At 66.5% G+C, this 112,444-nt stretch carries 105 protein-coding genes (2 of these 105 cut by a window edge); 70 read left to right on the top strand and 35 right to left on the bottom strand.

Features of this window, described 5'->3' with window-relative positions:
• From ShzoTeo12_RS26210 to ShzoTeo12_RS26195, 4 genes are all read left to right on the top strand, one after another.
• A protein-coding gene (locus ShzoTeo12_RS26210) for a nitrate reductase cytochrome c-type subunit (RefSeq protein ID WP_119255367.1) crosses the window boundary here: on the top strand, positions 1-97 show its final stretch. The gene continues 395 nt to the left of window position 1, outside the view; 97 of the gene's 492 nt are visible here — the last part of the coding sequence; its start codon lies off the left edge, out of view; its stop codon occupies positions 95-97.
• Between the two features lie 2 nt (positions 98-99).
• Positions 100-804 (top strand): cytochrome c3 family protein, encoded by a 705-nt coding sequence (locus tag ShzoTeo12_RS26205; RefSeq protein ID WP_318914379.1) that lies wholly within the window; start codon positions 100-102, stop codon positions 802-804.
• Positions 805-965: 161 nt separating this feature from the next.
• Positions 966-1,910: an MYG1 family protein gene (locus tag ShzoTeo12_RS26200; protein WP_318913133.1), complete on the top strand. Its 945-nt coding sequence runs from the start codon at positions 966-968 to the stop codon at positions 1,908-1,910.
• Positions 1,911-2,221: 311 nt separating this feature from the next.
• Positions 2,222-2,371, top strand: a complete 150-nt coding sequence (locus tag ShzoTeo12_RS26195) for a hypothetical protein (protein ID WP_162911265.1) — start codon at positions 2,222-2,224, stop codon at positions 2,369-2,371.
• Between the two features lie 41 nt (positions 2,372-2,412).
• Here ShzoTeo12_RS26195 and ShzoTeo12_RS26190 read toward each other — a convergent pair whose 3' ends face one another.
• From ShzoTeo12_RS26190 to ShzoTeo12_RS26155, 8 genes are all read right to left on the bottom strand, one after another.
• Complete coding sequence (locus ShzoTeo12_RS26190) at positions 2,413-2,700, bottom strand: DUF6522 family protein (protein ID WP_245424755.1); 288 nt, start codon at positions 2,698-2,700, stop codon at positions 2,413-2,415.
• Between the two features lie 31 nt (positions 2,701-2,731).
• Positions 2,732-3,178, bottom strand: coding sequence for an Rrf2 family transcriptional regulator (locus tag ShzoTeo12_RS26185; protein WP_318913130.1), 447 nt, complete (start codon positions 3,176-3,178; stop codon positions 2,732-2,734).
• 130 nt (positions 3,179-3,308) lie between these two features.
• Positions 3,309-4,601, bottom strand: coding sequence for an amidohydrolase family protein (locus ShzoTeo12_RS26180; RefSeq protein ID WP_318913128.1), 1,293 nt, complete (start codon positions 4,599-4,601; stop codon positions 3,309-3,311).
• Positions 4,598-5,539, bottom strand: coding sequence for an ABC transporter permease (locus ShzoTeo12_RS26175; protein ID WP_318913127.1), 942 nt, complete (start codon positions 5,537-5,539; stop codon positions 4,598-4,600). Before ShzoTeo12_RS26175 ends, ShzoTeo12_RS26180 begins: the two co-directional genes overlap by 4 nt.
• Before the next feature lies 1 nt (position 5,540).
• Positions 5,541-6,590, bottom strand: a complete 1,050-nt coding sequence (locus tag ShzoTeo12_RS26170; protein WP_318913125.1) for an ABC transporter permease — start codon at positions 6,588-6,590, stop codon at positions 5,541-5,543.
• Complete coding sequence (locus ShzoTeo12_RS26165) at positions 6,580-8,109, bottom strand: ABC transporter ATP-binding protein (protein WP_318913124.1); 1,530 nt, start codon at positions 8,107-8,109, stop codon at positions 6,580-6,582. The genes ShzoTeo12_RS26170 and ShzoTeo12_RS26165 overlap by 11 nt, the downstream gene beginning before the upstream one ends.
• An 85-nt stretch (positions 8,110-8,194) precedes the next feature.
• A complete protein-coding gene (locus ShzoTeo12_RS26160; RefSeq protein ID WP_318913122.1) occupies positions 8,195-9,211 on the bottom strand; it encodes a BMP family protein in 1,017 nt (338 codons plus the stop codon).
• 131 nt (positions 9,212-9,342) lie between these two features.
• A complete protein-coding gene (locus tag ShzoTeo12_RS26155) occupies positions 9,343-10,236 on the bottom strand; it encodes a LysR family transcriptional regulator (protein ID WP_119255359.1) in 894 nt (297 codons plus the stop codon).
• 115 nt (positions 10,237-10,351) lie between these two features.
• On the opposite strand from ShzoTeo12_RS26155, the gene ShzoTeo12_RS26150 reads away from it, so the two are divergent.
• The 19 genes from ShzoTeo12_RS26150 to ShzoTeo12_RS26060 all read left to right on the top strand — a co-directional run bounded on the left by ShzoTeo12_RS26150 (position 10,352) and on the right by ShzoTeo12_RS26060 (position 35,955).
• On the top strand, positions 10,352-11,206 hold the full coding sequence (locus ShzoTeo12_RS26150) for a branched-chain amino acid aminotransferase (RefSeq protein WP_119255358.1): 855 nt from the start codon (positions 10,352-10,354) through the stop codon (positions 11,204-11,206).
• Between the two features lie 20 nt (positions 11,207-11,226).
• Positions 11,227-11,637, top strand: coding sequence for a carboxymuconolactone decarboxylase family protein (locus ShzoTeo12_RS26145; protein ID WP_318913121.1), 411 nt, complete (start codon positions 11,227-11,229; stop codon positions 11,635-11,637).
• Positions 11,638-11,640: 3 nt separating this feature from the next.
• Positions 11,641-12,639, top strand: a complete 999-nt coding sequence (locus ShzoTeo12_RS26140) for a quinone oxidoreductase family protein (RefSeq protein WP_413251175.1) — start codon at positions 11,641-11,643, stop codon at positions 12,637-12,639.
• Between the two features lie 193 nt (positions 12,640-12,832).
• A complete protein-coding gene (locus ShzoTeo12_RS26135) occupies positions 12,833-13,762 on the top strand; it encodes an ABC transporter permease (protein WP_318914377.1) in 930 nt (309 codons plus the stop codon).
• Between the two features lie 141 nt (positions 13,763-13,903).
• The gene (locus ShzoTeo12_RS26130) at positions 13,904-14,932 is read left to right on the top strand and encodes a sugar ABC transporter substrate-binding protein (protein ID WP_119255354.1); all 1,029 of its coding nucleotides are present in this window, start codon (positions 13,904-13,906) and stop codon (positions 14,930-14,932) included.
• Positions 14,933-14,993: 61 nt separating this feature from the next.
• Positions 14,994-17,117: an ABC transporter permease gene (locus ShzoTeo12_RS26125; protein WP_318913120.1), complete on the top strand. Its 2,124-nt coding sequence runs from the start codon at positions 14,994-14,996 to the stop codon at positions 17,115-17,117.
• Positions 17,114-18,181: a hypothetical protein gene (locus tag ShzoTeo12_RS26120; protein ID WP_318913119.1), complete on the top strand. Its 1,068-nt coding sequence runs from the start codon at positions 17,114-17,116 to the stop codon at positions 18,179-18,181. The genes ShzoTeo12_RS26125 and ShzoTeo12_RS26120 overlap by 4 nt, the downstream gene beginning before the upstream one ends.
• Complete coding sequence (locus ShzoTeo12_RS26115; protein WP_318913118.1) at positions 18,178-19,665, top strand: sugar ABC transporter ATP-binding protein; 1,488 nt, start codon at positions 18,178-18,180, stop codon at positions 19,663-19,665. Before ShzoTeo12_RS26120 ends, ShzoTeo12_RS26115 begins: the two co-directional genes overlap by 4 nt.
• Before the next feature lie 161 nt (positions 19,666-19,826).
• Positions 19,827-20,822: a LacI family DNA-binding transcriptional regulator gene (locus ShzoTeo12_RS26110; protein ID WP_318913116.1), complete on the top strand. Its 996-nt coding sequence runs from the start codon at positions 19,827-19,829 to the stop codon at positions 20,820-20,822.
• A 283-nt stretch (positions 20,823-21,105) separates the two neighbouring features.
• Positions 21,106-22,095: a BMP family lipoprotein gene (locus ShzoTeo12_RS26105; protein WP_119255349.1), complete on the top strand. Its 990-nt coding sequence runs from the start codon at positions 21,106-21,108 to the stop codon at positions 22,093-22,095.
• 58 nt (positions 22,096-22,153) lie between these two features.
• The gene (locus ShzoTeo12_RS26100; protein WP_318913115.1) at positions 22,154-23,695 is read left to right on the top strand and encodes an ABC transporter ATP-binding protein; all 1,542 of its coding nucleotides are present in this window, start codon (positions 22,154-22,156) and stop codon (positions 23,693-23,695) included.
• 55 nt (positions 23,696-23,750) lie between these two features.
• Complete coding sequence (locus ShzoTeo12_RS26095; protein ID WP_318914376.1) at positions 23,751-24,800, top strand: ABC transporter permease; 1,050 nt, start codon at positions 23,751-23,753, stop codon at positions 24,798-24,800.
• A gap of 3 nt (positions 24,801-24,803) precedes the next feature.
• Complete coding sequence (locus ShzoTeo12_RS26090) at positions 24,804-25,778, top strand: ABC transporter permease (RefSeq protein WP_318913113.1); 975 nt, start codon at positions 24,804-24,806, stop codon at positions 25,776-25,778.
• The gene (locus tag ShzoTeo12_RS26085; RefSeq protein ID WP_318913112.1) at positions 25,779-26,705 is read left to right on the top strand and encodes a nucleoside hydrolase; all 927 of its coding nucleotides are present in this window, start codon (positions 25,779-25,781) and stop codon (positions 26,703-26,705) included. It begins immediately after the preceding gene.
• Positions 26,706-26,842: 137 nt separating this feature from the next.
• The gene (bcsN, locus tag ShzoTeo12_RS26080; protein WP_318913110.1) at positions 26,843-27,796 is read left to right on the top strand and encodes a cellulose biosynthesis protein BcsN; all 954 of its coding nucleotides are present in this window, start codon (positions 26,843-26,845) and stop codon (positions 27,794-27,796) included.
• 84 nt (positions 27,797-27,880) lie between these two features.
• A complete protein-coding gene (gene bcsA, locus ShzoTeo12_RS26075; protein ID WP_119255343.1) occupies positions 27,881-30,046 on the top strand; it encodes a UDP-forming cellulose synthase catalytic subunit in 2,166 nt (721 codons plus the stop codon).
• Positions 30,046-32,433 carry a cellulose biosynthesis cyclic di-GMP-binding regulatory protein BcsB gene (locus ShzoTeo12_RS26070; RefSeq protein ID WP_318913108.1) on the top strand — a complete coding sequence of 796 codons (2,388 nt, stop codon included), beginning with the start codon at positions 30,046-30,048 and terminating at the stop codon, positions 32,431-32,433. The genes bcsA and ShzoTeo12_RS26070 overlap by 1 nt, the downstream gene beginning before the upstream one ends.
• 157 nt (positions 32,434-32,590) lie before the next feature.
• Positions 32,591-34,717 (top strand): cellulose synthase, encoded by a 2,127-nt coding sequence (locus ShzoTeo12_RS26065; protein ID WP_318913107.1) that lies wholly within the window; start codon positions 32,591-32,593, stop codon positions 34,715-34,717.
• Positions 34,714-35,955: a glycoside hydrolase family 6 protein gene (locus ShzoTeo12_RS26060; protein ID WP_318913106.1), complete on the top strand. Its 1,242-nt coding sequence runs from the start codon at positions 34,714-34,716 to the stop codon at positions 35,953-35,955. The genes ShzoTeo12_RS26065 and ShzoTeo12_RS26060 overlap by 4 nt, the downstream gene beginning before the upstream one ends.
• Before the next feature lie 9 nt (positions 35,956-35,964).
• Here the strand turns inward: ShzoTeo12_RS26060 and ShzoTeo12_RS26055 are convergent, their stop codons facing one another.
• Positions 35,965-36,981, bottom strand: coding sequence for a helix-turn-helix domain-containing protein (locus tag ShzoTeo12_RS26055; protein WP_318913105.1), 1,017 nt, complete (start codon positions 36,979-36,981; stop codon positions 35,965-35,967).
• A gap of 139 nt (positions 36,982-37,120) precedes the next feature.
• Between ShzoTeo12_RS26055 and ShzoTeo12_RS26050 the strand changes: the two genes are divergently transcribed.
• From ShzoTeo12_RS26050 to ShzoTeo12_RS26030, 5 genes are read left to right on the top strand one after another with little or no spacing between them, the layout of a single operon-like run.
• Positions 37,121-37,981 (top strand): sugar phosphate isomerase/epimerase family protein, encoded by an 861-nt coding sequence (locus tag ShzoTeo12_RS26050; protein WP_318913104.1) that lies wholly within the window; start codon positions 37,121-37,123, stop codon positions 37,979-37,981.
• Complete coding sequence (locus ShzoTeo12_RS26045) at positions 37,978-39,495, top strand: sugar ABC transporter ATP-binding protein (protein WP_318913103.1); 1,518 nt, start codon at positions 37,978-37,980, stop codon at positions 39,493-39,495. The genes ShzoTeo12_RS26050 and ShzoTeo12_RS26045 overlap by 4 nt, the downstream gene beginning before the upstream one ends.
• Positions 39,492-40,469, top strand: a complete 978-nt coding sequence (locus ShzoTeo12_RS26040; protein WP_318913102.1) for an ABC transporter permease — start codon at positions 39,492-39,494, stop codon at positions 40,467-40,469. The genes ShzoTeo12_RS26045 and ShzoTeo12_RS26040 overlap by 4 nt, the downstream gene beginning before the upstream one ends.
• On the top strand, positions 40,466-41,449 hold the full coding sequence (locus tag ShzoTeo12_RS26035; protein WP_318913101.1) for an ABC transporter permease: 984 nt from the start codon (positions 40,466-40,468) through the stop codon (positions 41,447-41,449). Before ShzoTeo12_RS26040 ends, ShzoTeo12_RS26035 begins: the two co-directional genes overlap by 4 nt.
• 51 nt (positions 41,450-41,500) lie before the next feature.
• Positions 41,501-42,631, top strand: a complete 1,131-nt coding sequence (locus tag ShzoTeo12_RS26030; RefSeq protein ID WP_318913100.1) for a substrate-binding domain-containing protein — start codon at positions 41,501-41,503, stop codon at positions 42,629-42,631.
• A 136-nt stretch (positions 42,632-42,767) separates the two neighbouring features.
• On the opposite strand, the gene ShzoTeo12_RS26025 is transcribed toward ShzoTeo12_RS26030, so the two are convergent.
• Complete coding sequence (locus tag ShzoTeo12_RS26025) at positions 42,768-43,712, bottom strand: threonine/serine dehydratase (RefSeq protein ID WP_318913098.1); 945 nt, start codon at positions 43,710-43,712, stop codon at positions 42,768-42,770.
• 56 nt (positions 43,713-43,768) lie between these two features.
• Positions 43,769-44,524 (bottom strand): IclR family transcriptional regulator, encoded by a 756-nt coding sequence (locus ShzoTeo12_RS26020; protein WP_318913097.1) that lies wholly within the window; start codon positions 44,522-44,524, stop codon positions 43,769-43,771.
• A 188-nt stretch (positions 44,525-44,712) separates the two neighbouring features.
• Here ShzoTeo12_RS26020 and ShzoTeo12_RS26015 point away from each other — a divergent pair, with 188 nt between their 5' ends.
• From ShzoTeo12_RS26015 to ShzoTeo12_RS25985, 7 genes are all read left to right on the top strand, one after another.
• The gene (locus ShzoTeo12_RS26015; protein WP_119255332.1) at positions 44,713-45,534 is read left to right on the top strand and encodes a transporter substrate-binding domain-containing protein; all 822 of its coding nucleotides are present in this window, start codon (positions 44,713-44,715) and stop codon (positions 45,532-45,534) included.
• Between the two features lie 58 nt (positions 45,535-45,592).
• Positions 45,593-46,255 (top strand): amino acid ABC transporter permease, encoded by a 663-nt coding sequence (locus ShzoTeo12_RS26010; RefSeq protein WP_119255331.1) that lies wholly within the window; start codon positions 45,593-45,595, stop codon positions 46,253-46,255.
• Positions 46,256-46,259: 4 nt separating this feature from the next.
• Positions 46,260-46,913, top strand: coding sequence for an amino acid ABC transporter permease (locus tag ShzoTeo12_RS26005; protein ID WP_318913094.1), 654 nt, complete (start codon positions 46,260-46,262; stop codon positions 46,911-46,913).
• 22 nt (positions 46,914-46,935) lie between these two features.
• The gene (locus ShzoTeo12_RS26000) at positions 46,936-47,691 is read left to right on the top strand and encodes an amino acid ABC transporter ATP-binding protein (RefSeq protein WP_318913093.1); all 756 of its coding nucleotides are present in this window, start codon (positions 46,936-46,938) and stop codon (positions 47,689-47,691) included.
• Between the two features lie 14 nt (positions 47,692-47,705).
• Positions 47,706-48,170, top strand: a complete 465-nt coding sequence (locus ShzoTeo12_RS25995; protein ID WP_119255328.1) for a RidA family protein — start codon at positions 47,706-47,708, stop codon at positions 48,168-48,170.
• Positions 48,171-48,193: 23 nt separating this feature from the next.
• Complete coding sequence (locus ShzoTeo12_RS25990) at positions 48,194-49,486, top strand: amino acid deaminase (protein ID WP_318913091.1); 1,293 nt, start codon at positions 48,194-48,196, stop codon at positions 49,484-49,486.
• Between the two features lie 133 nt (positions 49,487-49,619).
• Positions 49,620-49,958: a RidA family protein gene (locus ShzoTeo12_RS25985; RefSeq protein ID WP_119255326.1), complete on the top strand. Its 339-nt coding sequence runs from the start codon at positions 49,620-49,622 to the stop codon at positions 49,956-49,958.
• Positions 49,959-50,017: 59 nt separating this feature from the next.
• Here ShzoTeo12_RS25985 and nadE read toward each other — a convergent pair whose 3' ends face one another.
• Genes nadE through ShzoTeo12_RS25960 form a run of 5 tightly spaced genes read right to left on the bottom strand, consistent with a single transcriptional unit; the run spans position 50,018 to position 55,853 of the window.
• Positions 50,018-50,998 carry an NAD(+) synthase gene (gene nadE, locus ShzoTeo12_RS25980; RefSeq protein WP_318913089.1) on the bottom strand — a complete coding sequence of 327 codons (981 nt, stop codon included), beginning with the start codon at positions 50,996-50,998 and terminating at the stop codon, positions 50,018-50,020.
• Entirely contained in the window at positions 50,995-52,515 is a 1,521-nt protein-coding gene (locus tag ShzoTeo12_RS25975) for a class I adenylate-forming enzyme family protein (protein WP_318913088.1), read from the bottom strand. The genes nadE and ShzoTeo12_RS25975 overlap by 4 nt, the downstream gene beginning before the upstream one ends.
• Before the next feature lie 16 nt (positions 52,516-52,531).
• Positions 52,532-52,786 (bottom strand): acyl carrier protein, encoded by a 255-nt coding sequence (locus ShzoTeo12_RS25970; protein WP_318913087.1) that lies wholly within the window; start codon positions 52,784-52,786, stop codon positions 52,532-52,534.
• 2 nt (positions 52,787-52,788) lie between these two features.
• Positions 52,789-54,738, bottom strand: a complete 1,950-nt coding sequence (asnB, locus tag ShzoTeo12_RS25965; protein ID WP_318913086.1) for an asparagine synthase (glutamine-hydrolyzing) — start codon at positions 54,736-54,738, stop codon at positions 52,789-52,791.
• A gap of 5 nt (positions 54,739-54,743) precedes the next feature.
• A complete protein-coding gene (locus tag ShzoTeo12_RS25960; RefSeq protein WP_318913084.1) occupies positions 54,744-55,853 on the bottom strand; it encodes a hypothetical protein in 1,110 nt (369 codons plus the stop codon).
• Positions 55,854-56,241: 388 nt separating this feature from the next.
• Here ShzoTeo12_RS25960 and ShzoTeo12_RS25955 point away from each other — a divergent pair, with 388 nt between their 5' ends.
• Positions 56,242-56,640 (top strand): hypothetical protein, encoded by a 399-nt coding sequence (locus tag ShzoTeo12_RS25955; protein ID WP_318913083.1) that lies wholly within the window; start codon positions 56,242-56,244, stop codon positions 56,638-56,640.
• 19 nt (positions 56,641-56,659) lie between these two features.
• On the opposite strand, the gene ShzoTeo12_RS25950 is transcribed toward ShzoTeo12_RS25955, so the two are convergent.
• The 6 genes from ShzoTeo12_RS25950 to ShzoTeo12_RS25925 all read right to left on the bottom strand — a co-directional run bounded on the left by ShzoTeo12_RS25950 (position 56,660) and on the right by ShzoTeo12_RS25925 (position 64,650).
• Positions 56,660-57,106 (bottom strand): VOC family protein, encoded by a 447-nt coding sequence (locus tag ShzoTeo12_RS25950; RefSeq protein WP_119255476.1) that lies wholly within the window; start codon positions 57,104-57,106, stop codon positions 56,660-56,662.
• A 220-nt stretch (positions 57,107-57,326) separates the two neighbouring features.
• Positions 57,327-58,847 (bottom strand): DegQ family serine endoprotease, encoded by a 1,521-nt coding sequence (locus ShzoTeo12_RS25945; RefSeq protein WP_318913082.1) that lies wholly within the window; start codon positions 58,845-58,847, stop codon positions 57,327-57,329.
• A 215-nt stretch (positions 58,848-59,062) separates the two neighbouring features.
• Positions 59,063-59,464: a hypothetical protein gene (locus ShzoTeo12_RS25940; protein ID WP_318913081.1), complete on the bottom strand. Its 402-nt coding sequence runs from the start codon at positions 59,462-59,464 to the stop codon at positions 59,063-59,065.
• 321 nt (positions 59,465-59,785) lie between these two features.
• On the bottom strand, positions 59,786-61,153 hold the full coding sequence (locus ShzoTeo12_RS25935; protein ID WP_318913080.1) for an AcvB/VirJ family lysyl-phosphatidylglycerol hydrolase: 1,368 nt from the start codon (positions 61,151-61,153) through the stop codon (positions 59,786-59,788).
• On the bottom strand, positions 61,150-63,747 hold the full coding sequence (mprF, locus tag ShzoTeo12_RS25930) for a bifunctional lysylphosphatidylglycerol flippase/synthetase MprF (protein ID WP_318913079.1): 2,598 nt from the start codon (positions 63,745-63,747) through the stop codon (positions 61,150-61,152). Before mprF ends, ShzoTeo12_RS25935 begins: the two co-directional genes overlap by 4 nt.
• Before the next feature lie 156 nt (positions 63,748-63,903).
• Entirely contained in the window at positions 63,904-64,650 is a 747-nt protein-coding gene (locus ShzoTeo12_RS25925; RefSeq protein WP_318913078.1) for an SDR family NAD(P)-dependent oxidoreductase, read from the bottom strand.
• A 117-nt stretch (positions 64,651-64,767) separates the two neighbouring features.
• Here ShzoTeo12_RS25925 and ShzoTeo12_RS25920 point away from each other — a divergent pair, with 117 nt between their 5' ends.
• On the top strand, positions 64,768-65,802 hold the full coding sequence (locus ShzoTeo12_RS25920; RefSeq protein WP_318914375.1) for an aldo/keto reductase: 1,035 nt from the start codon (positions 64,768-64,770) through the stop codon (positions 65,800-65,802).
• A 33-nt stretch (positions 65,803-65,835) separates the two neighbouring features.
• On the opposite strand, the gene ShzoTeo12_RS25915 is transcribed toward ShzoTeo12_RS25920, so the two are convergent.
• The 3 genes from ShzoTeo12_RS25915 to ShzoTeo12_RS25905 all read right to left on the bottom strand — a co-directional run bounded on the left by ShzoTeo12_RS25915 (position 65,836) and on the right by ShzoTeo12_RS25905 (position 68,557).
• Positions 65,836-67,347 (bottom strand): altronate dehydratase family protein, encoded by a 1,512-nt coding sequence (locus ShzoTeo12_RS25915; protein WP_318913077.1) that lies wholly within the window; start codon positions 67,345-67,347, stop codon positions 65,836-65,838.
• A gap of 170 nt (positions 67,348-67,517) precedes the next feature.
• Positions 67,518-67,847, bottom strand: a complete 330-nt coding sequence (locus ShzoTeo12_RS25910) for an L-rhamnose mutarotase (protein WP_318913076.1) — start codon at positions 67,845-67,847, stop codon at positions 67,518-67,520.
• Between the two features lie 29 nt (positions 67,848-67,876).
• On the bottom strand, positions 67,877-68,557 hold the full coding sequence (locus ShzoTeo12_RS25905; RefSeq protein ID WP_318913075.1) for a GntR family transcriptional regulator: 681 nt from the start codon (positions 68,555-68,557) through the stop codon (positions 67,877-67,879).
• 225 nt (positions 68,558-68,782) lie between these two features.
• Here ShzoTeo12_RS25905 and ShzoTeo12_RS25900 point away from each other — a divergent pair, with 225 nt between their 5' ends.
• The 24 genes from ShzoTeo12_RS25900 (at position 68,783) to ShzoTeo12_RS25785 (ending at position 96,146) form a co-directional block, all read left to right on the top strand.
• Positions 68,783-69,613: an amidohydrolase family protein gene (locus ShzoTeo12_RS25900; RefSeq protein WP_318913074.1), complete on the top strand. Its 831-nt coding sequence runs from the start codon at positions 68,783-68,785 to the stop codon at positions 69,611-69,613.
• A gap of 153 nt (positions 69,614-69,766) precedes the next feature.
• Positions 69,767-71,284: a sugar ABC transporter ATP-binding protein gene (locus ShzoTeo12_RS25895; protein ID WP_318913073.1), complete on the top strand. Its 1,518-nt coding sequence runs from the start codon at positions 69,767-69,769 to the stop codon at positions 71,282-71,284.
• On the top strand, positions 71,281-72,279 hold the full coding sequence (locus ShzoTeo12_RS25890) for an ABC transporter permease (protein WP_318913072.1): 999 nt from the start codon (positions 71,281-71,283) through the stop codon (positions 72,277-72,279). The genes ShzoTeo12_RS25895 and ShzoTeo12_RS25890 overlap by 4 nt, the downstream gene beginning before the upstream one ends.
• The gene (locus ShzoTeo12_RS25885; protein WP_119255310.1) at positions 72,279-73,244 is read left to right on the top strand and encodes an ABC transporter permease; all 966 of its coding nucleotides are present in this window, start codon (positions 72,279-72,281) and stop codon (positions 73,242-73,244) included. Before ShzoTeo12_RS25890 ends, ShzoTeo12_RS25885 begins: the two co-directional genes overlap by 1 nt.
• Positions 73,245-73,273: 29 nt before the next feature.
• Positions 73,274-74,212, top strand: coding sequence for a sugar ABC transporter substrate-binding protein (locus tag ShzoTeo12_RS25880; RefSeq protein WP_119255474.1), 939 nt, complete (start codon positions 73,274-73,276; stop codon positions 74,210-74,212).
• Positions 74,213-74,410: 198 nt separating this feature from the next.
• Positions 74,411-75,658 carry an ABC transporter substrate-binding protein gene (locus ShzoTeo12_RS25875; protein WP_318913071.1) on the top strand — a complete coding sequence of 416 codons (1,248 nt, stop codon included), beginning with the start codon at positions 74,411-74,413 and terminating at the stop codon, positions 75,656-75,658.
• A gap of 73 nt (positions 75,659-75,731) precedes the next feature.
• A complete protein-coding gene (locus ShzoTeo12_RS25870; RefSeq protein ID WP_318913070.1) occupies positions 75,732-76,865 on the top strand; it encodes an iron-containing alcohol dehydrogenase in 1,134 nt (377 codons plus the stop codon).
• 288 nt (positions 76,866-77,153) lie between these two features.
• Entirely contained in the window at positions 77,154-78,008 is an 855-nt protein-coding gene (locus ShzoTeo12_RS25865) for a helix-turn-helix domain-containing protein (RefSeq protein WP_119255307.1), read from the top strand.
• Between the two features lie 194 nt (positions 78,009-78,202).
• Positions 78,203-79,216 (top strand): branched-chain amino acid ABC transporter permease, encoded by a 1,014-nt coding sequence (locus ShzoTeo12_RS25860; protein WP_318913069.1) that lies wholly within the window; start codon positions 78,203-78,205, stop codon positions 79,214-79,216.
• The gene (locus ShzoTeo12_RS25855; protein ID WP_318913068.1) at positions 79,216-80,301 is read left to right on the top strand and encodes a branched-chain amino acid ABC transporter permease; all 1,086 of its coding nucleotides are present in this window, start codon (positions 79,216-79,218) and stop codon (positions 80,299-80,301) included. Before ShzoTeo12_RS25860 ends, ShzoTeo12_RS25855 begins: the two co-directional genes overlap by 1 nt.
• On the top strand, positions 80,301-81,092 hold the full coding sequence (locus ShzoTeo12_RS25850; protein ID WP_318913067.1) for an ABC transporter ATP-binding protein: 792 nt from the start codon (positions 80,301-80,303) through the stop codon (positions 81,090-81,092). Before ShzoTeo12_RS25855 ends, ShzoTeo12_RS25850 begins: the two co-directional genes overlap by 1 nt.
• Positions 81,085-83,274, top strand: coding sequence for an ABC transporter permease (locus tag ShzoTeo12_RS25845; protein ID WP_318913066.1), 2,190 nt, complete (start codon positions 81,085-81,087; stop codon positions 83,272-83,274). The genes ShzoTeo12_RS25850 and ShzoTeo12_RS25845 overlap by 8 nt, the downstream gene beginning before the upstream one ends.
• A 2-nt stretch (positions 83,275-83,276) precedes the next feature.
• Positions 83,277-84,107 (top strand): phosphoenolpyruvate hydrolase family protein, encoded by an 831-nt coding sequence (locus ShzoTeo12_RS25840; RefSeq protein ID WP_318913065.1) that lies wholly within the window; start codon positions 83,277-83,279, stop codon positions 84,105-84,107.
• 37 nt (positions 84,108-84,144) lie between these two features.
• On the top strand, positions 84,145-86,775 hold the full coding sequence (locus ShzoTeo12_RS25835) for a flotillin domain-containing protein (protein WP_318913064.1): 2,631 nt from the start codon (positions 84,145-84,147) through the stop codon (positions 86,773-86,775).
• A 12-nt stretch (positions 86,776-86,787) separates the two neighbouring features.
• On the top strand, positions 86,788-87,228 hold the full coding sequence (locus tag ShzoTeo12_RS25830) for an SRPBCC family protein (RefSeq protein WP_318913063.1): 441 nt from the start codon (positions 86,788-86,790) through the stop codon (positions 87,226-87,228).
• 3 nt (positions 87,229-87,231) lie between these two features.
• Positions 87,232-87,690 carry an SRPBCC family protein gene (locus tag ShzoTeo12_RS25825; RefSeq protein ID WP_318913062.1) on the top strand — a complete coding sequence of 153 codons (459 nt, stop codon included), beginning with the start codon at positions 87,232-87,234 and terminating at the stop codon, positions 87,688-87,690.
• 16 nt (positions 87,691-87,706) lie between these two features.
• A complete protein-coding gene (locus ShzoTeo12_RS25820) occupies positions 87,707-88,519 on the top strand; it encodes an FAD binding domain-containing protein (protein ID WP_318913061.1) in 813 nt (270 codons plus the stop codon).
• Between the two features lie 3 nt (positions 88,520-88,522).
• Positions 88,523-89,008, top strand: a complete 486-nt coding sequence (locus ShzoTeo12_RS25815; RefSeq protein WP_318913060.1) for a (2Fe-2S)-binding protein — start codon at positions 88,523-88,525, stop codon at positions 89,006-89,008.
• A gap of 10 nt (positions 89,009-89,018) precedes the next feature.
• Positions 89,019-90,656 carry a xanthine dehydrogenase family protein molybdopterin-binding subunit gene (locus ShzoTeo12_RS25810; RefSeq protein WP_318913059.1) on the top strand — a complete coding sequence of 546 codons (1,638 nt, stop codon included), beginning with the start codon at positions 89,019-89,021 and terminating at the stop codon, positions 90,654-90,656.
• Between the two features lies 1 nt (position 90,657).
• Positions 90,658-91,680: a xanthine dehydrogenase family protein molybdopterin-binding subunit gene (locus tag ShzoTeo12_RS25805; protein WP_318913058.1), complete on the top strand. Its 1,023-nt coding sequence runs from the start codon at positions 90,658-90,660 to the stop codon at positions 91,678-91,680.
• Between the two features lie 8 nt (positions 91,681-91,688).
• Positions 91,689-92,570, top strand: coding sequence for a MoxR family ATPase (locus tag ShzoTeo12_RS25800; protein ID WP_318913057.1), 882 nt, complete (start codon positions 91,689-91,691; stop codon positions 92,568-92,570).
• Positions 92,567-93,676, top strand: coding sequence for a vWA domain-containing protein (locus tag ShzoTeo12_RS25795; protein WP_318913056.1), 1,110 nt, complete (start codon positions 92,567-92,569; stop codon positions 93,674-93,676). The genes ShzoTeo12_RS25800 and ShzoTeo12_RS25795 overlap by 4 nt, the downstream gene beginning before the upstream one ends.
• Positions 93,673-94,557, top strand: a complete 885-nt coding sequence (locus tag ShzoTeo12_RS25790; RefSeq protein WP_318913055.1) for an amidohydrolase family protein — start codon at positions 93,673-93,675, stop codon at positions 94,555-94,557. Before ShzoTeo12_RS25795 ends, ShzoTeo12_RS25790 begins: the two co-directional genes overlap by 4 nt.
• A 23-nt stretch (positions 94,558-94,580) precedes the next feature.
• A complete protein-coding gene (locus ShzoTeo12_RS25785) occupies positions 94,581-96,146 on the top strand; it encodes an isochorismatase family protein (protein WP_318913054.1) in 1,566 nt (521 codons plus the stop codon).
• Between the two features lie 9 nt (positions 96,147-96,155).
• Here ShzoTeo12_RS25785 and ShzoTeo12_RS25780 read toward each other — a convergent pair whose 3' ends face one another.
• The 3 genes from ShzoTeo12_RS25780 to ShzoTeo12_RS25770 form a co-directional block, all read right to left on the bottom strand.
• A complete protein-coding gene (locus ShzoTeo12_RS25780) occupies positions 96,156-96,815 on the bottom strand; it encodes a hypothetical protein (RefSeq protein WP_318913053.1) in 660 nt (219 codons plus the stop codon).
• A 349-nt stretch (positions 96,816-97,164) separates the two neighbouring features.
• On the bottom strand, positions 97,165-97,539 hold the full coding sequence (locus tag ShzoTeo12_RS25775; protein WP_119255289.1) for a hypothetical protein: 375 nt from the start codon (positions 97,537-97,539) through the stop codon (positions 97,165-97,167).
• An 86-nt stretch (positions 97,540-97,625) separates the two neighbouring features.
• Positions 97,626-98,213, bottom strand: a complete 588-nt coding sequence (locus ShzoTeo12_RS25770) for an undecaprenyl-diphosphatase (RefSeq protein ID WP_318913052.1) — start codon at positions 98,211-98,213, stop codon at positions 97,626-97,628.
• 205 nt (positions 98,214-98,418) lie between these two features.
• Here ShzoTeo12_RS25770 and ShzoTeo12_RS25765 point away from each other — a divergent pair, with 205 nt between their 5' ends.
• From ShzoTeo12_RS25765 to ShzoTeo12_RS25745, 5 genes are all read left to right on the top strand, one after another.
• A complete protein-coding gene (locus ShzoTeo12_RS25765) occupies positions 98,419-99,471 on the top strand; it encodes a D-alanyl-D-alanine carboxypeptidase family protein (protein WP_318913051.1) in 1,053 nt (350 codons plus the stop codon).
• 148 nt (positions 99,472-99,619) lie between these two features.
• Positions 99,620-100,096: a hypothetical protein gene (locus tag ShzoTeo12_RS25760; protein WP_318913050.1), complete on the top strand. Its 477-nt coding sequence runs from the start codon at positions 99,620-99,622 to the stop codon at positions 100,094-100,096.
• A gap of 148 nt (positions 100,097-100,244) precedes the next feature.
• Positions 100,245-100,985, top strand: a complete 741-nt coding sequence (locus ShzoTeo12_RS25755; RefSeq protein ID WP_318914374.1) for an AzlC family ABC transporter permease — start codon at positions 100,245-100,247, stop codon at positions 100,983-100,985.
• Positions 100,982-101,296 carry an AzlD domain-containing protein gene (locus ShzoTeo12_RS25750; RefSeq protein ID WP_119255284.1) on the top strand — a complete coding sequence of 105 codons (315 nt, stop codon included), beginning with the start codon at positions 100,982-100,984 and terminating at the stop codon, positions 101,294-101,296. The genes ShzoTeo12_RS25755 and ShzoTeo12_RS25750 overlap by 4 nt, the downstream gene beginning before the upstream one ends.
• Positions 101,297-101,392: 96 nt before the next feature.
• Entirely contained in the window at positions 101,393-101,653 is a 261-nt protein-coding gene (locus ShzoTeo12_RS25745) for a DUF982 domain-containing protein (RefSeq protein WP_318913049.1), read from the top strand.
• 18 nt (positions 101,654-101,671) lie between these two features.
• Here ShzoTeo12_RS25745 and ShzoTeo12_RS25740 read toward each other — a convergent pair whose 3' ends face one another.
• Both ShzoTeo12_RS25740 and ShzoTeo12_RS25735 read right to left on the bottom strand, forming a co-directional pair.
• Entirely contained in the window at positions 101,672-101,902 is a 231-nt protein-coding gene (locus ShzoTeo12_RS25740; protein ID WP_318913048.1) for a hypothetical protein, read from the bottom strand.
• 101 nt (positions 101,903-102,003) lie between these two features.
• Positions 102,004-102,219: a hypothetical protein gene (locus tag ShzoTeo12_RS25735; RefSeq protein WP_318913047.1), complete on the bottom strand. Its 216-nt coding sequence runs from the start codon at positions 102,217-102,219 to the stop codon at positions 102,004-102,006.
• 204 nt (positions 102,220-102,423) lie between these two features.
• Here ShzoTeo12_RS25735 and ShzoTeo12_RS25730 point away from each other — a divergent pair, with 204 nt between their 5' ends.
• Positions 102,424-102,747: a hypothetical protein gene (locus ShzoTeo12_RS25730; protein ID WP_318913046.1), complete on the top strand. Its 324-nt coding sequence runs from the start codon at positions 102,424-102,426 to the stop codon at positions 102,745-102,747.
• Positions 102,748-102,768: 21 nt separating this feature from the next.
• Here the strand turns inward: ShzoTeo12_RS25730 and ShzoTeo12_RS25725 are convergent, their stop codons facing one another.
• From ShzoTeo12_RS25725 to ShzoTeo12_RS25715, 3 genes are all read right to left on the bottom strand, one after another.
• Positions 102,769-104,496, bottom strand: a complete 1,728-nt coding sequence (locus tag ShzoTeo12_RS25725) for a chloride channel protein (RefSeq protein ID WP_318914373.1) — start codon at positions 104,494-104,496, stop codon at positions 102,769-102,771.
• 270 nt (positions 104,497-104,766) lie between these two features.
• The gene (locus ShzoTeo12_RS25720) at positions 104,767-105,087 is read right to left on the bottom strand and encodes a 2Fe-2S iron-sulfur cluster-binding protein (protein ID WP_119255279.1); all 321 of its coding nucleotides are present in this window, start codon (positions 105,085-105,087) and stop codon (positions 104,767-104,769) included.
• A gap of 27 nt (positions 105,088-105,114) precedes the next feature.
• Positions 105,115-106,365, bottom strand: coding sequence for a cytochrome P450 (locus ShzoTeo12_RS25715; RefSeq protein ID WP_318913045.1), 1,251 nt, complete (start codon positions 106,363-106,365; stop codon positions 105,115-105,117).
• Between the two features lie 158 nt (positions 106,366-106,523).
• On the opposite strand from ShzoTeo12_RS25715, the gene ShzoTeo12_RS25710 reads away from it, so the two are divergent.
• A complete protein-coding gene (locus ShzoTeo12_RS25710; RefSeq protein WP_119255277.1) occupies positions 106,524-107,417 on the top strand; it encodes a helix-turn-helix domain-containing protein in 894 nt (297 codons plus the stop codon).
• Between the two features lie 40 nt (positions 107,418-107,457).
• Here the strand turns inward: ShzoTeo12_RS25710 and ShzoTeo12_RS25705 are convergent, their stop codons facing one another.
• Together ShzoTeo12_RS25705 and ShzoTeo12_RS25700 are read right to left on the bottom strand one after the other, a co-directional pair.
• Positions 107,458-108,492 (bottom strand): ABC transporter ATP-binding protein, encoded by a 1,035-nt coding sequence (locus ShzoTeo12_RS25705; protein WP_318913044.1) that lies wholly within the window; start codon positions 108,490-108,492, stop codon positions 107,458-107,460.
• Entirely contained in the window at positions 108,489-110,057 is a 1,569-nt protein-coding gene (locus ShzoTeo12_RS25700; protein ID WP_318913043.1) for an iron ABC transporter permease, read from the bottom strand. Before ShzoTeo12_RS25700 ends, ShzoTeo12_RS25705 begins: the two co-directional genes overlap by 4 nt.
• Positions 110,058-110,279: 222 nt before the next feature.
• Between ShzoTeo12_RS25700 and ShzoTeo12_RS25695 the strand changes: the two genes are divergently transcribed.
• Both ShzoTeo12_RS25695 and ShzoTeo12_RS25690 read left to right on the top strand, forming a co-directional pair.
• Positions 110,280-111,284, top strand: a complete 1,005-nt coding sequence (locus ShzoTeo12_RS25695) for an iron ABC transporter substrate-binding protein (protein WP_318913042.1) — start codon at positions 110,280-110,282, stop codon at positions 111,282-111,284.
• Positions 111,285-111,466: 182 nt separating this feature from the next.
• Positions 111,467-112,444, top strand: the 5' portion of a protein-coding gene (locus ShzoTeo12_RS25690) for a methyl-accepting chemotaxis protein (protein WP_318913041.1). The gene runs 969 nt beyond the window's last position; only the first 978 of its 1,947 coding nucleotides appear in the window; it begins with the start codon at positions 111,467-111,469; the stop codon falls past the right edge of the window.

Below are 112,444 nucleotides of genomic sequence, written 5' to 3'. Positions count from 1 at the left end.
CGCCTGCCATGTGCCGCAGGCCGACCGCAAGCCGCTCGTCGGCAACACGTTCAAGGACATGAGCGAGCTGGGTGTCACGCAGGCGGGAAGTGAATGACGATGGCGCGCATCAAGGCAATCCTGCTCTGGGTATGGACCCTCTTGACGACGCCGGCGGCAACGCTCAGCCTCGCCTTCCTGACACTCGGCGGCTTCGTCGGCGGCGTCATGTTCTGGGGCGCATTCAACACGGCGCTGGAACTGACCAACACGGAAAAGTTCTGCACCTCCTGTCACGAGATGCGGGACAATGTCTATCAGGAGCTGACCAACACGGTGCACTTCACCAACCGCTCCGGGGTGCGCGCTTCCTGTCCGGATTGTCATGTGCCACACCAGTGGACCGACAAGATCGCCCGCAAGATGCAGGCGTCCAAGGAGGTCTGGGGCAAGATCTTCGGAACGATCAACACGCGCGAGAAATTCCTCGACAAGCGCCTGGAGCTTGCCAAGCACGAATGGGCGCGCCTCAAGGCGAATGACAGCCTTGAATGCCGCAACTGCCATTCCGCCGTCGCGATGGATTTCACCAAGCAGACCCAGCGCGCCGCCGACATCCACGCGAAATATCTGCTGACCGGCAAGGCGACCTGTATCGACTGCCACAAGGGGATCGCGCACGAGCTTCCCAACATGGAAGGGGTCGATCCCGGCTGGAAGATGCCGAAGGACCTCGAGGGCCGGGAACTGCCGGCCGCCTCGAACGATGCCATTGGCGACCTGCGCCGCGCCGTCGCCAGCGCGCATGGCATGACGACGTATTGAAGGTCGCTTCGGAGATGGCGGAACCTGCGCTCGGCAGGGCGAAGGCGTCGACGTGTTCCATAAGACCGTGATGCGGACGGCTCGCCCCCTTGAAACCGCGATGGCCAACGGGTATCCGACCCCTTGATCCGAAACGCAGAACCATCGACAGGTTGACCGGCATGGCCCCCGACTTTCTCGTAACCCATTCCGGCGGCTTCCATGCGGACGAGCTGCTGTCGAGCGTGATCCTGACGCGTCTGTTCCCCGCTGCCCGCCTCGTTCGCAGCCGGGCGCCCGAATGGATTACGCCGGGTCCGGACAGGATCGTCTATGATGTCGGCGGCGCCTATGATCCGGATGCCGGGATTTTCGATCATCACCAGCGCGGCGCGCCGCTGCGCGACGATGGCCAGCCGTTCAGCTCGTTCGGGCTGATCTGGCGCCGGTTTGGCCGGGACTACCTGAAGGACCTCGGCATTCCCGCTTCCGATATCGACGCCCTCCATGCGGGCTTCGACCTCGATTTCGTGCTGCCGGTCGACCTCATGGATAACGGTGCGCTCAGCTCCTCGGCGGCCGGCGCCCTGAGCAAGCTGACCCTGCCGGTCCTTCTGGAAACGCTCAAGCCGGTCTTCGACGACCGGGCGCCGGATGCGGACGACCGGGCCTTTCACGCCGCGCTTGCGATCGCGCGCAGTTTCGTCGAGGCGACCATAGGGCAGGCGGCCGCGAAACTGCGTGCCGAGGCCATCGTTCTCAGGGCGATCGCCGCGGCCGGCGATGGGCGCGTGCTCGAACTGCCGATGGGAATGCCTTTCCGGCCTGCCATCGTGAAGGCGGGCGCCGATCATCTTCTCTTCGTCGTCCATCCGCGCGATACCGATTGGTGCCTGACAGGCATCCGGCGGTCGAGCGACGGCTTCGAGCTGCGGGCAGATCTTCCTGCGGCCTGGGCCGGCCTGACCGGCGAGGCCCTCGCCGCGGCTTGCGGCGTTGCCGGCGCAACCTTCTGCCACAACGGCCGCTTCATCGCCGCGGCGAAGACCCGGGAGGCTGCGCTTGAAATGGCGAGGATCGCGGTCGAAGCCGCCGTGCAGGAAGATGGGGTTCTCGCCGCGACGTAAGGGCGGCACCCACGACGTTTTCCGCCATCGTAACGAGCGGTAGCCGTGTGGGACATGCATCCGGTATTTCTACAAGGCTTGAAGCGTTTGCGGATGGAATGCCGCACGGACGCCGCTGAAGCCATGGCTTGCCGGTCACGGAGCCAGATGAGGCAAGCGTGACGGGCCTTCCGTACGCTCCGCTGGCACCGTTCACCTTTATTTCCCATTCATCGTTCCCAGCGCGCATCGCGGCAGCGAACGGCGCTATTTTGTCGCGTCGCTGGCTATGTTAAAGTGGTATATTATTTACCTCATTAATAGGAGCGGTCATGGATCAGAACGAAATCCGCAAGCCTCTGGTGTTCTCCGGCGAGAATGTCAGCGGCAGAGATGTCGAGGGAAGCAGCCTTGTGCCGATGCTTGTCGTCGGCCTGATCCTGATCGCGATCGGCTATGCGGCCGTGATGATCTTCGTCTAGGTCGTCATCGTGCGTGGTGCTCGGCTCCACGCAGAGGCCGGCTACCGCTGGGGCGCGGGGCCTGAAGTTGACAGGACGTCGAGGTGCTGTGCGCCGATCGTGCCGTCGGCTTCCACCACGGCCTGCCAGCGCCGGTTTCCGCAGCGCACCGAAAGCCGCCACCGGCCGGCATCCTCTCCCTCGCCGCGCTCGACGCGCGATACGACGAGACCCCGGCGCATGTAGTCGCGAAAAGTCTGCGTCGGCCAGCCGAACCGTTCAGCGAGCATGTCCGCCGGCAGCAGGAACTGTCCATCTACATCCCGATTGAGAACGAACGGCGCGGTCATGGGTGCATCTCCACTGGCATCGTCGTTCCCCTCATGCCGCCTGGATATCGATGTCGAGCAGGGGGCGAAGCAGGGCCCGGTCCAGTACGATGTCCGCCAGCGTGTATTTGTCGAGAACGGCCAGGAAGGCGCCGAGCGCCTCGTGCAGCATGCCCTTCAGCCGGCAGGCCGGCGAGATGACACAGCGACCGCCTCCGGCCTGCATGCATTCGGCGAGCGAGAATTCCTCCTCCGTCGCCCGCACCAATGCCCCGATGCCGATGTCTTCCGGCTTCTTGCCGAGACGAATGCCGCTGCTACGGCCACGCACGGTTTCGACAAGGTCGAGATCGCGCAGCGTCTGCGCCACTTTGAGGAGGTGGTTGCGCGACAACCCGTAGGCCTCCGCCACGTCGTTGACGGTGCAGACGCCGTCCCGCCGGCTGGCGAGATAGATCAGCATGCGCAGGGCATAGTCGGTATGAAGCGTCATCCGCATCGGTATCGTCCGAAGCCGCGGCCGGCATTGAAGTATCTGTCACGCCACTTTTAACGCAATGGCTGCTCCGTTGAAAGAGCAATAGGGTCGCAGCACCGGACCGGTCCGGGTCCGGTGCGCTCCCGACCCTTTACTGCGCCTGCGGCGGCACGACATGGCGGCGGTTGATGCTCGACGGGCGTCCCTTGATGGAAAGGGCAGTGTCGCGCTTTTCGCGTTCGGCCACGACCTTGCCTTTCGCGACGACACACAGGCGCTCGGCCCGCAGGCGCACCGCCTCGATGGGGTTGCCTGCGTCGAGCACTACAAGGCTCGCCGTCTTGCCGACCTCCAGCCCGAGATGATCGAGCCCCATGATGGCGGCATTGACCTTCGTGACCATGTCGAAGCAGGTGCGCATGTCGGCCGGCGAGGACATCTGCGCGACGTGCAGGCCCATGAAGGCGACGTCGAGCATGTCCGCGGTGCCGAGCGAATACCAGGGATCGAGCACGCAGTCCTGGCCCCAGCCGACGCGGATGCCGTGTTTCAGCATTTCCGGCACGCGGGTCATGCCGCGGCGCTTGGGATAGCTATCGTGCCGGCCCTGCAGCATGATGTTGATCAGCGGATTGGGAATGGCCGAAACCCCGGCCTCGGCGATCAGCGGCAGCAGCTTGGAGACGTAGTAGTTGTCCATCGAATGCATGGACGTCAGGTGGGAGCCGGCCACGCGGCCCTGCAGGCTGAGCCGCTGGGTCTCGTAGGCGAGCTGCTCGATATGGCGAGACAGCGGATCGTCGGTCTCGTCGCAATGCAGGTCGACCATCAGGCCGCGTTCGGCGGCGATCTCGCAAAGCTCGGTGACGGAACGCCTGCCATCGTCCATGGTGCGCTCGAAATGCGGAATGCCGCCGACGATGTCGACGCCCAGGTCGAGCGCGCGGATGGTGTTTTCCCGCGCGTTGGGAGAGCGGTAGAGGCCGTCCTGCGGGAAGGCGACGAGCTGGAGGTCGATATAGGGTGCGATCTCCTTCTTCACCTCGAGCAGCGCCTCGACCGCGAGAAGCCGGTCGTCGCAGGTATCGACATGGGTGCGGATGGCGAGCAGGCCCATCGAGACGGCCCAGTCGCAATAGGCGAGCGCCCGCTCCTTGACGGCTTCATGGGTGAGGAGCGGCTTCAGCTCGCCCCAGAGCGCGATGCCTTCGAGCAGCGTGCCGGAGGCATTGATGCGCGGCAGGCCGTAGGACAGCGTCGCATCCATGTGGAAATGCGGGTCGATGAAGGGCTGGCTGACGAGGTTGCCGGTGGCATCGACCACGCGGCCGGCCGCCGCTTCGAGGCGTGGCTCGATGGCGGCGATCTTCTCGCCCTTGATGCCGATATCGGCGACGGTTCCATCGGGCAGCGTACCGCCCTTCACGATCAGGTCGAAACTCATCTTTCGCCTTTCTGGTAGGGGATCATCAAAGCTTTGGGATAGGTGGCGCGGCGCGCGACCAGGATCAGCGCCAGGATCGACAGCGCATAGGGCATCATCAGGAAGACCTGATAGGGCACGATGCCGCCCGATATCTGCTGAAGACGGACCTGGTAGGCATCGAAGGCGGCGAACAGGATGGCGCCGATCAGCGCCTTGCCCGGCCGCCAGGAGCCGAAGACGACGAGCGCGATGCAGATCCAGCCCCGGCCGTTGATCATCTGGAAGAAGAAGGAATTGAAGGCCGAGGTGGTGAGGAAGGCGCCGCCGAGCGCCATCAGCGCGCTGCCGGCGACGACCGCGCCCATGCGGATGCCGGTCACCGAAATGCCCTGTGCCTCGACGGCCGAGGGATTTTCGCCGGCCGCCCTGACGGCAAGGCCGACCGGCGTCCGGTAGAGGGTCCAGGCGACGACCGCCACCGAGAGGAAGGCGAGATAGGTCAGCGGCGTCTGCGTGAACAGCGCCTCGCCGACCACGGGGATCTTCGACAGGCCCGGGACGGGCCACGGCTGGAACGGCTCGATCTTCGGCGGCGACGTCACCTCCGGCAGGAGGAGGCGGTAGGTGAAATAGGTGAGGCTGGTGGCGAGCAGCGTCACGCCGATGCCGACGACGTGCTGCGACAGGCCGAGCGGCACGGTGAGCGTGGCATGCAGCAGGCCGAACAGCGCGCCGACGAGGGCGGCGACCACAAGCCCCGTCCAGAGATCGCCGCCGGCATAGACGGTGAACCAGCCGGCGAAGGCGCCCGCCGTCATGATGCCCTCGATGCCGAGATTGAGGACGCCCGCGCGCTCGCAGATCAATTCGCCCATGGTGGCGAAGATCAGCGGCGAGGCGATGCGGATCGCGGCGACCCAGAAGGAGGCGGAAAAGAGGATGTCCAGCGCGTCCATGTCACCTCCACCTGATCTTGAAGCGGGTCAGAAGGATCGCGACTACCATCGTCAGCAGCGATGTGGCGACCATCACGTCGGCGATGTAGCTCGGCACCTTGGCCGCGCGGCTCATGGCATCCGCGCCGACGAAGATGCCGGCGACGAAGATGGCGGAGGCGACGACACCCAGGGGATTGAGCATGGCGAGCATCGCTACGACGATGCCGGTGTAGCCATAGCCGGGCGAGAGGTCGAGCGTCAGGTTGCCCTTGAGTCCCGACACTTCCGAAAAGCCGGCAAGGGCCGCAAGGCCGCCCGAAAGCAGCGCCGTCTTCATCAGCACGCGGTTGACCGGGATGCCGACGAAGCGCGCGCCCTCGGCATTGTGCCCGACGGCGCGCATCTCGTAGCCGAGCAGGGTCTTCTTCGTGATCACCCAGACGACGGCCGCGGCCGCGATGGCGATGACGAAGCCGTAGTGCAGGCGCTTGCCCTGGATGAGGCGCGGCAACTGCGCCTCGGCGATGACCTTCTGCGATTGCGGCCAGCCGAGCCCCATCGGATCCTTCAGCACGCCGTCGAGCAGCATCGAGACGAAGAGGAGCACGATGAAATTGAGCAGCAGCGTCGTGACCACCTCATCGACGCCGAACCGCGTCTTCAACACGGCCGGCCCGAGCAGGATGAGGGCGCCGGCCGCCATGGCGGCGATCATCAGCACGGGGATCAGGATGAAGGACGGCAGGGGCAGCGCCCCTGTTCCAAGCGCCACGGTGACGATGCCGCCCATATAGAGCTGGGCCTCGGCGCCGATGTTCCACAGCCGCGCGCGAAAGGCGACGGCGATGGCAAGGCCGGTGAAGATCAGCGGCGTCGCGCGCGTCAGGGTCTCCATCAGCGCGAACTGCGAACCGGCGGCGCCCTTGGCGACGAGATAAAAGACCGACAGCGGCGACGCGCCGGCGACGAGGACGAGGATCGACGTCAGCACCAGCGTCGTGACGATCGCCGCCAGCGGGAACGACAGGGTAACCGCCAATGACGGTGCGGGCTTCGGCTCAAGCCGCATGATCGCTGTGCTCCCCGCTATGGCCCGCCATCAGTTCCCCCAGTTCCCGGATGCTTCGTTCGCCGCGCGCGGACGGCGCGGAAAGATGCCCCGCCGACATGACGGTGATCCGGTCGGACAGCGCCAGGATTTCCTCCAGGTCCTCCGAGATCAGTAGGATCGCCGCGCCCCGGTCGCGCGCCGCCAGCAGCATGCGATGGACATAGGCGACGGCGCCGACATCGAGCCCGCGGGTCGGCTGGCTGGCAAGGATGACCGCGGGATCGGGATCGAGCGCGCGGCCGAGGATGAGCTTCTGCATGTTGCCGCCGGATAGCAGGCGGATGCGCGCCTCCGGCGACGGGCATTTGACGTCGTAGTCGGCGATGATCTTCTCGGCGAAACGCCGGGCGGCCTTCCAGTTAAGGAAGCCCATGCGGCTGAAGCGCGGGCTGCCATAGTGCTCGGCGATCACGTTCTCCGTGACGCTCATGTCGCCGATGGTGCCGACGGCATGGCGATCCTCGGGGATGCGGGCGATGCCGTGGGCAAGCGCGGCGCGCGGCGACCAGTCGGTGACCTCCCGGTCGGCGATGGAGATGCGGCCGCCGGTCGGGCGCCGGATGCCGGAGAGCAGGGCGGCAAGCGCCGCCTGGCCATTGCCCGATACGCCGGCAAGGCCGGTGATCTCGCCGGCCGTGAGGGTGAGCGACACGTCGGCAAGCCCGGCCCCGTTGTGCGGGGCGGTGGAGACGCGATCGAGCGTGAGCAGCGGCGCGCCGAGCCTCGCCGGGTTGACCTCCGCCGGTTTCACCTCCTGGCCGACCATCAGGGCGGCGAGTTCCCTGCGGTCGGTCGAGGCCGTCTCGCGCTCGCCGACCAGCTTGCCGGCGCGCAGAACCAGCACGCGGTCGCTGACCGCCATGACCTCCTGCAGCTTGTGCGAGATGAAGATGATCGACAGGCCCTTGGCGACGAGCAGCTTCAGCGTGCGGAACAGGGCTTCCGTCTCGGCGGGCGTCAGCACGGCCGTCGGTTCGTCGAGGATCAGGATCCGGGCATCGCGGTAGAGCGCCTTCAGGATTTCCACCCGCTGGCGCTCGCCGACCGAAAGGGTGGCGACGGTGGCGGCGGGATCGACGGCAAGGCCGAAGTCGGCGGACAGTTCCTCGATGCGCCGGCGCGCGGCGGACCTGTCGAGCCGCGGGCTCCACAGGCTTTGCGTGCCGAGCGCGATATTCTCCTGCACCGTCATGTTGTCGGCGAGCGTGAAGTGCTGGTGCACCATGCCAATGCCGGCATTAAGCGCCGCGCGCGGGTCACCCGGCGGCAGGGGCGTGCCGAAGGCCTCGACGGTTCCCTCGTCGGCGACATAGTGGCCGAAGAGAATATTCATTAGCGTCGTCTTGCCGGCGCCGTTCTCGCCGAGAAGGGCAATCACTTCGCCGCGCTTCAGCTCGAAGGAGATCGCATCGTTGGCCCTCAGCGGACCGAAACGCTTGCTGATGCCGGAAAGGCGGAGGACAGGGGTACTGGACACGGCGATACGGACCGAAGGGAACGGTGGGAGAGGGGATCGTCCGCCCGGGAGGGGCCGCGGCGCGGCCGCCCCCGGGCGGAGGGACTTAGCTGGATTTCGGCTCGCTGTCGTCGACCGCGACGGTGAAGGAACCGTCCTTGATCGCCTTTTCCTTCTCCGCGATCTTCGCCTTGATCTCGCCCGGAACCTTGCCTTCGAAGGTGCCGAGCGGCGCGAGCGAACAGCCGCCGTTCTTCATGAAGGAATAGACGCCGTAGTCGTCGGCCTTGAAGGTGCCGGCCTTCACTTCGGCGATCGCCTTGTCGAGGGTCGGCTCGAAGTGCCACAGCGCCGAGGCGGCGACGGTATCGGGATAGTCGGCCTGCGTGTCGATGACGTTGCCGATGGCAAGCACCTTCTTCTCCTTGGCCGCGTCGGATACGCCGAAGCGCTCGGCATAGAGCAGGTCGGCGCCGCCGTCGATCTGGGCGAAAGCGGTTTCCTTGGCCTTGGGCGGATCGAACCACGAGCCGATGAAGGCGACCTGGAACCTGGTGTCGGGCGCCACTTCCTTCACGCCCGCCATGAAGGCGTTCATCAGGCGGTTAACCTCGGGGATCGGGTAGCCGCCGACCATGCCGATGTTCTTCGACTTGGTCAGCGCGCCGGCGACGAGGCCGGAAAGATAGGAGGCGTCCTGGATATAGTTGTCGAAGACTGAAAAGTTCGGCAGGTCCGGATCGGGCTTGAAGCTCGAACCCATCAGGAAGGCGACGTCGGGATAGTCACGGGCGACGGCGCGCGCGGCATCCTCGACGCCGAAGACCTCGCCGAGGATGAGTTTGTGCCCGGCCTCGCAATATTCGCGCATGACGCGTTCATAATCGTTGTTGGCGGTGTTTTCCGAATAGACATATTCGATCTCGCCGCGGTCCTTGGCGGCATTTGCGGCCTTGTGGATGCGGCTCACCCATTGCTGCTCGACCGGAACGGTAAAGACCGCCGCGACCTTGATCGGCTCGGCCGCGAAGAGGCGGCTTGGCAAGCCCGCCGCCGCCACGAGCGCGGATGCGCCGGCGGCCTGGATCAGCCGGCGTCTGGAAATGCCGAAATTGCTTTGCATGAACGTCCCCTCTGGTTGATTGCGCGTTTTTGAAATGCGTCTTTTACCGTTTGGTCAATGTAGGGGAAATTCGAAATGGCAGCAATCGGTTGCAGCGGAAGTTCACAGCCGAGACAGCGCCGTCGTGGCGCTCAGGCGGAAGGCAGGAGCCGGTCGCGCAGATAGGCGATGAAGCGCTGGCCGTAGCCGGGGAGCGGCACCGAGGACGGCCAGATCGCCGACATCTCGAAGTCGAGCGGCTTGCCGCGGTGCAGGATGTCGTAGGCGACCAGCCCTTCCACGGGGCCGGTGCCGAGATGGGGCACGACCGCGACGCCGCCGCTGCTGCGGGCAATCGCCAGCAGCGTATGGGGCGAGGAGGATTCCAGCGTCGGCTGCGCGAGGCAGCTTTCCGCCTGGCAGGCGGTTTCGAGCAGCTCGCGGGTGAAATGCCTTCGATTGAGCAGCAGCAGCGGCTGGCGGCAGAGCTGCGCCAGGGTGATGGTCCGGGTCTCACAGGCGAAGACCGAGGGGAGCGAGAAGGCGCGCACGCGCATCGCGCCGATATCGACGCGGCTGAAGCGGTCGGGCCGCGCGAAATGGCGGGCGTTGATCGCCAGATGCAGCTCGTTGTCGTCGAGCCGGCGGGCAAGCTCCGCACCGCCGCCTTCCTCCAGCCTTATGTCGATATTGGGATTGTCCTGCTTCCAGGCGGGCAACACCTCGCTCATATGGCGCTCGATCACCTGGGAGCAGGCGCCGACGCGCAGCAGGCCGCATTCGCCCTCGCGCATCTCGGCGACCGCGTCATGGAGGCGCTTGCTGGCGGCAAGGACGGCCTGCGCGTCGATCAGCAGCCGGTCGCCCTGCACCGAGAGGCGCAGGTTGCGGCCGCTGCGCTGGAAGAGCGTCAGCCCGAGCTCCTGCTCGAGCCGCTGGATCTGCCGCGACAATGCGGGCTGGGTGAGGTTCAGCCGCTCGGCCGCCGAGGTGACACTGCCGAGCTGGGCGGTCGTCACGAAACTTTTCAACAGCCGCTCGTCCATCCTTCGTCTCCCGCCAATTCATGCCGATCCTGCATGCATCGCCGAGGGATATTTGCATTGGACGCATGAAGCAAGCTGTGCGTAGGGTGCGGGACCATTAAAATCGAGGTTTCCGATGTCGCAAGCGCCTTCCGTCCGGACGTGGTACGAGAACCAATGGCACGCGGGCGATGTGCGTATTCTCGGCGCCGGCTCGCATGCGACATGGCTCGGCTCGCTGGTGTTCGACGGCGCGCGCCGCTTCGAGGGTGTGATCCCCGATCTCGACCTCCATGCGGAGCGGGTCAACGCATCCGCCCGCGCGCTCGGCCTCCGGCCGACGCTCACCGCCGCGCAGATCATGGAGCGCGTGCAGGAGGGGCTGGCGCATTTCCCGCCCGACGCCGCCGTCTATATCCGCCCCATGTACTGGGCGGAGGAGAGCGATGCGAGCGTCGTCGCGCCCGATCCCGCATCGACGGCCTTCGCCCTTTGCCTGGAGGAGCGGCCGATGGCCGTGCCCGGCGGCTTCACCATCACGACGACCCGTTTTCGCCGTCCGACGCTGGAGACCATGCCGGTCAACGCCAAGGCCGCCTGCCTCTATCCCAACAATGCCCGCATGCTGGCCGAGGCGCGCGCCAGGGGCTTCGGCAATGCGCTGGTCTGCGACACGCTCGGCAATGTGGCGGAGCTGGCGACCTCGAACGTATTCATGGCCAAGGACGGCGAGGTGTTCACGCCGGTGCCGAACGGCACGTTCCTCGACGGCATCACCCGCCAGCGGGTGATCGGCCTGCTGCGCGCGGACGGCGTTGCGGTGCACGAGAAGACGCTGACGGTCGAGGATTTCCGGGCGGCCGACGAGATCTTCAGCACCGGCAATATCTCTAAGGTCATGCCGGTCCTTGGCTTCGACGACCGCACCTTCGATTATGGCCCGCTCGCCCGCCGGGCGCGGCAGCTTTACTGGGATTGGGCGCATAGCTGACGCCCGAAAGGAGACTTGCCATGAGTACCGTTCGCCTGTGGACCGACGCCGAAGCCGAAGCGAACCCGCGCGTCAAGGCGGTGTTCGACGACATCCGCGCCACCCGCAAGTCCGATTTCGTCAACAATGTGTGGCGGGCGCTCGCCAACCAGCCGGATACGCTGGAGCGCATCTGGTCCGGCCTGAAGGACGTCATGGTCAAGCCCGGCGCGCTCGATCCGCTGGTCAAGGAAATGCTCTATATCGCCGTGTCGGTCGCCAATGGCTGCAGCTATTGCGTCCATTCCCACACCGCGGCGGCCAAGGCCAAGGGCATGACCGGGGACCAGCACGCCGAGCTTCTGGCGGTGATCGGCATGGCTTCGCAGACCAATGCCCTGCTCAACGCGCTGCAACTGCCGATCGATCCGCAGTTCCTGGTCGAGAGCTGAGACATGGCCGCGATCAAGGCAGGCGCGGTCATCGCGCGCCAACCCGGCGGGCCGGATGTCCTGGAATGGACGGAGCTTGCGGTGGAAACGCCCGGCCCCGGCGAGGTGCTGATCCGCCAGGAAGCGGCGGGGCTCAACTTCATCGACACCTATTACCGCTCCGGGCTCTATCCCTGGCCGGGCGACGTGCTCGTGCCGGGCGCGGAGGCGGCGGGCACGGTGGTCGCGCTCGGCCCAGGCGTCGAGACGCTTTCGGTCGGCCAGCGCGTCGCCTATCTGGAGCGCACCGGCGCTTATCGCGAGATGCGGGTCATGCCCGCCGACAGGCTGATCATGCTGCCGGACGGGATCGACGCGGCGCTGGCCGCCTCGGTCCTGCTCAAGGGACTGACGGCGCAGGTGCTGGTGTCCACCGCCGCGCCCGTTCTGGCGGGGCAGACGGTGCTCGTCCACGCCGCCGCCGGCGGGGTCGGGCTGCTGCTCGGGCAGTGGATCGCCGCCCTCGGCGCGCGTGCCATCGGCACCGCCGGATCGCGGGAAAAGGCCGAACTGGCCTTGGCGCACGGATATGACGCCGTGATCGAATACCGCCGCGAGGACTTTGCCGCCCGCGTGGCGGAGCTGACTGGCGGCGCCCTGTGCCACACGGTCTTCGACGCGGTGGGCAAGGATACCTGGCGCGGCTCGCTCGCCTGTCTGCGCCCGCACGGCCGTTTCGTGAGCTTCGGCCAGGCATCCGGGCCGATCGAGGGCTTCCGCATTTCCGATCTGGCGGCGGGGTCCAGGTCGGCCATCCGGCCCGTCGTCTTCGATTATCTGACGAGCGCCGAGGAACGACGCGAGCGCAGCGCGGAGCTGTTCACGCGCCTCGTCTCGGGAAGCCTTCGCGCCGGTGCGGCGTCCAGCCTGCCGCTGCGCGCGGCGGTGGAAGCGCATCGCGCGCTCGAAGGGCGCGCGACGACCGGATCGACGATCTTGACGATGGATGGATTTTCCGCGTGACGCCTCGTTCCCGCAAAAACCTGTCCGATTCAGTATATAAAAGAAAATCTATAGATATTGTCGGTAGTTAGCTCCGGCAGTATCACCTTAATCCGCGGGCGTGCCCGATCCGAATGCTCTAGACGGAAATCATCAGGTGCCAGCTAGCCGACCCCTGTTCAGGATATTCACGCAGGAAACCATCGTTCTCCTGATGGCGGTGGTGCTGTTCGTCGGTTTCGCCGTGGCGCTCGATGGGTTCACCGCGCCGGCGAACCTCCTCAACATCGTGCGCAGCGTCTCCGTGCTCGGCATCCTCGCCGCCGGCATGGGCATCGTCGTCATCGGGCGCGGCATCGATCTGTCCATGGTCTCGATCATGGTGGTGACGGTCGCCATCCAGCTTCAGCTGTTGCAGGCGGGCTGGTCGCTCTGGTCGGCGAGCGCGCTCGTCGCGGCGATCACCATCGGGCTCGGCGCGATGAACGGCTTCATGGTGGCCTATGCCGGCGTCTCGGCGCTGTTCGCCACGCTGGCCTCGAGCGCCTTCGTCTTCGGCTTCGTCCGCTCGCAGATCCTCTCGCAGGACGTCATCTACATTCCCGAGACGGCCGAAACGCTGCTCTGGCTCGGCAAGGCCCGCATCCTCGGCCTGCCGCTCGACGTCGTCGTCTTCCTCGCCGTCGTGGCGGTGGCGCTGGTGCTGCTGCGCTGGTCGCGGCCGGGCCGCTTCCTCTACCTGATGGGCGACAATTTCCAGGCCGCGCGCACCATGGGCATCCCGGTGCGCCCGCTGATCGTCGCCTCCTTCGTCGCAAGCGCGCTCCTTGCCTGGCTTGCCGGCATGGCGAGCGCCGTCAGCCTGCAGAGCATGAACACGCGGCTGGTCAACTCGGCCCTGCTCTACGACGTGGTGCTGGTCGTGGTGATCGGCGGCATCGGGCTTTCCGGCGGCAAGGGCGGCATGCGCAACGTGGTCGTGGGCGCGCTGCTGATCGGCATCCTGCTCAACGGCATGACCATCCTCAACCTGCCGAACATCCACCAGAATCTCATCAAGGCGCTGATCCTGCTCGGCGCGATCATCCTCGATGGGCAACTCAATCCCCGCGACGAGCAGACCAGTCAGCAGGGCGACATCTAGAGCATTTCCAGCAAAAGTGCGCAGCGGTTTTGCGTTCGGAAATGCGGAAGAACTCTGGGCGGAGGGTCGCGTGGCCCGATGCCCGTGAACAATGGCAACAATCGCGGCCCGGAGAGGGGCGCATCCTAGCGGAGGCATGACATGAGCAATCTGAGAAAGACACTCCGGCGCGTCGTCCTGGCGGGGGCCTGCCTTGCGGGCGCCGCCATCGGCGCACAGGCGCAGGAAACCAATCCCGGCCCCGAAGCCTATCGCTCGGCGCTGGAAGGCAAGCGCGTGGTGATGGTGCCCATGACCATGGGCTTCGACCTCGCGCAGGGCTGGAACCACTTCATCGGCGAGGAAGTCAAGCAGTTCGGCGGCATCTGGGAAACGCGCGACCCCAACTGGAGCGTCGATGCCGGCGCGCAGGCGATCACCGACCTGATCTCCTCGGCCGAAAAGCCCGACGTGCTGATCGTCCAGACGCCGGACCTCAACTCCTATTCGCGCCTCTTCAAGCGCGCGCAGGAAGCCGGCATCTTCGTCGTGCAGCTCGACAACCCGTCGAACTACGCCTCCGACGTCTTCGCCGGCTCGGACTGGAAGCGCCTCGGCGAACTGGAGACGCAGGCCGTCATCGACCATTGCGGTGAAAGCTCCTCCAAGAAGATCGCCGTCATCCAGGGCGACCAGGTGAATTCGTCGAGCCTAGACCAGTGGGCCGGCGTACAGGCCGTGCTGGAGCGCAATCCGGGCTGGACGGTCGCGGGCACCGCGGATTCCAACTGGGATGCGACGACGGCGCGCAACGCCGCCGCCACCATCCTGCAGCAGCACCCGGACGTCTGCGGCATCGTCGATTTCTGGGATGCGACGGCGCAGGGCACCGCCTCGGCGATCCGCGATGCCGGCCTCAAGGACAAGATCTTCCTCGCCACGACGGGCTCGGGCGAAGCGATCGATTGCAAGCTCATCGAGGACGGCACCTTCGGCGCCATCGTGACGAGCGAGCTGCCGCGCCAGTCGCAGGACGTCGTGGCCGCCATCAAGATCCTGCTCCAGAGCGGCATCAAGCCGGGCGACAGCAAGAACTATCTCTATACGCATGAGATCGCCCGTTCGAAGAAAGACCTGACGCCGGATACGTGCTGGAGCCAGGCCGCCATCGAGGCCGCCGCCAAGAAGTAATGAAGACAGGGAGGAGGCCGGCCAGCGGCCCGCCTCCTCCACCCCCATGGAACCGGCCCGAATGACGCTTCGTGAAAGACTGACCCGCCTGCGCTACAACAAGGTGCCCGATCACCTGCTGGGTGAAATCCTGTCGAAGAGCTGGGCCGACAATCTCGTGCCCTTCGCCTTCCTCGTCGTGGTGGTGGCCGCCTTCGGCATTCTCCTGCCGGGCTTCTTCGCGCCGTCGAGCCTCCTCGACACCACCCGCCAGCTCGGCGAGTTCCTGATCGTCGTGCTCGGCCTCACGGTCGTCATCATCGGCGGCGGCATCGATCTTTCCGTCGGCTCCATCTTCGCGTTGGGCGCGTTCGCGACCCTCGCCGTCATCTATATCGCCGAGGGGCCGGTGTGGCTGGCCTTCCTCGCCGCGCTCGGGGCCGGCGCGCTGTTCGGCGCGCTCAACGGCTTTCTCGTCGGCTATCTGCGCCTGCGCGCCTTCCTGACCACGTTGGTCACGCTCATCATCGGCCGCTCGATCTACGACATCCTGATCACCACATGGGGCGCCCGCATCCAGAGCTCGCCGGTATTCAACGACACGTTCGACCATATCGGCATGGGCGCGGTCTGGGGCCAGCCGATCAGCGCGCTGATCGCGCTCGCCTTCGCGCTGATCGCCCATCTGGTGATGAGCCGGTCCCGCATCGGCTGGCACTTTACCGCCGTCGGCGGCGCGCGCCGTTCGGCCTTCAATGTCGGCATCAACGTGCGCCGCACGATCTTCCTCACCTATGTCATCTCGGGGGCTGCCTGCGGCCTCGCCGGCTTCCTCTTCGCCGCGCGCCTTTCGGGCGTCGGCCCGGGAACGGGGCTCGGTCTGGAGCTTGCCGCCCTCACCGCCGCCGTCGTCGGCGGCAACAGCCTTGGCGGCGGGCGCGGCTCCATCGCCAAGGGGCTGATGGGCGCCATCGTCGTGCTGCTCATCACCAACGGCCTCATCCGCATGGGCGCGGGCACCGGCACCAGCCAGCTCATCGTCGGGCTGCTGCTGGCGGCCGCCATCGTTCTCGACGTGCGCTGGCTGAAGAACCGTCACAAGGTGCTGTCGGAAGTCTATGTCGCCCCGCTGCACCATGCCATGCAGCCCGCCCAGTCGGCGCTGCCGGGTTCCGGCACGGCCTATGCGCTGAACGATGCGCTGGCCTCGGCCGAGCCCATCGCGCTCGGCACGGTGGAGGGGCCCGAGGACGTGATCCTCGACGCCGACGACAATCTCTATGCCGGCACGCGCCATGGCGAGATCGTGCGCTGGTTCGCGCCGGACTATACCCGTTCCGAAGTGTTCGCCCATATCGGCGGCTTTCCGCTCGGCCTCGCCATGGCCCGCGACGGGCAGATCGTCTCCTGCGTCGGCGCCATGGGCCTTTACGGCGTGGCGAAGGACGGCGGGGTGCGCGAGCTTTCCACCGAAACGCGGCGCTCGCTCTTCTCTGTCGTCGACGATGCGCGCCTGCGCGATCCGAACGACTGCGACATCGGCCCGGACGGGCGCATCTGGTTCACCGATTCCACCACGCGCTACGATGCCCATGACTGGGCGCTGGATTCCATCGAGAGCCGGCCGACCGGCCGCCTCCTTGTCCATGACCCGAAGACCGGCAGGACGCGCACGGTGCTGAAGAACCTGCGCTATGCCAACGGCGTCTGCCTCTCCCATGACGGCCAGTCGCTGCTGATCGCCGAAAGCTGGGCCTGCTCGGTGCACCGCTACTGGATCGCCGGGCCGAAGGAAGGCCAGCTCGAAACGATGATCCGCGACATGCCCGGCTATCCCGACAACATCAACCGCGCCTCGGACGGCACCTACTGGATGGCATGGCTCGGCATGCGCACGCCGAGCTTCGACCTGGCGCTCCGCCACCCCGCCATGCGCAAGCGCATGACACGCAACCTGCCGCAGGACGACTGGCTCTTCCCGAACATCAACACCGGCGGCGTTGTGAAGTTCGACGAGACGGGCGCCATCGTCGCGACCCTCGGCGATCTCGGCGGCGCGGCTCATCCGATGGTCACGTCCATGCGCGAGCACAAGGGCTGGCTGTATATCGGCGGCATCCTCAACAACCGCATCGGCCGCATTCGCCTGCCAGATGCCGATCCGGACTGGACGAGCTGGAATTCCTACTGGGGAGACAGGGCATGACGCTCCTCGACCGCCTGCTCGACCCGTTCCGCGGCGAAGCCGTCACCATCCCGCCCTATGACGGCGCATGGAAACCGAACACGCAACTGGAAACGGCGGCGCACGTTGCCGCGCTGCCGGAGGCCGACAATCTCGCAGAGGACAGCGAGGGAACGATCTGGCTGACCGGCGGCCCCGTGCTCTACCGGCTGGAGGACGAGAAGGCCAAACCGGCCGAGACCTTCGCCGCGCCCATCACCGCGCTTTCGGCCCTGCCGGGCGGCGGGCTCGTCGTGGCGCTGGCAGATGGCGGCCTGATCCTTCGGCGCGATGGCGCAAGCCGGGATCTGCGCCAAGCCTTTCCCGCCGCCGTCTCGGCGACGGCGCTGCTGGCGAACGATGATGGCACTTTGCTGGTCGCGCAGGGCTCGGCCAGCCATGCCGCCACGGAATGGGTGCCGGCGCTGATGCGCAAGCGCCGCGACGGCGCCGTCTGGCGGCTCGACCTTGCCGGCGGCAAGGCGGAGCGGATCGCGGGCGGGCTCGCCTTCCCGACCGGGCTGGCGCGCGATGAGGCTGGCGCGCCGGTGGTGGCCGAGGCTTTCGCCCATCGGCTCGTCGCCCTCGGCGGCCGGCCGCGTACCGTCCTCGACCGCATCCCCGGCTATCCGGGCCGGCTTTCGCCGGCGCGAGCGGGCGGCTGGTGGCTGCCGGTCTTCGCCCCGCGCAACCGGCTGATCGAGCTCGTGCTGCGCGAGGATCGCTTCCGCGCCGACATGATCGCCACCGTGCCGCAGGATTACTGGATCGCCCCCGCGCTGCGCTCGGGCGAGAGTTTCCTGGAGCCCCTGCAGCGCGGCGGGGTACGCACGATGGGCGTGCGCAAGCCCTGGGCGCCGGCGCGGTCCTATGGCCTCGTCGCCCGGCTGGACGCGGCGTTCCGCCCGCTCGCCAGCCTGCATTCGCGCGCGGACGGCCAGCGCCACGGCGCGGTCTCTGTGCTGGACCTGCCGCAGGCGCGGCTGGTCGCGCTGAAAGGGGCGGGCGAGATCGTCGATATCCCGAGCCGGGAGGCCCAGCCATGACAGCAATCCTCGAGGCGCGCGCGCTGACCAAGGCCTTCCACGGCAATGTCGCGGTGGATGCGGTGGATTTCACGCTCGAGGCGGGCGAAGTCCACGCCCTGCTCGGCGAGAACGGGGCGGGCAAGTCCACCTTCAGCAAGCTTCTGGCCGGCGTCTATCCGCCCGAAGGCGGCGAAATCCTCTATCAGGGAGAGCCGCTGCGGGCCGAAGGGCCGGCGGAGGCGCTGCGCCGCGGCATCGCCATGGTCTATCAGGAAACCAGCCTCGTGCCCTCGATGACCGTGGCGCAGAACCTGTTCCTCGGCCATGAAAAGGCGTTCAACCGCCTGCGCGGCATCACCATCGCGGCGCAGCAGTTCCTGCAATCGCTGAACTTCACCGTGGACCCGACGGCGCTGGTCTCCAGCCTCGGAGCCGCCAAGCGGCAGATGGTCGAGATCGCCCGCGCGGTGCGGCTGAATGCCAAGGTCATCATCTTCGACGAGCCGACGGCGACGCTGACGCCCGAGGAGCGGCGGCATTTCTTCTCGCTGATCGACCGCCTGCGCGCCCGGGGCGTCGCGATCATCTTCATCACCCACGCGCTGGAAGAGGCGCTGCAGATGTCCGACCGCATCACCGTCATGCGCGACGGCAGAAGGGTGCTGACGGAAAAGGCCGGCGACCTGACGCAGGCACGCATCGTGCAGGCGATGGTCGGCCGCGAGCTCGCCACCGAGTTTGCGCCGCGCACCAAGACCCGTCCGGCCGGACAGCGCGTGCTTTCGGTCGAGGACGTCTCGATGGGCGCGCTCGTCCGCAACACGTCCTTCTCCGTCTTCGCCGGGCAGGTGACGGGCCTCTTCGGCCTCGTCGGCTCCGGTCGCACCGAGACGGCCAAGATCGTCGCCGGCGTCTTCAAGCGCGATTTCCTGCGCGGCGGCGCCATCGAATATGAAGGCCGTCCCGTGCGCTATGCGACGCCCGGCCCGGCGGTCGCCGACGGTATCGTCTATGTCACCGAGGACCGCAAACTCGAAGGCTTCTTCGAGAACATGTCGATCGCCGAAAACCTCTATGCCGGGCTGCTGGCGGCCGGAAAGAACCGCTTTCCCTTCGTCTCCATGGCGGAGATGAAGGCGCTGGCGGAGGAATGGACCGACAGGCTCGCCATCCGCTCCATCGGCGGGGAGGCGCGCGTCGTCGAGCTTTCCGGCGGCAACCAGCAGAAGGTGGTGATCGGCAAGGCGCTCATTCAGAAGCCGCGGCTCATCATCTTCGACGAGCCGACGCGCGGCGTCGACGTGGGTGCGGTCGCCGAGATCCACGCGCTCATCCAGCGGCTGGCCGACGAGGGGCTGGCCGTGGTGGTGATTTCCTCCTACCTGCCGGAAATCCTCTCCCTCTCCGACCGCATCCTCGTCGCAAGGCAGGGCCGGGTGGTGGAGGAGTTCTCGCCCATCGACGCGTCGAGCGAGAGCATCATGTACGCCGCGGTGCACTGAACGGCGCGACGCGCCGTCAGGGCATCGCGTCCTTCCCGCCATCTCACCGCTGGCCCGGCCGCATGGCGAGCCTGCTATGGACATTCGTGTCGGCGGCAAGCTAGACGACACGAACCAATGCGCCGATAACAGGAGCATCGGGCAGGCAATGGTGGGGTTTCGTGGCGGTTACGATCAAGGATATTGCGAGACAGGCCGGGGTCTCGACCGCGACGGTGTCGAAGGTCCTGAACCGGAAGGATTCGGTGATCGGGGACGAGACGCGCCAGAAGGTCCTGTCGCTCGCCCGTGAACTGAACTACACGCCGAATTCGCTGGCGCGCTCGCTCGTCACGCGCAAGTCGCATGTCATCGGCATCATCGTTCCCGATATCCTCAATCCCTATTTCACGGAGCTGGTGCGCGCCTGCGACGACGCCGCGCGCCTGCGCGGCTACACGACCCTCGTCTGCAATTCCGAGGGCATAGCGGAGATCGAGACGGCGCACCTCACCTCCTTCGGGGGGCACCGCGTGGATGGCGTCCTGCTCGCCGCCAGCGACGTCATTCCCGACACGGAGCTTCTCGATGCCCTGCGCATCCCCGTCGTCTGCATGGACCGGGAGATCGGCCCGGTGGCGCAGCTCGTCGCGACGGTCGATACCGACTATCGCAGCGGCGCCTTCCAGGCGACGCGCCATCTGATCGAAAAGGGCCATACCCGCATCGCCTTCCTCAGCGGTGCGCCGCATCGCTCGAACACGCAGATCCGCCTTTCCGGATACAGGGACGCGCTCGCCGAAGCCGGCATTCCCTTCGATCCCGAGCTGGTGCGCTGCAAGGAATTCCAGCACAGGTTCGGCCATCAGGCCACGCTGGACCTCATCGACAGCACCGATTTCACGGCGATCTGCTGCATGAACGACATGCTGGCCATCGGCGCGATGGTCGCCCTGCGCGAGCGCGGCCGGCGCGTGCCGGAGGATTGCGCGGTGATCGGCTTCGACAACATTTACCTCTCTCCGCTGCTGGAGCATCCGCTCTCGACCGTGGACCGGCGCATCGCCCATTCCGGCCGCGTCGCGACGAACGCCCTCATCGATTTCCTCGAGGATCCGGACCGCAAGGGCGAGGCCATCACCATCATGCCCACGGTCGTCAGCCGCACCACGACCTGACGGAGCGGGATGCTTCCGATGGCGTTCAAGTGCCCGTGTCATGGCACCTGTGAAATTGTTTCGCACCTGCATTCAGGCACCGTTATTTAGCCCGCTCTACGAGAGGCCTTGACGGAGTAGCTTTCGCCAAAGTACACGTTTACCTGCGCTTAGATACACGTTTAACTAACGTGGAAACGGCCGGTTTTCTGTTGACAGCGAATAGTCCGGCCGTCATATGTATAGACATTAGGATCGGTCTCGCCGGCGCTGCATGCCCCGGCATCCAGGGAGGGGAATGACAATGCTGAAACATCTGATGGTGACGGTCGCCTTGGCGGCGATGACGGCGGGCGCGGCGGCGGCCGATTTCAACCCGGCGATCGTCTACGGAACGAGCGGCAAGTTCGACAAGTCGTTCAACGAGATGGCCTATACGGGCGCGGAAAAGTTCAAGGCGGACACCGGCTCCAGCTACCGCGATTTCGAGGCGCAGGCCGATTCCCAGGCGGAGCAGGGCATCCGCAACTTCGCCAGCCGCGGCTTCAGCCCGGTCATCGTCACGAATTTCGGCTACAAGGACCAGCTCGCCAAGGTCGCTAAAGAATTCCCCGACATCGACTTCGTGATGCTCGATGACGTGGTCGATCTTCCCAATGTCCGCTCCGTCACCTTCAAGGAAGAGCAGGGGTCCTACGTGGTCGGCCTGATCGCGGCGCTCTCCTCCAAGAGCAAGGCCGTCGGCTTCATCGGCGGCATGGATATCCCGATCATCCGCAAGTTCGGCTGTGGCTTTGCACAGGGCGCGGCGGCCGGCGGCGCGACGAACATCATCCGCAACATGACGGGCACGACGAACGCCGCCTTCAACGACCCGGTCAAGGGCGGCGAGATCGCGGCCTCCCAGATGGGCCAGGGTGCGGACGTCATCTTCGCCGCGGCCGGCGGCACGGGCATCGGTGTCCTCCAGAAGGTCGCGGATGCCGGAAAGTTCGCCATCGGCGTCGATTCCAACCAGAACTACATGCATCCGGGCGTCATGCTGACCTCCATGGTCAAGCGCGTCGACGTCGCGGTCTACAATGCGCTGAAGGATGCCAAGGAAGGCCACTTCACCGGCGGCGTGCAGTCGCTCGGCCTTGCCGAGAACGGCGTCGACTGGGCGCTGGACGAGCATAACCGCAGCCTGATCACTCCCGAGGTCGAGGCGGCCGCCAGGAAGGCGAAGGACGAGATCGCCGCCGGCACGCTCGATGTCCACGACTACATGTCGGACGACAAGTGCCCTCTCTGAGGAACGGCGGGCAGGCGTTTAAGGCGCCTGCCCTTCCAAGCATAGTCTGGAGGAGGCCATGGCAGCAGAAATCGGCTCCGCGCGGCATGTGCTGGAGCTTTCCGGCATCAACAAGAGCTTCGGCCCCGTCGTCGCCAACAAGGACGTGAACCTCTCGGTCAAGGCCGGCAGCATCCACGGCATCGTCGGCGAGAACGGCGCTGGCAAATCGACCCTGATGTCCATTCTCTATGGCTTCTACCAGGCCGATTCCGGCACGATCCGCATCGACGGAAGGGAGGTCGGGATTCCCGACAGCCGCGCGGCGATCGCCCATGGCATCGGCATGGTCCACCAGCACTTCAAGCTGGTCGAGAACTTCACCGTTCTGGAAAACATCATCCTCGGCGCGGAAGAGGGGGCGCTCCTCTCCTCCAGCCGGCGCAAGGCCCGTCTCGAGCTTCAGCGCCTTGCGAAGGAATACGAGCTGCAGGTCGATCTGGAGGCGGTCACGGAAGACCTGCCGGTCGGCGTCCAGCAGCGCGTGGAAATCCTCAAGGCGCTCTATCGCCAGGCGCGCATCCTCATCCTCGACGAGCCGACGGGCGTGCTGACGCCGAGCGAGGCCGATCACCTGTTCCGCATCCTCCGGCGCCTGCGCGACGAGGGCAAGAGCGTCATCCTCATCACGCACAAGCTGCGCGAGATCATGGACGCGACGGACACGGTGTCGGTCATGCGGCGCGGCGAGCTGATCGCCACCGCCCCGACGGCGTCGATGACGAAGGAAAGCCTTGCCGAGCTCATGGTCGGCCGGCGGGTGCTGCTGCGCGTCGACAAGTCGCCGTCGAAACCGGGCGAGGTCGTCTTCGACGTGAAGGGTCTCAACGTGCGCGACCAGCGCGGCGTGCGCATGGTCAAGGACGTCTCGCTTTCCGTTCGCGCCGGCGAGATCGTCGGCATCGCCGGGGTCGCCGGCAACGGCCAGACCGAGCTTCTCGAGGCGCTGGCGGGAAACCGCGTGCCGGACTCCGGCACGGTCCGCCTCAACGGCGAGGAGATCGCCGCCGACCCGTTCAGGCGCCGCGCCGCAGGTGTCGCCCATGTGCCGGAGGACCGGCACGCCATCGGTCTCATCCTGTCCTTCCCGCTGCGGGAAAATGCCAGCCTCGGCTATCACCGCCGGCCGGAATTCGGCACGAGCCCGATGCTGAAGCGCGCCCAGCTCCAGCACTATGCGCAGGATTACATTTCCGACTACGACATCCGCCCGCCCAATCCCGATCTGCGCACCTCGCTCTTTTCCGGCGGCAACCAGCAGAAGATCGTGCTGGCGCGCGAGATCGAGCACGATCCCGAAATGCTGCTGGTCGGCCAGCCGACGCGCGGCGTCGATATCGGCGCCATCGAATTCATCCATCGACGGCTGATCGAGCTGCGCGACCAGAACAAGGCGATCCTCCTCGTTTCGGTGGAGCTCGACGAGATCAGGGCGCTCTCCGACCGCATCCTCGTCATGTTCGACGGCGCGATCGTCGGGGAGGCGAGCCCGGATGCCTCGGAGCGGGAACTGGGCCTGCTCATGGCCGGCGTCACGCAAGAAGATCAGGGGAGAGGCTAAGGTGGCCAGCTTTCTCAACATAAGGCAGATCGTCGATTTCGCGATCCTGCCGCTCATGAATGTCGCCGTCGCGCTCCTGATCTCGGGGCTGGTGGTGCTCTTCGTCGGCCAGAACCCGCTGGAGGCGGTGGGCTATCTCGTCAGCGGTTCGCTGGGCTCGGGCGAGGGGATCGGCTTCACGCTCTACTTCGCCACCAGCTTCATGTTCACGGGGCTGGCGGTCGCGGTGGCGTCGCATGCCGGCCTCTTCACGATCGGCGCGGAAGGGCAGGCCTATCTCGGCGGCCTCGGCATCGCGCTCGTGTGCCTGGCGCTCGACAAGGTCGTTCCCTGGTACGTGACGCTCGTGCCCGCGGCGATGGCCGGCATGCTGTTCGGCGCGGCCTGGGCCTTCATTCCGGCCTATCTGCAGGCAAGGCGCGGCAGCCATCTCGTCATCACGACGATCATGTTCAACTTCATCGCCTCGTCGGTCATGATCTACGTGCTCGTCAACCTGATCAAGGAATCGGGCAGCATGGCGCCGCAGACGCGCCTCTTCGATGCCGGCGGCCTCGTGCCGAAGCTCGGCGAGATCCTGCCCGTCGATATCGGCACGGCGCCGCTCAATATCAGCCTGTTCATCGCCATCGCGGCCGCCGTCTTCGTCTGGGTCCTCATCTGGAAGACCAAGCTCGGCTTCGAGATCCGCGCGACGGGCGCCAATCCCGCGGCGGCGCGCAATGCCGGCATCGGCTACGTCAAGATCACCATCGTCTGCATGCTGATCTCGGGCGCGCTGGCGGGCCTTGCCGGCGTCAATATCCTGATGGGGGACCTCGGCAAGCTGCAGCTCGATTTCCCGGCCGGCATCGGCTTGGTCGGGGTGGCGGTCGCCCTCATGGGGCGCGGCCATCCGGTCGGCATCGCGGTCGCCTCGGTCCTCTTCGGCGTCCTCTACCAGGGCGGTGCGGAAATCTCCTTCTGGATGCCGAACATCACGCGGGAGCTGATCATGCTCATCCAGGGGCTGGTCATCCTCTTCGCGGGCGCGCTCAGCCTGATGTTCCGAAGCTCGGTCTATTCGCTGGTCGATCTCTTCCGCTTCTCGAAACGGGAGGCCTGAGCGATGCAGGAATTTCTCACTACGGTCATCCTCCTGCTGAGCTCGACGCTCCGCCTGTCGGTGCCGCTCGTCCTGTGCGGGCTTGCCGGCCTCTTCTCCGAGCGCTCCGGCGTCTGGGATATCGGCCTCGAAGGCAAGATGCTGTTTGCGGCCTTCGCCGCGGCGGCGGCGGCCTACCAGTTCGATTCCGCCTGGGTCGGCCTCGTCTTCGCGATCCTCGTCGCCGTCCTTCTCAGCCTCATCCACGGCTTTGCCTCGGTGACGCATCAGGGCAACCAGATCATCTCCGGCGTGGCGATCAACTTCATCTCGTCGGGCCTGACGGTTCTCCTCGCGGTGGGCTGGTTCGCGCTCGGCGGCAGGACGCCGCAGCTCCAGCCGGAGGCACGCTTCCCCACGGTGATATTGCCCTTTGCCGAGGAGATGCGCCCGGTACCCGTCCTCGGGGCAATCTATGCCGACCTCATTTCCGGCTACAACATCCTCGTCTACATCGCCTTCGCCGCGGTGCCGGTGACGTGGTGGGTGTTCCACCACACGCGGTTCGGCCTCCGCCTTCGCGCCGTCGGCGAAAACCCCGCCGCGGTCGATACGGCCGGCATCTCCGTCGACTGGCTGCGCTACCGCGCGCTGCTTTGCGGGGCTATCCTCTGCGGCATCGCCGGGGCCTATCTCTCGATCGCCCAGTCGGCGGGCTTCGTGCGGGAAATGTCCGCCGGCAAGGGCTACATGGCGCTGGCGGCGCTGATCTTCGCCAAGTGGCGGCCGGTTCCCGTCCTCTTCGCCTGCCTTCTCTTCGGCTTCCTCGAAGCCCTGTCGATCCGCTTCCAGGCCTTCGATTTCGGGCTGGGGCCGGCGCTTTCCACCCAGATCGTCCAGTCTCTCCCCTATGTCCTCACGGTGGTTCTGCTGGCCGGCTTCATGGGCCGCGCCATTCCCCCGAAGGCCGGCGGCATACCCTATACGAAAGAGCGTTGAATGACCGAACGTATTATCATCGATTGTGATCCCGGCGTCGACGATGCCGCCGCCATCCTGCTCGCCTTCGGGTCGAGCGAGGTCGAGATCCTCGGCATCACCGCTGTCGCCGGCAATATCCCGCTCGAAAAGACGGAGGTGAATGCGCGGCTGATCTGCGAGCTCGCCAACCGGACGGATATTCCCGTTTTCCAGGGCTGCGGCCGTCCGCTGCTTTATCCCGAGCGCGCTGGCGTCACCGTGCACGGTGAAGACGGGCTCGGCGATATCGGCCTGCCGAAGCCGGCCTCCCCGCCGGCCGAACGCACCGCCGTCCAGTTCATCATCGACCAGGTGCGTGCCGCGCCGGGCGAGGTGACGCTCGCCGTCCTCGGCCCCATGACCAATATCGCGGTCGCCCTCTCGATCGATCCCGGCATCGCGCCGCTGATCAGGCGCATCGTCTTCATGGGCGGCGCGGCCTTCTGCCCGGGCAACATCAAGGAGCGGGCGGAGTTCAACTTCTACTTCGATCCCCATGCCGCCCAGGCGGTCGTGGCCTCCGGCGTTCCCATGGTGATGTTCGGCCTCGACGTCACCCACAAGGCGATCATCACGCAGGAGCGGACGGCGCGGCTGAAGCGCCTCGGCAGGGTCGGCGGCATCATCGCCGACATGCTGAACGCCTATGGTGCGGGCGATCCCTGCCTGCACGATCCCTGTGTCATCGCCTATCTGATCGAGCCGGAAATCTTCTCCGGCGTCGAAGGCTTCGTCGAGGTGGATTGCGTTTCGCCCCTCGCCATAGGCCAGAGCGTCGTCAGCGTCACCAAGCGGGAGCTGGCCGGCCGCGCGCCGAACTGCCTGGTCATGACCGATGTCGATCACGACCGGCTGTTCGCCCTCCTCGAAGAGCGCTACGCCCGCGTGGAGCTGGAAGCCGCATAGGCTGCGGTTCGAGGCCGAGCCGCCTTCCCGAAGCGGCCGGTCTGTTCCGTCTTGCCTGCAATTCGCCGGCCGGGTTGATCAATCGGCGCGCATATCGGGGGATTCCTATTTGCCGGCAGGCGAACTATGACTTTGCCATGGAAGATTCGGCGAAGATTCGTTTTTCACGTCGCGGCGGACCGCTCCTTGGCAAAGCCGCCGTGTTGGCGGTGGTCACGGCGATGGCGGCGGCGGGATGTACGACGCGCCCCGGCGTGGGTGTTGCCACGATGTCGGCAATCGTTCCGGCTTCGAGCGCACTGGTCCTGCCTGCGCCGGGCACCTATTCCATCGTCAGCGTCGTCCAGCGGCAATATACCAATGCCGTCGAACAGCAGGTCGCCCTGTCGACATCCGCGGCGACCTCCGGGCAGAATTTCCTGAGCATCCAGGCCTTCGGCCCGGCTCAGACGGTCGCGATGCCCGCTGGCACGCTCGCCTTCAAGCCCGTTCGGCATTCGGCGATCCGGGCGGAGATCCGCACCTATTTTCCCGGCCGCAGCCTGCCGATCTCCAGCAACTTCGTGCGCAACGGCTACGGGCCGTTCGGCTATGCCTACGGCCGCGGCGCGGGCGACGACGGGTGCCTCTACGGCTGGCAGCAAATCCGTTCGGACGTTGCCGACCGCGACAGGATGCGCGACCTCGGCATGATCCAGATTCGCCTGCGCGTCTGCCAGGCGGGGGCTTCGGAAAAGGATCTGGTCGAGATGATGTATGGCTACACCATCGTTGGCGGCTTTTCCGGCGCGACATGGAATCCCTACGGCACGCCCGCTTCCGTCGATAGTCAGGTCGGCGGCGGGGAGCCGCTGCGTGTTCCCTTCGAGGAGCGCAAGGTGCCGGTCGCGGCCCGCACGCAGCAGCGCGTGCCGGCGACCCATCGGGCCGAGGAGCGCGCGCCCGTTCGCAAGGTTGAGGCGACCGATACCAGTAATGGCGTGATCGTTCCTTCTCCGACGGGTGGGACGGCGGCATCGGAAGGCGAGGCCGTCGTGGTGCCGTCGCCCGTCTGCGTGACCGGCGCTGCGGGTTCGGCAACCTGCAGGTGACGCAAGGCATTTGCGCCTAATTTTTCCTTAAGGATATGGCGGATAAGGTCTTCCCGTACGCGCTATGACGGCGAAGGACGGTGCATGAGATATACCGGTACGATCATGCTGTGGGCACTCGTGTCCGCGCTCGTGATCCTCGTAATCACACTACCCATCAATCTGCAGACGCAGCTTATCGCCAGCATTGCCGTGGTCACGTTCATGGCGGTGATCAAGGTGCTGCGCGCCGAGGGCATCTGGCGGCTCATCGCGCTCGCCTTCGGCACCGCCGTGGTGCTGCGCTATGTCTACTGGCGCACGACGAGCACCCTGCCGCCGCTGAACCAGCTCGAGAACTTCATTCCCGGCTTCCTGCTCTACCTTGCGGAAATGTACAGCGTGCTGATGCTGGCGCTCAGCCTCTTCGTCGTCGCGATGCCGCTGCCACCGCGCAAGAGCCGCATGGCCGATGAGGGCCGGCTCCCCTCCGTCGACGTTTTCGTGCCCAGCTACAACGAGGATGCCGCGCTCCTCGCCAACACGCTCGCCGCCGCCAAGGCGATGGACTATCCCGCCGACCGGTTCACGGTATGGCTGCTCGACGACGGCGGCACGGAGCAGAAGCGCAATGCCACGGCGGTCGTCGAGGGCCAGGGTGCGCAGGCCCGGCACCGCGAGTTGCAGGCGCTCTGCCAGGATCTCGGCGTCAACTATCTCACCCGCGCCCGCAACGAGCATGCGAAGGCCGGCAACCTCAACAACGGCATGCAGCATTCGACCGGCGAGCTCATCGCCGTCTTCGATGCGGACCACGCCCCGGCGCGCGATTTCCTGCGCGAAACGGTCGGCTATTTCGGCGACGATCCCAAGCTCTTCCTCGTCCAGACCCCGCACTTCTTCCTGAATCCCGACCCGCTGGAACGGAACCTGCGCACCTTCGAGACGATGCCGAGCGAGAACGAGATGTTCTACGGCATCATCCAGCGCGGCCTCGACAAGTGGAATGCCGCCTTCTTCTGCGGCTCGGCGGCCGTGCTGCGCCGCACGGCGCTCAACGAGGCGGGCGGTTTCAGCGGCCTGTCGATCACCGAGGACTGCGAGACGGCGCTGGCGCTCCATTCCCGCGGCTGGAACAGCGTCTATGTCGACAAGCCGCTGATCGCCGGCCTGCAGCCCGCCACCTTCGCCAGCTTCATCGGCCAGCGCAGCCGCTGGGCGCAGGGCATGATGCAGATCCTGCGCTTCCGCTTCCCGCTCTTCAAGAGCGGGCTCTCGGTGCCGCAGCGCCTCTGCTACATGTCCTCGACGCTGTTCTGGCTGTTCCCGTTCCCGCGCACGATCTTCCTCTTCGCGCCGCTCTTCTATCTCTTCTTCGACCTGGAGATATTCACCGCCTCCGGCGGCGAGTTCCTCGGCTATACGCTGGCCTACATGCTCGTGAACCTGATGATGCAGAACTATCTCTACGGCTCGTTCCGCTGGCCGTGGATATCCGAGCTCTACGAATATGTGCAGAGCGTGCATCTGCTGCCGGCCGTCGTCTCCGTGATGCTCAACCCGACCAGGCCGACATTCAAGGTCACGGCGAAGGACGAATCGATCAAGGTGGCGCGGCTGTCGGAGATCAGCCGGCCGTTCTTCGTGATCTTCGCCGTGCTGTTCATCGCCTTCCTGATGAGCGTCTACCGTTTCTATTCGGAACCCTACAAGGCGGACGTCACCTTCGTCGTCGGCGGCTGGAACCTGCTCAACCTCGTCATCGCCGGGTGTGCGCTCGGCGTCGTCTCCGAGCGCAGCGAGCGGGCGGCGAGCCGCCGCGTGACCATCAACCGCCGCTGCGTCTTCTCCTATGACGGACGGGAATATCCGGGGACGCTGGAGAACGTCTCGGCCAACGGCGCGCGCATGCAGGTCTTCGGACTGGAGGGGGAGCTGGCCCCCGGCGCCCACGCGGCGCTCCGCTTCACGCCCTATGGGAGCGAGCATCAGGAAACGCTCCCCATCGACATCCGCAACACGGAGAACCTCGGCAGTGTCGTCGCCGTCGGCTGCCGCTTCATGCCGGAGGAGGCAAGGCACCATTCCCTCGTCGCCGACCTGATCTTCGCCAACTCGAACCAGTGGAGCGATTTCCAGGTCTCGCGCCGCTACAATCCCGGCCTCGTGCGCGGATCGCTCTGGTTCCTCGGCATCGCGCTCTACCAGACCAGCCGCGGCCTGATCTATCTCATGCGCAACTTCACGGGCGGCAGGAAGGAGGCGTCGTGATGGCTTATCGCAAAACCGCCGCTTCCTTCGGCCTTGCCCTCGTCCTTTCGGCTTCCGCGGCCTTCGCGCAGGAGCAGGCGACCCCCTTCGACATGTCCGGCGAGCGCGGCCCCGCTGTCGAAAAGCCCACGGCAATAGAGGAGGAGAAGCCTGCCACACAGACGCCCGCTACCGAGACGCCTCTTGCCGAGACGCCGGTGACGCAGACCGGCGAACCGGAAAAGAAGGCAGCGACGGTCGATCCCGCCGTGCGGCGCTACATCATTCCGGCGGAGACCCTGCTTCTGGAAGGGGAGATGGCAAGCCGCTCCTTTCCGGTCTTCCTGACCAAGGAGCAGGCCGCCGGCGCGGATGCCATCAGCATCGGATATTCAAACGCGGTGGTGGTCGCGCCGGAAGCCTCGAAATTCACGGTCACCATCAACGACGTGCCGGTGAAAGAAATGGCGGTTCAGTCGCCCGAGGGTACGACGGACATGCGCCTCCCGCTGACGCCCGGCCTGCTGCGGCCGGGCGTCAACCGCGTGACCTTCAGCGTCGCGCAGCGTCACCGTACCGACTGCACGATCCAGTCGACCTATGACCTGTGGACGGCCGTCGATCCCGCGCGCACGTACCTGACCCTGCCGGCGGACAAGGGCGGCGCCCTGCTGACGACCGACGACATCGCCGCCGTGGGCCTCGGACCGACGGGCCGGACGAAGTTCCGCATGGTCGTGCCGGAGATGGGCCAGCCCGCCGCCACGAACGCCCTGATGCGTCTCAGCCAGGGGCTGGCGCTGATGGCGAAGATGCCGAACCAGACCTTCGATATCGTCAACGCCCTGCCCGAAAAGGCCGAGGCGGGCGAACTGACCGTGCTCGTCGGCACCGCCGGAGACCTCTCGCCGCTGCTGCCCGCCCTGCCGGCCTCGGCGCAGACGGCGGCGCTCGCGACCTTCGTCGATGCGCCCGGCGGGCGGAAGGTCTTCGTGCTGAGCGGGCCGAGCTGGCCTTCGATCGAGGGTGCGGTGGAGGGCGTCGTCTCGCCCGTCGACCGGCCGCTCGGCGTCACGCGCGAGGCGCTCAGCGTGCGCCAGCGCAATGCCGCGGAAATGCCGCTCGTCACGGGCGAGGCGGCGCTGACCTTCTCTTCGCTCGGCGTGCCCACCAGCGAATTCAGCGGCCGGCGTTTCCGCACCGGCTTCGACATCGGCATACCGTCGGACTTCTATGCCGACGCCTATGGCGAGGCGACGCTGATGCTCGATGCCGCCTATTCCTCCGAGGTGCTGCCGGGCAGCCATATCGACATCTATGTCAACGGCAATATCGCCTCCACCGTGCCGATCACCAACAGCGGCGGCGGAATCTTCCGGCATCTGCCGATCCGCGTGACCATGCGCCACTTCCGCCCCGGCCCCAACCGCATCGACGTCGAGACGATCCTGCGGACGCAGGCGGATGCGGTCTGCGCGCCGGGGGCCAGCGCCCTGCCGGAGCCCCGCTTCGCACTGTTCGATACGTCCGAGCTGCGCATGCCGCGCTTTGCCCGCATGGCGCAGCTTCCGAATCTCGATGCGCTTTCCGGCACCGGCTTTCCCTATAACGGTTTGACCGATCCGGTTGCGCTCTATCTCGACCGGCTGGATGGCGATACGCTTTCGGCGGGCGCGACCTTCCTCGGCAAGGTGGCGGTCGCGAGCGGCCGGGTGCTGCAGATTCGGCCGGAAGCCTCGGCGCTCGCCATCGGGGAGCGCAACGCGATCCTCGTCGGCACCATTTCGCAGCTTCCCCCGCTCGTGCTCGCCCAGACACATATTGCCGGCGAGAGCGCATCGTCCTGGGGCGCGGCGGCCGGCGGCGGACAGCAGCGCGCGACACAGGACGCGTTCAACGAATGGCAGTCGCGCGTGCGAACCGGCTCCTGGCGCGGGCAGATCACCGCCTTCGAGGAATGGCTGCACAGCACCTTCGACATATCCTTCTCCTCCCTGCGCCTCCTGCCGGGTCCCGAACAGGAGATTCTTCCCGATGCCAGCGCAGGCTTCCTTGTCGCGCAGGGCGACAGCCCGGAACAGACCGGCGCATGGACGGTGCTCGCGGCACCGACGGGAGACGCCCTGCGGACCGGAATGGATGCTCTCGCACAGGACACGCGCTGGCAGCAGCTCGGTGGCTATGCGAGTCTGGAAAGCAAAGACGGGAAGGAGCTGCTCGACGTTCGTCCGGTCAATCGCGCCCGCTTCGTCACCACGCAACCCTGGACATTTTCCAACATGCGTCTGGTGGCGGCAAACTGGCTTTCCTCAAACATCCTTGCCTATGCGGTGGCGTTCTGCGGTCTGTCGATCCTGCTGGGTATTGCCACATCGGCGCTGCTCAACCGCTTCGGGCGCGGCTCATGACCGTCCGTTTACCCATGGTTAACCATATCGCGGTTTTATCGCAGGTGGTTGGCTCATCTTGGGGGATACGGGTCCGTATTCCTGCGTTCAAGGCGCATGGTGTCGTCGCGGTCCAAGCCGGAGCCTGATGTCGAACGCGTACCGAAGGAAAATCGGGATGAAGTCGATCCTTATGGCGCTCGTCCTCGTCTCTGCCGGGGCTGCCAGCGTCGCCGGCCTCTCCTTCGGCGTGTCGGGCGACGCGGCCAAGGGTTTGCCCAGTGCCGGCGGTACGGGAATGCTTCAGCCCGGCAAGCAGTCCCGCGTGGAAGTCGCGCAGGCCGGGCAGGACGGCCAGACCCCGCAGCCGGCCGGCACCTCGGACGCCGCGGCGGACAAGCCTGCCGTCGACGAAAGCGCGCTTCGCTATTTTGCCGCGCGGGGCGATACCGCCCGCCTCAATGCCGAGATCGCGCGCCTTCGCACCCTCTATCCCACCTGGATCCCGCCGGAAAACCCGCTCGCCGTGCCGGTGAACGAGGACAGGCAGCTCGAGGAGATGTGGGCGCTCTACAGCCGCTCCCGCTATGCCGACGTCCGGGCCGCCATCGCCAGGCGGCAGAAGGAAGACCCGCAATGGGTTCCGCCGGCCGATCTCGTCGACCGGCTGGACGTCGCGGAAAGGCGCGCCGCGCTCGTCGCCGCCTCGAATGCCGGCAACAGCGAGGAGGTGGTGCGCCTCGGCGCCGAGACCCCGAGCCTTCTCACCTGCAGCGATGCCGACGTGCTCTGGCGCGTCGCGGACGCCTTCGCCAAGACCGGCCGGCCGCAGCGGGCGCGGGATGCCTATGGCTACATGCTCGACAATTGCGCGGACGCGGCCGTCCGGCTTGCCACGGTGCAGAAGGCCTCCACTGTGCTCGGCTACAGCGACATGCAGGACCTGCTTGCCCGCGAGCGCAAGGGCGCCGACGGAACCATGGAATTCGATACGCTGCGGCCGGATCTCGCCCGCCGCTTCGTGGGCGAGGGCGCCGAAGATCCGAAGATCGCCGTGGCGCCGGCCTATCTGAAGATCGTCGAGAAGCTCTCGACGGATCAGGGGCTTGCCTCGGACGCCCTGCTGCTCGGCTGGTATCACCTGCGCCGCGACGAGAATGCCGTGGCGGAGCCTTTCTTCCGCAAGGCGCGCACCATCGAGGATTCCGCCTCCGCCTCGCAGGGGCTCGCCCTCATCCTCCTCGCCCGCAAGATGCCGGCGGAGGCGGAGGAGGCGATGTATCCCTGGCGGACGACCTCCGATCAGGCGATGGAGACCTATCTCGCCGCCACCGCCAATCTCCTGGCGCTCGATCCGCCGCCGAAGCTCGACGGCAAGGTCCTTGGTCGCATCGCCGCCGTCGCCATTGAGCAAAAGCACTCCGAGACGGGCGAGCAGTTCGGCTGGTATGCGCTCGCCATGAACCAGCCGAAAACGGCGGAGGAATGGTTCGCGCAGGTGTTGCAATGGAAGGCGGATTACGAGCCCGCCGCCTATGGCCTCGGCGTCGCCCGTTTGCGGCTCGAGGATCGCACGGGCCGGCAGGCCTGGGGCGCCCGGTCCGAGCGCATCGCGCGGCTTGGCGAACGGAATGCCGATGACGAGGTAGTCCGCAGGGGCGGGCGGAAGGCCGTGCCGGTCGAGCGTAAGGTGGTTTCGGACCGCATCGCCGAGGAGCTCGCGCAGCCGGTGGAGGAAGTCGCCCTGCGGCCGCAACGCGTAAAGCGCACCGCGCGCCGCGTGGCGGGCGTCGCGAATTGCCGCACCGCGAGCGATCCGGCCGGCCTGTCGCCAGCCGGCGCGCTCTCGCTCGGCTGGTGCCTGATGGAGATCAACCGGCCGCTGGAGGCGGCGCAGGCCTTCGAGGCCGCGCTGGCGGGCGGCGGGCGGGTGCGCGGCGACGCGGCCTATGGCCAGAGCCTTGCCTATCTTCGCGCGGGCCTGACGAGCGATGCCGCCGTCGCCGCCACCAGGGCAAAGCTCGATGGCCGCCGCGGCGCGGAGCTGCAGGCCGCGATCCTGTCCGACCGGGCCGTCAGCAGCTTCCGCGCGGCGCGCTATCGCGAAACCATCGTGTACCTCGACCAGCGCAAGCAGGTCGTGGCCGAGCCGGCGGACCTGATGGTGCTGCGCGCCTACGCTTACAAGAATCTCGGCCTGCGCGCCGATGCGCTGCGCCTCTTCGAGGCCCTCGGCGAGACCGGCCGGCAGGATGCCATCCGCGCGCTGGCCGAAATGCGCGACGAGCGAGACCGGCGCCCATGAGCCCGGTTGGCAGCGCCAGTTCGCGATGGAGGGGGATTGTCGCGGCGGTGCTTGCGGCGGCTTGCGTTGCCACGGCGGGAATTTCCGCGGCCTTTTCGCAGGACGCGGAAAAACTCTTTGTCAATGACAGGAGCGGCGCGCGCGTTGCGGCCGGGACGCTGGAAGGGCAGGCGAAGACGGATGCCCTCGCCCTGTCGCGTATCCCCTCCGCAACGTGGTTCATGGCGGGCTCCGCAAAGGAAACGAAGGCAGCTGTCGCCGATATCGTGAAGCGGGCTTCCGCCGAACAGGCGATCCCGGTTCTCGTCGCCTACAACATTCCTCACCGGGACTGCGCGCTCTATTCCGCGGGCGGCGCGAAGAACACGGCCGACTACATCCAGTGGATCAAGGCCTTCGCCGCGGGGATCGGCAGCCGCAAGGCGATCGTGATCCTTGAGCCGGACGGCCTCGGCGTCATCCCGTTCAACAGGAACGTCGCCGGTGACCTGGAGCCCTGCCAGCCGGAAAAGGCCGACCCCGCCCATGCCGCGGCGGAGCGCTTCGCGCAGTTGAGCCGGGCGGTGGAAATTCTCAAGGCCTTGCCGGGCGCCCGGGTCTATCTCGACGGCACCGGCAGCAACTGGCTTTCGCCGGGCGACGCCGCCGACCGCCTGATCAGGGCGGATATCGGCAGGGCGGACGGGTTCTTCCTCAACGTCTCGAATTTCGAGAGCGACGAGCGGGTTACGAGGTTCGCGGCATGGCTGAGCGACTGCCTCGCCCTCGTCACAGCAGGTAGCCTTGAAGCAAAAAACTGCCCGAGCCAGTTCCACCCCGCGACCTTCGACGACGTGACGACCTGGGCGGAAACGGACGCGGCCTATGACCGCGCCTTCGCGGAAGCCGGGCTGACGCGCGACCCGGCCGGGCAGAAACATGCGATCATCGACACCAGCCGCAACGGCGCGGGTTCATGGAAAGCGCCCGACGGCAAGTACGAGGATGCCGAAGCGTGGTGCAACCCGCCGGAACGGGGCCTCGGCCGGCGTCCGACGCTTCGGACGGGCGATCCCTATATCGACGGCTTCCTCTGGATAAAAGTCCCCGGCGAATCGGACGGCCCCTGCCATCGCGGCACATCCGGACCGGCCGATCCCGCCCGCGGGATCGTGGCGCCGGCGGCCGGCGGCTGGTTCCCCGAGCAGGCACGCGAGCTCATCCGCTTCGCCAATCCGCCTTTCGACGCGGGCAGGTGAGCGGCTTTCCTATCTGTAGCTGCTTGGGGAGTGGCCGTAGCGCTTCTTGAAGGCGTTGGAGAAATACTGGCTCGAATTGAAGCCGCAGCTCAGCGCGATCTCGGTGACGCTGGTGTTGCGCGGCTCCTGCAGCAGGCGCGAGGCGTGCTCCAGCCGCAGGTGCTGGAGATACTGGCGCGGCGCCATGTTGGTGAGCTTCTTGCAATAGTCGGAAAAGCGGGTGCGCGAGAGCCCGCATTCCTCGGCCATGCCTTCCAGCGACCAGTCCTCCTCCAGCGCATGGGCGAGCCGCCGCAGGAAGATCGCGACGGTGTGCTGCGAGGTCGAAAGATCGGGATCGAGCGTCGGCGCCTGCTCGCCCATCCGATCGATCAGGCTCAGCATCATGGCGTTGATCGCCACCTTCAGGCGCGTCTCGCCGTCCTCCGGGCTGCGCTCGAGCAGGATGAAGGGAATGGCCTCGAAGGCGCGGCAGAGCTCGGCGCCGCCGTCCCAGACCGGCTGGTTGTTCTGCGTCAGGATATCGCCGAGCCGCGCCGCCTCGTCCCTGGAGAAGACGAGCCAGTCCGGCCAGTCGGGCGTCTCGCTCGGCCGGCGCAGGCCCGCATCGAGGATGATCCACAAGAGCCGGCTCGGCCCGACATTCGGATTGCCGATGGAGTGGAGCTGCCAGGGGCGGATGACGATGAACTGGCCCTGCTTCATCGCATAGCTCCGCTCGTCCACGACGAGGTCGAGACTGCCGCGGGCGAGATAGGCGATCTTGAAGCCCTCGTTGCAATGCCGGCCGAGCCCCCAGGACTGGCCGTGGCGCGCATCCCAGAAGCCGACGGTGCGAATGCCCGGCAGGCGCTCGCCGAGCGAGGTGCCGGGATAGCTGCCGCGCGTCCAGGCGTGAAGCTCGACCTCGCCGCGCCGGGCGGCGGCCTGCAATTCCTTGCAGTTGTCGGCATACATGACGGAGTCCGGCTGGCGGAAGACCGAGGGCCGGCAATCGGCCGGCGAAATCACCGCATGTCTGTTCACGTCGCGCCTCCCAACACAAAATGACTTAAGAAATTTACCACTGTTGTCGTCCGCAAGAATTGCCGAGTCAAGCCTGCCATTGTGGCCCATGTCGCGCAGGCCGATGGGAGAGGCCGGCGCGGCAAAGGGGAGGATATCAGTGAAAGTCGCATTCAACCTGCTCGTCATCGGCGCGGATATCGGCCTGCAGCACGCGCGCCAGCTCGAACGGCTGAAGGCGCTCGGCTATGACGCGGTGGAAGTCCCGGTCTTTTCCGGCAAGCAGGAGCACTATGCGGCGCTCGGCCGGCTCCTTGCCGATATCGGCCTGACGGCCGGCGCGGCGGCCGTCGCGACGCCCGAAGCCAATCCCGTCAGCCCCGATCCGGCGGTGCGCGCGAAAGCGCGCGACCACCATCGCTGGATCGTCGACTGCACGGCGGCGATGGGCGGCGAGATTGTCGCGGGGCCCCTCCATTCGCCCGTCGGCGTCTTCACCGGCTTCGGGCCGACGCCGGAGGAAACGGGCCGCTGCGTGGAGGCGATGCGCGCGATGGCGGAATATGCGGCGCCGGCGGGCGTGCGCATTTCGGCGGAAGCGGTCAACCGTTTCGAATGCTACATGATGTCGACCATCGCTCAGGCATCGGCCATCTACCGCGCCGTCAACCATCCCAATTACGGTTACATGTTCGACACGTTCCACGCCAATATCGAGGAAAAGGACCCGCCGGCGGCCTTCGAGCGCTATCACGGCGAGATCAACCATTTCCATGTCTCGGAAAACGACCGCGGCGTTCCCGGCTCCGGCCATGTGCCCTTCGCGGCGCATTTCGACGCGCTGCGCCGCTGCAACTACGACGGCTGGCTGACGGTCGAATCCTTCGGCCGCGCCCTGCCGGAGCTTGCCGGCGCGACGCGGGTCTGGCGCGATCTCTTCGACGATCTCGACGGCCTCTTCTCCGAGAGTGTCGCCTTCATCCGCCGCGAATGGGCGGCGGCGGGAGAGCGGCTGGCATGACGGCTGTCCCCGCCCTCGGCATGTCCGGCATCAGCAAGGTCTTTCCGGGCGTGCGCGCGCTCGACGGCGTCGATTTCGACTGCCTGCCCGGCGAGGTCCATGCGATCTGCGGCGAGAACGGCGCCGGCAAGTCGACGCTGATGAAGATCCTCGGCGGCAGCTACCGGCCGGATGCCGGCGAGATCCGCCTCGACGGCAGGGCCGTGCAGTTCACCCATCCCCGGCAGGCGGCGGAAGCGGGCATTTCGATCATCCATCAGGAGCTCAGCCTGCTGCCGCATCGCACGGTGGCGGAAAACATCTTCATGGGGCGCGAGATCGCCCGGCGCGGCATCCTCGACAAGGCGGCGATGCGGGAGAAGGCGGCGGCGCTCCTTCGCCGCATCGGCGCGAAGGTCGATCCGCAGGCGCCTGTTTCCTCGCTCTCCATCGCCACGCAGCAGCTCGTGGAGATCGCCAAGGCGCTTCTCCTCAATGCGCGCATCCTCGTCATGGACGAGCCGACGGCGGCGCTGGACGAGCGCGACAGCCGCACGCTGCTCGCGCTGGTGCAAACCCTCAAGGGCGAGGGCGTCTCGATCGTCTACATCTCCCACCGCATGCCGGAGGTCACGGCGATCGCCGACCGCATCACCGTCCTCAAGGACGGCAGGAAGGTCTGGACGCGGCCGCGCGAGGCCGCCCCGATCGGCGAGATCGTGCGGGCGATGGTCGGCCGCGACCTCAAGGATTTCTACCCCGCGCCGCCGGTCTCCGCGCCGGGCGCGGTCCTCCTTGCTGTCGAGGGCGGGGTGAATGCGGCGTTGCGCGACATCGCCCTCAGCGTGCGGGCCGGCGAGATCGTCGGCGTCGCGGGCCTGGAGGATTCCGGCAAGGGCGCGCTGGCGCAGGCGCTGGTCGGCGATGCGCCGTTCTCCGGCGGCGCGGTCGCGCTGCGCGGCAGGCCGGTCGCCCTTCGCACGCCCCGGCAGGCGACGGCCGCCGGCATCGGCTACCTGCCGGGCGACCGCAAGCGCGAGGGGCTGGCGCTGCGCCAGTCCGTGCGCGACAACGCGCTCCTGACCCTGCGCTCTGTGGCCGGCCTCTTCACGCGGCCCGAGCGCGGCGCTTTCGCGCCTTCCGCCATCGACGAACGGTTGCGCGGCATGGACGTGCGGGCCGGGGATTTCGGCCAGGAGGTCGGCACGCTCTCCGGCGGCAACCAGCAGAAGGCGATCATCGTACGCTGGCTGGCGCAGGCATCCGATATCCTCGTCTTCGTCGAGCCGACCCGCGGCATCGACATCGCGGCCAAGGCGGCGATCTATGAGACGATGCGCGGCTTCGCCGATTCCGGCCGCGGCATCGTCGTGATCTCCTCCGACATGCCCGAGCTGATCGGCATCGCCGACCGCATCCTCGTCATGCACCAGGGCAGCCTGTCCGGCGAACTGCCGAGGGGCGCGAGCGAGGAGGACGTCATGCATCTTGCCCTCGGCCTTGCGGATGCGCCGCAAGCGGAGGCACGCGCATGACGACGGATATCGTGAAACCGAAGCCGGCCGCTGCGGGCCTCTCCATTGCGGTAATGCTGGCCGGCCTCTCCATCGGTTTCTTCGTCGTGGTCGCGCTTGCGACCGGCGAGACCGCGCAGCTCGGCGGGCAGGGCATCGTCGGCCTCCTCCAGCGCATGGTGGCCCTCGGGCTGGTCGCGGTCGGCCAAACCTTCGTGATCCTCGTCGGGTCGATCGATCTTTCGGTCGCCGCGCTCATCAGCGCCGTCGCCGTCCTCGCCTCGCATATCATGCAGGGCGATCCGGCGATGATCCTGCCGGCTATCGTGATCTGCCTCGGGCTCTGCCTTGCGGTCGGCCTCGTCAACGGTGCGCTCGTCGCCTATGGCGGCATCAATCCGCTGATCGCGACGCTCGGCACGGGGCTCGTCATCCAGGGCGTGCTCGCCGCCTCGTTCGGCATGCTGCAGGGCGCGGTGGCGCGGGAATTCCAGGTCGTCGCCTATGGCGGCGTGCTGGGCGTGCCCTACTCCATCCTGCTGCTTGCCGCCCTCTCGTTCGCCGCCGCCTTCGTGCTCGACCGCACGCTGTTCGGCGCGCGCATCTATGCCGTCGGCGGCAATCCGGACGGGGCGCGGCTCGCCGGCATCCGCACGGAGCGCGTCACGCTGTCCGCCCATGTGGTCGCCAGCCTGTTTGCCGGTGCGTCGGGACTCTATCTCGCCGCCCGGCTGCAATCCGGCACGCCCTGGATCGGCCGCGACGGCATCTACGACCTCGAATCCATCGCCGTGACGGTCATCGGCGGCACCATCCTTGCCGGCGGCAAGGGCGGCGTCGCCGGCACGCTGGCGGGCGTCCTGCTCTTCGCCAGCCTCGATGCGGGCTTCAACATGCTCGGCATCGACGCCTTCCTCAAGCAGGTGCTGCGCGGGGCCATCGTCGTTGCCGCCGTCGCCATCCACGCCGTCCGCTCGAAGGGGCATGTCGCATGAGCCCCGTCCCGCAGACCCCTTCCTCCCTTCGCCGCCCGGCGCGCATCGCGGTCAATGCCGGCCTCGTGATCTTCCTCGCGCTCTATGCGGGCATCGCCTTCCTCCAGCCGAACTATCTGGAGCCGGGCCTCTTCATGAATTTCCTGCGCCGCGCCGCGCCGCTCGTCATCCTTGCCTGCGGCCAGCTCTACGTCGTCCTGACGGGCGGCTTCGATCTTTCCATGGGAGCGGTCGCGACGCTGGTCGTGCTCGCCGCCTCGATCCTCATCAACGGCGATCCGGAGACGACCTGGGCGGTCATCGGCGTGCTCTATGCCATGGGCATCGCCGTCGGCCTCGTGAACGGCCTCGTCGTCGCCTTCCTCAAGGTGCCCTCGATCATCGCGACGCTCGGCACGATGCTCTCCGTCAACGGGCTGGCGCTCGCCTGGTCGGGCGGGGCGGCGCGCGGCGACCTGCCGGACAATTTCCGCAATCTCGGCCGTCTGGTCTGGCGCGACGTTCCCGTCCTCGGCGTGCTGCCGCTGGCGGCCATCGTCCTTGCCGGCTTCGTGGCGCTCGCCTGGTGGGGTCTCAACGGCACCGTTTACGGCAAGCGGGCGCTCGCCGTCGGCGACAATCCGCGGGCGGCGGAGCTCGCCGGAACGCCGGTCGCCGCAACGCGCATCCTCGCCTTCGTGGTTTCCGCGGTCTCGGCGGTGACGGCCGGCATCCTGATCGGCGGTTTTTCCGGCGTCTCCGTCAATGCCGGCGAGGGGCTGGAACTGCAGGCGATCGCCGCCTGCGTCATCGGCGGCGCGCAGCTTCTCGGCGGGCGCGGCTCCATCTGGAGCGCGGTGTTCGGGGCGCTCAGCCTCTTCGCGCTCTTCACCCTGCTCAATCTCATCGGCCTGCCGCAGGCGCTGCGCGACAGCATCCAGGGCCTGATCCTGATCGCTGCGGTGGGCGCCAGCGTGTGGCGTGGCCGACGGCGGACCTGACCCGACATAGCATCAACCGCCGGCGTGGCCGGCATTCTGGAGGAGGAAGACATGACACTGAGGACACTTCTGGCGACGACCGTCGCGCTCACATTCGCCGGGCAGGCGCTGGCGCAGGACTTCAACGACCCGGCCGAATTCAAGAAGCAGCGCGAGCAGCTTTCGATGACGCCGCAGGGCCCGGAAGGCCAGCCCTGGGCGCAGCATCTCGGCGACGGCATGGTCGACACGGCGAAATACAAGAAGGACGGCCAGGTCACGCTCTGCTTCTCCAATGCCGGTGTCTTCAACCCCTGGCGCGTCGTCGGCCTCAACAACCTCAATGCCGAGGCCGAGCTGCACAAGGATCGCCTCAAGGAACTGATCGTCGTCGATGCCGAGGGCAAGGACGACAAGCAGATCTCCGATATCGAGGCCCTCGTCAGCGGCGGCAAGTGCGATGCGCTGATCGTCTCGCCGAACACGACGGCGGCGCTCACCCCGGCGGTGGAAGCGGCCTGCGGCAAGCTCCCGGTCGTCGTCTTCGACCGCGGCGTCAATACGAGCTGCCCGGTGACCTATATCCACCCGGTCGGCGGCTACGGCTTCGGCATCACCTCGGGCGAGTTCATCGCCAGCAAGCTGAAGAAGGGCGACAATGTGCTGGCGCTGCGCATCATGCCGGGCGTCGACGTGCTGGAGACCCGCTATTCGGCCGCCAAGAACATCTTCGACGAGGCAGGCATCAACGTGATCGGCTCGGAATTCACCGGCAGCGACCGGGCGAAGACCAAGTCCGTCGTCGAGGACTACATCAACCGCGGCGAGAAGATCGACGCGGTCTGGATGGATGCCGGTGACACGGCGACGGCGGCGCTCGAAGCCTTCGAGGATGCGGGTCTTCCCTATCCGGTCATCAGCGGCGAGGACCAGCAGGACTTCCTGCGCAAGTGGCAGTCGGAGAAGCTGACGGCGATCGGCCCGTCCTACCCGACCTACCAGTGGCGCACGGCCGTCATCGCGGCCCTCGATGTGCTGGACGGCAAGCAGGTTCCCGGCCCCGAATGGGTGCTGCCGCAGCCGGCGATCACCGAGGACGTTCTGGCGAACTATGTCGACGAGCGCATGCCGCCGCTGCACTACAGCCTCTGCGGCTGCCAGGAACTGCCGGGCTACCCGGAACGCTGGGGCGGCAAGAAGTAGTCAAGGCATGGACGAGAGGGCGAATCTCGCCCTCTCGTCGGACCCGACCCGAGGCGCGTTCTGAGGCCGCCTCGCGATGCATCAGCCCCTCAAGCGGGGCTGGTGCCCGTGTTTCCATTCCTGCGTTGCGCGGATGTCAGGATGTCAGCGCGTCCGGGCCGGCGCCGCAGACGATCGCGCAAATCTTCTCGCCGGGCTTCACGGCGACACGTCCCTGCTGCAGGGCCGCGATGGCGGCGGCACCGCTGAGGTCGGCGGCAAGGCCCATTTCGAACCAGAGCCATTTCGCGGCGGCGGCCATCTCCGCGTCCTCCACGAGCACGATCCCGTCGACATTCTTGCGGACGATGTCGAAGATGCGGGGATCCGTATGCGAGCACGACATGGTCGCGACCGAGGTGGTCGCGCGGCCGATATCGATGTTGCGCCCGGCCTCCAGCGAGCGCAGCAGGGTGGGCGAGCCGGCGGCGGCGATGCCGATAATGCGGACATGCGGGGCGATGCTCTTGATGGCGGTCGACACGCCGCTGATCAGCCCGCCGCCGCCGATCGCGACGAGGACCGTGTCGACATCGGCGATCTGCTCCAGGATTTCCAGCCCCACGGTGCCCTGCCCGGCGACGACGAGAGGATCGGCGAAGGGGTGGAAATAGGCCGCGCCGGTCCGCTCGCAGAAGGCGAGCGCCGCCTCGTTGGCTTCCTGCCATGCCGTGCCGACGATCACGGTATCCGCGCCCCATTCGCGCAGCTTGGCGATCTTGGCGGGCGTTGCGTTTTCCGGCAGGAAGATCGTGGTCTTGACGCCGGCCAGATGGCCGGCACGCGCGGTGGCGAGGCCGTGGTTGCCCCCGGAAGCGGCCACGATGCCGCCCGCCAGCTGCTCGCGCGGCGTGGTCCGCAGCCGGTTGGTCGCCCCGCGCGCCTTGAACGAACCCGTCACCTGGAGAAGTTCCAGCTTGAGCATGGGCTCGACGCCGCCGGGAAGCGCGGTCTTCAACTGGTCCGCGCGGATGACGGGCGTCCGGCGAATACCGTCCGCGATACGGTCCCTGGCGGCGCGGATATCGTCTAGTGCGATCATGGCTGTCTCCGGAAATCATGGGAGCGGGAACGGGCGGCCGGAACCGGCCGCGCGCCTCACGCGCTCGTTGCGAGAATGGAAGCGGGATACTGGCTGAGGCGGCGCTGGCTTTCGCGAAGCGCCGCGACCAGTGTCTCCTCACGCGCCGCGTCGATGGCGACCGGCACGACGAAGCAGAGGGTCGCGATATTCTGCCCGAAGGTCGAGCGGATCGGCACGGCGATGCATTTCGTGAACGTATCGAGGATGCCCGACGTCACGCAGAGGCCCTGCGCGTCGGCCGAGCGCACCTCGTCATAGAACACGTCGAGCGAAAGCTTGACGCCGTTCGGCAGGTCGAAGTCCTCGGGCGGAACCAGCGCGCCGACTTCCTCGCGCGACATATGCGCGACAAGCAGCCTGCCGGATGCCGTCCACGGTACGGGCAGGGTGAAGCCGGGCTTCGTCTCCATGCGCAACAGGCTGTTGCCCGGCATGGAATGGACGATGGCATAGCGGTTTTTGATGAGCGTGCAGAGTTCCGCCGTCTCGCCCGTGGCGCGGCCGAGCCGATTCACTTCTTCCGCACCGAGGCCGATGATCGGATTCTGCCGGGCATAGGCGGCGCCGTAGAAATAGGACGCCAGTCCGAAGAAGACCTCGCCGGTGCCGGGATTGACTTCGAGGATCCCCGCCGAGGCGAGGGACCCGATCACCTCATAGATCGACGAGCGCGGCGCGTTGAGCCGCGCGGCGATCTGCCCGACCTGCGTCGGCACGCCGATTTCCCGCAGGACTTCCAGAATCTCGACCACGCGGTCGATTCCACGCATCCGCGAACCGGAGCTTTGCGCGGCCTTTGCCAAGTCGTCTTCCTCTTCTGCTGGCCGATTTGGGTTTCTTTAAACATGGTTCGGCGAGAGCGTAAAGGGCTTGTCAGTTGTCTGCAATTGCAATAACGATAACGGTATATGCAACATGTGTCTGAAATATCGGACACTCTATCACAAGGGAGGTCGTGATGGGCATTTTCTCTCAGCTTCGCCGGTTGGCTGGCTGCGCAGTTCTTTCATTGGGAGTGGTGGCAGGGCTTGCCGCGCCGGCAAGCGCCGAGTCGATCCTCGACCGCGTGGTGGCCGACAACAAGATCAAGGTCGGCGTCATGCTGAACGTCCCGCCTTTCGGCATGAAGTCGATCAGCGGCGAGCCTGAAGGCTTTGACGTCGATGTCGCAAAGCTCGTCGCCGAGAAGCTGGGCGTCGAGCTCGAGATCGTCGACACGACGTCGGTGGACCGCATCCCGAACCTTCGTTCGGGCAAGGTGGACCTCATCGTCGGAACGTTCACAGGCACGCCCGAGCGCGCCAAGGTGGTCTCGTTCAGCGATCCCTACGTCACCGCCTTGCTGGCCGCCTTTGCCGTGAAGGCCGACAGCGGGATCGAATCGGCCGCCGATCTCGGCTCCAAGCGCATCGCCGTGACCAAGGGCACCACGCAGGACCTGATGGTCGCGCCGGAATTCCCCGATGCCGAAATCATGCGGTTCGATACCGAGGCCGCCGCCCTCTTCGCGCTGGCGCAGGGTCAGGTCGACGCGTTCATCTGCGACGGCAATGTGCTGAACTATCAGGCGACCATCGACAAGAGCATGAAGGTCATCGTCGACGACAAGTTCAGCAAGCTGGTCGAATACCAGCGCCTCGGCGTGCCACGCGGCGACCAGGAATGGCTGAACTGGGTCAACATGTTCGTCTTCGATCTCAATGCGACCGGCAAGAGCTACGAGCTCTACAGGAAGTGGTTCAACGCCGACATGCCGGCGCCGCTCAATCCCCGCTACTGACATTTGAGGCCGCTGCCCGTCATATCGCGGGCAGCGGTGATCGATCGAGAGGATTGCCATGGCGTTCCATTGGGCGGCCATCCCCCGCTTCATTCCCCAATTGCTGGCGGGTGCTCAGCTCACCTTGCTCATTACCCTGGTCGCCATGCTCATCGGCATCGTGATCGGCGTGGCGATGGCGGCCGGCCGAGTCAGCCGGTTCCGGCTTCTGCGGATGCTGGCCGGGCTCTATGTGGAATTCGTCCGCAATACGCCCGCGCTCCTGCAGATATTCATCCTGTTCTTCGGCATGCCGAGCCTCGGCCTGCGCATGTCCGCCACCACCGCCGGCAGCATAGCGCTCGGCCTCAATGCCGGCGCCTATCTTGCCGAGATCTTCCGCGCGGGTCTTGCCGGTGTGCCGCCGGGAAGCCGCGAGGCGGCAGTGGCGCTCGCCTTCAACAGGCTGCAGACCCTCGTCTACATCACCGCGCCGCTGGCCATGCGCGCGGCCTGGCCGGCCTTCTGCAATCTCTTCATTTCCATCCTGCTCGCATCGTCGCTTCTGTCGGCCATCTCGGTCTATGAGCTGACCGGCATTACGAACGACATCAGCACCAAGACGTTCCTGACATTCGAAGTCTACAGCGTGGCTGCCCTCTTCTATGTCGCGCTCAATGTCGGCGTGTCGCTGCTGCTCGCCCTTGCCGGCAGGCTGCTGTTCCCGCCGCAATCGAGGTGATGCGATGAATTTCTCTCTGGTCTGGGAAGCACGCTGGCTCATCCTCGACAGTTTCGTCGTCACGCTCTACCTGTCCGCCTCCGCGGTTGTCGGGGGGACGGTTGTCGGGATGATCGTCGCGCTGCTGCGGCAATTCGGGCTGCGCCCGCTGAACCTTCTGCTGCGCGCCTATGTCGAGCTGTTCCGCGGAACGCCGCTGCTGATGCAGCTCTTCTTCATCTATTTCGGCCTGCCGCTGGTCAACGTCTCGGTGGACCGCTTCTGGGCGGCCTTCATCGCCTTGACCTGCTTTACCAGCGCCTATGTCGCCGAGGTGTTCCGCTCCGGCATCGAGGCCATCCCGCGCGGACAGTCGGAAGCGGCGACGGCGCTCGGCATGGGCTTCTTCCACCGCTTCTTCTGGATCATCGCGCCTCAGGCATTGCGGGTTTCGCTGCCGCCCCTGATCGGGGTCTATGTCTCGGTGATCAAGGACACCTCGCTTGCGACGGTGGTCGGCTACAACGAACTGACGCGCCGGGCGATGGAGCTGATGCTGCGCTTCGGCCATCCCCTCGAATTCTTCATTACCGTGGCCCTGCTCTATTTCGCGATCTGCTACCCGATCTCGAAGCTCAGCGAGCGGCTCGAACGCAAGCTGACGCCGAGCGCCCGGTGAGCCGCAGGAAAGGATCTGTCCGATGATCGAAGTGAATGGTGTATCCAAGTCCTACGGCAGGCTCGAGGTCCTGAAGGACATTTCGTTGCAGGTCGAGGCGGGGCAGGTCGTGGCGATCGTCGGCCCCAGCGGCTCGGGCAAGAGCACGTTCCTGCGCATGCTCAACGGCCTCGAGAGCTTCAGCGGAGGCTCGATCAAGATCGACGGGCATGACCTTTCCCTGCCGCGCGAGCTGCATCAGGTGCGCAAGGAGGTCGGCATGGTGTTCCAGCAGTTCAACCTCTTCCCGCATCTGACGGTGGGCCGCAACGTGACCATCGCGCAGCGGCTGGTCCTGAAGGAGAGCAAGGCCGCCGCCGAGGAGCGGGCACGCCGCCTTCTCGCACGCGTCGGCCTGCAGGAAAAATGGGCCTCCTACCCGAGCCAGCTTTCCGGCGGACAGCAGCAGCGGGTGGCGATCGCGCGGGCGCTGGCGATGGAGCCGAAGGTCATGCTCTTCGACGAGGCGACCTCCGCGCTCGATCCGGAGCTTGTCGGCGAGGTGCTGGACGTCATGCGCTCGCTGGCGGCTGACGGCATGACCATGCTCGTCGTCACCCACGAGATGGGTTTCGCGCGCAATGTGGCCGACCGCGTCCTCTTCATGGATGCCGGCCGGATCGCCGCCGATGGGCCGCCCGCCCTTATTCTCGACAAACCAAAAGACGAGCGGCTGATCCAGTTCCTTCGCCGTATCGGAAATCACGAACGGCCGGACCACGCGGTGCAGCCGGTCTGAATGAAAGCAGGACGATGTCTTTGAAAAATGCACACCAGTCTTCCGGGGCGGACGAGGCGGCCCTGGTTCCCGTCAGCCCGGGCGGCACATACAGGACCGTCCGCCGCGCGGGCGGGACGGTCTATCTCTCGGGGCAGGGGCCTATGAAGAGCGACGGAACGTTCCACGCCGGCAAGGTCGGAACCGATATCGACATTCCGGAAGCCTACCAGCACGCGCGTCTGGTGGCCCGCCAGATGCTCGCGACGATGGAGGATGCCGGCTTCGATCTCGAGCGTATCGAGGTCGTCAAGGTTTTCGGCATGGTGAATGCCGCCCCCCGTTTCGAGGAGCATCCGGCGGTCATCAACGGCTGCTCCGACTATCTCGTCGAACGGCTGGGCGAGCGCGGCGAACATGCCCGCTCGGCCGTCGGGATGGGCTCGCTGCCGCACAACATGACGGTCGAGATCGAGGCGATCTTCCGCCTTCTCGACTGAACGCACGCATTGGAGGTCTCGCCATGAACCGTAATCACGCCCATCCCCTTCTCGATCATCGCACGAAGGGCATTCCGGGAGGGACCGAACCCTTTCCGCTGGAATCCATCGCGGACAAGAACTGGAATGTCCTGCGCGGCGACCTGCCCTTGCCGCTCGCCATCCTGCACGAGCCGGCCATCGCCAACAACGAGCGATGGATGCGGGAATTCTGCGAGAAGGCGAATGTCTCGCTCGCGCCGCATGGCAAGACGACGATGTGCCCGCAGCTTTTCCGCCGCCAGCTCGATGGCGGCGCCTGGGCGATAACCCTTTCGACCGCCCACCAGGTGCAGGTTGCCCGCGATTTCGGCGTCAATCGCATCCTCGTCGCCAACCAGATCGTCGATCCCCGCTTCCTCGATTTCGTCATGCGGGAGTTGGATGGCGATCCGGGCTTTGATTTTCTTTGCCTGATCGATTCCGAGGAAGGCGCCCATTTCGCCGGCCGCCACATCCGGGGCCTCGGGTCCCGGCGCCGGCTGGGCGTCCTGATCGAGATCGGCGCGATGGGTGGCCGCACGGGCGCGCGCGATCCGGCGCGCATACGCGCCATAGCGGACGTCATCGGAAGCTACGACAGGGAGCTGGAACTGCGCGGCATCGAATCCTTCGAAGGAATCTTCGGCGGGCGGCCGGACGATAATCTCGGAAAGGTCCGCGCCCTGATGGAGTTGACCACGGCCGCTGCGCGCGACCTCGATGCCCGCGGCGCATTCACAGGAGAGGAAATCGTCCTGTCCGCCGGCGGATCTGCCTATTACGACATCGTGGTGGAGCACCTTGGCGCGCTGAAGCTCTCACGACCGACCCGGGTCGTGACCCGCTCCGGCTGCTATATCACGCACGACGCTCTGATGTACCGCGAGCATTTCGCTTCGCTGCAGGCGCGCTCGGAGCGCGTGCGCGCCGTCCCCGGCGAGCTGCGGCCCTCGCTCCAGGTCGTCACCCGGGTACAGTCCATGCCGGAAAAGGGGCTGGCGTTCCTGACGGGCGGCAAGCGCGATCTGTCCTTCGACGTGCACCTGCCGGCGCCAAGCCTCTGGTTCCGGCCCGGCGAGCATCAGGCGCCGGTCGGGCTCGGCGCGGGGCACGAGATTTTTACCCTGGCGGACCAGCATGCCTTCATGCGGGTGCCGGACGACACTCCGCTGCGGGTGGGCGACATGGTGTTCCTCGACATTTCCCATCCCTGCACGACCTTCGACAAATGGGACGTGCTCTACGGTGTCGACGGGAACCACGATGTGAAGACGGCCTACAAGACCTATTTCTGACCGGCTCGGCACGTTGCGCTCCGCCGGGGTTTCGGGCATTGATGCCGCGCTGCCCCGGATGGCGGACGGGAACGCATCGTTTCATCCGCCGGTCCTCGGCAAAACCGTTCTTTGACCAACAGGGAGACTTTCCATGATCAAGCGTATCAAGCCCGGCCAGCGCTTCTGCGGCGCCGTCGTCGTCAACGGCGTCGTCACCACGGCCGGCGTGACCGGCGCGGGCGCCGACACCGTCGCGCAGACCCGCGATATCCTGGCCCAGATCGATGCCCTGCTCGCCGAGGCCGGCACCTCCAAGGCCAAGCTGATCAGCGCCAGCATCTGGCTCCGCGATATCGCCCATTTCGGCCAGATGAACACGGTCTGGGACGAATGGGTCGACAAGGACAACCTGCCGGTCCGCGCCACGGTGGAAGCCCGCCTCGCCGCGCCGGAACTGCTAGTCGAGATCCAGGTGACCGCGCTCGTCTGAGCCGGTTCACGATTGATGCAAGAAGGCCGGGACGCGTGAGGCGGTCCCGGCCTTTTTCGTCAGGAAATGATCAGCGGCTGGCTGTGCAGGTAGCGCGCGACCTTGCGCTTGGCCGCGATGTCGGCCCAGACCAGCTCGACGTCGCTCGCCTTCAGCCCCGTCGCCTCTGCGATCACGTCGGCGGGCACGGCATTTTCAAGACCGTAGAGGCAGATGTCCATCTTGTCGTAGGGCAGGGCGAAGTAGAATTCCTCCTGCGTCTGCGGCAGCGAATAGGTATCGGTGGTCGGCGGGCGGGAGAGGATTTCGGCCGGCACGCCGAGATGGGCGGCGAGCTGGTAGACCTGCGATTTGTAGAGATGGGCGATCGGCTTGATGTCGGCAGCGCCGTCGCCGTTCTTGACGAAGAAGCCTTGGTCGTATTCCAGCCGGTTCGGCGTGCCGAGCACGGCGAAGTTCAGCCGGTCGGCATGGTAGTATTCGAGCTGCTTGCGGGTGCGCTGCTTCATGTTCGTCGCCGCGACGATGCCGAGATACGCGCCGGCGCCGAGGCGCACCTTGCGCGTCTCGCCCTGCGGCGAGCGGACGACCAGCGAGGAGATGTTGTAGCCGCCCGTCGTCATCGGATTGTCGAAGACGATCTTGGAGGCCCAGCCGGTTCCATATTCCGGCACCGCCTCGCGAATGAAGGCATCGCGCCGCTCGTAGCACCCCATCGCCGCAAGCGCCGGCCCGATATCTTCCACGACGCTGTCGATGCCGAAGGTTTCCGCCACGCTCCGCCCGAGCCGCAGGCTCTCCGGATCGGAATCGTTTTCCGGCATGAAGAGCGCGAAGACGTTCTTCGCGCCGAGCGCCCGCACGGCCAGCGCCGCCGAGACAGAGGAATCGATGCCGCCCGAAAGGCCGAGCACGAGGCCGCGCTTGCGCAGGTCGAGGCGCAGCCGTTCGCGCATCCATCCCGTGATGCGCTCCACCTCCGCTTCGGGATCGAGCACCAGCGGGGCGAATGCGGGCCTGTGGGATGTCTGTGCGGTCATGCGATCGATCCTGTGATGGGGGCGGGTTCGGCGGCAAGCCTGCGGCTTGCCTTGCCGGAATCGGTTCTAGGTAGCGACTGCCGGAATTCGACGATCTTCGGGACCATGTGGTCCTCGAGGTTCTGCGCGCAGAAGCGCATGACGTCCCGTTCGGTGAGGGCCGTATCCGAGGCGACGACGAGCGCCTTGACGGCCTGCCCGAGAACGTCGTGGGGAACGCCGACGACGAGGGCTTCGGCAATGCCGGGCATGCGGTGCAGCACGTCTTCCACCGCCTTGGGCGCGACCTTCTCGCCGCGGGACTTGATGATGTCGTCCGTGCGCGAGACGAAGGTGAGATAGCCGTCCGCATCCGCGGTGAAGAGGTCGCCGGTGTGGAGGCGCATCGCGCCGGTCCGCGGATCCGGGCGTAGCGCCTTGCGGGTCGCCGCCTCGTTCCGCCAGTAGCCGCGCATCACGTTCGCGCCGGTGACGACCAGTTCGCCGACGGTGCCGGGGGGAACGGCAACGCCAGCCTCGTCCACGACCTCGGTCCGCACGCCGGGAATGGCGATGCCGACCGAGCTCCGACGGGCGTCGATCTCCCCGGGCGGCAGATAGGCGATGCGGGTGCACTCGGTCTGGCCGTACATGCAGAAGACGCGGACATGCGGCAGGAAGGCGCGCAGCCAGTCGAAATGGGCCGGCGGCAGCGGCGCGGCGGCGCTGGTGATGTAGCGAAGGCTCGCAAAGAGCGAAGGATCGAGGTCCCGCGCCTGCATCATCATCGCGGCCATGGCCGGCACCAGGGCGAACCCGGTGACGCGCTCGTCGCGGATCTTCTCGAAGACCGCCTGCGGGAAGGCGAAGGATTTCTCGATGACCAGCGTCGCACCCGTCAGCATCGCGGTCACGAGCTGGTTGAGCCCGTAGCCGAAGGACATCGGCAGGACGACGAGGAGCGTGTCGGCGGCGGTGTTTTCGAGATAGAAGGCGATGGAGCGGGCCGCGGCATCCATGTTGTCATGGGCGAGCATCACGCCCTTCGGCACGCCGGTCGAGCCCGACGTATAGATCAATGCGGCAAGGTCGCTGTCCGGAAGATCTTGCGCGGGCAATGGCGCCGCGTGCAGCCCGGCCTCGAAGCTGCCCGCCTCTCCCGTCGCGAGGCGCGGCGTATCGGCAAGCTCGGCGACGCCCGCGACGAGCCGTTCGAGCCGCGCCTCGGTTATCACGAAAGCGGGCGTGCAGTCGGCGGCGATCTGCGAAAGGCGGGGGGCCTTCGTCGATGGATTGACCGGACAGATGACGGCGCCCGCCAGCCAGGTGGCGAGGACGGCGACGGCGGCCTGCCAGCCATTGTCGAGCAGGATGAGGACACGGTCGCCGCGACTGACACCCGAGGCCCGGAGTGTCGTTGCCATGCGGGCGGAAAGGTCGAGGAAGCGGTCGTAGCTCAGCCGCAGGTCGCCCGCGACGATGGCGGTCTTCGCCCCGTCCCGTACTGCGCTCTGCCGGAGATATTGCTCGATCCGCATGGCCCGTTTCCGCCCGTCAGGCCGTCTGCTTGAGCGCGATGAAGCCGGCGATCCGCCCGATCGTGTCGAGATTGGCCGGCACGATGTCCGCGTCCGCGACCTTGATGGCGAAGCGCTCCTCGAGGAAGCCGACCAGTTCGAGGATGCCGGTGGAATCGATCAGGTCATTGTCGATCAGTGACAGATCGGCCGGCAGGGGATGGCTCTCGTCGCCGAACAGGAAGTTCTCGACGATGAAGGCGCGGATCGTGGCTTGGGGTTCTGCGGTCATTCTCAGCTTCTTCCGATGCTCGATAGGGGTTGTGACGATTGCGCGGCCGTGCCGTCGCGCAGGAGTTGGGTCGACAGGATGCCGATGAAGGCAGCGTTGTCGCGAAAGCCCGTGGCCTCGCCCTTGAGAACCTTTTCCTTCAGCTTGCCGACCGCCTGCCCATTGAACAGCCCGGCTTCAGTGAGCCGTTCCGGCGCGAGCAGGGTGTCGAGGGCCTTCGCCGCGCCGGCAAAGGCTTCTGCATCGGGCGCGCGGTAGGGCTGCTTGGCGCGGTCGATGATCCGGGCCGGCACGAGGCCGCGGGCGGCCTCCTTGAGGATGTGCTTTTCGCGAAGCCCGCGCAGCTTCGCATCAGGCGAGAGCCCGGCGGCGAAGGACACGACCCGCGGATCGAGGAAGGGGAAGCGCCCTTCGACGGCATTCGCCATCATCACGCGGTCGCCCTGGCTGGAGAGAAGATAGCCGGGCAAGAAGAAGGCGGTTTCCAGATATTGCGCCTGATGCAGCACATGCCAGCGGGAAAAGTCGGGCGGCAGCTGCGCGGCAAGGTCCGCCGCCGCATCGTAGTCGCCGATGGCCTCCTTGAGGGCGGCGGAAAAGAACAGCTTCGCCGCGGCGGTGGAGCGGAAGCGCGGCCGGTGGGAATAAAGCGGATCGTCGAGCGCCTCGGAGCCGAAGGCGAAGAAGCGCGCGAGATAATCCGGCGTCTGCTGCTTCAGGCCCGGCAGGTAGGGATAGAGCCGCTGGAAGAGGCGGGTGCGCCGGGCGGATTGCGGCATGCGGCCGCAAAAGCGCCGGACGCGGGCTTCCCGGAAAATATCGTATCCGGCGAAGATCTCGTCCGCGCCTTCGCCGGTCAGCACGACCTTCATGCCACGCTCGCGCACCCGTGCCGAGAGCAGGTGGAGCGGGACGGGCGCCGTGCGCAGGATGGGGCAGCCGATATGCCGCATGGCATCGGGCATCCGTGCGGCGATTTCGGCGGAAGAGCATTCGACGCTGTCCGCCTCGGCATCGAGCGTGGCGGCCATCTCCCGCTGCCAGTCGCGCTCGTCATGTTCGGCGCTGCGGAATGTCAGCGAGAAGGTCCTGAGGCCGTGCGTCACCGTCCGCGCCGCGAGCGCGGCAACGAGGGAGGAGTCGAGGCCGCCGGAGAGATAGGCGCCCACGGGCACGTCGGCGCGCAGGCGGATGCGCGTGGCATCCTCCAGCAGCGCACGCAGCTCCTCGGCCTGCTCCTCCATCCGGTGCGGCGGAGGTGCGTCGTTCCGGTCGGGATAGGAAAGCCGCCACCAGGGCCGGATCGTGCGCTCGCCGTCCTTCACGATCATCATGTGGCCGGGCGGGAGTTCCGATATGCCGCGATAGGCCGTGCGCGGCGGAATGGGGCACCAGAGCGTGAAGATCTGGTCGAGCGCCACCGGGTCGATCTCGGCCGTCATGCCCGGCAGGGCGAGGAGCGCGCCCGGCTCGGAGGCGAAGAAGAGCGTACCCTCATGCTCGGTATAGAATAGCGGCCGCACGCCCATGCGGTCGCGGGCGAGAACCAGCGTGCGGGTTGCGGCATCGTGCAGCGCGAAAGCGAAGTCGCCGTTGAAATCCGCAAGGCATTCGAGGCCCTTCTGCGCATAAGCAGCGAGCAGCACCTCCGTATCCGACGCGGTGCGGAAACGATGGCCGCGCGCCTTCAGGTCCTCGCGCAGCTCCACATAGTTGAAGATCTCGCCGTTGAAGGAGACGGCGAGCCTGCCGTCCTCGCTGGTCATCGGCTGTGCGCCGTCCTGAAGGCCGACGATGGAAAGGCGGGTATGGGTGAGGCCCGTCTCGCCGCGCAGGAGCGTTCCCTCGGCGTCCGGCCCGCGGTGCCTGAGCGCCGCCACCATGCGGCCGAGGCATTCTGCCGCCTGATCCGGGGCGATGGCATTGCCGTGATATCCCGCTATCCCGCACATCGCCGCTACTCGAAACGGTCGCCGATGAGGCGCGTCCAGCCTTCTCCGACAAGGCCGTTGATGAAGGCCTTTCCGGCCGTCATGGCTTCGAGGAGCGCGGGGTCGCGGGTGTGGACGATCGTTGCGGCGCCGTGGACGAAGGCGCATTTCTTGCCGACCATCGCCGGCAGAAGGGGCGGCAGGGTACGGCCGCGGATGGCAACGAGGCCCCGCTCATAGGCATTGCGGATGAGGCAGTCGATCACCACGGATTCCTGCCCGGGCGCCGCGAGAAGCTGCACCGTGCGGCCGACGCCACCGGCATTGCCGTAATAGAGATAGGCGCCGACCACGGCTCCCGAGCGGGCCTTGACCAGGTGCTGGACACGTTCGCCATGGAACGCCTTGCGCCTGGCATGGCGCAGCATGGCTTCCAGCATCGGCGGCTCCCAGCGCGGGCGCAGGGCGAAGGCCTGGGCGAATTTCAGGAAGGCCGCGATGAACGCATCGTCGCTCGCCGGGACAGCAACGAAGCTGTCCGCCTTGCCGGGAAGCGGTCTGTAGTGAAACCAGACAGGTTTCTCGCGGCGTCGGCAGAGGACGGCATCGGCAAGCCGGGCAAGCGGCCTTGCCGCCCGCGCGAAGGGCAGACGTCCCGCCACCGCCTCCAGCGCGAATGCGGAGGGTTTCAGGATCCGCAGCCATTCCAGGCTGTAGGGACCGAGAACGCTCGCCCGCGCGCCGCGCCACATCTCCGTCGATATCTCGTTCGCGGTTTCGCTGAAGGAAAGGTCTTGCGGGCCGGAGAGAACCTCGCGCAGCAGGCGTGCGCCGGCAAAGGGATCGGGGTCCCTGTCGTCGCTGACGAAGGAGCCGCAATTGGCCGCCAGCAGGCGGCGCCCTTCGAATTCCATTTCCACCGGCAGGACGCCGAGGAAAGCCGCGACCGTGCCATCGTCGCGGACATGCACGCGTGAGGTCAGGCCGGTGCGAAGGCTTTCGTTATTGAGGAAAAGCGTGCCGAGATAGGATTTCAGGTCGGCGCTTGCCGGGGCGTCGGTCTTGCGCAGCAGGCGCTGGAAAAGGTCCGCGACCGTCCCGATGTCCCCCGCCTCAAATGATCGTACGCTCGACATTGCAATCCACCCGGAGGTCGTCCCGTCCGGTTCCCCGCAGACGGCAGACGCCACGAGCCTGCTTACGGGAGACGGATGAAGAAAAGGTCAAGGAACGACGGTGCTGGCCCGGCAAAGGCGGGTTCCGAGGCGTTGCGGGCGCTCGAAAGCTGTTTATCGTAAAGACTGTTCTAATGTCCGGGGAACCGCAGGGCTATCGCATATGGAGTTCGACGCTGCCGTTCCTCCCTTGAATTGGGGCAACAATTGGGGCAACGGCTTTCTTCATATCCGATTGCCGTCCGGGAAACGGGGAACCATGCGGCATGCCGCCGCTTGCGCCTTGTTTTGGCGCGATTCCCCGCACAAAAGGCTGTTACTCTCACCCGAATGCTTTAGAACACGAGCGATGTTGACCCGCCTTATTCGTATCGGCGCCTGGCTTGGCCTTGCCGCCATCCTCTTCGTGACGGTCTCGCCGATCGGCTATCGGCCGCATGACGTGGTTTCCACCGATTTCGACCGGGCGGCCGCCTATGCGGTCCTGTCGGGACTGTTCGTCTTCGCCTATCCGCGCCACCGCCTTGCAGTCGCCGCGCTGGTGGTGCTGGTGGCGGTCGGGGCGGAGCTGTTCCAGTTCATCTCACCGACACGGCACCCGCACCTTGCCGACGCGGCGGTGAAGGCCGCGGGCGGCATCGGCGGATTGTTCGCGGGCAGCCTGCTGCATTCGGGCATGGCGCAATTGTTTTCCGGTGCAAGCAAAAAGCCGATGGCTCCTGCAGAGGAGCGCCGCTCCGTCTCCTGACCGGCGCTCCCGGTTTCCCTCAGCCCTGCGGCGGCCGCCAGTCGGCGGAGGGGATGGTGTTAATCATCCAGGGCACGCCGAACCGGTCGACCAGCGAACCGAAGCCGGGTGACCAGAATGTCTCGCCGAAGGGCATGGCGGGCCGGCCGCCCTCGCAGAGCTGATCGTACCAGCGCTTCGCCTCCGTCTTGTCTGTGGTGTGCAGCGTGACGTCGAAGCCGTTCTTGGGCTTTTCGATATTCGGCGCCCAGGCGGCATCCATGTCCGCGCCCATCAACGCCTGATCGCCGACTTCCAGCCAGCAATGCATCAGCCAGTCCTTGTATTTCGGATCGCTGATCGGCATGCCGGGCGGTCCCTCGCCATAGGGAAAGGCGGCGGTGATCCTGCCGCCGAGAACCTTGGCATAGAACTCGAATGCCTCCCGGCACTGTCCCTGAAAACTCAGGCTGGTCACGATCTTCATGGTCGGCTCCTCCTTCTCCTCGTTGCCCGCATGCTGCCGCATGGGGCGGGTTCGCCAATGAATTGATATCAACGTAAATAGTCCGGCAAGTCAACCCGCGGCCGGTCTGTCTCTCATTTGCGGCAACGCCGGCGATGCGACGGGCGGATACGGCCTCCGCCAAAACGCCGATGCCGCCCGATGATCACCGGGCGGCACCGCATGTGGAGAGAAGCGTCCGTCAGCCTGCGGCGAAGGGCACGGTGACGAAGGTCTGTGCATCCTGGCGCTGGACGAGCAGCAGCACGGCCTTGCGGCCGGCCTTGCCGGCCTGCGCGACGGCGGCCTTCGCTTCCCGGGCGGAATGGACGGACTTCTGGTTGACCGAGAGAATGACGTCGCCCGGCTGGAGGCCGGCATCGGCGGCCGGCTTGTCCGGGTTGACGCCTTCGACGATCGCGCCCGTCTCGCTTTCCGGCAGGCCGAGCGAATCGCGCACGTCCGGCGTCAGGTCGCCGAGCTGGACGCCGAGGGTCGGTACGCCCTGGGCGCCGGGAAGGCCGGGCTGGCTGCCGGTATCGGCGCTTGCCTGCTTGTCCGTATCGTCATTGTTGCCGACCGTGATCGACAGGTCCTTGTTGCCGCCGTCGCGCCAGACCGTCAGGCTTTCCTTCGCGCCGGGCGAAAGATCGGCCACCATGCGCGACAGTTCGTGCGGCGAGTTCACCGCCTTGCCGGCCAGCGCCGTGATGACGTCGCCCGACTTTATGCCGGCCTTGGCGGCGGGGGTGCCGTCATCGACCCGGGCCACGAGGGCGCCGACCGGCTTGGCAAGACCGATGGCATCGGCGATGTCGGAGGTCACGGGCTGGATCTGCACGCCGATGAAGCCATGCGCGATGGAGCCGTCCTTCATCAGCTTGGCCACGATACCCTGAGCCTGGTCGGAAGGAATGGCGAAGCCGACGCCGACGCTGCCGCCGTTCGGCGAATAGATCGCGGTGTTGATGCCGACCACCTTGCCGTCGAGGCCGACGAGCGGGCCGCCGGAATTGCCGTGATTGATCGGCGCGTCGATCTGGATGAAGTCGTCATAGGGCCCGCTATGCAGGTCGCGGCCGCGGGCCGAGACGATGCCGGCCGTCACCGTCGTACCGATGCCGAAGGGGTTGCCGATGGCGAGGATCGGGTCGCCCGCCCGCAGCTTGTCGGAATCGCCCCAGCCGATGGTGGCGAGCGGCTTGCCGCTGTCGATCTTGATTACAGCAAGGTCGGACTTCGAATCCGTGCCGACGAGCTTGGCCGGCAGTTCCGTGCCGTCGTCGAGCGTCACCTTGATCGTGGTCGCCTTGTCGATGACGTGGTTGTTGGTGACGATATAGCCGTCGCTGGTCAGCACGAAGCCGGAGCCGAGCGCTGCGGCCCGTTCGGCCGGGCGCTGCTGCGGCAGGGGGATCTGGCGTTCGCCGAAGAAGTCGCGGAACTGCTGGTCGAAGGGTGAATCGCCGCCGAACGGCGAGGCCCCGTCCTGCGAGGACGTGTTCTCCACCTTCAGCGTCGTCATGATGGTGACGACGGCCGGTTTGTCGGCCGCCACGATCGGCGCGAAGGAGCCCTGGGTGAGGGCGGCGTTGAAGGTTTCCGGCGCCGCTGCTGCATGGGCGGGCCTGGCGCCGGCAAGGCTGGAGGCTGCCACCGGCACCACCAGCAGGGCAACGCCGAGAAGCGCTGCGACACGATGCTTTTCAAGAATCCTGGTCATGGTCGTCTTCCTTTTGTCAGCGCCGCAATGCCCGTGGTGCCGGCATCTGGCGCGCGAAACCGACGGCAGCGAGGGCGGCCGGTTGCGTGTTCATGGGTTCGGGATTTTCAGAGGGGCGGAGCGCCAGCGTGACGCCCGGCCCGCTCCTTGGCCGCGGCCGAGAGAGGCGGCGGCCGGCTATCCGGCGGGCCGAATGTCGCCCGCCGGCAGAATGGTCAGCTCATCCGGACGATATCGCGATCGAGCTTGTGGATATCCTGCTGCAGGTGTTGGTAGCTCGCCCGCGGGAGGCCGCCGCCGTGCATGTCGGCAACCGTCATCGCGCGGCTGCGAATGGCACCGACCTCGCCTTCCAGCCGGCGATAGGCGCTGGCCGAAAGCCTGTGCATGGCTTCATCCTGGCGGATGGACTGCTGCGCGGAGCCGAGTTCGCCCAGCACCCGGTCGAGGCGGACATGGCGAACCATGAGGGGCATGCCGGGCCGGGTGTCGTTCATGCTCGGCGTTCCGGGATGATGACCCTCGTGGTGGGATGAAGGGTTTGCGGCGAGGGCGCCGCCGGCGGCGAGCGAAAGAACGAAGGTTGCGACTGTGATGGTTTTGAGTGTCGAGCGCATGATGCGTCTCCTGAATGGTGGGGAAGACATGTCCTTCCCGCCGGCTGTCCGATGTCGTCGCGTCGTGGGTTCCATCTCCCACCGGCGGCATCCAGCCTGACATCATCTATAGGCCCGCCGGGCCGCCAAGGTCATGTTACAATTAAATAAAGTTCCGATGGGCCGATTTGCCAAATTATTGCCCGGATCGGCGAGATCGCCTTGAGTGTCAGGTGATTTTTATTTTAATAAATCAGCGGCTTGAAAGAAATCGGCGAGACCGCGCAGCGCCGCGCGATCCCGCCGAACATGACAGGGCTGTAATTTTCGCGGCAACGCCACCTATTTCGCGAGACGCTGCTTGAGGCCGGCGATGATGCGTTCGGCCAGCGCGTCGTAGTCTCCGTCGAAATGGTGGCCGCCGTCGATGCTGATCGATTCCACGCCGGAGGCCTTCAGCGTCGGGCAGGGATCGTCGTCCTCGTCCGCGCCGTAGATGCACTGCACGCGCTTGGGATCGATCTTGGCGATGTCCTTGACCGGATCCCCGCCCGCCCCTTCGCCGGCGACGCCGAGCCAGCCGGACACGGAAATCTCGTAATCCACCTGATGCGACAGCGCCATGAGCGTGAGCTGCGGCACGCGCGCCTTGTCTTCCGGCGAAAGCAGGTTGTAGGTGGCGGGCAGGATGTCGGCGCCGAAGGAATAGCCGATGAGCACGACATGCTCCACGTTCCACTCGTTGCGGAAGGCCTCGATGATGCGCGCCAGGTCGTCCGCCGTTTCCTGCGGCTTGCGCTCGGACCAGAAGTAGCGCAGCGAATCCACCCCGACGACCGGAATACCGCGCTGCTGCAGCGCGCCCGCCACCTGCTTGTCGATATCGCGCCAGCCGCCGTCGCCGGAATAGACCACGGCCATCGTGTCATAGGCGGGCTTGGCCTTGAGGATATCGAGCGGCAGGCCGAGCGGGGAATCCGTGTCGCCGGCCGCATCCATCCGGTCGGCGAGCGCCTGCGCCAGCGCATCCGCCGGCGCGCCGTCCGCATCGCGTATGTCGATATCGTCATGGGCGGCCTTGAGCGCCGCGACATGGTCGCGGCCGTCCTTCGGCGCCTTGTCGGTGAGAAGCACGGTGACGGCGGCGGGAAGCGGCCCGTCGGTCAGGCCGTAGATCGTGCGGCCGTTCGCCTTGGTCTTGGAGGCGGGCGTGCAGAGAACCTTGTCGAGCGGGATCCCGGCTTCGGGATCGACCACCACGGCCTCGTCGATGGTGGCCGCGGGGCTTTGCGCGATCATGGCGAGCGCCAGCGCGCCGCCCTCGCCGATGCCCGCAAGAACGGGCGGGTTGTAACTCGTCGCGCCGCCCGCGCGCTGCACCTGGTGGGCGAGCGATTCGACGTCGGAGATCATGTAGACACAGTCACCATCGTCGGCCGCGAGGGTCTTCATATAGGCGGGGAAATCGATGCCGACGACGGCCGCGCCCTTCTCCACGAGGGCGGCCGCCTGCTTCTCCTCGTCGTCGCCCCACCCGGCGGCGCCGGAAATCAGGAAGACGCTCGCGTCCGGTGCGCCATCCGGCATGAAGATGTGGCCGGGCGGGATCATGCCGGTCGTGAACGTGCGGGGTGCATCCTGCGCCGCAGCAGCCAGCGGCAGGAGGCTGGCGATGAGGCCGGCCGCTGCAAGAGAATGAAGTAGGCTCATTTGGCAATCACTCCTTTGACGCCGCCGCCGATGAGGAAGGTCACGTCCATCAGCGCCAAGGCCGCCCCCGTGCCGTTCGTCACCGCAAGATAGCGCGGTTCCCAGCGGGGATGGAACTTGGATTTGAAGGCGCGCAGGCCCTTGAAATTGTAGAACCGCTCGCCGTGCTCGAAGAGCGTGCCGCCGACCCGGTCCCAGACGGGGGCGGCCTCGCGCCGCGCCATGCCGGAAAGCGGCGCCATGCCGAGGTTGAACTGCCGGTAGCCTTCGCCGCGCAGATAGTCGAGGATGCTGGCGAAAAGGAAATCCATCGTGCCCTTGGGCGCGTCGGGCGCAAAGCGCATAAGGTCGACGGTCGCTTCCGCCCTGGTGTCCGTCACCATCAGCGTGGCGAAGGCGACGATGCGATCCTCGATCCGCACGACGGCGACCGGCTGGGAAAGCACGTAGCCTTCCTCGAAGGCGCCGAGTGAGAAGGTTTTCTCCTTGGCATTGTGGTGGGCGAGCCAGCTGTCGGAGACCGCCCGCAGCTCCGGCAGGATGGCGGCGACCTCGTCGGGCTGGGCGACGGAGAAGGCTAGCCCGTCGCGCGCGCCACGGCTGTAGGACTGCCGCAGGTTGGCGAAACGGCTTCCCTTCATCTCGAAACTGGCAAGATCGATGATCGCAAGCTCGCCGAGCTTGAAGGCCCTGAGTCCCACATCGGCGCAGGCTGCAAGCAGCGCGGGGGAGATCTGGTAGAAGGCCGCCCGCCCGCCGCCGGCCCGCGCCGCGCCGACGAACTGCCAGACCAGTTCGGCGAATTCGTCCTCGACCCCGACGGGGTCGGCGAACGCGATCCACGAGCGGCCATGGATGCCGTACATGATGAAGGATCGGCCGGACGCGGAAAACAGCAGCCGCTTGTCGCCGGTGCGCACGAGATTGGCGTCGGCCATGTCCTGCGCCATCGTGATCGCGACCGCCTGTTCCAGCTCGGCGGCGGTGGCACCTTCCGTGCGGAAATGCGCCGGCCGCAGCAGGCTGAACAGGGCCAGCGCCGAGGCGACGATGGCAAGGGCGAGGAGGGCGCGCAGGCCGCGCGGCGCTTCTTCCGAAAATTCGAACTGCCACCAGAGCTCGTGCGCATATTCCGTATCGCGGTAGACGAAGAGCAGGATGACGAAGGCGGTGGCGAGGATGACGCCGATCGCGGCCAGCCAGGAGGGGCCGAGGGCCTGGCGCAGCAGCGAGCTGTGCCGGTCGAAGGCGCGGGCATTGGCGATGAGCGCGACGATGAAAAGCGCAAGCAGCCCCGCTTCCACGACGGCGATGCCCTTGAGGAAGGCGAAGGCGAAGGCGACGCATGCGCCGCCGAGCGCCACCAGCCACGCCCCGTCCAGCCGCTGGCCGAGGCCGCGGGCGGCGACGATCAGCAGCAGGCCGAGCAGGCTCGACAGGAAATGCGCCCCTTCGACGATCGGGAGCGGCAGGTAGTTGGAGAGGAAATCGAGATTGGAATCGGGCGTCGGAACGACGCTCGAGAAGATCAGCATGGTGCCGAGCACCAGCGACAGGGTGGCGATCAGCGTGGGGGCGAGCTTGCCTGCGAGCTGTGCCGCTTCCGCGACGCCCGGCCTCAGCACGAAATGCCGCGTCTCGGTGATCAGCAGCAGGACGGTGGCGAGCAGCAGCGGCAGGATATAGTAGATCAGCCGGTAGAGCACGAGGCTGCCAAGCAGCTGGTCGATGCCGATCGCGTTGGAAAGGCCCGCCATGATGACGGCCTCGAACACGCCGAGGCCGGCCGGGACATGGCTGAGCACGCCGAAGCCGATGGCCACCGCATAGACCGCAAGGAAGGTCGGCCAGCCGACATGGGTATCCGGCAGGAGGACATAAAGCACGGATGCGGCGGCGGCGATGTCGAGCGCCGAAACGAGGAACTGCCGCGACGTCGTGCGGCTGTCCGGCAGGCGCAGGGTCAGGCCTTTGAAGGAAAGGACATGGCCGTTTCGGCCGATATAGAACACCGTGACGAGCGCGACGAGGATGACGACGGAAATGGCGCGCAGCCAGAGCGCGTCGATGCCGAGGATACCGGCGACGCGCGGGGCGACGGCAAGGGTCGCAAGCGCGCTGACCGAAAGAAGGCCGAGGCCGAAGGACAGCGTGACGAAGGCGATGATGCGCGCGATATCGCCCGGCAGGAGGCCGAGGCGGGAATAGGCGCGGAAGCGGATCGCGCCGCCGCTGAGCGGCCCGAAGCCCACCGTGTTGCCGACGGCATAGGCCATGAAGGCCGTTACGGCGATGGCGGGAAACGGCTTCCTGCGGCCGATGTAATCCAGCGCGTTGGAATCGTAGAAGATCAGCGCGAGGAAGCTGAGCCCGGTGAAGAGCGCCGCAAGCGCGATGGCGCTCCAAGACGTCGCGGAAAGCGCCGCCAGAACCTCGTCGTAACGCACCTCGGCCGTCAGCCGGTAGACCCCGACCGCCACCAGCACGAAGACCAGAAGGCTCGCCAGGCCGAGAATGTAGAGCCTGTATGTCAGAAACGACCGGACGAGCCAGGATGCCCGATCCTCGGTGATCACGCTATTTTCGTCTGACATGAATGCGACCCGTGCTGCAGCAACGGGCGCATGTTATCCGCAGATGTGGCAAATATCGGACATATTTTGCGGAACGCAAAAGAAGAGTGTGTACCGCCTTCCGGCGACGCATGCGTGCGTCGCCGGAGCCTGCGATTTCGGGCCCGAAACGGGTGGTCAGTAGGTGGTTCGCCCGCCGGAAAGGTCGAAGGTCGCGGCGGTGGTGAAGCTGTTTTCCTTGGAAAGCAGCCAGGCGACCATGGAGGCAGCCTCGTCGACCTCGAGGAAGCGGCCGCGCGGGATGCGCGAGCGCATGTATTCAATGAATTCCGGGGTGAGCTGCTCGAGGATACGCGTCTGCGCGGTCGCCGGAGTGATGCAGTTGACGGCGATGTCGTAGCCGGCGAGTTCCTTGCCGAGCGACTTGGTGAGCCCCATGACCGCGGCCTTGGAGGCCGAATAGGCGGCCGCGTTCGGGTTGCCCTCCTTGCCGGCGACGGAGGCGATGTTGACGATGCGGCCGTAGTTGCGCTCCTTCATGCCGGGCACGAGGGCGCGGTTGACGTAGAAGGTGCCGTTGACGTTGATGTCGATGATCTTCTTCCACATGGCGATGTCGTAGGTGTCGAGCGGCGCGGCAGCGCCGGCGATCCCCGCCGAATTGACGAGCAGCGAGGCGGGAGCGGCAATCTCTTCGGTCCGCCGCCGGGCCGCGTCGACCTGTTCCCAGTCGGAAATGTCGACGACGGCGGTCGTTGCCGCGCCGCCGAGCGTCTCGCGCGCCGAGGCCAGCAGGCTTTCGTCGATATCCCAGAGCGTGACGGTGGCGCCGGAGGCGACGATGCGCTTGGCCATGGCGAAGCCGAGCCCCTGCGCCCCGCCCGTCACCACTGCGTGCTGGCCTGAAAGATCGATCTGGTTCATGGCTTCCTCCGGTTGCATTCTCTCCTCCGGCGCGGTGCGCCGCTTGATCCGGTCTATTATATTAGTGTAACAATCGCAACAAGGGTGGCGGCGATTTTCGCGCCGCCGCAGGAGGAGATTTGCATGCGGGCAAGCGAGACGAGGACGGTCGGGCGCACGGGACTGACGGTGACGGCCCTCGGCATGGGCACGGCGGCGATGGGCGGGCTTTACGCGCCGGTTTCTGCGCAGGCGTCGCTGGAGGCTCTCGAAGCGGCCTGGCAGGCGGGCATCCGCTATTTCGACAGCGCCCCGATGTATGGCCTCGGCCGGTCGGAGCATCTGCTCGGCCATTTCCTGCGCGAGAAGGCGGGTCCCGATGTTTCCTTCACGGTCAGCACGAAGGTCGGCCGGCTGATGGCGCGCGAGCGGCCGGGACGCGACCTGCCGCCGGCGCCGCCGAAGAACGCGCTCGATTCCGGCTGGCACAACGGCCTGCCGTTCCGCGAGGTCTTCGACTATTCCTATGACGCCATCATGCGCAGCTTCGACGACAGCGGCCAGCGCACCGGCCTCGAACGGCTCGACCTCCTTTTCGTGCACGACATCGGCAGCGTCACCCACGGGGACGCACAGGCGGCGCATTGGTCGGCGCTGACGAAGGGCGGCGGTTTCCGCGCGCTGGAGGAACTGAAGGCGGCGGGACTTATCGGCGGCTTCGGCCTCGGGGTGAACGAGGCGGCCATCGTGCTCGATGCGATGAACGAAACCGCCCTCGACTGCACGCTGCTCGCCGGCCGCCATACGCTTCTGGAGCAGAATGCGCTCGACCTTCTGGAGAAGGCCCAGCAGGCGGGCATGGGCATCATGATCGGCGGCGTGTTCAATTCCGGCATCCTCGCCGCCGGCCCCGGCGGCCACCGCAGGTTCAATTATCAGGATGTGCCCGAGGCGGTCGCACGGCGGGTGGACGCGCTGACGGCGGCCTGCGCGCGCTTCGGCGTGCCGCTTTCGGCCGCCGCCATCCAGTATCCGCTGCGCCATCCCGCCGTGACCGCGGTGCTGATCGGCCCGCGCGATGCCGGGCAGGTCCGGCAGAACGTGCAATGGTTCGAGCAGGATGTGCCGGCGGAGCTCTGGCAGACGCTGGAGCGGGAAGGGCTTGTCGCCTGAAGGCCGCGGCCCCGTCGCGGGGCCGCGCCGGTCCTACATCGTCGCGCCGATGTTCCAGGGCACGAATTCGAGATCGCCATAGCCGAGTTCTTCGGATCGCGTGCGTTCGCCGGAGGCGGTCCGGAGGATGAGGTCGAAGATCTGCCGTCCCTTTTCCTCCAGCGAAACGCCATTCAGGACGTCGCCGCAGTCGATGTCCATGTCCTCCCGCATCTGCTCGTAGATGTAGGAATTGGAGGCGAGCTTGATGGAGGGCGTCGGCTTGCAGCCGAAGGCGGAGCCCCGGCCGGTGGTGAAACAGAGGATATTGGCGCCGCCCGCGACCTGCCCGGTCGCCGATACCGGATCGTAGCCGGGCGTATCCATGAAGACGAGGCCCTTCGCGTCGACCGTGTCGGCATATTCGAAGACGGCGCGCAGGTTCGTCGAGCCGCCCTTCGCCGCCGCGCCGAGCGATTTTTCCAGGATCGTCGTGAGGCCGCCGAGCTTGTTGCCGGGGGAGGGGTTGTTGTTCATCTCCATGTTGTGGCGGGCGGTGTAGTCCTCCCACCAGCGGATCCGTTCGACGAGCTTCTCGCCGACGGCGCGGCTTTCGGCGCGGCGGGTGAGAAGATGCTCGGCGCCGTAGATTTCCGGCGTCTCCGACAGGATGGCCGTGCCGCCCTGCTCGACGAGGAGGTCGACGGCCGCGCCGAGCGCCGGATTGGCGGTGATGCCCGAATAGCCGTCGGAACCGCCGCACTGGAGGGCGAGCATCAGCTCGGAGGCAGGCGCGGGCGTGCGTTTGTGGGCATTCACCACCGGCAGCATCTCCTGGATCGCCCGGACGCCGGCTTCCACCGTCTTGCGCGTGCCGCCCGTCTCCTGGATGGTCAGGGTGCGGAAAGTGATATTCTCCTCGACGCCATAGGTCTTCATCCAGCGGGGAATCTGGAAGACCTCGCAGCCGAGGCCGACCATCAGCACGCCGCCGACATTGGGATTGGTGGCAAAGCCCCATTGCGTCTTCTTGAGCAGGTCATGCGCCTCGCCGTTGACGTCGAGGCCGCATCCCGTGCCGTGCACCAGCGAGATGACCCCGTCGACATTCGGATAGTCCTTGAGGATGCCGGACTTGTTGATCTCCTCCGCGATGAAGCGGGCGGCGCTCGCCGAACAGTTTACCGATGTCAACACGGCGACGTAATTGCGCGTGCCGACCTTTCCATCGGCGCGGCGATAGCCGAGGAACGTCGCGCGCTCCGCCGCCGGCAACACGTTGGTCTCCTTCAGCCCCTCGCCGAACATGTAGTTCCGCTCGAAGGTGTGGATGTAGACATTGTGCTCGTGCACCCAGTCGCCTGGCGCGATGGGCTCGCGGGCAAAGCCGATGACCTGGCCGTATTTGACGATCGGCTGGTCCTTGCCGATCGCCGTCATCGCCATCTTGTGGCCGCGCGGAATGCGGGCGGTCGCGGCGACCGCGCCCGCAAGGTCGCCCGGATTGAAGGGATCGGTCACGAGGACGATGTTGTCGGCGGCGGAAAGCTGGATGAAACGGGCCATGGCATGCTCGGGCGGGTTCGCGCTGGGGCGTTCCGCGGAAGGTTGTGATATTTGAATACTAATATAACAGTAGTCGCGCGGTCAAGCGCGCCCGCGCCGTCATCGTGCAGGCATGGGTTGCCATGCGTTTCGGAAGTGCTGCCGGCGTGGCCGCCGGTCAGGCGTACCGGTCAATCGTGATGGAAGACTTCCACCATCTGCGCCCACCATTCGCCGTCCTTGCGGGTGGCGAGCGGCTGCTGCAGCGGATCGCAGATCTCCCACCATTTCTGCATGGCGGGCGAGCGGGCCATTTCGGCGGCGTCGGCCGAAAAATCGCTGCCGTGATATTCCCAATAGGCGAAGAGCAGGTTTTCCGGCTCGCGCAGGAAGATCGAATAATTGCGGATATTGGCCGCGCTGATGACCGCGAGCACATCCGGCCAGACGGCCGCGTGCAGCGCCTTGTATTCGTCGATCACCTCGGGTTTCAGCCCGATGCAAAGGCCCATTCGCTGCATGTCAGTCTCCGTGGGATTGGGATGGTCGCTCAGCCGAAGGCATTGTTGGCGACGGCGACTTCCAGCGTGTTGCGGAGCGAGGTGTTGAGGTGCTCGCGCATGGCATTGGCCGCCGCCTCGCTGTCGTGGCGCTGCAGCGCCTTGAGGATCGCCTGGTGCTGCTGGATCGTCTGCTCGCCATAGCCCGGCTTGGGAATGGCGAGATAGCGGCCGCGGTCCATCTGCGCCTTGGATATGTCGACCGCCCGCCAGAGCATGTGGAAACCGTTCACCTCGGCGATGGTGCGGTGGAAAGCGTCATCGAGCTGGATGGCGTCGCTGTAGCGGCCGCGGGCGATCGCCGTGCGATGCGCCGCGATATTGTCTTCCAGCGCCTCGGCCTGCGCCTGCGTCAGCTTTTCGGCGGCCCGCCGCGCGCTTTCCATTTCCAGCGCGTTGCGGATGACATAGGCCTCCTCGATGTCGCGGATGCTGATGCGCGCGACGAAGGTGCCCGTCTGGGCGAAGACGTTGACGAGGCCCTCGTCGCTGATGCGCTTGACGGCTTCGCGCACCGGCGTGCGGGAAACGCCGAGCGTCTGGGCGATGGCCATCTCGTTGATCGCCTCGCCCGGCTTCATCTGGCCGCTGACGATCAGGCCGCGGACCTTATGATAGATCTGGTCGCGCAGCGGAAGGGATCGGTTGAGGTTGGATGCGTCGATGTCCATGGCCGCCGTTAATTTATAAAAGCCTGTTGAACCAAAGCACCTGGAATAACAGGATGTCAATGAATGGGTGTCAGTGCCCGGTGGACGTACCCTGCGGTCTGATTTATTCCTGTCCCGGACGTGCCGGCGCGAGATCCGCATTGCGGATACCGGCCGTATAATACTAGTGTTACGCATAAAAGCCAATATGGATGCCCGATGCAACCGGGTACGGGAGGAAGCCGGATGATCGTCGATGCGCATCACCACCTGTGGCAGGTCGGCCGCGGGGATTATCACTGGATGTCGCCGGACATGCCGGTGCTGGCGCGCGACTATCTTGCCGACGACCTGAGTCCCGTTCTCCGGCGGGCCGGCGTCGACCGCACCGTCGTCGTCCAGGCGGCTGAGACGGAGGCGGAAACCGATTTCCTGCTTTCGCTCGCGGCGGAAACGGATTTCATCGCCGGCGTCGTCGGCTGGCTGGATTTCGAGGATGCCGCCTTTCCCGCCAAGCTCGAAGCGCTGATGCGCCGGCCGAAATTCGTCGGGCTGCGGCCGATGCTGCAGGACCATGCGGACGACAGCTACGTCCTGCGCCCGGCCGTGCTCGACAATATCCGCCATCTCGCCGCGGCGGGCGCCGCCTTCGACATTCTCACCTTTCCGCGCCATCTGCCTGTGATCCTGCGCATGCTCGATGCCGTGCCGGACGTGCGGGCAGTCGTCGACCATCTGTCGAAGCCGCCGGTGGCGAGCGGCAGGCTGGAGGGCTGGGCGGAGGACATGGCCCGGATCGCCGCCCATCCGGGCCTTCGTTGCAAGGTTTCCGGGCTCGTCACCGAGGCCGATCATGAAGGCTGGGCGCCGGGCGATCTGACGCCCTATGTCCGGCATGTCTTCGATGTCTTCGGCGCCGACAGGCTGATATTCGGCAGCGACTGGCCGGTCTGCCTGCTCGCCGCCTCCTATGCGGAAGTCCTGAACGCCGCCCGCGGCATTCTCGATCCCCTGCTCGACGCGGATGGCATGGCCCGAGTGTTCGGCGGCAATGCCGTGAGCTTCTACCGCCTCTGAGCCGCCCCGGCGATTGCCGCGCGCTCGACCCGAACCATGGCTCCATGGATATGCGGAACGACGCTTGCGAGGTCTGTTATATTAGTGTAATAGGACAACGCCGGTAAGGGGAGAGACATCGACAGCGATGCGCGCCGGCAAGGGGAGAGAGGAATGCCTTCGGCCGCGAGCGCACTGCACATGAGGGGGATCGGCAAGGTCTTTCCCGGTGTGAAGGCCCTGTCCGACGTGGACCTCGCCGTCCGCTTCGGCACGGTGCATGCCATCGTCGGCGAGAACGGCGCCGGCAAGTCGACCCTGATGAAGATCCTCAGCGGCGCCTACGCCCCGACCACCGGCACAATCGAGGTCGCCGGCACGGAGGTGCGCATGAAGCGCCCGGCCGACGCCCAGAAGCTCGGCATCCGCATGGTGCACCAGGAACTGAATCTCGTTCCCGACCTCACGGTCGCCGAGAACATCTTCCTTGGCCGCATGCCGAAGCGGCTCGGCTTCTTCGACCGCGGCGGCATGGTGCGCCGCGCCGCCGCCATCCTCGCGGAACTCGGCGCCGCCATCGATCCGCAGCAGCGCCTCGGCGACCTGTCGATCAGCCAGCAGCAGCTCGTGGAGATCGCGAAAGCCTATGCCGCCGAGCCGCGCATCATCGTGCTCGACGAGCCGACCTCCAGCCTCAGCGAGCACGAGACCGCCGCGCTCTTCCGCATCCTGCGCAAGATGCGCGATGCGGGCATCGCCATCATCTATATCAGCCACCGCCTCAAGGAGGTGCTTGATATCGCCGACGAGGTGACGGTGCTGCGCGACGGCGCGATGATCGAGACCCGTGCCGCCAGCGGCATCACCGCCGGCGAGATGATCCGCCTCATGGTCGGCCGCGAGGTGAGCAACGTCTTCCCGAAGACCCCGTCCACCATCGGCAGGGAAGTGCTCCGGGTGCGCGGCATCGGAGACGGCGAGCGCTTCCACGCCATCAGCTTCGACGTGCGCGCCGGCGAGATTCTCGGCCTCACCGGCCTCGTCGGCGCCGGCCGCACGGAGGTCGCCCGCGCCATCTTCGGCCTTGCGCCGCTGACGGTTGGCACGGTCGAGATCGACGGCGCGCCGGTGACGATCGGCTCGCCCGCGGCGGCCGCCCGCGCCGGCATCGCCTATGTGCCCGAGGACCGCAAGGGCGACGGCATCATGCCCGCCATGACCGTGCGCGAGAATATCAGCCTGCCGGTGCTGCGCCGGCTCGCCAACCGTTTCGGCCGCGTGCGGCGCGGCGCCGAGCGCGAGCTTGCCGGCACCTATGTGCGCAAGTTCTCCATCGTCCCGCCGGATGGCGAGCGGCGCATCGGCCTGCTCTCCGGCGGCAACCAGCAGAAGGCGGTGATCAGCCGCTGGCTCGCCACCGATCCGAAGGTGCTGATCCTCGACGAGCCGACGCGCGGCGTCGATGTCGGCGCCAAGGCGGAAATCCACGGCATCATCGGCCAGCTGGTCGCCAACGGCATGGCCGTGGTGATGATCTCCTCCGAGCTGCCGGAAATCATGGGCGTTTGCGACCGTGTGGTCGTCATGCGCGACGGGCGCGCCTCCGTGCCGCTCGCCCGCGAGGGCCTGACGGAGGAGCGCATCATGGCGCTCGCCACGGGCGAGGAAAGTGCAGAAGGGGAGGCCGCATGACGGACATCGCCGCCATGGGACAGACAACGAAGGACGCCGCGCGCTTCAGCCAGGGCAGCCGCATGGTCGGCCTCATCTCGCGCGCGGGCCTCACGCTCGCCATCCTCGCCGTCATCCTCTACGGCTCGCTCGCCAATCCGGTCTTCTTCACGGCCGGCAATTTCGTGAACGTGCTGATGTCCATGTCCATCGTCGGCATCGTCGTCGTCGGCATGACCTTCGTGCTGGTCGTCGGCGGCATGGCGGACCTTTCTGTGCCGGCGACCATCGCCTGCGGCGCGATCCTCTCGCTCGCGCTCCAACCCTATATCGGCCCGGTTCCGGCCTTTGCCGTCGCGGTGCTGCTGGCGGGGCTCACCGGCCTCGTCAACGGCGTGCTCGTCGGCTATGTCGGCATCAATCCCATCATCGCCACGCTCGGCATGGGCACCATCGTGCTCGGCATCGTGCAGGCCGCCGTCGGCGGCGTCATCGTCTACGGCACGGATCCGAGCTCGGCGGATTTCGTCAAGAGCCGCATCCTCGGCGTGCCGATGATCGCCGTCATCTTCATCGCCATCGCAATCCTCGGCAATTTCGTGCTGTCGCGCACCTTCTGGGGCCGCTGGACCATCGCGACGGGCGGCAATTACAGCGCGGCGCAAGCGAGCGCCGTGCCGGTGCGGGCCGTCCGAGCCGGCGCCTTCGTCATCACCGCCTTTGCCGCGGGCTTCAGCGGCGGCCTGCTCGGCCTGACGCTGCAGAGCGCCCGCCCGCTCGTCGGCCAGGGCTACGAGTTCAGCGCCATCACGGCGGTCGTCGTCGGCGGGGTGTCGATCATGGGCGGCTTCGGCTCCATCCCCCGCGCCATGGCCGGCCTCGTCTTCGTGCAGCTTCTCACCAATGTCATGGTCCTTCAGGGCGTGCGCACGCCGATCCAGGGCTTCGTCCTCGGCCTTTTGATCGCCGGTGCCGTCGCGCTCGACATCGCGCTGCGCAAGCGGGGTGTCGCCTGATGCCCGCCTTCGTTTCCACGCTCCTGCGCTACCGCGTCGCCGTCATCCTCTGTCTGACGCTCGCCGCCGCCACGCTCATCGTTCCCGGCTTTGCCAGCCTCACGACGCTCAGCCTCGGCCTCGACCGCGGTTCGACCATCGGCCTCATCGCCATCGGCCTGACGGTCCTCCTCATCGCCGGCCAGATCGACCTTTCCGTCGGCTCGGTCTTCGCCGTTTCCGGCATCGTCGGGATCATGCTCCAGCCGGCGCTCGGCATGGGATGGGCGGCGCTCGCGGGCGTGCTGGCGGGCACCGCCGCCGGCGTGGTCAACGGCTTCCTCGTCGTGGCGCTGCGCATCAATTCGCTGGTGGCGACGCTCGCCACCATGCTGGTCTTCCGCTCGGTCGCGCACTGGATGACGGCGAGCCAGCCGATCCCCGGCAACGACATCATGTTCTCGATCACGCTCAGCGAGATCTATCTCGAAGTCTTCACCGTCCGCAGCGGCCTGTTCCTGGTCTCGATCCTCGCCCTCCATGTCTGGCTGACGCGCACCGTCGCCGGCCGCAACCTCTTCGCCGTCGGCTCCAATGCGCTTTCGGCGGAGGCGAGCGGCATCTCGGCGGGCCGCATCATGTTCCTGTCCTTCGTTTTCGCAAGCACCCTTGCCGGCGTCGCGGGCGTCCTGCAGAGCCTTGCCACCAATACGGGCTCGCCGGTCTACGGCTCCGAGCTCACCGTCGCGGTCATCGCCGCCGTCGTCGTCGGCGGCACGCGGCTGGAGGGCGGGCGCGGCTCGGCGCTCGGCACGCTCGGCGGCGTCCTTACCATCGCCGCGCTGACGACGGCGATGGAGTTCCAGTCGGTCCCCGCCTACATGCAGCAGGTCGCCTCCGGGCTGATCCTCATCCTGCTTGTCGTCCTCGATCGAACCGTTCGCACCGGCCGGCGCAAGCCTGCCGCGGCCCCCGCCCATGCCTGAGAATTTTCCAATCGATGAAGGAGGAAAACATGATTGGTAAGACTGCACGCTTGCCCGCCGCCGTGGCGGCCATACTGCTCGCCTCGACGGCCTTCGCCAGCGCGAAGACGGTCTGTTACGTCACGGCCGCCGATTCCCACGCCTATGCGACGCCGGCCAATGTCGCGCTCAACGACCGCGCCAAGGAACTCGGCATCGAGATCCTGAGCCTCAGCCAGAACTTCGACGTGCAGACCGGCACCGAGCAGGTCAGCACCTGCATCGCCCGCAAGGCCGACGGCATCATTCTCTGGCCGCTCGATCCGCAGGCCTATATCCCCGCGCTCGCCCGCGCCAAGCAGGCGAACATTCCGGCGATCCTCATCAACTCGCCGATGGCCGAGCAGGCGAACGACTTCATCAAGTCCTTCACCGGCCCGGACGTCTACGAGGAGGGCAAGCTTGCCGCCGATTCGCTGAGCGAGGCGATGAAGGGCGAGGGCGCCGTCGTCGTCATCGCCGGCCAGGCCGGCAACGGCACGACCATCGGCCGCGTCGGCGGCTTCGTCGACCGCCTGAAGGAGATCGGCAGCAAGATCGAGGTGCTGGAGACCGTCAATGCCGACTTCGACCAGCAGAAAGCGCTCGTCGCCAGCCGCGACCTGATCACCCGATTCGGCGACAAGATCACCGGCGTCTACGCAAACGACGACACCATGGCGCGCGGCTTCATCGACGCCTGGAAGGAAGCCAATTCCGGCAAGCCGACGCCGCCGATCGTCGGCATCAACGGCCAGCGCGACGCCTTCGATTCCATCCGCTCGGGCGAGATGTACTCGACCATCGTCCAGTCGCCGGTCGAGGACGGCAAGCTCGCCATCGAGACCATGGCGGAAATCCTCGACGGCAAGGAGGTCAAGGCCCGCCTGCCGATCCCGCTGACGGTCGTCACCAAGGCCAATGTCGAGACCGTCCAGCCGGCCTTCTGACGGCTGAAGAGCTTTCACGAGCCGCAGGGCGCCGCGCGCGCCTTGCGGCTTTTCCATGTCCGCAAGCCGGGCCGCGGGCCGAATATCAGACTGAAAGATATACGGACGCACTCAAGGAAATCAGGCTTTCCGCCGTCTCCCCTAGTCTGCCAGGGCTATCAACCCCGTCGAGGAGGACGGGACAGGGAGGAGTGGCCAATGAAAACGTACTTGCTGACGAGCGTGGCGCTCGGCGCCTTGCTCTTTGCAGGCTCGGCCGGCGCCGAGGACTTGAAGATCGGGGTTCTCGCGACGCTGGAAGGAACCTATACCGTCCTCGGCGAGGATGCCATGCGCGGCGTCGAGGTGGCGCTCAAGGAAATGCCGACCGTCGGCGGCAAGACGGTGAAGACCGTCGTCGCCTCGACCGACACGACGCCGGAAAGCGCCGTGCGCGCGGCCCGCAAGCTGGTGGACCAGGACGGCGTGACCGTCATCGTCGGCCCGCTTTCCGGATCCGAAGGCATCGCGCTGCGCGACTTTGCCAAGCAGAACCCGAACGTCACGGTCGTCAACGGCCTTTCCGGCGCGCAGGAAGCCACGATGGTCGATCCGGCCGCGAATTTCTACCGCTTCAACATGGACGGCGCCCAGTGGGGCGCGGGTCTCGGCAAATATGTCTTCGAGACCAAGGGCTGGAAGAATGTCGCCTCGGTCGCGGAAGACTATTCCTTCGGCTACACCAACTTCATGGGCTTTGCCCTCGGCTTCTGCCAGGCTGGCGGCCAGATTTCGGAGCGCCAGTGGGTGCCGCTCGGCACCAAGGATTTCTCCTCGATCATCGCGGCGCTGCCCGATGACGTCGATGCCATCTATGTCGGCCTCGGCGGCGCCGACGCCGTCAACTTCCTGAACCAGTACCAGCAGGCCGGCGGCAGCGCCCACCTCATCGGCGGCACGATCATGGTGGACGGCACCGTGCTCAATGCCAAGGGCGATGCGAAGAAGGCGCTGATCGGCACGCCTTCCGGCGGTCCGCAGGCGGACGATTCCACCGATCCGAACTGGACGAAGTTCGTGAAGGCCTATCAGGACGCCTTCCCGGCCGACAAGCGCTTCCCGTCGCCCTCGCTGTTCGCGACGGGCTACTACAATTCCACCATCGCGACGCTGAAGGCGCTCGATCAGGTCAAGGGCGACATTTCCGGCGATCAGGCGGCCTTCCGCGATGCGCTCGCCAAGATGGAACTGGATGCGCCGAACGGCCACTTCAAGCTCGACGCCAATCGCCAGGCGATCGGCACGAACTTCATCAGCGAGGTCACGGAAGGGCCGGACGGCAACCTGATGAACAAGCTGGTCATGACCGTGCCGGACGTGAACCAGACGCTCGGGCTTTCGGAAGAATCCTTCAAGAAGATCGGTCTGCCTTCGCGCGACGCGCCGGAGTGCAAGACGTCCTACTGATCGCTTTACGGAAGGCCGGGTTCGCGCCCGGCCTTTCCGCAATCGGCGTCTCGAAGCGGAAGGGGAGGCTGGCTTGTCGCTGATCACTTACCTCAACCGGGTGCATTTCGCCGACGACATTCTCGAGGAAGCGCTTGCCGTCGAAGCCCGCTCCCTTGCGATCCGCCGCCCCCTGATCGTCACCGATCGCGGCCTTGCCGCCAGCGGCCATCTCGACCGGCTGCTCGACGCCTTCGACACGGAAACCGCACCGGCGATATACGCCGAAACGCCGGCGAATCCGACGGAGGCCGCATGCCGGGCTGCGGCCGCGGCCTATCGAAACCATGATTGCGACAGCCTGATCGGCTTCGGCGGCGGCTCCTCAATCGACCTTGCCAAGGCGGTTGCCCTGGCCGTCAGCCATGACGGGCCGCTCATCAGCTATGCGGCGGTGGAGGGCGGCGTCTCGCGCATCCAGAACATCCTGCCGCCGGTCATCGCCATTCCGACCACCGCCGGGACCGGATCGGAAGTCGGCCGCGGCGCCCTCATTGTCTTCGACGACGGCCGCAAGCTCGGCCTCATCAGTCCCTACCTCATCCCGAAGGTGGCGATCTGCGATCCAACGCTGACGCTGACGCTTCCGCCGGAACTGACGGCGGCGACGGGCATGGATGCCATCACCCATTGCGTGGAGACCTATATCGCCACTGCCTATAATCCGCCGGCCGATGGCATCGCGCTCGACGGGCTGCGGCGCGCGGCGGCCAATATCGAGCGGGCAGTCGAGGAGGGGCGGGACCTTGATTCCCGCAGGGAGATGATGGCCGCAGCGCTCAACGGCGCGCTCGCCTTCCAGAAAGGGCTCGGCGGCGTCCATGCGATGAGCCACGCCCTCGGCGGGCTAAAACAGCCGAACCTGCACCACGGAACGCTCAACGCCGTGCTGCTGCCCCACGTGCTTGCCTTCAATGCGCCGGCGGCCGGGCATCGCTATCCGGCGCTCCGCGAGGCGATCGGCGTTCCGGCCGGACGTGATCTCGCGGCGGCCTTTTCAAGGATCAGCAACGGCCTCGGCCTGCCCTCGCGGCTCGGTGAAATGGGCCTCGACCGCAGCGCTCTGGAGCTTGCCGCACCGCTTGCGGAGCGGGATCACACCAACGGAACGAACCCCCGGCGGGCGACCTCGCGGGACTATCTGGCGATGCTGACGGACGCTCTCTAGCGCGGCCGGTCCCGAAGAGCCGCCGAAAGGCCCGATTCCATACCTTTTAGTCTCATTTTCCGGCTTGTGCGGCTTGCAAAACCGGCATTCTCGCAGGTTTAATCGCTTCCGAGCCGGTCGCGTCCGACGACTTGTTCCGGGAGGAGACTGCATCGGGCGTTCATCCGGAACATCGCCGCAGACGCGATGGCCGACTGTCTGCTCATCGCATTCGGCCAGGCGGAAACTGCCGGCCACACAGCTCTTGGAAGCCCCGGCTCTCGCAGAAAACAACTGCGGGGGGAGGAGATGAGTACTGCTCTAGCCGTCTATCACGGCCCGTTCGGCCGTGCGGCGCTGTATAATATCAATCGCCCCATGGCGACGCATGCGCATCGGGAAGGCCATCTCACGTTTCACGTCCAGGGCACGCCGTCCGTCGTGACGGCGTCCGGCCTCGAATGTCGCATCGACGCGGGCACCGGCGGAACGGTCAATCCCTGGCAGCCGCACAGCTTCAATCCGGGTGATCCGGAACATGGCACGCTGTTCCTCGTGCTCTATATCAAGCCGCTCTGGTTTCTTGAGGTCGGCCGCACGGCGCAAGGCGCGTTGCGTTTCGGGCGCGACCGCATCGCCATCACGCCGCAGATCCACCGGCTGGTGAAGCTGGTCTCGGCGCTGCTGCTCGAGGATATCCATTCCGATCTCTTCGACGGCTATCTCTATGAGCTGACGCGCCTTTGCTACGACCAGACCTGGCAATGGTCGCCGGACGTCTCGCCGCTGGAAGGCGAGACCGTCGTGCCCGTCCAGCAGCAATGGTCCGGCATCCGCGATTTCCGGGTGCGCAACTCCATGCGGCTGATGAGCGAACGGCTGAGCGACGAGGTCGTGCTCGATACGATCGCCCGCGATGCCGGGCTTTCCCGTCCGCATTTCTACAAGCTCTTCCGCGAGAATGCCGGCATCACGCCCAATGTCTATCTCAACACGCTGAAGATGGAGACGGCGATCGACAGCCTGACGCTCACCCAGAAGCCGATCACCACCATCGGCCTCGACCTCGGCTTCGCCTCGCAGGCGAGCTTCACGCGCTTCTTCACCGCCAATGTCGGCATTCCCCCGACGGACTACCGGCGCGCCGCCTTCGTCGGACAGTGAAGATCGCGCGGAGCGGCGCGTTTTAGCCGATCATCCGCGATGGGAGCATACTCAAAGGTACGTGGTTTCGCGCACGCTCCGGCTAGTCTCGTGACATCAACGACGTCATGAAGCATGGGAGGATGCCGCTTGACTGCTCGGTTTGGCTGCATTCAGCGATGGCCGTTCGCCGTGCCCCCTGCCGGGGGGCGGAGATGATCGCCTATTACAATCGCCATCCGGTCTGGTCGCTCGTCGTCTTCCTCGTCGTCGCCTTCTTCGTCTGGGCTATCTTCGCCGCCTGGCCGCCGGGGCTGGAGGCCGTGCTCGGCAAAAAGAAAGTCTTCCTCAACGCCATCTTCAACGGCATAACGCTGGGTGGGCTCTACTTCCTCGTCGCCAGCGGCTTCACGCTGATCTTCGGGCTGATGAAGAACGTCAATCTCGCCCATGGCTCGCTCTACATGCTGGGCGGCTATATCGGCTACGGCGTCGCGCTTGCCACCGGCTTCTGGCTCCTGTCCTTCGTCGTCGCCTTCGTCGTCGTCGCGCTCGTCGGCATCGTCCTGCAATACGCCGTCTTCCGCCGCATGGAGGGCGAGGACCTGCGCCAGACGCTGGTGACGATCGGCATTTCTATCGTCCTTGCCGACCTCATGCTGTGGATCATGGGCGGCAACACCTTCCAGATCCTGGCGCCGGAATGGCTGGGCGGGCCGGTGCGCCTGCCGCTGGTCACTGCCGTAAAAAGTTCGGGCGAGCCGGTCTACATGACCTATCCCATCGTGCGCCTCGTCATCTTCCTCGCTTCGGTGGTGATCGGCGTGCTGATGTGGCTGGCGCTCAACCGTACGCGCATCGGCATGCTGGTGCGTGCCGGCGTCGACGACCGCGACATGCTGTCGGCGACCGGCGTGCGCATCCAGCGCGTCTTCGTGCTGGTCTTCGCCTTCGGCGCGGGCCTTGCGGGCATGGCGGGCGTCGTCGGCGGCACGTTCCAGTCGGTCGCGCCGGGGGAGGATACGCGCTTTCTGCTCGCGTCCCTCGTGGTCGTCATCGTCGGCGGCATGGGCTCCATTCCGGGCGCTGCGCTCGGCGCGCTGATCATCGGCCTCGCCGAGCAGGTCGGCTCCGTCTATTTCCCCACCTATTCGGTGGTGCTGACCTTCCTGATCATGGTCGTCGTGCTGGCCTTCCGGCCGCAAGGCCTCTTCGGGAGGACCCGCTGATGGCGCCCATCGACCAGTTCGTCAGCCGCACCGATGCGGCAGGCCGTCCCCACCGGCAACCGGCTTTGTCGGGGCCCGCCAACATTCCCTGGCGCTACTGGTGCGTCGGCTTCATCCTCGTCCTGATGCCGGTCGTCGCCAACAGCTTCGTGCTGTTCCAGATCTTCGGCTGGGCCTTCATCCTCGGCATGGTCGGGCTGTCGCTGATGTTCCTCGGTGGCTATGGCGGCATGGTCAGCCTGTCGCAGATGGCCGTCGCGGGGCTCGCCGCCTACATGGTGGCCGTGTTCGGCATGTCGGGCGTGCCGCAAGTGAGCCTCGGCTGGCCCTGGTGGCTGGCCGTGCCTGCCGCCCTCGTGATCGCCGTCGCCTTCGGCAGTATCGTCGGTGCGCTCGCCGTGCGGACGGAGGGCATATACACGATCATGATTACGCTGGCGATCGCCACCGCCTTCTTCTACTTCGTCCGCCAGAACTACACGATCTTCAACGGCTTCAACGGCTTCAACCAGGTCCTGCCGCCGCAGCTCTTCGGCGTCGACTGGCGCCAGCCGGTGCCGATCTACTACCTGACGCTCGGCTTTGCGACGCTTGCCTATTTCCTCGTCGTCTATGTGTCGCGCGCGCCGTTCGGCCTTGCCCTGCAGGGCGTGCGGGACAACCCGCGCCGCATGGCCGCGCTCGGCTACAATGTCACCGCCCACCGCATCGCGGCCTATGCCTTCGCCAGCTTCATCGCCGCCGTCGCCGGCATCCTGCTCGTCTGGCTGAACGCCCAGGTCTCGCCCGGAACGGTGGCGATCGGCCCGGCGATCGATATCCTCGTCATCGCGGTCATCGGCGGCATGCGTCATCCGGTCGGGCCGTTCATCGGCGCGCTCATCTTCGTGACGATCCGCACCTTCGCGCTGGACATCCTCGTTTCCCTGGGCATTCCCGGCGAGCGCTTCCAGCTCCTCGTCGGGCTGACGTTCCTCGCCATCGTCTTCTGGTCGCCGGATGGCATTCTCGGCCTCTGGCCGCGCTTCCGCCAATGGCTGACCTCGGCGTCATCGCTGACGGGCGACAGGGGAGGCAAGCCCTGATGGCCGCCAGCGTCGCAGAACGTCTCTCCGCGGCCGGTACGGCCAATGCGCTGGAACTGCGCGGCGTCACCCGCATGTTCGGCGCGCTTGCCGCGCTCACCGACATATCCCTGACTGTGCGGCCGGGCGAGCGGCGCGCCGTGCTCGGCTCAAACGGCGCGGGCAAGACGACGCTTTTCAACTGCATCACCGGCGATTTCCTGCCGACGTCCGGCACGATCCGGCTCTTCGGCGAGGACGTGACGGGCTTTCCCGCCTACGAGCGTATCCGCCGGGGCCTGCGCCGCACCTACCAGATCTCTCTGCTCTTCACCGGCCTCAGCGTGATCGACAACATCTATCTCGCCTGTGCCGGCGTCTCGCGCGGCCGCTTCTCGATGATCCGCCCGCGCCGCAGCGATGCGCTGGTGCAATCGGCCGAGCAGCTCGCCGCCGCCGTCCACCTCTTCGATGTCCGGGAAACGAAGGTCGCCGAGCTCTCTTACGGCCAGCAGCGCCAGCTTGAAATCGCGCTGGCGCTTGCCGGCGCGCCGCGCTTCATCCTCTTCGACGAGCCGGCCGCCGGCCTCTCGCCGACCGAGCGGCAGGAGCTGGTCGAGATCCTGACCGGCCTGCCGTCCCATATCGGCTATATTGTCATCGAGCACGACATGGATGTGGCGCTCCGCGTCAGCGAGAGCGTGACGATGATGCACAACGGCCGCATCTTCAAGGAGGGGCGGCCGAGCGAGATCGAGAGCGATCCGGAAGTGCAGGCCCTCTATCTCGGCGGGGGCCTCGGCCATGGTTGACCGCAACCGCCCCGCCGCCCCGACGCTCGATATCCGGGGGCTCAACGTCTATTACGGTTCTTCCCACGCCCTGCAGGGCGTCGACCTGACGCTGCCGGGCGGCGTGCTCTCGGTCGTCGGCCGCAACGGCATGGGCAAGACGACGCTGTGCAAGGCGATCATGGGCCTCGTGCCGTCCTCCGGCGGGTCCATCCGCTTCAACGGGCAGGAGCTGTGCGGCCGCAACCCCGCCGACATCGCCCGCCTCGGGATCGGCTACGTGCCGCAGGGCCGGCGGCTCTGGCGCTCGCTGTCGGTCGACGAGCACCTGAAGCTGGTCGGCTCGAACAAGGGCGCCTGGACCGTCGAGCGCATCTATTCGACCTTCCCGCGCCTTGCCGAACGCAAGGGCAATGGTGGCGGCCAGCTTTCCGGCGGCGAGCAGCAGATGCTCGCCATCGCCCGCGCCCTGCTCCTCAATCCGAAGCTGCTCGTCATGGACGAGCCGACGGAGGGCCTTGCGCCGGTGATCGTCGCGCAGGTCGCCGAAATGCTGGTGCGCCTCGGCGAGGAAGGCGACATCGACGTGCTCGTCATCGAGCAGAATATCGGCGTTGCCACCCGCGTCGCGGAAAAGGTGGCGATCATGGTCAACGGCCGCATCAACCGCGTGGCGGATGCGGCGCAGCTTGCCGGCGACCGGGACCTCCAGCAGCGTCTGCTCGGCGTCGGTCGCCACGGCCATGAGGCCGAGCCCGAAGAGAAGGGCGCGGTGTCGGAGGAAGCGGCGCCGCGCGCGCCCGCGAAGCAGCGCAAGCTCTACATGTCCAATCCGGTGACGCCGACGCGCTGGTCGCAGCCGGTGCCGGTGCGGGTCCTCGAACAGTCCGCCCGGCTCGTCAGCGACGGGCCGCTCGCGCCGGCGGACGCGGCGGAACTGCGGCCGCTGAGCCCGGCCGGCGAGCCGGTGGTGCTGGTGGCCGGCACGCTCGATACCAAGGGCGAGGAGCTGCGTTTCATCCGCGATCTCCTGAAGGCCGAGGGGCTGGCGGTGCGCCTTGCCGATCTTTCCACCTCCGGCCGTCATTCCGGCGCGGATATTCCCGCCCACCAGATCGCGGCCTTCCATCCGCGCGGCGCCAGCGGCGTCTTCACCGAGGATCGTGGCACCTCCGTCGCCGGTATGACGCTCGCCTTCGAGCGCTGGGTGAAGAGCCGGGGCGAGATCGTCGGCGTCATCAGCGCCGCCGGCTCCGGCGGAACGGCGATGGCGACGCCCGCCATGCGCGCGCTGCCGGTCGGCATTCCCAAGGTGATGATCTCGACGGTCGCCTCGAGCGACGTGCGCAAATATGTCGGCGCATCCGATATCGTCATGATGCATTCGGTGGCGGATGTGCAGGGCCTGAACTCGATCACGCGCACGATCCTCGCCAACGGCGCCCATGCGCTGGCCGGAATGGTGAAGCCGCGTCTTGCCGCGGCCCGCAAGCCGGTGCCGGCCGATGTACGGCCCGCGATCGGGCTCACCATGTTCGGCGTCACCACGCCGGCCGTCCAGCAGATCACGGCGCAGTTGAAGGACGACTACGATTGTCTCGTCTTCCATGCCACGGGCATCGGCGGGCAATCGATGGAAAGCCTCGTCGACAGCGGGCTGATCGCCGGCGTCCTCGACATCACGACGACGGAGATCTGCGACATGGTCGCTGGCGGCATCTTCCCGGCAGGGCCGGACCGCTTCGGCGCGATGATCCGCAGGCGCATGCCCTATATCGGCTCGGTCGGCGCGCTCGACATGGTCAATTTCGGCCCGCCCGAGACGGTGCCGGAAAAGTACCGCGGGCGGCTTTTCTACAAGCACAATCCGCAGGTCACGCTCATGCGCACCAGCGTTGCCGAGAATGTCGAGATGGCGCGCTTCATCGGCGCGCGGCTCAACGAGATGGAGGCGCCGGTGCGCTTCTACCTGCCGGAGGGCGGCGTTTCCGCGCTCGACAGGCTGGGCCAGCCCTTCCACGACAAGGCGGCGGACGAGGCGCTGTTCCGCACGCTGGAGGAGACGGTGCGGCAGACGGCGAACCGCCAGCTCATCCGCATGCCCCACAATATCAACGACGCGGCCTTCGCCGACGAGATCGTGCGCGCCTTCCGCGCCCTTCACGGCACGAGCCGCCCGCGTGCCAGCAAGACGAGGAGATGACCATGGCCATCGCGCGCAGCGCCATCCTTGAGAAGTTCCGCGGCATGATCGACCGGGGCGAGCCGATCATCGGCGGCGGCGCGGGTACCGGCGTTTCGGCGAAATGCGAGGAGGCCGGCGGCATCGACCTCATCGTCATCTACAATTCCGGCCGCTACCGCATGGCCGGTCGCGGTTCGCTCGCCGGGCTTCTCGCCTATGGCGACGCCAACGGCATCGTTATGGACATGGCCTCCGAAGTCCTGCCGGTGGTGAGGCATACCCCCGTCCTTGCCGGCGTCAATGGCACGGATCCGTTCCGGCTGATGGACGTCTTCCTGCCGGAGCTGAAACGCATCGGCTTTTCCGGCGTGCAGAACTTTCCGACGGTCGGGCTGATCGACGGTACGTTCCGCGCCAATTTGGAAGAAACGGGCATGTCCTACGGGCTGGAGGTCGACATGATCGCCAAGGCCCGCGGGTTCGACATGCTGACGACGCCCTATGTCTTCAACGAGGACGAAGCGGCAGCCATGGCGGCGGCGGGGGCCGACATCGTCGTCTGCCATATGGGGCTGACGACGGGCGGCTCCGTCGGCGCGGAGACGGCGCTCAGGCTTTCCGAATGTCCGGCGCTGGTCAACCGCTGGGCCGAGGCGGCGCTGAAGGTCAACAGCGACGTGATGATCCTCGTCCATGGCGGGCCGGTGGCAACGCCCGAGGACGCCGAATTCATCCTGAAGAACACGGACAATTGCCACGGCTTCTACGGCGCCTCCTCCATGGAGCGGCTGCCGGTAGAGGTGGCGCTTACCGAACAGACCCGAGCATTCAAGAAGATAAGGGGACGCTGAGCATGGTTTCGGCGCTGCGTTTCATGGGAGGACAGTCATGACTGGGCAAATGATCGGCCAGCTCATCCTTTGGCTCATTCTGGCGGTCATCGTCATCGCCATCGTCTATGTGGTGATGAACTGGCTCTACCGCCGCTCCACCAAGGAAATCGCCTTCGTCAGGACGGGTTTTCTCGGCGAGAAGGTGGTGATCGATGGTGGCGCTTTCGTCTGGCCGATCATCCACGACATCACGCCGGTCAACATGAACACGCTGCCGCTGGAGATCGCCCGCAACAGGGACAGCGCGCTGATCACCAAGGACCGGATGCGGGTCGACGTGGAGGCGGAATTCTATGTCCGCGTCCGGCCCTCCAGGGACGCCGTGTCGATCGCGGCCTCGACGCTCGGCCGCCGCACGCTTGAGGCCGAGAACCTGCACTCCCTCCTTTCGGGCAAGTTCGAATCCGCCCTTCGCGCCGTCTCGGCCGAGATGGCCATGGACGAAATCCACGAGCAGCGCGCCGAATTCGTGCGCCGCGTGAACGAACTGGCGCAGGAGGGGCTTTCCAAGAACGGCCTCGAGCTCGAATCCGTCGCCATCAAGGATATCGACCAGACGGAGCTGCAATATTTCAACCCGTCCAACCGCTTCGACGCGGAAGGCCTTACCTCGCTCATCCAGGTCATCGAGACGCGCCGCAAGCTGCGCAACGATATCGAGCAGGATTCGATCATCCAGATCCGGGCCCGCAACCTGGAAGCCGAAAAGCAGTCGCTGGAGATCGAACGGGCGAGCGAGGAGGCCCGGCTGGAGCAGGAACGCGACGTCGAGTTCCGCCGCGCCCAGCAGCGCGCGCAGCTCACCCGCGAGCGCGCCGAGCGTGAGACGGAGGCCGAGAGCGCCCAGATTCAGGCCCGCGAGGCCATCGAGAAGAATCGCATCGCCAATGAGCATTCCATCGCCGAGGCGCGCATTGCCGCCGAGCGCGAAATCCGCCAGCGCGAGATCGAGCGCCAGCGCAGTGTCGAGACGGCGGAGATTGTGCTGCGCGAGGAAATCGAGAAGGCGCGTATCCTTCAGGAGCGCTCCGTCGCCGAGGCGCGCATCGCCAACGAGGGCGACACGCAGGCGCGGGAAATCGAGCGGCAGGCCGCCATCCAGCGCGCCGAGATCGCCGCGCGCGAAGCGACCGAGCGTGCCCGCATCGAGCAGGAGCGCAAGGTCGCCGAGGCCCGCATCCGCAAGGACGAGGAGACCAAGGCGCAGGAGATTTCCAGCCAGCGCGCCATCGAGGAGGCGGAGATCGCCGCCGCCCAGGCGACGGAAGCCGCCCGTATCGCACAGGAAAAGCAGATCGCCAGCGAGCGCATCGCCTCCGACGAGGATGTCCGCCAGCGGGAAATCCTGCGCACCAGGACGGTCTCCGCCGCCGAGATCGTCGCGAACGAGGAGGTCGAGAAGGCCCGCATCGAGCAGCAGGCGCGGCTGGAGGCCGGGCGCATTGCGTCCGACCAGGACGTGCGCAACCGCCAGATCGAGCGCGACAAAGCGCTGGAAGAGGCCGAGATCAAGCGCCGCGAGGCCATCGAGCGCGAGCGGATCGTGACGGAACTGGCGCTGGAGAAGGAGCGCATCGCTTCGGCCGCCGCCCGCGAAGTCTCCGATATCGTGCGCAAGCGCGAGATCGAGGAGGCGGAGGAGACCCGCGTCATCAAGCTCGCCGTGCGCAAGTCCGAGCGCGCCGATGCCGACGCCAAGGTCCGTCAGGCCGAGATCAGCGCCAAGCTGGAGGTCGAGACCGCCGAGATCGCCCGCGACCGGGCCGTCGAAGCAGCCCGCCTCGAGCGCCGCCGCGCCATAGAACAGCTGGAAATCGCCCGCACGCAGGCCCTGCAGGAGGCGGAGATCGCGTCGCGCGAAGAGGTCGAGCGCAGCCGCATCGCCTCCGAGCGCGGCCTCGACGAGGCCCGCATCGGCCAGGAGCGCGATCGCCGCAAGCTGGAGGTCGAGCGCGAGCGCGAGATCGAGAACGCCCTGATGGAAAAAGCCATCGCGATCTACAAGAAGTCACTCGACGAATCCGCCGCCCGCGCGGAAGCGGACCTCGCCCGTGCCCGCGCCGCCGAAGCGGAGGAGCAGATCCGCACCACCCGCGAGACCGAAGAGGCCAAGCGCCGCAAGAATGTCGATCTCGTCATGGCCGAGAAGCTGGCGCAGGAAAAGCGCATCGCCGCCGAGGCCGAGAAGGTGCGCCGCGCCGTCGAGGCCGAGGCGCAGAAGCTGCTCAACGAGGCGGAGAACGTGCTCTCCGACGAGGCCCGCTACTCGATCTTCCGGCAGAAGCTGCTGGAGCATGCCGAGGGCATCGTGGCGGCCTCCGTCAAGCCGCTGGAGAAGATCAACGACATCCGCATCATGTCGCTCGGCGGCATGGGCGGGGCGAACGGCGATGCCGGGACGCTGCGCAGCCCCACCGACGAGGTGATCGAATCGGCGCTGCGCTACCGCGTGCAGGCGCCGCTGATCGACAATCTCCTCTCCGACATCGGCATCGAGGGCGGCTCGCTCGCCAAGATGGGCGGGCTCATCCGGGAGGCCTCCGACATGCAGCGTATCGCCAAGGATACGGCGCCCAAGGCGGGCGGCGGCAAGCCGGCCGGCCCGGCCTCCGACGGCAAGAAGTAAGGGGCGCCCGACATGGCAAGAGTGTTCGTTTCCAGCGTCATCGACGCCCCGGCCGCCAAGGTCTGGGAGCGCGTGCGCGACTTCAACGGCCTGCCGCGCTGGCACCCGCGCATCCGCGACAACCGCATCGAGAACGGCGAGCCTTCCGACAGGATCGGCTGCGTGCGCGACTTTCATCTGCAGAACGGCGACCGCATCCGCGAGAAGCTGCTCGGGCTTTCCGACTACGACATGTTCTGCACCTACGCGATCCTCGAAAGCCCGATGCCCCTGACGAACTATGTCGCCAATCTCCGGCTGACGCCGGTGACGGACGGCGAGCGGACCTTCGCCGAATGGACCGCCGAATTCGACTGCGAGCCGGAGGTGGCGGAAGACCTCGTCAACGGCATCGGCACCAATGTCTTCCAGGGCGGCTTCGATGCGCTGAAGCGTCATTTCGGGAGCCGCTGAGCGATGGTGAAGATCGTCAAGAGCACCGTTCTGGAGGCGCCCGTCGAGGCGGTCTGGGAGGTCCTGCGCGATTTCAACGGCCATGACCGCTGGCACCCGGCCGTCGCCGACAGCCAGATCGAGCGCGGGCAGCCGTTCGACCGTGTCGGCTGCGTCCGCCGCTTCCATCTGGCGGACGGTTCCGAGCTGCGTGAACAGCTTCTGACGCTCTCCGACATGGACATGGCCTTCAGCTATTGCCTGCTGGATACGCCGGTGCCGTTGCTCAACTACGTCGCCCATGTGCGGCTGACGCCGGTGACGGATGGCGACCTGACCTTCTGGGAATGGCAATCGCGCTTCGACACGCCGGCGGGCGAGGAGGCAGCGCTTGCCGCGATGGTCGGCGAAGGCATTTACGAAACGGGTTTTGCAGCGGTGCGCCGGCACATGGGCCTCGCCGCCCGCGCGGCGGATGCATGACGGGAGGAGCGGACAGATGCCGGTCAGTGTGAGGACATTCCAGGGCGCCGAGGAGGCCGAGCGCGCGCTCGCCGCCAGCCGGACGGCGCGCTATTTCGGCGGCGGCACGCTCGTCATGCGGGCGGTCAATGCCGGCGACCAGGCCTTCGATACGATCGTGCGCGCCACCGATCCGCGCCTCAGGCAGATCCAGATGCAGGGCGACAGCGTGGTGATCGGCGCCGGCGTGACGATGGCCCAGATCATCGCCAGCCGCGACGCGGTCTTCCTCGCGCCCGTCGCCAAGGTCATCGGCGGGCCGGCCATTCGTACCGTCGCGACGGTCGGCGGCAATCTTTTTGCCGCCTCTCCCTATGGCGACTTCGCCGCCGCGCTGCTGGCGCTCGACGCCAAGGTGGTGCCGGTGGGCGGTACGCCCGTGCCGATAGGCGATTTCCTCGATGCGCGCGACCGCGAGCCGCGTCGCATCGTCCTCTCCGTGATCGTGCCGCGCCCGCGCGATTCGCGCGCTTTCCGTTTCGTCAAGGTGAGCCGCGTGAAGCCGAAGGGTGTCGCGGTCCTGTCCATCGCCGCGCTGCTTCCGACCAATGGCGGGCGGGTTTCCGGCGCGCGCGTCGCCTATGGCGCCATGGGCGGGCGTCCGGTCCGAGCGCTGGCCGTCGAGCAGGCACTCGAAGGCCACACGCTCGACGAGCAGGGTATCGCACCTGCCCTTTCCGCCGCCACCGAAGGCATCAATCCGCAGACCGATGCGCTCGCCTCGGAATGGTACCGCCGCCAGGTCGCGCCGGTTCATCTGAAGCGGCTTCTGCTCGACCAGAGGAGGTAAGTCATGACCAGGAAACCCCTCCAGTTCCAGCTCAACGGTTCCGGCAAGGCGATCTTCGTCGAGGAGGGCCAGAACCTGCTCGAGGCGCTGCGGCGCGGCGTCGGCGACCTGTCGCCGAAATATGGCTGCGGGCAGGGCACCTGCGGCACCTGCACGGTGCTCATCGACGGCGAGCCGCACCTTTCCTGCTTGACGCTCGCCGAAACCGTCGAGAACTGTGCGATAGAAACGACCGCGGGGCTCGCCATGGGGCCGCAGCTTCATCCGCTGCAACAGGCCTTCATGGATGGCTTCGCCGCCCAGTGCGGCTATTGCACGCCCGGCATGCTGATGGCCGCCAAGGCGCTGCTCGACCGCAATCCGTCTCCCACGCGGGAGGAGGTCGTCGAGGCTATCTCGGGAAACATCTGCCGCTGCACCGGCTACGAGCCGATCATCGCGGCCATCCTGGCCGCCGCCGCATCCGGCGGCGGGCGGCGCTACGCGTGAGGGGCCGGCCATGATCGAATTTCGCAAGGAATATTTCGCCGACGAGCGCGACGATACGCTCAACGAGATCGGCAAGCCGACGCAGCGCCAGGACATGCTCGGCCACGTGACCGGCCGCTCCCCGTTCTTCGACGATCACCTGTTCGACGGGCTGCTGCACCTGAAATGCCTGCGCTCGCCGCACCATCATGCGCGCATCCGCTCGGTCGACACGTCCGAGGCCGAACGCATGCCGGGCGTCAGGCGCATTATCCGCGCCCGGGACGTGCCGCACAACCTCAACACCCTGCTGAGCCTCATGGGCTTCGGCCTCGACGACGAGCCGATGCTGGCCGACAAGAAGGTCGCCTATGTCGGCGAGCCGGTCGTCGCCGTGGTGGCGGAAAGCGAGCGGCAGGCCTATGACGCCATCGCGAAGATCCGCGTCGACTACGACGTGCTGCCCCATGTGCTCGATGTCGAGGAGGCGCTGAAACCCGGTGCGCCCTCGGTCAATCCGACCTATCCCGCCAATACTTTCACCTATCACGAGAAATACGATCACCAGAAGCTGCGTTTCGGCGACGTGGAGGCGGCGCTCCGGCAGGCGGACCATGTCGTCGAAGGCCGCTACCAGATGTCGCCCATCGAACAGGCGCCGACGGAGACCTGCGGCGCCATCGCCGCGCCCGAGACCAACAACCGCTATGTCGTCTACACCTCGACGCAGGCGCTGTTCTTCTCGCTCGGCACGGCGGCGAAGATCCTGAAGCTCTCGTCAAACCGCATGCATTTCATTGGCGGCACCGTGGGCGGCGGTTTCGGCGGCAAGGTGGATTCCATCCATGAGCCGATGGCCATCCTCGGCTGCATGCTGACGGGGCGGCCGGTCAAGTTCATCTGGAATCGCGAGGAGGAGATGCAGGTCGGTGCCCCGCGCGGGGCGGAGCGCTGGTACATCACCGACGGGGTGATGAACGACGGCCGCATCGTCGCCCGCAAGTTCACCGGCTATTTCGACAGCGGCGCCTATACGCGCCTTTCCAGCTACGCGATCATCAAGAGCGTCGGCCACCTGCCGGGGCCCTATACGATCCCGAATGTCTCGGCGGATGTCTACTGCGTCTTCACCAACCGCACGCCGGCCACCGCCATGCGCGGCTTCGGCATCACGGGCGTGGATTTCGCCATCGAGACCCACATGGACAAGGTCGCCCACCGGGTGAAGATGAACCCGATCGAGCTGCGACTGAAGAACGCCTATCTCGACGGGGACATGAAGGCCCACCGGCGGCTCGCCAAGAACACCGCCCTCGTCGAATGCTGCCAGGTCGTGGCGGAAAAGGCGAAATGGTCGATCGGCCCGGAATATCGCGCCATGTCCTCGCTGAAGGGCGGTGGCGGCGAGCGGGCAGCGATCCCGCACACCATCATCGACAATCGCGGCCTTGCCAGGCCGGCGTCCGGCCTCGGCAGCTACCAGTCGCCGCCGGCGCCGGGCTACACACCCGCGCCGGCCTATACGCCGCCGTCCTACAGCCCGGAGCCGCAACCCGTCCGGCCCTACGAGCCAGCACAGGCCGCCCCGCCGCCCGCTGCTGCGTCGCCAACGACGACCCGGCCGGCCGGCAACCGCTTCTCGTCCATTTCCGGTCTCAGGAGGCGCTGACATGACGATCCATCGCGGACGCGGCTTTGCCGCCATCAATTACCCGATCGGCATGAATCTCGGCGGCGACCCGTCGCAGGCGCTCGTCCATTCCAACCCGGACGGCAAGTTCATGGTCGCGCTCTCCTCCATCGATCTCGGGCAGGGCATGAAGTCGGTGACGCGCCAGATCGCTGCCGAAACGCTCGGCATTCCCGTGGAGGACGTCTATGTCGATACGGCCGATTCCGATACCGGCCCGCATTGCATGGGGTCTTTCGCCTCGCGCGGCACGCACCGCGTCGGCAATGCGGTGATCGCCGCGGCCACCGAGGCGCGCGCCGTGATGATGGAGGCGGCGGCCGAGGAGCTGGAGGTCAATGCCGAGGATCTCGTGACCGACGGCAAGGGCAATATCCATGTGAAGGGCGCCCCGTCGAAGTCGATCACCACGGCGGCCGCCTGCAATGCCGCCCAGTTCAAGCAGGGCAAGACCGTGTCCGGCCGCGGCATCTTCCTCGTGCCGCTGTCGGATGTCGATCCGGAAACCGGCGAGATGACGCCGGTCACCTGCTTTGCCCATGCCGCGATGATCGTCGATCTCGACGTCGACGACGAGACGGGCGAGGTGAATGTCGTCGAGATGAACAGTTGCTACGAGGTCGGCCGGGCGCTCAATCCACGGCTGGTGGAGCAGCAGCTCGTCGGCGGCGCCTGGATGGGCATGAGCCACACGCTCTGGGAGACCACGGAGCCCTATTATCCCGACCGCAGCCATGGCCCGGTGGATTTCAACGACTATGTCATGCCCGGGCCGGGGGATATCGCGCCGCACCACATATCCGTGCTGGAGCGGCCGGCGCCCGATGGCCCGTTCGGCGGCAAGGGGCCGGGGGAAATGTGCGCCAATCCCGTGCTGCCGGCCGTCACCAACGCCGTCTTCAACGCCGTCGGCGTGCGCATCGACGATCTTCCGATCACGCCGGAAAAGATCCTGCGGGCGCTCGCCGCGCAGGGCGGCGCGCGCCCGCAGCCGAAATGGTGAGGTAGGCCGTGCCCGTCACCCGCTCCATCGTCGGCATCGACAGCCCGGAAAAGCTCGCCTCCGCCCTGACGGCTGCGCAGTACCTTGCCGACGACGGTCTTTCGACGGCGGGGTATCTGGCGCTGGCGCTCGGCAAGCCCCTGCTGCTCGAAGGCGCGCCGGGCGTCGGCAAGACGGAGGCGGCCAAGGCCATCGCCTCGGTGCTCGGCCGCAACCTGATCCGCCTGCAATGCTACGAGGGCATCGATTCCGCCGCAGCGCTCTACGAATGGAACTATCCCCGCCAGATGCTGGCGATCCGTCAGGCCGGCGACACCTATGTCAACATCTATTCGGATGAGTTCCTCATCAACCGGCCCATGCTGGAGGCGCTGACGAGCCCGCGCGACGCCGTGCTGCTCATCGATGAAATCGACCGCTCGGACCATGAATTCGAGGCTTTTCTGCTGGAATTTCTCTCCGATTTCTCCATCTCCATTCCCGAGCGCGGCACGGTGCGCGCCGAACACCGCCCCGTCGTCATCCTTACCTCCAACCGCACGCGGGACCTGCACGAAGCATTGCGCCGCCGCTGCGTCTACCACTGGATCGGCTATCCGGATGCGGCCCGCGAGGCGGAGATCGTGATGATGCGGGCCAGCGCCGTCGCGCGCAGCACGGCCGAGGCGGTCGTGGCCGCTGTCGGGCGGCTGCGGCAGGAGCCGCTCGCCAAGCCTCCGGGCGTCGCCGAGACCGTGGAATGGGCGGAAGCCGCAACGCTGCTCCATTCGCAGGGCGCGCCCTGGCCCGCCGCCTTCAGGCGGGCGATCGGCGTCGCCCTCAAGGACCAGGACGATCTCGCCTTCACCGCGCCGCGGCTCGACACGCTGATTTCGGGAGCGGCGGCATGAGCGGCGGGGACCTGCCGCGTGCCGCGCGCCCCTTCGTCGAGTTCTCGACGCTCCTGCGCGAGAATGCCTTCATGGTGGCGCCGGAGCAGACGGAAATGTTCATCGCCGCCGTCGGCCTGCTCGGCCCCCGGCAGATGGGCGACATCCACAAGGCGGGGCTTGCCACGCTCGCCCCGCCCCCGGAGCGGCGGGAGGATTTCGACGCGCTCTTCCGCCTGCATTTCCTCGGCCAGTCGATCGCCGCCGGCGAGAAGGCGGAGGATGACGAGGAGCTGCAGGCCTTCGACGAGCGCGAGGGCGAGATGGAGCCGCCGGAGGCCGACGAGATCAACGAGGCCGGCGAGCAGGCGACGGGCAGCGAGGTGCTGACGCTCCGGCAGTTCGCCGACCTTGCGGAGAACGAAGCGTTGCGCCGCTTTCGCAAGCAGGCGGCAAGCCGCCTGCCGCGGCGCCTGACGCAGCGCCGCGCGCCGGCAAAATCGGGCGATCGCTGGAACATGCGCAAGCTCATGCGCGACGCCGTCAAGCGCGACGGCGAGGTGATGCGCCTTCCGCAGATGGCGCGCAAGACGCGCCAGCGCCGCATCCTGCTCCTCATCGATGTTTCCGGCTCGATGAAGCAGCAGACGGAAACCCACATGCGCTTCGCTCATGCGCTCGCCGCCGTCTCGGATCATGTGGAAATCTTCACCCTCGGCACGCGGCTCACCCGCGTGACCCGTGCGCTGAGGCTCAGGCGGCAGGAGCAGGCGCTCGCGAGCGCTGCGACGCTCGTTGCCGACTGGGACGGCGGCACGCGGCTCGGCGATGCGCTCGCCGCCTTCCTTTCGGTGCCGCGCTTTGCTGGCTTTTCGCGCGGCGCGCTGGTCATCGTTCTTTCCGACGGGCTCGAGCGCGGCGATCCGGAGCGGCTGGTGGAGGCGGTGCGGGCGCTTTCCCGCCGTGCCTGGAAGCTCGCATGGCTGACGCCGCTTGCCGCCGACAGCGGATATGTCCCGCAGACCGCCGCGATCTCGGCCATCGCGCCGATCCTCGACCGGCTGGGCAACGGGTCTGGCACCGCCGCGATCTGCGAGGAAATCCTGACGATAGCGAGGGCAGCATGATGAAGATCGTCGACGCACATCACCATATCTGGCGCCAGCGCGACCTGCCCTGGCTGATGGGTCCGATGCAGCCGCGCATTTTCGGGCGCTACGAGGCGATCCGGCGCGACTATCCCATCGAGGAATTCCTCGCAGATATCGAAGGCCGGGGCATCGTGAAATCCGTCTATGTGCAGGCCAACTGGGCGAGGGACCGCTTCGAGGACGAAGTCGCCTGGGTACAGGACGAGGGGGAGCGCACCGGCTGGCCGCACGCCATCGTCGGCTATTGCGACATGACGGTGGAGGACGCCCGCCCCGCGCTCGACCGGCTGGCGAAATATTCCCGCATGCGCGGCATCCGCCAGCAGTTCCACTGGCATCGCAATCCGCTCTACCGCTTCGCTTCCGGCCCGGATCTCTGCCGCGATGCCAATGTCCGGCGCAATGTCGCGCGGCTTGCCGATTACGGCTGGAGTTTCGACCTGCAGGTCTTCGCCCCGCAGATGAAGGGAGCGGCGGAGCTTGCCCGCGCCTGCCCGAACGTGACCTTCGTGCTGCAGCATTCCGGCATGCCCGAGGACATGGGCACGGAAGGCTATGCCGCCTGGAAAGCCGAATTGCAGGCGCTTGCCCGCGAGCAGAACGTCGTCAGCAAGCTTTCCGCCTATGGCACCTTCATCCACCGCAACGATACGGGGCACATCGCCCGCATCCTCGCCGACACGGTCGGCATCTTCGGCGCCAGTCGCTGCCTCTTCGGCTCCAACTTCCCCATCGAGAAGCTCTGGACGGATTACGGTGCGCTGCTCGGCGCTTTCCAGATCGCGGCATCTAGCCTCGACGAGACCGCGCGGCAGGCGGTTTTCCATGACACGGCAAGCCGTGTCTACAAACTCTGATCGAGCCTCGGGGAGGGCGCGCGATGGTTCATGAAGCACTCGATCCCGCCTTCGAGCGGCTGATCGATCCGCAGGCGGCGGTCACGCGCGCCGGTACCGGCTTCATCTTCACCGAAGGTCCGGTCTGGCATCCGCTGGACCATTACCTGCTCTTTTCCGACATGCCCGGCGACGTGCGGCGTCGGCTCGACCGCTCCGGCGTACGCGAGGTGGCGCGGCCCTCCAACAAGGGCAACGGCATGACCTACGATGCCGCGCTCAATCTCGTCGTCTGCGAGCATGCGACCTCCAGCGTCGCGCGGATCGGCCCGGACGGGCGCCGGGAGGTGCTGGCCTCGCATTTCGAGGGGCGGGAGCTGAATTCGCCGAACGATCTCTGCATCCGCTCGGATGGTTCGATCTATTTCACCGATCCGTGGTACGGCCGCATGGCGGGTTTCGGCGTCGAGCGCCCGCGCGAGCTCGGCTGGCAGGGCGTGTTCCGCATTCCGCCGGGCTCGACAAGCCGCGAGCCGCAGCTCGTCACCAGCCGCTATCTTTTCTCCCAGCCCAACGGCCTCTGCTTCTCGCCGGATGAGTGCCTTCTCTATATCAACGACACCGAGCAGGCGAATATCCGTGTCTTCGACGTGCGGCCGGACGGCTCGCTTTCGGAAGGACGGATGTTCGCGAGCGGCATTCGCGATCCCGGCAGGCCGGGTCTCCCAGATGGAATGAAATGCGATGCCGAGGGTAATGTCTGGGTGACGGCGCCCGGCGGGCTCTGGGTCTATAACCCGGGCGGCAGGCTTGTCGGCAAGGTCGCGATCCCGGAGGAGGCCGCCAACATGCACTGGGGCGGGCCGGACTGGCGCACGCTCCATGTCTGCGCCACCACCTCCGTCTACACGATTGAAACGCGGGTCGGGCCGCGCAGGGAGCCGTTCATGGCCGCAACAGCAACAAGCATGCGCACCGATGCGGGATCAGGAGCGGCCTCTTCCGGCGCGGTACTCGATCCGGCGCGCTGCGCGCTGATCATCCAGGATATGCAGAACGACGTGGTGATAGAGGGCGGGGCCTTTGCAGGTTCCGGCGCGCCGCAGCATTGCCGCGAGCAGAACGCCATCGGCAACATCGCGCGGCTGGCGGACCATTGCCGCGCGCTCGGCGTGCCGGTCATCCATGTCTGGTTCGTCGTGGAACCGGGGGCGGCGGGCCTGACGCTCAATGCGCCACTCTTCGAGGGGGTGGTGGAGAGCAACGCGCTGGTGCGCGGCAGCTGGGGCGTGGCGCCGGTCGACGGGCTCGAGGCGAAACCGGGCGATCATGTCGTGGAGAAAATGCGGATGAGCGCCTGGGAGGGCACGCGCCTCGAGACGATCCTGAAGGCGCAGCAGCGCGACATGGTCATCGTCACCGGGGCATGGACCAACATGTCCATCGAGCACACCGCCCGCACCGGTGCGGATAAGGGCTATATCATGATCGTGCCGGAGGATTGCTGCTCGACGATGAATGCCGACTGGCACAACGCCGCGATCAACTACGCCCTCCAGAACGTATCGGCTGTCACCCGGTCGGCCGACGTGATCGATGCCCTGCGCTAGTCTGTACGTTCAAGGCTCGCCTTCCAGCATCTCCATGATGTCCGCCCCGGCGCCGGTCGCCGTCGCGTCGGCCTTGCCGGCGGCATCGAGGAATTCCTGCTGCGAGGCGACCGTATAGTTGCAGCCGACGAACATCGTCTTCGGGGTCCCCGTTTCCGCGGGTGCCCCCAGCATCATGGCGAGCGCGTTGTCCGTCGGGGCGAAGGCGCCGAGCATCGGGCCGCTTTCGGGGTCGGCGAAGCGGTAATATTGCTCGGTCATTTTTATCGGCGCGCGCTTCATGCCCTTTGCCTCGATCAGCGTCCGCGCCGCGTCATAGGTGTCCTCGATCACCACCCATTCCTGCAGGAAAGAGATGCGGGTGACGGGCTTGCCGAACACCGCGACGGGCTCGGCGAGCTCGAAGGTTTCCAGACCCAGCATTCCCTCATGGCCGTTGTCGGCGACCGGCTTCAGCCATGCCGGCAGGCTCCCGCTCATGAAGAGCACCATTCCGGTTTCGCTTAGCGCCTCGCGCGGCGCCCTGCATTCGGCAAGGGCCGCCAATGTCTCGGGCGTCAGCTCGAATGCGGCGGCATCCGGCTGCGCCTCCTCGGCGTAGGCGGGTACTTGTCCCGCCATCTGGCACAGGATGGCAAGGGCGGCGCATAGCGGGCGCGTGGATTTCATGGCATTCACGATCGTTTGTTTCCTTCCGCGCCGACGGCCATGGGGCCGCGGCAGGCATGCACGCGCTATATTTCAGAAAAATGCGTGCGGTTCCAGCTGATCGATGGGACAGGCGGAGGATATGTCTCGTGGGTTCGGGCGACGGCGCAAAAAAATGGGCCGTCGGAAACCGCGGCCCATGAGATGTGGAGATCTGAACCTCCAGAGGGGAACAGCTGCTGCGGCGGTACTGGGAGGAGAAAGGCCGCCATATGCATCAGCCGTCCCGAATATGTTTGAATTCCGGTGAAGTGACAAGCATTGGTTGTGCATTTCACCTATGCAAGGATCGCAATGCAACGGGCCGGGTTCACGGTGATTTCTGCGCGCGTTTCAGGAGGATCTGCAATTCATCGAAGCGCCGCTTGCGGTCGCCGTCGTCCTCTTGAGCGGAGTAGCAGGTCCGCGAGACGCAGAAGCGGCGCAACGTATAGGGGTGTTCCGCCTTGTCGAATTCGCATTCGAACTCGTCGGTCATTTCCGATTTCTGCTGGTCGGCCCGCTGGGAATAGGTGAAGCGCACGCCGGGCGGCTTCAGTTCAGGGAAGGACTGCACCACGCCGATATTGAGCGTGTCCGTCATGAAGAAGTTCTTGGCGATGTCGGTGCATGTCGCCTGAAGCTCCGGGCTCTGGGCATAGGCTGGCGAGGCGAAGACGAGAGCAGCACCGACAATCCACTTCATTCTTTCCTCCCTTGCACGGCGACCGAGCGAACCGGACTATCGCGAAATTCCACAAGGGCGGATTTGTTCCGCGAAGAGTGCCGGCCTCAGGGCCGCATCCTTCTGGCAAGGGGGCGGAGCGCAAGCGCCTGCAGATGCTCCAGCACGGAAAGGATCGCCTTGCCTTGCCGGTCCATGATCCAGAGCGAGGCCATGGCGAGGGGAACGGCGAGGATCGCCGCGCCGAGCATGTCGAGCGGATAGTGCACCCCGATATAGATGCGCGACCACGCCACCAGGAGGCCGAGCCCGACCGCCCACCAGGCCGCGCTGCGCCGCCGTATCATGAACAGCAGCGCCGCGGAGACCGCGAAGGCAAGGCCGTGATTGCTCGGGAAGGAGCCGTTCGGCCGATGTTCGACCAGCGCATGCCCGACGCCGGCCATGAAGGGGCGCGGCCGGAAGGCGACGAGCCCGATGAGATAGCTCAGCACGATCGCCAGCAGGAAGGCGAGAACGAGGGCGACGGCCGTCAGCCGGTTGCGCCGGCCGCCCGCGATCCACAGCCAGGCGAGATAAAGCGGAATGACCAGAATGACGAACTTCGCGATGAAGATCGCGAGCCACGCGACAACCGTATTCGGCGTGGTGCCGGCATTCAGGAGCAGAAACAGATCGGTATCGAAATCGCGCATGAAGGGCCTGTCAGATGCATGTCACTCCGCGACTTGGGCCCGGATCGTGGCGGCATCATGCCGCCCGGAGGAAAAGGCTGTGGAGAATGGGGAGGCGAACGTGAGCGGGTAGCCGCCGGGGCACCCGCGACATCTTTACCGACCTAAATGCTTGTCTTCCGGCCGCGCCTCGTGGCATTAGGGGCCTTCCTCCGGAGACTGGCGCATGATCAAGACCCCGACGGCCGGACGGCCATGGACACGACTGGCGTTCATCGCATCCCTTTTGCTCGCAGCCCCGGCGAATGCCACGCCCGTGCTCGTGGTGGATGCCGGGAACCATCAGGTGCTCTATCAGGAAGAGGCGGGTGCGCCCTGGTATCCCGCCTCGACGACCAAGCTCATGACCGCCTTCGTGGTGTTCGAGGCCATCCGGGCCGGCGAGGTGAACCTTGCCACCCCCGTCACCATGACCCGCAATGCGACGAAGCAGGCGTTCCTGGAATCCGGCCTCACCCTCGGGCGGACCATGACGCTGGAAGATGCGCTCTTCGCCATGCTGACCGCCTCGGCCAACGACGTCGCCGTGGCGCTTGCCGAAGCGGTGGTGCCCGACGAGAAGGCCTTCGTCCAGCGCATGAACGACGCGGCCGCGCGCCTCGGCATGACCGGCACGCATTTTTCCAATCCGAACGGGCTTTTCGACAAGACCAACTATACGACCGCGCGCGACCTCGCGCTGCTGGGGCTGGAAGTGGACCGGGCCTTTCCCGAATATAGCCGCTTCTTCCAGGCGGCCGCGGTGACGATCGACGGCAAGGAGATCAAGTCGAACAACCTGCTGCTGACACGTTTCAGCGGCACGATCGGCATGAAGACTGGCTTTCTCTGTGCCTCCGGCCGGAATTATGTCGGGCTCGCCACGCGCAACGGAAAGCGCGTCATGGTCGTCATGATGGGGGCGACGACCGAGCGCGAGCGCAACGAACGTTCGGCGCAATATCTGACGCAGGCCTTCGACGGGCGCCTTGCGAGCGGCGCGGGACGTCTTGAGGATCTGAAGAACCGGGGCGATCTGCAGCCGGAGGACATGCGCATCCGCCTGTGCACCGACAAGAGCGCGGCCTATGAGGCAAGTCGGGATGCGCTTTACCCCATGGGCCTGCCGGGCCACGCGAGCTATCTGAAGGACGAGATCCCCGGCGAGGTCCGTGCGATCAGGACCTGGGCCAACGACAATCTCAAGGATGTGCCGGTTCCCGCCCGGCGTCCGTCTTAGGGCGTTTCCGCTTTCCAAGTCGCGAAAACGCTCTAACTCTTTGTTCTGCCGCATCTGCGAACGCAAAACCGCTTTGCGCTTTTGCTGGACATGCTCCAGGCCCGGTTTGCCGGCCCGCCATGCCCGGTCGCGAAAGAGGAGGATCGCCATGATCAGATATCTTTCGGTTGCCGCTGTCGTTCTTGCCGCTGCCCATGCCGCAGCCGCCGACCCCGCCTACCGTGACGACCGCTCCGATGCGGCCTCGCTCGTCAGGTCGCTCTACAACGCCATCGACCGGAAGGAATATGCCCGGGCCTGGGACTATTTCGGCGACCGCAAGCCGGCGGCGGACTTTGCGGCCTTCGCTGAAGGCTATGCCGGCACCGAGGCCGTCGACGTGGCGCTCGGCGCCGTCAGCGAGGAGGGCGCTGCCGGCAGCGTCTATTTTCAGGTTCCCCTCGCCATCCGCGCCCATCGCGCGGACGGCAAGGAAGAGGTCTTCGCGGGTTGCTACGTGGTGCGACAGGTGAACCCCGCGATCCAGGAGCCGCCCTTTCGCCCCCTCCAGATCGAGAAGGGCAGCCTGAAGCCGGCCGCCGCGGGCAGCCTCGACGAGGCCGTGCCGGCGGAATGCCGGGAGTAGCTTTCATGTGAAGAGCCGGCGGTTGGTGGAACGGGTCGTCAGCCCGTGACACCCTTCCTTCGGATCGCTATATCTGCGCTCCGGTCGTGCAGGCCGAAATTCCCGCCCCGCCGCAACAGGCGGGTCAACGAACAGACACTTGAGTGACATGCCAGAACAGAACATCACGGCAGCCGGTGCGCGCTCCGCATTCATCGAGGGCGTCATCGCCTGCGGGCCGACGATCCTCGGCTATTGGAGCATCGGCTTCGCCTCCGGCGCCATCGGCGCGATCTCGGGTTTCAGCATCAGCGAGATCCTGCTGCTTTCCGCCCTGCTCTATGCGGGCTCCGCGCAGTTCCTCTTCTATTCCCTCTGGACGGCGGGGGCGGGGCCGTCGGCGGTCGTGCTGGCGGTGCTACTCGTCAATATCCGCTACCTGCTGATGAGTTCCTATCTCGCGCGCTTCTTCTCGGGCGCCTCGACCATGCAGAAATTCATCAGCGGCGTTCTGCTGACCGACGAGACCTTCGGCGTCGCCACGCAGTTCGCGACGGGACGCGGGGCGCTGCCCTATCGCTGGATGCTCGGGCTCAACGTGGCGGCCTATGTAAACTGGATCGTCGCAAATTTCATGGGTGCCCTCTTCGCGGCGGTCATCCCCGCCGGCATCTCGCATGGCCTCGGTTTCAGCCTGACGGCCATGTTCATCGGGCTGCTGGCGCTCAACTATTTCGGCAGCGCCCGGAAGCGGCTGGAGATCGTGGCGATGGTCACGTCGGCCGCCGCCGTGCTGGCGACGATGCGCGTCCTCGACGTCAATGTCTCCGTCCTGGTCGCGACGGCCCTCGCCGCGACGATCTGCGCGACCGCGCTGCAAATCCGGGAACGCCGGGGGATGCCGTCATGACAGGCTCCTTCCTGCTGACCGTCGCGATCTGCGCGGCGATCACCATCTGCATCCGCGCCCTGCCCATCGTCTTCCTGGCCGGCGCAAGATTGCCGGCCTTCGCCATGGCCTGGCTCGGCTTCATCCCCTCCAGCATCATGATCGCGATCGTGACGCTGGAACTGGTGAAATATGCCGGCGAGGATGGCGGAACAGCCGCGACCGTGGCGGCTGCCGTGGGCTGCACGGTGGTGGCGTTCCTGACGCGCAGCCTCTTTGCGACCGTGCTCGTCGGCGTGATCCTCTATCTCGGCGTGATGCTGATACCCTGAGCGGGCCTCGATCCCGGCCCGCCATATGTCCGATAGCACGGAATTTTCTGGAACCTAAAGTAGCATTCCTGCATTGATAGCGCAGGAGGCAAGACCATGGATACGTCCTTGCTCATAGACTGGCCGGCCGGCGTCGCGATCAACCTGGAAGCCCTGGGTGGGCCCTTCATGGTGGGGTCGACGCGGGAAGCCGCTATCCTCCTGACGGACTGCTGGCCCATCGATCATGGCCGCGCCTTCATTCATGCGCTGGAAGTCTGTGCGGACGCCCTGGAAGAGGAGGCGCAGGACGAAGACGTCCGCCGCGCCTTCGTGGAAGCGGCGGAAGAAGCGCATATCCTCATGCACCTGCAGTAGGGGGGAAGGGCTGCCGTCTCAGGAGGCCTCGCGGGAGTAGAACATTCGCGCGGACGCCTCGATGATGGAGCGGTGCTTGCGCGCGTCGAAGGAGACGGCCGGAAAGGTCTCGAACAGATATTTCGCAAATTCCACCTTGGTCTCGTCCGTCTGGTCGAACCATGGCTGCGAGGTCACTTCGGTGAAGATCTGCTGCAATGCACCCAGTTCATCCGGTTCAAACGTGCCTTTTGAATAAATATCACCCATAACGTCCACCCGTCGTCGTGTCCGCTGATCTGGGCATCGGACCGCCGGTGTTCAAGGTGCAGGCACCGCCGGTCCTTTCAAAAAATCGAGAGTGGGAGCGGCTACCATTCGCTGTCGGGATCGGCGAGGAAGGAGGGGATTTTTGCATCCTCGCCCGCTGCGGCATAGAGTAGCTCGATGCAGCGCCGGCGCTCCTCCTCGATGCCTTCGACGATCATCTGCACCGGGTCCTTCTGCCCGCGGGCAAGATGGCGTGCCGCGATGCTCCATGCCGCGCGCTCGGTGCTGGATGTGAAGATGCCCGATTTCTCGTACACGCATTTCTCCTGCCATTTCATTGGCCGCGGAAGATGCGCCAGCGTCCTTGCGCGAACGTTGCGGCGCTCCGGCGTCTCTTTCCCGGCTTCATGAAAAATTCGCGGCAAGCGGGTAAAGGTGTCTTGTTTTTGTTCATATAAGCGCTAACTTTTATAAACGATGAACCGGTTGCGCCGCGTATTTTCGCGCATCCGAGGTGCCCCATGAAAAGCATTCCGGACGTCATTGCCGAACTGAGCCGCGCTGCGGCCGAAGTTCCCACGCTCTCGGAGGGAGAAAAGCTCCGCCTCCTGGGACGCGCCTATATCACGATCCATGAGGGCTGGGAGGCGCTCGGCCAGTCCGACTACCTCCAGGAATCGGCCGAGGCCGTCGATCTCATCCAGGCGGGAAGGGTGCCGCTGCATCTTTACGACGACGAGATGCAGGCGATCCTGCTGGAAGCCGTCAAGGTGATCCGGCAGATCGAGGCGGCGCTGGAAGCAAGGGACGCGGCGCGGCCCGAGCATGCTCTTGCCGATCGCTAGGCTGCGGCGTTTTTTCTTCCCTCACAGCTCGCCGGAGATTTCGCGGCGGTTGCGGTCGAGTTCCTCGCTGTAGCGGCGCAGCGTATGGCTTTCCGTGAGAAGGCCGATCACGCGCTGGCCGATCATGTCGCTGACCACCGCGAGCGCTTCGCTTTCGGTCTGGTCGAAGAGAGCGACGGCCTGCCGGGCGTTCATGGTGGGAAGGAGCACGTCGCTGCGGTGGCGCGCGACGTCCCGCACCAGCACGCCGCCATCCTTGGCCTCCACCAGATCGGCATGGACTTCCGGCACAAGCACCAGCCCTGCATATTTCCCGGCCTCGTCGACGAGGATGACGCGCTGCGTCGAGCCGATGGGGAAGCGCGCGCGGAACTCCTCGAGCGGCATGGCGGCGTCTGCGGTGCGCACGTCGGCGCGCATCAGCTTGTCGACCGTGAGGTTGCGGATCCAGCCGACATCGTGCGCGCTGCGGATGGTCTCGCCGCGCAGGTGGAATCGCCAGGTGGCGAAGGAGTAGCCGAACAGCGTGCGCACGATGAAGGACGAGGTGATGACCGCGGCCAGCACCAGCGCGGTCATCGGAAAGTCGCCCGTCACCTCCAGTGCCAGGAAGGTCATGGTCAGCGGCCCGCCGATGACGGCGACCGCAAGCGCGCTCATGCCGACCACGGCGTAGCTTGCCGGCGCCAGCGAGGCATGGCCGAGATAGGGCGCGGCGAAGGCGAAGAGCTTGCCGATCAGCGCGCCCATGAAGAGCGAGGCGAAGAACAGGCCGCCGCGAAAGCCCGAGCCGATCGAGACGGCCGATGCCACCGCCTTCAGGAGGAACAGGCCGAGCAGGCCGAGGATCGTCACGTTCGCCTCGAGATTGAGATGGAGCGCGCCGTGGCCGCCGGAAAGCACCTGCGGGCTGATCATGGCCAGCAGGCCGACGATGATCCCGCCGATCGCCGGGCGGACATAGCCGGGAATGGCGCTCTTGCGGGCGGTCTCCTCGACCAGCGCGACGCCCTGCATGAGCAGGATGCCGACGCCGCCGCAGATGGCACCGAGGAGGAGGGCCGGCACATAGTCCGCCGGCAGCACCGAGCCGACGCTGCCGACATCGATGCCGGCATCGCTCGGCGAAAGCAGACGAGCAACGAGATTGGCGACAAGCGCGGAAACGACCACCGGCGTCAGCGAGAGGATGGTATAGGCGCCGATGATCAGCTCGAAGGCATAGAAGGCGCCGGTCAGCGGCGCATTGAAGGCGGCGGCGATGGCGCCCGCCGCGCCGCACCCGACGAGGATACGCATGTCCGAGCGGCGCAGCTTCAGCTTGCTGCCGAATTTCGAGGCGAATCCGGCGGCGACCTGCGTATAGCCGGCTTCCAGGCCCACCGAGGCGCCGAAGCCGTTGGAAATGAGGTTCTGCACCGCGACGACGAGACTGTCGGTCAGCGACAGCCGGCCGCCATGCAGGGCATTGGCCTCGATCGGGTCGACCAGCGGCCGCTTGCGCCAGCGGGCGAGCAGCAGCAGGAGAATGCCGAGCAGGATGCCGCCGGCAATGGGCGCGACGAGCAGCAGGATGGGATTTTCGACGGCCGCGCCGCTGAGGCGCTGGTCAGGGGCAAGGCCGAAGATCGTCGAATGCATCGTTCGCGCGATAAGGGTCATGGCGGCGACGGAAAGACCGGCGGCGATGCCGACCAGCACACCGGCGATGACGAGGCCGAATTCGCTTCGCCGCGGCAGCGTGCGCATCAGTTCCAGGCTGAGGAACCGGTAGAGCACCGAGGGGCGCAACTGCCGCAGCCGCTTGCGCAGGCCGAAATGGCGAATCGTATGCTGTTTCATCGTCCTTCCGGCCGAGCGTGCGACGGTCCTTGTTCCCTTGGTGCGGGATGATCGGTAAGGGGATTTAATCCCGCCTGCCCGTCTGTCAAAGGCAAATTTGGTCGCAACCCGCCGAATATCGCCAATTCGGCGGCAGGAAGGGATGGGAGGCGGGCAGGGCGGGCCTGCCCGACCGGGTCAGTACTGCGAGGGCGGCAGGCGCACGACGAGGCCGTCCAGCGCCGCGGACATCTTGACCTGACAGCTCAGGCGGCTCTGCGGCGTCGGGTTGGAGACGCATTCCAGCATTGCCTCCTCGAAGTCGTCGGGCGGCGAAAGCCGGTCCAGCCAATCCTCGTCGATGTAGCAATGACAGGTGCCGCAGGCGCAGGCTCCGCCGCATTCGGCGGCGATGGCATCGACGCCGTTGCTGACGGCGGCCGACATGACGCTCTGGCCATCCTCGACGCTCGCCTCGATGGTGCTGCCGTCATTGCCGATGAAACTGATCTTGAGCATGGGATTTCCGTGATGTGCGAGGAAGGGTCAGGCCGGCTTGAAGGCGATCTTCAGCGCCCTGGGGCCGCGGACCGAAAGGCCGGTCTTGTATTGCGGCTCGGCTTCGGCGAGCGAGATCGTCTCCATGCGCTTGAGCAGGGTGGTGAAGATCACCTCCATGTCGAGCCGCGCCAGATGGTTGCCGAGACAGAAATGCGCGCCGCCGCCGAAGGCAAGGTGCCGGTTGGGATTGCGGGCGATGTTGAACGTATCGGCATCCGCGCCGAAGGCGTCCGGATCGCGGTTCGCCGCGCCGTAGAGCAGGCCGAATTTCGTGCCGCGGGCAAACGACCGGCCGCCGATCTGACAGTCCGCCGTCGCATAGCGATGGAAGAAGGGCAGCGGCGATTCGAAGCGGAACATTTCCTGAATCGCGGTCTGGATGACGCCCGGCTCCTGGCGAAGGCGCTGCATCTGGTCGGGATAGCGCAGCAATGCGTGCATGCCCGAGCCCAGCACATCGATGGTCGAGCCGTGGCCGGCCATGAGGATCAGCATGCAGGTGGAGACCAGCTCGTCCTCGTTGAGGTGCCCGGCATCCTGCGCCGCCATCAGGCGGGTGATCATGTCGTCCTCAGGGACGGCCCTGCGGGCGGCCATCAGCTTCAGGAGATAGTGGTAGAACTCGGTGGTCGCCTTTTCGGCGGCGGCCTTGCGCGCGTCGGAACGGTCGATGTCGAAGAAACGCACGACGTTTTCCGACCAGACGCGCAGCTGCGGACAGTCCTCGTCCGGCACGCCGAGCACGCGGCCGATGATATGGCCGGGCACATGCGCGGCGAGGTCCTCGACGAAATCGATCTCGCCGCGGTCGATCAGGCCGTCGACGAGCCGGTCGACGAAGTCCTGGATCATGCCGCGCTGGCGGGCGATGAAGGCGGGCGTGAACTCGCGGAAGACCTGCTTGCGCAGGCGGTCGTGCACCGCGCCGTCACTGTCGAGCATGGAGAACTGCACAAAGCGGGAATGGTGCGGCATGTCATGCCAGTTCTGCGCCCGCTGCTGTTCCTCGATCTCTTCCGGCGACATGAAGAATTCCGCCGAGCGCACCATGGCATTGTCGCGGGCGATGGCCGCGACGTCGTCGAAGCGGGTGACCAGCCAGATGTCGAAATCGGCGAAGTAGACCGGCTCGCCGCGGGCGCGCAGCGCCGCATAGGCCGGGTAGGGATTCTGGGCGAAGGCGGTGGAAAGCGGCTGAAAATCCATGTCAGCCTGGAGCGGCGCGGTCATGTCCATCAAGTCTCCGAAAACATCGCCTGCCGGCGGAAGCACGCCAAACTAGAGGATTCCGCCGGCGAGGGAATGCATCGCAGGCGCAGGATGATGGATAAAACTCGCATGGACGGTCGCGGCGTGATAGGCCGCTTTCTGAGCGACATGCGAAGGCGACAGAGATGCCCGACAAGGACCCCGACAACAGGGACAACGCCATCTTCTTCCAGACGCCGGGGCGGCATGCGGCCGCCTATCCCTATCGGATTCTCGTCGGCGGCCACACCTATTTCACGCCGGCCGACCCGCCGGTCGCCCGCCGCTTCCATCACCAGACCCTGATCTGCACGCTTTCCGGTCTCGGGGAGATCCGGGTCGGCGGCGCGGTGAGCACGGCAGCGCCCGGCAGCGTCGCCTGGCTGGATACGGCTCTCGCCTACCGCCACGGCTGCCACCCGCAGGCGCGGCACTGGCACTATGTCTGGCTCGGCTGCGAGGGTGCGGCCCTGGAGCGTGTCTTCCATCTGCTGCAGGTCGGCCGGGCGCCGCTTTTCGAGCCGGGTGGGACCGCCGGTGCCCGCCCGCTCTTCGAGGCGGCGGTCGAGGCGCTACGCACCCGGCCTGCGGCGGCGGAAGCGGTGTCGAACGCGTTCGTGGCGCAGATCGTCGCGCTGCTGGCGGCGCAACGCGGGGAGGAGGGGGAGGACGACGGCGACCGTATCGGCCTTGCCATCCAGGCCATGCGGGCGGACCTTGCCCGCGGCTGGAGCGTCGAGGCGCTCGCTTCCATCACGGACCTCAGCCCGTCGCAGCTTCACCGCCGCTTCCGCCGCCTGACCGGCACGACGCCGATGGACTGGCTGCGGCACGAGCGGATGAACCACGCCAAGGGGCTGCTGACCCGCACGGCGGAGAAGGTCGCCGCCGTCGCGCTCGCCTGCGGCTATGCCGATCCATACCATTTCAGCCGTGACTTCTCCCGCACCGTCGGCATTGCTCCCAGCGCCTTTCGCGAAGGCCACGGCCTGCCGGTGCCCGCAAAGCCGGCGGCGGGAAATGCAATAGGGCGGCGATAGCGGTAGCCGGATGGCCCGGTTGCCTGCGCGGCAGCGCCCGTCAGGCGAAGACGTGCGCCTTGCCGGCGACGTCGAGGCGCACGAGGTTTCCGGGCGAGGGCAGGGCGACGCTGGAGGTTTTCAGCACGATGGGCGGCAGGGCGGTGTCGGCGAGCGCCACCGATATGGTGCAGACCGCGCCGCCGAATTGCACGTCCACCACGCGTCCGCCGTTCTGCGGCGTCGCGCCGTCGACCGCCACGCGGATCTGCTCCGGCCGCAGCATGATTTCCGCCTTGCCGGCATGATCGCCGTCGACCGCCACGCGTCCGAGCGCGCAATCGGCAAATCCGTTCTTGATGATGGCCGGCAACAGCACGGCGTCGCCGAGGAAGAGCGCCGTCTCGCGGTCGCGCGGCTGGTGATAGATCGCCTGCGGGGGGCCGGCCTGAACCAGCCGCCCTTCGCGCAGCACCGCCACCTGGTCGGCGAAGGACAGCGCCTCGGTCTGGTCGTGGGTGACGAGGATGGCGGTGATGCCGGCGGCCTGCAGCACGCGCGCCACGGCCTTGCGCATGTTCTCGCGCAGGCTGGTGTCGAGGGCGGAGAAGGGCTCGTCCAGCAGCATCAGCTTCGGCCGGCGGCCGAGCGCACGGGCGAGCGCCACGCGCTGCTGCTGCCCGCCGGAAAGCTGGTGCGGACGGCGGGTCGCCATCGCGGCTTCAAGTTCCACCATCTCCAGCAGGCTTTCGATCCGTTTCTCCCGGTCGGGCGCGCCGCGCTCGAAGCCGAAGGCGATGTTGTCGGCGACGCTGAGATGGGGGAACAGCGCGCCGTCCTGCGAGACGATGCCGATGCCGCGCTTGTGCGCCGGCACGCCCGCTGGCCCGTCGGCCAGCAGCGCGCCGTCGAAGCGCACCCGGCCCGTATCGGGAAGCTCGAAGCCGGCGATGATGCGCAGCAGCGTCGTCTTGCCCGAGCCGGAGGGGCCGACCACCGCCGTACGGCTGCCGGTGGCCACCGAAAGGTTCACCCCGTCCAGCGCCCGCACCGGCCCGTAGCGCCGGCTGATGTTTTCCAGATCGAGCAGCGTCATTGGCCGGCCGTCCTTTTCGACTGGGCATGGAGGAGAAGGGTGAGCGGCAGGGAAAGCACGACCATCATCACGGCATAGGGCGCGGCCGCGACATAATCGATCTCACTCGTCAGCGACCAGAAGCGGGTGGCGAGCGTCTCGACGCCGATGGGCGAAAGCATGAGCGTCGCCGTCAGCTCGTTGACGATGCCGAGCGCGACGAGCGCGATGCCGGCCGCAGCTCCCGGCGCGGCAAGCCGCAGCGTGATCTGCCGCACCGCCTGTCCCGGCGTGCGCCCGAGCGCCATGGCCGCGCGTTCCAGCTCCACCGGCGCTTGCGCGATGCTGGCCCTGAGGCCCACCATGGCACGCGGCAGGAAGAGCAGGATATAGCCGGCGAGCAGCATGGCGAAGGTCTGGTAGAGCGGCAGCAGGTAGCGCACGGTGAGGGAGGCGAGCGCCAGCGCCACGACGACGCCGGGCAGCGAGCCGACATAGTAGTGGCAGGCCTCCAGCACCCGTTGCAGCCGGCCGGGCGCGCGCACCGAAAGCCAGGCCATGGGAAAGGCGGCGACGGTGGCGAGGACACCGCCGGCAAGCGCCAGCACGATGGTCTGGAGCACGGCCTGCGCCACGCCGCCGGTCCAGATGCCGAGCCCGCCGACCCAGAGCCAGCGGCAGAGCGTTGCGAGCGGCACGCCGAGCGTGAGCACGGCAAGGCCCAGCGGCAGGAGCATGACGGGCAGCCGCAGCCGGCCGAGGCGGCGCCGATCGTTCGGCCGCGCCGTGCCGGAGCCGACGCGCGCATAGCGCTCGTTGCCGCGCAGCAGCACTTCGAGGCCGAGCAGCAGCAGGCAGCACGTCACCAGAACGCCGCCGATCATGTTGGCGGCGGGGCTGTTATAGGAGGACTGGAACTGGTCGACGATGGCCGTGGCGAGCGTATCGAAGCGGATCATGGCGAAGAGGCCGTATTCCGACAGCAGATGCAGCGCGATCAGCAGCGAACCACCGCAGATGGGGATGCGAAGCTGCGGCAGCACCACGCGAAAGAAGACGGCGGTCGGGGCGAGCCCCAAAGAGGCCGCGGCATCTTCCACGGCCGGGTCGAGCCGCCGCAGCGCGGCGGCGACCGGCAGGTAGAGAAAGGGGAAATAGGCAATGACGGCGACGAAGACGCCGCTTGCCAGCCCCCGCATGCCCGGCACGAGGCTGACCCAGGCGTAGCTGTGCACGAAGGCCGGCACCGCGAGCGGCGTCACGGCGAGCCAGGCCCACAGGCGCGGGAAGGGAATATCGGTGCGCTCCGTAAGCCAGGCCATGCCGACGGCAACCGCGATCGATAGCGGAATGGTGAGAAGCTCCAGATAGACCGTGCTGAGCACCAGCTCGCCGACGCGCGGTCGGAAGACCAGCGTCTTCACCGTTTCCCAGCCGACATCGTAGGTGACGAGCGCAATGAAGCCGAGCGGCACGAGGCTGACCAGCGCGACCAGCATGGCGAGCACCACGACAGGAGCATAGGGAATGCGGGCCGTCCGCCGCCTTGTGGGCACCGGCCAGGCGCTATCGAGGGTTTCTGCCATATTCTGCTGCAACAAGGCCGTGCCTTCATGCCATCACGAGGAGCCGGTCCCCATTGCGCGGCAATGGCGGCCTGCCCCTGCCCTAAGGATTTCTTGAGTAAAACGCAATGGTTTCTGGTGCCGCAGGCCGCATTCGGCTATTGGAAGGGCGCAATTGCCGGCGCCGGAGTTGCAGACCCGCATCCGCCGCCCGCGCAGCCACGATCCACGAAGGAGACTGTCATGAACCAATCGATCCGGGTAACATTCGCGGCGCTATCGCTTGCAACGGCGATGCTGGCGTCGGGCGCCCGCGCGCAGGAAGCCGATGAACTCGTCGTCTACAATGCCCAGCACGAAGCGCTCGGCAATGCCTGGATCGAGGCGTTCACCAAGGAGACCGGCATCAAGGTCGTCGTGCGCAAGGGCAGCGACATGCAGCTCGCCAACCTGATCCTGGAAGAGGGCGACCTGTCGCCGGCCGACATTTTCCTGACGGAGAATTCCCCGGCGATGGTGCTGCTCGACGAATCCGGCCGCTTCGCGCCGGTCGACAAGGAAACGCTCGACCAAGTGCCGGCGGAATACCGCCCGGCGGACGGCATGTGGACGGGTATCGCCGCCCGCTCGACGGTCTTCGCCTATGACAAGACCAAGCTGGCCGAGGACAAGCTGCCGAAATCCATGATGGACCTTGCCGATCCCGCCTGGAAGGGCCGCTGGGGCGCTTCTCCGGCCGGCGCGGACTTCCAGGCGATCGTCGGCGCGCTCCTGCAGTTGAAGGGCGAGGAGGCGACGGCCGGCTGGCTCAAGGCCATGAAGGAAAACGCCACGCCCTACAAGGGCAACAGCGTCGCCATGAAGGCCGTCAATGCCGGCGAGATCGAGGGCGCGGTCATCTATCACTATTACTGGTTCGGCGATCAGGCGAAGACCGGCGAGAACAGCAACAATGTCGCGCTGCATTACTTCAAGAACCAGGATCCGGGCGCCTTCGTCAGCATTTCGGGCGGCGGCGTGCTGAAGTCCGGCAAGCACCAGAAGGAAGCACAGGCCTTCCTCAAGTGGATCACCGGCAAGGGCGGTCAGGCCATCCTGCGTGACGGCACGTCCTATGAATATGCGATCGCCGGCGAGTCCAATCCCAAGCTGGTGCCGCTGAAGGACCTCGACGCCCCCAAGGTCGAGGCCTCGACGCTCGACAACAAGAAGGTCGTCGAACTGATGACCGCCGCCGGCCTGTTTTGAGCGGCCGTGCTGCGCGCTCCAAGGCGGGCGCGCAGCACAACCTGCGGCTTGCCCTGCCAAGGCGGGGAGGCTGCATTGGCGGTTGATTGAAAGTTTGCTGAAAAACAATCGCCGATTTAATTACTTTTTTAGGAACTACCCGGAAAAAGAGTGGTACGTGCCACTCTACTACGAGCAGTTCCATGAAAAATATCCCGATCATTGGCAAATTCATCGTCATCATGGCGATTTTCGGCGCCTTTTCGCTCGCCGTCGCCATTTATGGCAGTCTCCAGGTCAAACATATCGACGATGCGAATACCGCTCTGCTCGACAATGAATCCAAGGCGGCGCTGATGATGGCGCGCGCCAACCGCGCGTTGCAGGCTGCACGCGGCTCCATTGGCGACCTGATGATCGCCCGCAATCCTGAACGCAACGCCGCCGCCCTCGCCGAATTGCAGGGCGACAAGGCCAAATTCGAGGAATTCATGGGCAAGGCGATGGCCGCCATGCCCGGAAATGCCGCGCTGGGCCGCCTCAGGGACGAAGGCACACGCCTCCTCGACGATATCTGCGGCCCCGCCATCGCGCTTGCCGGCGCAGCGACCGTCAGCGCGGATATAGTCAAGTCGCAGGACGTCTTCACGGCGGATTGCCAGCCGCAATTCGGGGCCCTGGCGGATCGCTTCACGGAGGAAACCAACCTCGTCGTCGACGAGGCGGACCGCAAGAGCCTCGACCTCGAAATCATGACCGCCTCGACGGTGAAGACCATGCTCGCCTCGGTCTTCATCGGCCTCTTCGCCGTCATCGGCCTCGGCTATGTCGCGATCCGCGGCTGGCTGGTGCTGCCGATCCGCAAGTTGGAAGCCACGATGACGGTTCTGGCCGGCGGCGATCTCACGGTTGCCATCGAAGGCAGCGACCGCGGGGATGAGGTCGGCGCCATGGCCAAGGCCGTCCAGGTCTTTAAGGACGAAGGGCTGCGGGCGCGCCAGCTTTCCCGCGATGCGGATGCCGCCCGCGAGGCGCGCGAGGCCGACCGCCTGCGCACCGCCGAGATCGACCGCCAGCGTGCCGAGGCCATGGCGGCGGCGACCGAGGGTCTTGCCTCCGGCCTGACACGTCTTTCGTCCGGCGACCTGACGGTGGCGCTCGCCAATCCCTTCGCCGAGGAA

This window comes from Shinella zoogloeoides (assembly GCF_033705735.1).
GTDB classification, from domain to species: Bacteria; Pseudomonadota; Alphaproteobacteria; order Rhizobiales; family Rhizobiaceae; genus Shinella; species Shinella zoogloeoides_A.
Note: the sequence above shows the minus strand (reverse complement) of the source record. Positions and strands in the feature narration are given on the sequence as shown.

Bases quoted from the DNA above. Each gene is read 5' to 3' on its own strand.
- ShzoTeo12_RS26120 (WP_318913119.1), top strand. From the start codon at position 17,114: ATGACGCTCCTCGACCGCCTGCTCGACCCGTTCCGCGGCGAAGCCGTC.
- ShzoTeo12_RS25815 (WP_318913060.1), top strand. From the start codon at position 88,523: ATGACCAGGAAACCCCTCCAGTTCCAGCTCAACGGTTCCGGCAAGGCG.
- ShzoTeo12_RS25750 (WP_119255284.1), top strand. From the start codon at position 100,982: ATGACAGGCTCCTTCCTGCTGACCGTCGCGATCTGCGCGGCGATCACC.
- ShzoTeo12_RS25825 (WP_318913062.1), top strand. From the start codon at position 87,232: ATGGTGAAGATCGTCAAGAGCACCGTTCTGGAGGCGCCCGTCGAGGCG.
- ShzoTeo12_RS25910 (WP_318913076.1), bottom strand. From the start codon at position 67,847: ATGCAGCGAATGGGCCTTTGCATCGGGCTGAAACCCGAGGTGATCGAC.
- ShzoTeo12_RS26155 (WP_119255359.1), bottom strand. From the start codon at position 10,236: ATGGACGAGCGGCTGTTGAAAAGTTTCGTGACGACCGCCCAGCTCGGC.
- ShzoTeo12_RS25860 (WP_318913069.1), top strand. From the start codon at position 78,203: ATGATCGCCTATTACAATCGCCATCCGGTCTGGTCGCTCGTCGTCTTC.
- nadE (WP_318913089.1), bottom strand. From the start codon at position 50,998: ATGACCGCACAGACATCCCACAGGCCCGCATTCGCCCCGCTGGTGCTC.
- ShzoTeo12_RS25960 (WP_318913084.1), bottom strand. From the start codon at position 55,853: ATGTCGAGCGTACGATCATTTGAGGCGGGGGACATCGGGACGGTCGCG.
- ShzoTeo12_RS25710 (WP_119255277.1), top strand. From the start codon at position 106,524: ATGCCCGACAAGGACCCCGACAACAGGGACAACGCCATCTTCTTCCAG.
- ShzoTeo12_RS25715 (WP_318913045.1), bottom strand. From the start codon at position 106,365: ATGGACATGACCGCGCCGCTCCAGGCTGACATGGATTTTCAGCCGCTT.
- ShzoTeo12_RS26190 (WP_245424755.1), bottom strand. From the start codon at position 2,700: ATGACCGCGCCGTTCGTTCTCAATCGGGATGTAGATGGACAGTTCCTG.
- ShzoTeo12_RS26160 (WP_318913122.1), bottom strand. From the start codon at position 9,211: ATGCAAAGCAATTTCGGCATTTCCAGACGCCGGCTGATCCAGGCCGCC.
- ShzoTeo12_RS25770 (WP_318913052.1), bottom strand. From the start codon at position 98,213: ATGCGCGATTTCGATACCGATCTGTTTCTGCTCCTGAATGCCGGCACC.
- ShzoTeo12_RS26070 (WP_318913108.1), top strand. From the start codon at position 30,046: ATGGCTTATCGCAAAACCGCCGCTTCCTTCGGCCTTGCCCTCGTCCTT.
- ShzoTeo12_RS25970 (WP_318913087.1), bottom strand. From the start codon at position 52,786: ATGACCGCAGAACCCCAAGCCACGATCCGCGCCTTCATCGTCGAGAAC.
- ShzoTeo12_RS25760 (WP_318913050.1), top strand. From the start codon at position 99,620: ATGATCAGATATCTTTCGGTTGCCGCTGTCGTTCTTGCCGCTGCCCAT.
- ShzoTeo12_RS25955 (WP_318913083.1), top strand. From the start codon at position 56,242: ATGTTGACCCGCCTTATTCGTATCGGCGCCTGGCTTGGCCTTGCCGCC.
- ShzoTeo12_RS26010 (WP_119255331.1), top strand. From the start codon at position 45,593: ATGGCGTTCCATTGGGCGGCCATCCCCCGCTTCATTCCCCAATTGCTG.
- ShzoTeo12_RS26195 (WP_162911265.1), top strand. From the start codon at position 2,222: ATGGATCAGAACGAAATCCGCAAGCCTCTGGTGTTCTCCGGCGAGAAT.
- bcsA (WP_119255343.1), top strand. From the start codon at position 27,881: ATGAGATATACCGGTACGATCATGCTGTGGGCACTCGTGTCCGCGCTC.
- ShzoTeo12_RS25900 (WP_318913074.1), top strand. From the start codon at position 68,783: ATGATCGTCGATGCGCATCACCACCTGTGGCAGGTCGGCCGCGGGGAT.
- ShzoTeo12_RS25810 (WP_318913059.1), top strand. From the start codon at position 89,019: ATGATCGAATTTCGCAAGGAATATTTCGCCGACGAGCGCGACGATACG.
- ShzoTeo12_RS25795 (WP_318913056.1), top strand. From the start codon at position 92,567: ATGAGCGGCGGGGACCTGCCGCGTGCCGCGCGCCCCTTCGTCGAGTTC.
- ShzoTeo12_RS26140 (WP_413251175.1), top strand. From the start codon at position 11,641: ATGGCCGCGATCAAGGCAGGCGCGGTCATCGCGCGCCAACCCGGCGGG.
- ShzoTeo12_RS26205 (WP_318914379.1), top strand. From the start codon at position 100: ATGGCGCGCATCAAGGCAATCCTGCTCTGGGTATGGACCCTCTTGACG.
- ShzoTeo12_RS25780 (WP_318913053.1), bottom strand. From the start codon at position 96,815: ATGAAATCCACGCGCCCGCTATGCGCCGCCCTTGCCATCCTGTGCCAG.
- ShzoTeo12_RS25755 (WP_318914374.1), top strand. From the start codon at position 100,245: ATGCCAGAACAGAACATCACGGCAGCCGGTGCGCGCTCCGCATTCATC.
- ShzoTeo12_RS26180 (WP_318913128.1), bottom strand. From the start codon at position 4,601: ATGAGTTTCGACCTGATCGTGAAGGGCGGTACGCTGCCCGATGGAACC.
- ShzoTeo12_RS25805 (WP_318913058.1), top strand. From the start codon at position 90,658: ATGACGATCCATCGCGGACGCGGCTTTGCCGCCATCAATTACCCGATC.
- ShzoTeo12_RS26115 (WP_318913118.1), top strand. From the start codon at position 18,178: ATGACAGCAATCCTCGAGGCGCGCGCGCTGACCAAGGCCTTCCACGGC.
- ShzoTeo12_RS25820 (WP_318913061.1), top strand. From the start codon at position 87,707: ATGCCGGTCAGTGTGAGGACATTCCAGGGCGCCGAGGAGGCCGAGCGC.
- ShzoTeo12_RS25785 (WP_318913054.1), top strand. From the start codon at position 94,581: ATGGTTCATGAAGCACTCGATCCCGCCTTCGAGCGGCTGATCGATCCG.
- ShzoTeo12_RS25840 (WP_318913065.1), top strand. From the start codon at position 83,277: ATGGCCATCGCGCGCAGCGCCATCCTTGAGAAGTTCCGCGGCATGATC.
- ShzoTeo12_RS25985 (WP_119255326.1), top strand. From the start codon at position 49,620: ATGATCAAGCGTATCAAGCCCGGCCAGCGCTTCTGCGGCGCCGTCGTC.
- ShzoTeo12_RS26100 (WP_318913115.1), top strand. From the start codon at position 22,154: ATGGCAGCAGAAATCGGCTCCGCGCGGCATGTGCTGGAGCTTTCCGGC.
- ShzoTeo12_RS26105 (WP_119255349.1), top strand. From the start codon at position 21,106: ATGCTGAAACATCTGATGGTGACGGTCGCCTTGGCGGCGATGACGGCG.
- ShzoTeo12_RS26015 (WP_119255332.1), top strand. From the start codon at position 44,713: ATGGGCATTTTCTCTCAGCTTCGCCGGTTGGCTGGCTGCGCAGTTCTT.
- ShzoTeo12_RS25880 (WP_119255474.1), top strand. From the start codon at position 73,274: ATGATTGGTAAGACTGCACGCTTGCCCGCCGCCGTGGCGGCCATACTG.
- ShzoTeo12_RS25765 (WP_318913051.1), top strand. From the start codon at position 98,419: ATGATCAAGACCCCGACGGCCGGACGGCCATGGACACGACTGGCGTTC.
- ShzoTeo12_RS26000 (WP_318913093.1), top strand. From the start codon at position 46,936: ATGATCGAAGTGAATGGTGTATCCAAGTCCTACGGCAGGCTCGAGGTC.
- ShzoTeo12_RS26090 (WP_318913113.1), top strand. From the start codon at position 24,804: ATGCAGGAATTTCTCACTACGGTCATCCTCCTGCTGAGCTCGACGCTC.
- ShzoTeo12_RS25995 (WP_119255328.1), top strand. From the start codon at position 47,706: ATGTCTTTGAAAAATGCACACCAGTCTTCCGGGGCGGACGAGGCGGCC.
- ShzoTeo12_RS26060 (WP_318913106.1), top strand. From the start codon at position 34,714: ATGAGCCCGGTTGGCAGCGCCAGTTCGCGATGGAGGGGGATTGTCGCG.
- ShzoTeo12_RS26045 (WP_318913103.1), top strand. From the start codon at position 37,978: ATGACGGCTGTCCCCGCCCTCGGCATGTCCGGCATCAGCAAGGTCTTT.
- ShzoTeo12_RS25865 (WP_119255307.1), top strand. From the start codon at position 77,154: ATGAGTACTGCTCTAGCCGTCTATCACGGCCCGTTCGGCCGTGCGGCG.
- ShzoTeo12_RS26040 (WP_318913102.1), top strand. From the start codon at position 39,492: ATGACGACGGATATCGTGAAACCGAAGCCGGCCGCTGCGGGCCTCTCC.
- ShzoTeo12_RS25720 (WP_119255279.1), bottom strand. From the start codon at position 105,087: ATGCTCAAGATCAGTTTCATCGGCAATGACGGCAGCACCATCGAGGCG.
- ShzoTeo12_RS26025 (WP_318913098.1), bottom strand. From the start codon at position 43,712: ATGATCGCACTAGACGATATCCGCGCCGCCAGGGACCGTATCGCGGAC.
- ShzoTeo12_RS26200 (WP_318913133.1), top strand. From the start codon at position 966: ATGGCCCCCGACTTTCTCGTAACCCATTCCGGCGGCTTCCATGCGGAC.
- ShzoTeo12_RS25990 (WP_318913091.1), top strand. From the start codon at position 48,194: ATGAACCGTAATCACGCCCATCCCCTTCTCGATCATCGCACGAAGGGC.
- mprF (WP_318913079.1), bottom strand. From the start codon at position 63,747: ATGTCAGACGAAAATAGCGTGATCACCGAGGATCGGGCATCCTGGCTC.
- ShzoTeo12_RS25905 (WP_318913075.1), bottom strand. From the start codon at position 68,557: ATGGACATCGACGCATCCAACCTCAACCGATCCCTTCCGCTGCGCGAC.
- ShzoTeo12_RS26170 (WP_318913125.1), bottom strand. From the start codon at position 6,590: ATGCGGCTTGAGCCGAAGCCCGCACCGTCATTGGCGGTTACCCTGTCG.
- ShzoTeo12_RS25730 (WP_318913046.1), top strand. From the start codon at position 102,424: ATGAAAAGCATTCCGGACGTCATTGCCGAACTGAGCCGCGCTGCGGCC.
- ShzoTeo12_RS25740 (WP_318913048.1), bottom strand. From the start codon at position 101,902: ATGGGTGATATTTATTCAAAAGGCACGTTTGAACCGGATGAACTGGGT.
- ShzoTeo12_RS25835 (WP_318913064.1), top strand. From the start codon at position 84,145: ATGACTGGGCAAATGATCGGCCAGCTCATCCTTTGGCTCATTCTGGCG.
- ShzoTeo12_RS26035 (WP_318913101.1), top strand. From the start codon at position 40,466: ATGAGCCCCGTCCCGCAGACCCCTTCCTCCCTTCGCCGCCCGGCGCGC.
- ShzoTeo12_RS25855 (WP_318913068.1), top strand. From the start codon at position 79,216: ATGGCGCCCATCGACCAGTTCGTCAGCCGCACCGATGCGGCAGGCCGT.
- bcsN (WP_318913110.1), top strand. From the start codon at position 26,843: ATGGAAGATTCGGCGAAGATTCGTTTTTCACGTCGCGGCGGACCGCTC.
- ShzoTeo12_RS25895 (WP_318913073.1), top strand. From the start codon at position 69,767: ATGCCTTCGGCCGCGAGCGCACTGCACATGAGGGGGATCGGCAAGGTC.
- ShzoTeo12_RS26085 (WP_318913112.1), top strand. From the start codon at position 25,779: ATGACCGAACGTATTATCATCGATTGTGATCCCGGCGTCGACGATGCC.
- ShzoTeo12_RS26150 (WP_119255358.1), top strand. From the start codon at position 10,352: ATGTCGCAAGCGCCTTCCGTCCGGACGTGGTACGAGAACCAATGGCAC.
- ShzoTeo12_RS25705 (WP_318913044.1), bottom strand. From the start codon at position 108,492: ATGACGCTGCTCGATCTGGAAAACATCAGCCGGCGCTACGGGCCGGTG.
- ShzoTeo12_RS26005 (WP_318913094.1), top strand. From the start codon at position 46,260: ATGAATTTCTCTCTGGTCTGGGAAGCACGCTGGCTCATCCTCGACAGT.
- asnB (WP_318913086.1), bottom strand. From the start codon at position 54,738: ATGTGCGGGATAGCGGGATATCACGGCAATGCCATCGCCCCGGATCAG.
- ShzoTeo12_RS25875 (WP_318913071.1), top strand. From the start codon at position 74,411: ATGAAAACGTACTTGCTGACGAGCGTGGCGCTCGGCGCCTTGCTCTTT.
- ShzoTeo12_RS25885 (WP_119255310.1), top strand. From the start codon at position 72,279: ATGCCCGCCTTCGTTTCCACGCTCCTGCGCTACCGCGTCGCCGTCATC.
- ShzoTeo12_RS25935 (WP_318913080.1), bottom strand. From the start codon at position 61,153: ATGAGCCTACTTCATTCTCTTGCAGCGGCCGGCCTCATCGCCAGCCTC.
- ShzoTeo12_RS25945 (WP_318913082.1), bottom strand. From the start codon at position 58,847: ATGACCAGGATTCTTGAAAAGCATCGTGTCGCAGCGCTTCTCGGCGTT.
- ShzoTeo12_RS25850 (WP_318913067.1), top strand. From the start codon at position 80,301: ATGGCCGCCAGCGTCGCAGAACGTCTCTCCGCGGCCGGTACGGCCAAT.
- ShzoTeo12_RS25790 (WP_318913055.1), top strand. From the start codon at position 93,673: ATGATGAAGATCGTCGACGCACATCACCATATCTGGCGCCAGCGCGAC.
- ShzoTeo12_RS25950 (WP_119255476.1), bottom strand. From the start codon at position 57,106: ATGAAGATCGTGACCAGCCTGAGTTTTCAGGGACAGTGCCGGGAGGCA.
- ShzoTeo12_RS25845 (WP_318913066.1), top strand. From the start codon at position 81,085: ATGGTTGACCGCAACCGCCCCGCCGCCCCGACGCTCGATATCCGGGGG.
- ShzoTeo12_RS26130 (WP_119255354.1), top strand. From the start codon at position 13,904: ATGAGCAATCTGAGAAAGACACTCCGGCGCGTCGTCCTGGCGGGGGCC.
- ShzoTeo12_RS25975 (WP_318913088.1), bottom strand. From the start codon at position 52,515: ATGCGGATCGAGCAATATCTCCGGCAGAGCGCAGTACGGGACGGGGCG.
- ShzoTeo12_RS26030 (WP_318913100.1), top strand. From the start codon at position 41,501: ATGACACTGAGGACACTTCTGGCGACGACCGTCGCGCTCACATTCGCC.
- ShzoTeo12_RS26175 (WP_318913127.1), bottom strand. From the start codon at position 5,539: ATGGACGCGCTGGACATCCTCTTTTCCGCCTCCTTCTGGGTCGCCGCG.
- ShzoTeo12_RS25700 (WP_318913043.1), bottom strand. From the start codon at position 110,057: ATGGCAGAAACCCTCGATAGCGCCTGGCCGGTGCCCACAAGGCGGCGG.
- ShzoTeo12_RS26125 (WP_318913120.1), top strand. From the start codon at position 14,994: ATGACGCTTCGTGAAAGACTGACCCGCCTGCGCTACAACAAGGTGCCC.
- ShzoTeo12_RS26145 (WP_318913121.1), top strand. From the start codon at position 11,227: ATGAGTACCGTTCGCCTGTGGACCGACGCCGAAGCCGAAGCGAACCCG.
- ShzoTeo12_RS25695 (WP_318913042.1), top strand. From the start codon at position 110,280: ATGAACCAATCGATCCGGGTAACATTCGCGGCGCTATCGCTTGCAACG.
- ShzoTeo12_RS26135 (WP_318914377.1), top strand. From the start codon at position 12,833: ATGGCGGTGGTGCTGTTCGTCGGTTTCGCCGTGGCGCTCGATGGGTTC.
- ShzoTeo12_RS25915 (WP_318913077.1), bottom strand. From the start codon at position 67,347: ATGGCCCGTTTCATCCAGCTTTCCGCCGCCGACAACATCGTCCTCGTG.
- ShzoTeo12_RS25775 (WP_119255289.1), bottom strand. From the start codon at position 97,539: ATGAAGTGGATTGTCGGTGCTGCTCTCGTCTTCGCCTCGCCAGCCTAT.
- ShzoTeo12_RS26020 (WP_318913097.1), bottom strand. From the start codon at position 44,524: ATGCGTGGAATCGACCGCGTGGTCGAGATTCTGGAAGTCCTGCGGGAA.
- ShzoTeo12_RS25725 (WP_318914373.1), bottom strand. From the start codon at position 104,496: ATGCGCACGCTGCCGCGGCGAAGCGAATTCGGCCTCGTCATCGCCGGT.
- ShzoTeo12_RS25940 (WP_318913081.1), bottom strand. From the start codon at position 59,464: ATGCGCTCGACACTCAAAACCATCACAGTCGCAACCTTCGTTCTTTCG.
- ShzoTeo12_RS26065 (WP_318913107.1), top strand. From the start codon at position 32,591: ATGAAGTCGATCCTTATGGCGCTCGTCCTCGTCTCTGCCGGGGCTGCC.
- ShzoTeo12_RS25890 (WP_318913072.1), top strand. From the start codon at position 71,281: ATGACGGACATCGCCGCCATGGGACAGACAACGAAGGACGCCGCGCGC.
- ShzoTeo12_RS25925 (WP_318913078.1), bottom strand. From the start codon at position 64,650: ATGAACCAGATCGATCTTTCAGGCCAGCACGCAGTGGTGACGGGCGGG.
- ShzoTeo12_RS25745 (WP_318913049.1), top strand. From the start codon at position 101,393: ATGGATACGTCCTTGCTCATAGACTGGCCGGCCGGCGTCGCGATCAAC.
- ShzoTeo12_RS26095 (WP_318914376.1), top strand. From the start codon at position 23,751: ATGAATGTCGCCGTCGCGCTCCTGATCTCGGGGCTGGTGGTGCTCTTC.
- ShzoTeo12_RS25830 (WP_318913063.1), top strand. From the start codon at position 86,788: ATGGCAAGAGTGTTCGTTTCCAGCGTCATCGACGCCCCGGCCGCCAAG.
- ShzoTeo12_RS26185 (WP_318913130.1), bottom strand. From the start codon at position 3,178: ATGCGGATGACGCTTCATACCGACTATGCCCTGCGCATGCTGATCTAT.